Source organism: Arthrobacter sp. TJ-236 (genome assembly GCF_058269235.1).
Window position 1 is genome coordinate 393,479 of the sequence record NZ_JBZCNI010000003.1, and the last position, 114,616, is coordinate 508,094.

At 69.3% G+C, this 114,616-nt stretch carries 102 protein-coding genes, 1 tRNA gene, 1 other RNA gene and 2 riboswitches (2 of these 106 cut by a window edge); of the genes, 56 read left to right on the forward strand and 48 right to left on the reverse strand.

Annotated features, from left to right (window positions below; translation table 11 throughout):
* The 9 genes from AC4D16_RS14080 to AC4D16_RS14120 form a co-directional block, all read right to left on the reverse strand.
* On the reverse strand, nt 1-893 hold the 5' portion of the coding sequence (locus AC4D16_RS14080; protein WP_490955417.1) for a Gfo/Idh/MocA family protein. It extends 316 nt beyond the left edge of the window; only the first 893 of its 1,209 coding nucleotides appear in the window; its start codon is at nt 891-893; the stop codon falls past the left edge of the window.
* A gap of 28 nt (nt 894-921) precedes the next feature.
* Nucleotides 922-1,761 (reverse strand): carbohydrate ABC transporter permease, encoded by an 840-nt coding sequence (locus tag AC4D16_RS14085; protein ID WP_490955418.1) that lies wholly within the window; start codon nt 1,759-1,761, stop codon nt 922-924.
* A complete protein-coding gene (locus AC4D16_RS14090) occupies nt 1,754-2,737 on the reverse strand; it encodes a carbohydrate ABC transporter permease (protein WP_490949614.1) in 984 nt (327 codons plus the stop codon). The genes AC4D16_RS14085 and AC4D16_RS14090 overlap by 8 nt, the downstream gene beginning before the upstream one ends.
* Nucleotides 2,738-2,811: 74 nt before the next feature.
* Nucleotides 2,812-4,137 carry an extracellular solute-binding protein gene (locus AC4D16_RS14095; protein WP_490949613.1) on the reverse strand — a complete coding sequence of 442 codons (1,326 nt, stop codon included), beginning with the start codon at nt 4,135-4,137 and terminating at the stop codon, nt 2,812-2,814.
* A gap of 138 nt (nt 4,138-4,275) precedes the next feature.
* Nucleotides 4,276-5,190: a sugar phosphate isomerase/epimerase family protein gene (locus tag AC4D16_RS14100; protein ID WP_490949612.1), complete on the reverse strand. Its 915-nt coding sequence runs from the start codon at nt 5,188-5,190 to the stop codon at nt 4,276-4,278.
* A gap of 53 nt (nt 5,191-5,243) precedes the next feature.
* Nucleotides 5,244-6,482, reverse strand: coding sequence for a substrate-binding domain-containing protein (locus tag AC4D16_RS14105; protein ID WP_490950116.1), 1,239 nt, complete (start codon nt 6,480-6,482; stop codon nt 5,244-5,246).
* Nucleotides 6,482-7,579 (reverse strand): ABC transporter permease, encoded by a 1,098-nt coding sequence (locus AC4D16_RS14110; RefSeq protein ID WP_490955419.1) that lies wholly within the window; start codon nt 7,577-7,579, stop codon nt 6,482-6,484. Before AC4D16_RS14110 ends, AC4D16_RS14105 begins: the two co-directional genes overlap by 1 nt.
* Nucleotides 7,576-8,640 carry an ABC transporter permease gene (locus tag AC4D16_RS14115; RefSeq protein ID WP_490955420.1) on the reverse strand — a complete coding sequence of 355 codons (1,065 nt, stop codon included), beginning with the start codon at nt 8,638-8,640 and terminating at the stop codon, nt 7,576-7,578. Before AC4D16_RS14115 ends, AC4D16_RS14110 begins: the two co-directional genes overlap by 4 nt.
* Complete coding sequence (locus AC4D16_RS14120) at nt 8,637-10,154, reverse strand: sugar ABC transporter ATP-binding protein (RefSeq protein WP_490955421.1); 1,518 nt, start codon at nt 10,152-10,154, stop codon at nt 8,637-8,639. Before AC4D16_RS14120 ends, AC4D16_RS14115 begins: the two co-directional genes overlap by 4 nt.
* 211 nt (nt 10,155-10,365) lie before the next feature.
* Here AC4D16_RS14120 and AC4D16_RS14125 point away from each other — a divergent pair, with 211 nt between their 5' ends.
* Entirely contained in the window at nt 10,366-11,580 is a 1,215-nt protein-coding gene (locus AC4D16_RS14125; protein WP_490955497.1) for an ROK family transcriptional regulator, read from the forward strand.
* Between the two features lie 373 nt (nt 11,581-11,953).
* Here the strand turns inward: AC4D16_RS14125 and AC4D16_RS14130 are convergent, their stop codons facing one another.
* The gene (locus AC4D16_RS14130) at nt 11,954-12,778 is read right to left on the reverse strand and encodes a DUF559 domain-containing protein (protein WP_490955422.1); all 825 of its coding nucleotides are present in this window, start codon (nt 12,776-12,778) and stop codon (nt 11,954-11,956) included.
* A gap of 361 nt (nt 12,779-13,139) precedes the next feature.
* Here AC4D16_RS14130 and pyrE point away from each other — a divergent pair, with 361 nt between their 5' ends.
* A complete protein-coding gene (pyrE, locus tag AC4D16_RS14135; RefSeq protein WP_490955423.1) occupies nt 13,140-13,715 on the forward strand; it encodes an orotate phosphoribosyltransferase in 576 nt (191 codons plus the stop codon).
* 36 nt (nt 13,716-13,751) lie between these two features.
* The gene (locus tag AC4D16_RS14140; protein ID WP_490955424.1) at nt 13,752-14,750 is read left to right on the forward strand and encodes an alpha/beta fold hydrolase; all 999 of its coding nucleotides are present in this window, start codon (nt 13,752-13,754) and stop codon (nt 14,748-14,750) included.
* 28 nt (nt 14,751-14,778) lie between these two features.
* On the opposite strand, the gene AC4D16_RS14145 is transcribed toward AC4D16_RS14140, so the two are convergent.
* Complete coding sequence (locus AC4D16_RS14145; RefSeq protein ID WP_490949605.1) at nt 14,779-15,558, reverse strand: HAD-IIA family hydrolase; 780 nt, start codon at nt 15,556-15,558, stop codon at nt 14,779-14,781.
* Nucleotides 15,559-15,731: 173 nt separating this feature from the next.
* Between AC4D16_RS14145 and AC4D16_RS14150 the strand changes: the two genes are divergently transcribed.
* The 7 genes from AC4D16_RS14150 (at nt 15,732) to AC4D16_RS14180 (ending at nt 20,023) form a co-directional block, all read left to right on the forward strand.
* Entirely contained in the window at nt 15,732-16,388 is a 657-nt protein-coding gene (locus AC4D16_RS14150) for a TrmH family RNA methyltransferase (protein ID WP_490955498.1), read from the forward strand.
* 90 nt (nt 16,389-16,478) lie between these two features.
* Entirely contained in the window at nt 16,479-17,498 is a 1,020-nt protein-coding gene (gene fbaA, locus AC4D16_RS14155; protein WP_490949604.1) for a class II fructose-bisphosphate aldolase, read from the forward strand.
* Nucleotides 17,498-17,917: a DUF3151 domain-containing protein gene (locus AC4D16_RS14160; protein WP_490949603.1), complete on the forward strand. Its 420-nt coding sequence runs from the start codon at nt 17,498-17,500 to the stop codon at nt 17,915-17,917. Before fbaA ends, AC4D16_RS14160 begins: the two co-directional genes overlap by 1 nt.
* Nucleotides 17,918-18,124: 207 nt before the next feature.
* Nucleotides 18,125-18,328 carry a helix-turn-helix domain-containing protein gene (locus AC4D16_RS14165; protein ID WP_490949602.1) on the forward strand — a complete coding sequence of 68 codons (204 nt, stop codon included), beginning with the start codon at nt 18,125-18,127 and terminating at the stop codon, nt 18,326-18,328.
* Between the two features lie 77 nt (nt 18,329-18,405).
* Nucleotides 18,406-18,903 (forward strand): DUF2975 domain-containing protein, encoded by a 498-nt coding sequence (locus AC4D16_RS14170; RefSeq protein WP_490949601.1) that lies wholly within the window; start codon nt 18,406-18,408, stop codon nt 18,901-18,903.
* Nucleotides 18,903-19,166, forward strand: a complete 264-nt coding sequence (locus AC4D16_RS14175; RefSeq protein ID WP_490955425.1) for a helix-turn-helix domain-containing protein — start codon at nt 18,903-18,905, stop codon at nt 19,164-19,166. Before AC4D16_RS14170 ends, AC4D16_RS14175 begins: the two co-directional genes overlap by 1 nt.
* Nucleotides 19,163-20,023: an oxygenase MpaB family protein gene (locus AC4D16_RS14180; RefSeq protein WP_490955426.1), complete on the forward strand. Its 861-nt coding sequence runs from the start codon at nt 19,163-19,165 to the stop codon at nt 20,021-20,023. Before AC4D16_RS14175 ends, AC4D16_RS14180 begins: the two co-directional genes overlap by 4 nt.
* Before the next feature lie 210 nt (nt 20,024-20,233).
* Here AC4D16_RS14180 and AC4D16_RS14185 read toward each other — a convergent pair whose 3' ends face one another.
* Nucleotides 20,234-20,836 (reverse strand): hypothetical protein, encoded by a 603-nt coding sequence (locus AC4D16_RS14185; RefSeq protein ID WP_490949598.1) that lies wholly within the window; start codon nt 20,834-20,836, stop codon nt 20,234-20,236.
* Between the two features lie 205 nt (nt 20,837-21,041).
* Between AC4D16_RS14185 and AC4D16_RS14190 the strand changes: the two genes are divergently transcribed.
* Nucleotides 21,042-22,331: an adenylosuccinate synthase gene (locus AC4D16_RS14190; protein ID WP_490955427.1), complete on the forward strand. Its 1,290-nt coding sequence runs from the start codon at nt 21,042-21,044 to the stop codon at nt 22,329-22,331.
* An 84-nt stretch (nt 22,332-22,415) separates the two neighbouring features.
* Here AC4D16_RS14190 and AC4D16_RS14195 read toward each other — a convergent pair whose 3' ends face one another.
* Both AC4D16_RS14195 and AC4D16_RS14200 read right to left on the reverse strand, forming a co-directional pair.
* Nucleotides 22,416-23,213 (reverse strand): SurA N-terminal domain-containing protein, encoded by a 798-nt coding sequence (locus tag AC4D16_RS14195; protein ID WP_490949596.1) that lies wholly within the window; start codon nt 23,211-23,213, stop codon nt 22,416-22,418.
* A 112-nt stretch (nt 23,214-23,325) separates the two neighbouring features.
* Nucleotides 23,326-23,832 carry a DUF427 domain-containing protein gene (locus AC4D16_RS14200; protein ID WP_490955428.1) on the reverse strand — a complete coding sequence of 169 codons (507 nt, stop codon included), beginning with the start codon at nt 23,830-23,832 and terminating at the stop codon, nt 23,326-23,328.
* Between the two features lie 142 nt (nt 23,833-23,974).
* On the opposite strand from AC4D16_RS14200, the gene AC4D16_RS14205 reads away from it, so the two are divergent.
* The 10 genes from AC4D16_RS14205 to AC4D16_RS14250 all read left to right on the forward strand — a co-directional run bounded on the left by AC4D16_RS14205 (nt 23,975) and on the right by AC4D16_RS14250 (nt 36,257).
* A complete protein-coding gene (locus AC4D16_RS14205; protein ID WP_490955429.1) occupies nt 23,975-24,781 on the forward strand; it encodes a carbon-nitrogen hydrolase family protein in 807 nt (268 codons plus the stop codon).
* On the forward strand, nt 24,765-25,973 hold the full coding sequence (locus AC4D16_RS14210) for a LacI family DNA-binding transcriptional regulator (protein WP_490949593.1): 1,209 nt from the start codon (nt 24,765-24,767) through the stop codon (nt 25,971-25,973). The genes AC4D16_RS14205 and AC4D16_RS14210 overlap by 17 nt, the downstream gene beginning before the upstream one ends.
* Before the next feature lie 185 nt (nt 25,974-26,158).
* Nucleotides 26,159-27,823, forward strand: coding sequence for a ribulokinase (araB, locus tag AC4D16_RS14215; RefSeq protein WP_490955499.1), 1,665 nt, complete (start codon nt 26,159-26,161; stop codon nt 27,821-27,823).
* A complete protein-coding gene (locus AC4D16_RS14220; RefSeq protein ID WP_490955430.1) occupies nt 27,820-28,533 on the forward strand; it encodes an L-ribulose-5-phosphate 4-epimerase in 714 nt (237 codons plus the stop codon). Before araB ends, AC4D16_RS14220 begins: the two co-directional genes overlap by 4 nt.
* Complete coding sequence (gene araA, locus AC4D16_RS14225; protein WP_490955431.1) at nt 28,530-30,044, forward strand: L-arabinose isomerase; 1,515 nt, start codon at nt 28,530-28,532, stop codon at nt 30,042-30,044. Before AC4D16_RS14220 ends, araA begins: the two co-directional genes overlap by 4 nt.
* A gap of 57 nt (nt 30,045-30,101) precedes the next feature.
* On the forward strand, nt 30,102-31,214 hold the full coding sequence (chvE, locus tag AC4D16_RS14230) for a multiple monosaccharide ABC transporter substrate-binding protein (protein ID WP_490949590.1): 1,113 nt from the start codon (nt 30,102-30,104) through the stop codon (nt 31,212-31,214).
* A 118-nt stretch (nt 31,215-31,332) separates the two neighbouring features.
* Nucleotides 31,333-32,862 carry a multiple monosaccharide ABC transporter ATP-binding protein gene (gene mmsA, locus AC4D16_RS14235; RefSeq protein WP_490955432.1) on the forward strand — a complete coding sequence of 510 codons (1,530 nt, stop codon included), beginning with the start codon at nt 31,333-31,335 and terminating at the stop codon, nt 32,860-32,862.
* Between the two features lie 38 nt (nt 32,863-32,900).
* Nucleotides 32,901-34,103, forward strand: a complete 1,203-nt coding sequence (mmsB, locus tag AC4D16_RS14240) for a multiple monosaccharide ABC transporter permease (protein WP_490955500.1) — start codon at nt 32,901-32,903, stop codon at nt 34,101-34,103.
* A gap of 196 nt (nt 34,104-34,299) precedes the next feature.
* Nucleotides 34,300-34,860 (forward strand): RNA polymerase sigma factor, encoded by a 561-nt coding sequence (locus AC4D16_RS14245; protein WP_490955433.1) that lies wholly within the window; start codon nt 34,300-34,302, stop codon nt 34,858-34,860.
* Nucleotides 34,857-36,257, forward strand: coding sequence for a hypothetical protein (locus AC4D16_RS14250; RefSeq protein WP_490955434.1), 1,401 nt, complete (start codon nt 34,857-34,859; stop codon nt 36,255-36,257). The genes AC4D16_RS14245 and AC4D16_RS14250 overlap by 4 nt, the downstream gene beginning before the upstream one ends.
* 6 nt (nt 36,258-36,263) lie before the next feature.
* Here the strand turns inward: AC4D16_RS14250 and AC4D16_RS14255 are convergent, their stop codons facing one another.
* Nucleotides 36,264-36,944: an SDR family NAD(P)-dependent oxidoreductase gene (locus tag AC4D16_RS14255; RefSeq protein WP_490955435.1), complete on the reverse strand. Its 681-nt coding sequence runs from the start codon at nt 36,942-36,944 to the stop codon at nt 36,264-36,266.
* Between the two features lie 101 nt (nt 36,945-37,045).
* Here AC4D16_RS14255 and AC4D16_RS14260 point away from each other — a divergent pair, with 101 nt between their 5' ends.
* Nucleotides 37,046-37,924: a helix-turn-helix transcriptional regulator gene (locus tag AC4D16_RS14260; RefSeq protein WP_490955436.1), complete on the forward strand. Its 879-nt coding sequence runs from the start codon at nt 37,046-37,048 to the stop codon at nt 37,922-37,924.
* On the opposite strand, the gene AC4D16_RS14265 is transcribed toward AC4D16_RS14260, so the two are convergent.
* From AC4D16_RS14265 to sfnG, 3 genes are read right to left on the reverse strand one after another with little or no spacing between them, the layout of a single operon-like run.
* Complete coding sequence (locus AC4D16_RS14265; RefSeq protein ID WP_490949584.1) at nt 37,914-38,414, reverse strand: CoA-binding protein; 501 nt, start codon at nt 38,412-38,414, stop codon at nt 37,914-37,916. The genes AC4D16_RS14260 and AC4D16_RS14265 overlap by 11 nt on opposite strands.
* On the reverse strand, nt 38,411-39,790 hold the full coding sequence (locus tag AC4D16_RS14270) for an O-acetylhomoserine aminocarboxypropyltransferase/cysteine synthase family protein (protein ID WP_490955437.1): 1,380 nt from the start codon (nt 39,788-39,790) through the stop codon (nt 38,411-38,413). The genes AC4D16_RS14265 and AC4D16_RS14270 overlap by 4 nt, the downstream gene beginning before the upstream one ends.
* A complete protein-coding gene (gene sfnG, locus AC4D16_RS14275) occupies nt 39,790-40,935 on the reverse strand; it encodes a dimethylsulfone monooxygenase SfnG (RefSeq protein WP_490955438.1) in 1,146 nt (381 codons plus the stop codon). Before sfnG ends, AC4D16_RS14270 begins: the two co-directional genes overlap by 1 nt.
* A gap of 4 nt (nt 40,936-40,939) precedes the next feature.
* Nucleotides 40,940-41,043: riboswitch (SAM riboswitch) on the reverse strand.
* Nucleotides 41,044-41,283: 240 nt separating this feature from the next.
* On the opposite strand from sfnG, the gene AC4D16_RS14280 reads away from it, so the two are divergent.
* The 8 genes from AC4D16_RS14280 to AC4D16_RS14315 all read left to right on the forward strand — a co-directional run bounded on the left by AC4D16_RS14280 (nt 41,284) and on the right by AC4D16_RS14315 (nt 53,315).
* Nucleotides 41,284-42,609, forward strand: a complete 1,326-nt coding sequence (locus AC4D16_RS14280) for a glycoside hydrolase family 6 protein (RefSeq protein ID WP_490955439.1) — start codon at nt 41,284-41,286, stop codon at nt 42,607-42,609.
* A gap of 117 nt (nt 42,610-42,726) precedes the next feature.
* Entirely contained in the window at nt 42,727-46,263 is a 3,537-nt protein-coding gene (locus AC4D16_RS14285) for a type I restriction endonuclease subunit R (RefSeq protein WP_490955440.1), read from the forward strand.
* Nucleotides 46,260-47,630: a restriction endonuclease subunit S gene (locus AC4D16_RS14290; protein ID WP_490955441.1), complete on the forward strand. Its 1,371-nt coding sequence runs from the start codon at nt 46,260-46,262 to the stop codon at nt 47,628-47,630. Before AC4D16_RS14285 ends, AC4D16_RS14290 begins: the two co-directional genes overlap by 4 nt.
* A gap of 191 nt (nt 47,631-47,821) precedes the next feature.
* Nucleotides 47,822-49,573, forward strand: a complete 1,752-nt coding sequence (locus tag AC4D16_RS14295) for a DUF5635 domain-containing protein (RefSeq protein WP_490955442.1) — start codon at nt 47,822-47,824, stop codon at nt 49,571-49,573.
* Nucleotides 49,574-49,627: 54 nt separating this feature from the next.
* Nucleotides 49,628-51,187, forward strand: coding sequence for a class I SAM-dependent DNA methyltransferase (locus tag AC4D16_RS14300; protein WP_490955443.1), 1,560 nt, complete (start codon nt 49,628-49,630; stop codon nt 51,185-51,187).
* Between the two features lie 10 nt (nt 51,188-51,197).
* Nucleotides 51,198-51,428 (forward strand): hypothetical protein, encoded by a 231-nt coding sequence (locus AC4D16_RS14305; protein ID WP_490949581.1) that lies wholly within the window; start codon nt 51,198-51,200, stop codon nt 51,426-51,428.
* 172 nt (nt 51,429-51,600) lie between these two features.
* Nucleotides 51,601-51,786, forward strand: a riboswitch (cyclic di-AMP (ydaO/yuaA leader).
* Nucleotides 51,787-51,791: 5 nt separating this feature from the next.
* Nucleotides 51,792-52,691 (forward strand): LysM peptidoglycan-binding domain-containing protein, encoded by a 900-nt coding sequence (locus tag AC4D16_RS14310; RefSeq protein WP_490955444.1) that lies wholly within the window; start codon nt 51,792-51,794, stop codon nt 52,689-52,691.
* A 171-nt stretch (nt 52,692-52,862) separates the two neighbouring features.
* A complete protein-coding gene (locus AC4D16_RS14315) occupies nt 52,863-53,315 on the forward strand; it encodes a GrpB family protein (protein ID WP_490955445.1) in 453 nt (150 codons plus the stop codon).
* Here AC4D16_RS14315 and acs read toward each other — a convergent pair.
* The 4 genes from acs to AC4D16_RS14335 all read right to left on the reverse strand — a co-directional run bounded on the left by acs (nt 53,304) and on the right by AC4D16_RS14335 (nt 58,263).
* Nucleotides 53,304-55,286 carry an acetate--CoA ligase gene (gene acs, locus AC4D16_RS14320; RefSeq protein ID WP_490955446.1) on the reverse strand — a complete coding sequence of 661 codons (1,983 nt, stop codon included), beginning with the start codon at nt 55,284-55,286 and terminating at the stop codon, nt 53,304-53,306. The two genes, AC4D16_RS14315 and acs, sit on opposite strands and share 12 nt — an antisense overlap.
* Nucleotides 55,277-56,137 carry an ABC transporter permease gene (locus tag AC4D16_RS14325; protein ID WP_490955447.1) on the reverse strand — a complete coding sequence of 287 codons (861 nt, stop codon included), beginning with the start codon at nt 56,135-56,137 and terminating at the stop codon, nt 55,277-55,279. Before AC4D16_RS14325 ends, acs begins: the two co-directional genes overlap by 10 nt.
* Entirely contained in the window at nt 56,134-57,174 is a 1,041-nt protein-coding gene (locus tag AC4D16_RS14330; RefSeq protein WP_490955448.1) for an aliphatic sulfonate ABC transporter substrate-binding protein, read from the reverse strand. Before AC4D16_RS14330 ends, AC4D16_RS14325 begins: the two co-directional genes overlap by 4 nt.
* 198 nt (nt 57,175-57,372) lie before the next feature.
* On the reverse strand, nt 57,373-58,263 hold the full coding sequence (locus AC4D16_RS14335; protein WP_490955449.1) for an ABC transporter ATP-binding protein: 891 nt from the start codon (nt 58,261-58,263) through the stop codon (nt 57,373-57,375).
* A 265-nt stretch (nt 58,264-58,528) separates the two neighbouring features.
* On the opposite strand from AC4D16_RS14335, the gene AC4D16_RS14340 reads away from it, so the two are divergent.
* Entirely contained in the window at nt 58,529-58,939 is a 411-nt protein-coding gene (locus tag AC4D16_RS14340) for a CoA-binding protein (RefSeq protein WP_490955450.1), read from the forward strand.
* Between the two features lie 3 nt (nt 58,940-58,942).
* Here AC4D16_RS14340 and AC4D16_RS14345 read toward each other — a convergent pair whose 3' ends face one another.
* Nucleotides 58,943-59,791, reverse strand: a complete 849-nt coding sequence (locus AC4D16_RS14345) for a DUF1206 domain-containing protein (RefSeq protein WP_490955451.1) — start codon at nt 59,789-59,791, stop codon at nt 58,943-58,945.
* A 44-nt stretch (nt 59,792-59,835) separates the two neighbouring features.
* On the opposite strand from AC4D16_RS14345, the gene AC4D16_RS14350 reads away from it, so the two are divergent.
* Complete coding sequence (locus tag AC4D16_RS14350; RefSeq protein WP_490955452.1) at nt 59,836-60,399, forward strand: DUF1990 domain-containing protein; 564 nt, start codon at nt 59,836-59,838, stop codon at nt 60,397-60,399.
* Here AC4D16_RS14350 and AC4D16_RS14355 read toward each other — a convergent pair.
* Nucleotides 60,396-60,803, reverse strand: coding sequence for a DUF1304 domain-containing protein (locus tag AC4D16_RS14355; protein WP_490955453.1), 408 nt, complete (start codon nt 60,801-60,803; stop codon nt 60,396-60,398). The genes AC4D16_RS14350 and AC4D16_RS14355 overlap by 4 nt on opposite strands.
* Before the next feature lie 133 nt (nt 60,804-60,936).
* On the opposite strand from AC4D16_RS14355, the gene AC4D16_RS14360 reads away from it, so the two are divergent.
* The 3 genes from AC4D16_RS14360 (at nt 60,937) to AC4D16_RS14370 (ending at nt 64,410) form a co-directional block, all read left to right on the forward strand.
* Nucleotides 60,937-62,334 (forward strand): acetamidase/formamidase family protein, encoded by a 1,398-nt coding sequence (locus tag AC4D16_RS14360; RefSeq protein ID WP_490955454.1) that lies wholly within the window; start codon nt 60,937-60,939, stop codon nt 62,332-62,334.
* A 305-nt stretch (nt 62,335-62,639) separates the two neighbouring features.
* On the forward strand, nt 62,640-63,545 hold the full coding sequence (locus AC4D16_RS14365; protein WP_490955455.1) for a hypothetical protein: 906 nt from the start codon (nt 62,640-62,642) through the stop codon (nt 63,543-63,545).
* Between the two features lie 127 nt (nt 63,546-63,672).
* Entirely contained in the window at nt 63,673-64,410 is a 738-nt protein-coding gene (locus tag AC4D16_RS14370; protein ID WP_490949568.1) for a class F sortase, read from the forward strand.
* Between the two features lie 86 nt (nt 64,411-64,496).
* Here AC4D16_RS14370 and AC4D16_RS14375 read toward each other — a convergent pair whose 3' ends face one another.
* Complete coding sequence (locus AC4D16_RS14375; protein ID WP_490955456.1) at nt 64,497-66,122, reverse strand: amidase family protein; 1,626 nt, start codon at nt 66,120-66,122, stop codon at nt 64,497-64,499.
* Between the two features lie 360 nt (nt 66,123-66,482).
* On the opposite strand from AC4D16_RS14375, the gene kdpF reads away from it, so the two are divergent.
* The 6 genes from kdpF to AC4D16_RS14405 are packed head-to-tail and all read left to right on the forward strand — an operon-like array spanning nt 66,483 to nt 74,248.
* Nucleotides 66,483-66,572, forward strand: a complete 90-nt coding sequence (kdpF, locus tag AC4D16_RS14380) for a K(+)-transporting ATPase subunit F (protein WP_490949566.1) — start codon at nt 66,483-66,485, stop codon at nt 66,570-66,572.
* Nucleotides 66,572-68,245: a potassium-transporting ATPase subunit KdpA gene (gene kdpA, locus AC4D16_RS14385; protein WP_490955457.1), complete on the forward strand. Its 1,674-nt coding sequence runs from the start codon at nt 66,572-66,574 to the stop codon at nt 68,243-68,245. The genes kdpF and kdpA overlap by 1 nt, the downstream gene beginning before the upstream one ends.
* Before the next feature lie 3 nt (nt 68,246-68,248).
* Complete coding sequence (gene kdpB / locus AC4D16_RS14390) at nt 68,249-70,402, forward strand: potassium-transporting ATPase subunit KdpB (RefSeq protein WP_490955458.1); 2,154 nt, start codon at nt 68,249-68,251, stop codon at nt 70,400-70,402.
* 28 nt (nt 70,403-70,430) lie between these two features.
* A complete protein-coding gene (kdpC, locus tag AC4D16_RS14395; RefSeq protein WP_490955459.1) occupies nt 70,431-71,039 on the forward strand; it encodes a potassium-transporting ATPase subunit KdpC in 609 nt (202 codons plus the stop codon).
* Between the two features lie 3 nt (nt 71,040-71,042).
* Nucleotides 71,043-73,574, forward strand: a complete 2,532-nt coding sequence (locus tag AC4D16_RS14400; protein ID WP_490955460.1) for a DUF4118 domain-containing protein — start codon at nt 71,043-71,045, stop codon at nt 73,572-73,574.
* Nucleotides 73,571-74,248, forward strand: a complete 678-nt coding sequence (locus AC4D16_RS14405; protein WP_490949561.1) for a response regulator — start codon at nt 73,571-73,573, stop codon at nt 74,246-74,248. The genes AC4D16_RS14400 and AC4D16_RS14405 overlap by 4 nt, the downstream gene beginning before the upstream one ends.
* Nucleotides 74,249-74,516: 268 nt before the next feature.
* Here AC4D16_RS14405 and purL read toward each other — a convergent pair whose 3' ends face one another.
* From purL to AC4D16_RS14430, 5 genes are all read right to left on the reverse strand, one after another.
* A complete protein-coding gene (gene purL, locus AC4D16_RS14410; protein ID WP_490955461.1) occupies nt 74,517-76,802 on the reverse strand; it encodes a phosphoribosylformylglycinamidine synthase subunit PurL in 2,286 nt (761 codons plus the stop codon).
* A 1-nt stretch (nt 76,803) separates the two neighbouring features.
* A complete protein-coding gene (gene purQ, locus AC4D16_RS14415) occupies nt 76,804-77,598 on the reverse strand; it encodes a phosphoribosylformylglycinamidine synthase subunit PurQ (protein ID WP_490955462.1) in 795 nt (264 codons plus the stop codon).
* A complete protein-coding gene (gene purS, locus AC4D16_RS14420; RefSeq protein ID WP_490949558.1) occupies nt 77,595-77,855 on the reverse strand; it encodes a phosphoribosylformylglycinamidine synthase subunit PurS in 261 nt (86 codons plus the stop codon). Before purS ends, purQ begins: the two co-directional genes overlap by 4 nt.
* Nucleotides 77,856-78,037: 182 nt before the next feature.
* Nucleotides 78,038-78,631: an SSI family serine proteinase inhibitor gene (locus tag AC4D16_RS14425; RefSeq protein ID WP_490955463.1), complete on the reverse strand. Its 594-nt coding sequence runs from the start codon at nt 78,629-78,631 to the stop codon at nt 78,038-78,040.
* Between the two features lie 165 nt (nt 78,632-78,796).
* Nucleotides 78,797-79,678, reverse strand: a complete 882-nt coding sequence (locus AC4D16_RS14430) for a 3-methyladenine DNA glycosylase (RefSeq protein WP_490955464.1) — start codon at nt 79,676-79,678, stop codon at nt 78,797-78,799.
* A 261-nt stretch (nt 79,679-79,939) separates the two neighbouring features.
* On the opposite strand from AC4D16_RS14430, the gene AC4D16_RS14435 reads away from it, so the two are divergent.
* Nucleotides 79,940-83,071, forward strand: a complete 3,132-nt coding sequence (locus tag AC4D16_RS14435; RefSeq protein ID WP_490955465.1) for a S8 family peptidase — start codon at nt 79,940-79,942, stop codon at nt 83,069-83,071.
* 303 nt (nt 83,072-83,374) lie between these two features.
* Here the strand turns inward: AC4D16_RS14435 and AC4D16_RS14440 are convergent, their stop codons facing one another.
* The gene (locus AC4D16_RS14440; protein ID WP_490955466.1) at nt 83,375-84,664 is read right to left on the reverse strand and encodes an aspartate kinase; all 1,290 of its coding nucleotides are present in this window, start codon (nt 84,662-84,664) and stop codon (nt 83,375-83,377) included.
* A 228-nt stretch (nt 84,665-84,892) separates the two neighbouring features.
* On the opposite strand from AC4D16_RS14440, the gene AC4D16_RS14445 reads away from it, so the two are divergent.
* Nucleotides 84,893-85,825 carry an ABC transporter ATP-binding protein gene (locus AC4D16_RS14445; RefSeq protein ID WP_490949553.1) on the forward strand — a complete coding sequence of 311 codons (933 nt, stop codon included), beginning with the start codon at nt 84,893-84,895 and terminating at the stop codon, nt 85,823-85,825.
* Nucleotides 85,822-86,952 (forward strand): ABC transporter permease, encoded by a 1,131-nt coding sequence (locus AC4D16_RS14450; RefSeq protein WP_490955467.1) that lies wholly within the window; start codon nt 85,822-85,824, stop codon nt 86,950-86,952. The genes AC4D16_RS14445 and AC4D16_RS14450 overlap by 4 nt, the downstream gene beginning before the upstream one ends.
* A gap of 104 nt (nt 86,953-87,056) precedes the next feature.
* Here AC4D16_RS14450 and recR read toward each other — a convergent pair whose 3' ends face one another.
* The 4 genes from recR to ffs all read right to left on the reverse strand — a co-directional run bounded on the left by recR (nt 87,057) and on the right by ffs (nt 93,056).
* Nucleotides 87,057-87,653 carry a recombination mediator RecR gene (gene recR / locus AC4D16_RS14455; protein WP_490949551.1) on the reverse strand — a complete coding sequence of 199 codons (597 nt, stop codon included), beginning with the start codon at nt 87,651-87,653 and terminating at the stop codon, nt 87,057-87,059.
* Nucleotides 87,654-87,801: 148 nt separating this feature from the next.
* Entirely contained in the window at nt 87,802-91,983 is a 4,182-nt protein-coding gene (locus AC4D16_RS14460) for a DNA polymerase III subunit gamma and tau (protein ID WP_490955468.1), read from the reverse strand.
* Entirely contained in the window at nt 91,980-92,936 is a 957-nt protein-coding gene (gene gluQRS / locus AC4D16_RS14465; RefSeq protein WP_490955469.1) for a tRNA glutamyl-Q(34) synthetase GluQRS, read from the reverse strand. The genes AC4D16_RS14460 and gluQRS overlap by 4 nt, the downstream gene beginning before the upstream one ends.
* A 24-nt stretch (nt 92,937-92,960) precedes the next feature.
* Nucleotides 92,961-93,056: signal recognition particle sRNA small type (gene ffs / locus AC4D16_RS14470), an RNA gene on the reverse strand.
* 102 nt (nt 93,057-93,158) lie between these two features.
* Between ffs and AC4D16_RS14475 the strand changes: the two genes are divergently transcribed.
* A tRNA-Ser gene (locus AC4D16_RS14475) sits at nt 93,159-93,243 on the forward strand.
* A gap of 62 nt (nt 93,244-93,305) precedes the next feature.
* Here AC4D16_RS14475 and AC4D16_RS14480 read toward each other — a convergent pair.
* Nucleotides 93,306-94,214 carry an oxygenase MpaB family protein gene (locus tag AC4D16_RS14480; protein WP_490955470.1) on the reverse strand — a complete coding sequence of 303 codons (909 nt, stop codon included), beginning with the start codon at nt 94,212-94,214 and terminating at the stop codon, nt 93,306-93,308.
* A 230-nt stretch (nt 94,215-94,444) separates the two neighbouring features.
* Here AC4D16_RS14480 and AC4D16_RS14485 point away from each other — a divergent pair, with 230 nt between their 5' ends.
* On the forward strand, nt 94,445-94,936 hold the full coding sequence (locus tag AC4D16_RS14485) for a glutathione peroxidase (protein WP_490949547.1): 492 nt from the start codon (nt 94,445-94,447) through the stop codon (nt 94,934-94,936).
* Here the strand turns inward: AC4D16_RS14485 and AC4D16_RS14490 are convergent.
* Nucleotides 94,933-95,871, reverse strand: a complete 939-nt coding sequence (locus AC4D16_RS14490; protein ID WP_490955471.1) for a Cof-type HAD-IIB family hydrolase — start codon at nt 95,869-95,871, stop codon at nt 94,933-94,935. The two genes, AC4D16_RS14485 and AC4D16_RS14490, sit on opposite strands and share 4 nt — an antisense overlap.
* Before the next feature lie 141 nt (nt 95,872-96,012).
* Between AC4D16_RS14490 and AC4D16_RS14495 the strand changes: the two genes are divergently transcribed.
* From AC4D16_RS14495 to AC4D16_RS14530, 8 genes are all read left to right on the forward strand, one after another.
* Nucleotides 96,013-97,056 (forward strand): LacI family DNA-binding transcriptional regulator, encoded by a 1,044-nt coding sequence (locus AC4D16_RS14495; protein WP_490955472.1) that lies wholly within the window; start codon nt 96,013-96,015, stop codon nt 97,054-97,056.
* Complete coding sequence (locus tag AC4D16_RS14500) at nt 97,053-98,582, forward strand: sugar ABC transporter ATP-binding protein (protein ID WP_490955473.1); 1,530 nt, start codon at nt 97,053-97,055, stop codon at nt 98,580-98,582. Before AC4D16_RS14495 ends, AC4D16_RS14500 begins: the two co-directional genes overlap by 4 nt.
* Entirely contained in the window at nt 98,579-99,568 is a 990-nt protein-coding gene (locus tag AC4D16_RS14505) for an ABC transporter permease (protein ID WP_490955474.1), read from the forward strand. The genes AC4D16_RS14500 and AC4D16_RS14505 overlap by 4 nt, the downstream gene beginning before the upstream one ends.
* 68 nt (nt 99,569-99,636) lie before the next feature.
* Nucleotides 99,637-100,578, forward strand: coding sequence for a substrate-binding domain-containing protein (locus AC4D16_RS14510; protein WP_490955475.1), 942 nt, complete (start codon nt 99,637-99,639; stop codon nt 100,576-100,578).
* Nucleotides 100,579-101,568, forward strand: coding sequence for a ribokinase (locus AC4D16_RS14515; RefSeq protein ID WP_490949541.1), 990 nt, complete (start codon nt 100,579-100,581; stop codon nt 101,566-101,568). It begins immediately after the preceding gene.
* On the forward strand, nt 101,565-101,948 hold the full coding sequence (rbsD, locus tag AC4D16_RS14520) for a D-ribose pyranase (RefSeq protein WP_490949540.1): 384 nt from the start codon (nt 101,565-101,567) through the stop codon (nt 101,946-101,948). Before AC4D16_RS14515 ends, rbsD begins: the two co-directional genes overlap by 4 nt.
* Before the next feature lie 121 nt (nt 101,949-102,069).
* Entirely contained in the window at nt 102,070-102,369 is a 300-nt protein-coding gene (locus AC4D16_RS14525) for a type II toxin-antitoxin system VapB family antitoxin (protein WP_490949539.1), read from the forward strand.
* On the forward strand, nt 102,362-103,054 hold the full coding sequence (locus tag AC4D16_RS14530; RefSeq protein ID WP_490955476.1) for a LytR C-terminal domain-containing protein: 693 nt from the start codon (nt 102,362-102,364) through the stop codon (nt 103,052-103,054). Before AC4D16_RS14525 ends, AC4D16_RS14530 begins: the two co-directional genes overlap by 8 nt.
* Before the next feature lie 242 nt (nt 103,055-103,296).
* On the opposite strand, the gene AC4D16_RS14535 is transcribed toward AC4D16_RS14530, so the two are convergent.
* The 11 genes from AC4D16_RS14535 to AC4D16_RS14585 form a co-directional block, all read right to left on the reverse strand.
* A complete protein-coding gene (locus AC4D16_RS14535; protein WP_490955477.1) occupies nt 103,297-103,830 on the reverse strand; it encodes a DUF6328 family protein in 534 nt (177 codons plus the stop codon).
* Nucleotides 103,831-103,870: 40 nt separating this feature from the next.
* On the reverse strand, nt 103,871-104,695 hold the full coding sequence (thiD, locus tag AC4D16_RS14540; RefSeq protein WP_490955478.1) for a bifunctional hydroxymethylpyrimidine kinase/phosphomethylpyrimidine kinase: 825 nt from the start codon (nt 104,693-104,695) through the stop codon (nt 103,871-103,873).
* A 4-nt stretch (nt 104,696-104,699) separates the two neighbouring features.
* A complete protein-coding gene (locus AC4D16_RS14545) occupies nt 104,700-105,650 on the reverse strand; it encodes a TIGR01777 family oxidoreductase (RefSeq protein WP_490955479.1) in 951 nt (316 codons plus the stop codon).
* Entirely contained in the window at nt 105,647-106,132 is a 486-nt protein-coding gene (locus tag AC4D16_RS14550) for a hypothetical protein (RefSeq protein WP_490955480.1), read from the reverse strand. The genes AC4D16_RS14545 and AC4D16_RS14550 overlap by 4 nt, the downstream gene beginning before the upstream one ends.
* The gene (locus AC4D16_RS14555; protein ID WP_490955481.1) at nt 106,129-106,794 is read right to left on the reverse strand and encodes a TetR/AcrR family transcriptional regulator; all 666 of its coding nucleotides are present in this window, start codon (nt 106,792-106,794) and stop codon (nt 106,129-106,131) included. The genes AC4D16_RS14550 and AC4D16_RS14555 overlap by 4 nt, the downstream gene beginning before the upstream one ends.
* Before the next feature lie 199 nt (nt 106,795-106,993).
* A complete protein-coding gene (locus tag AC4D16_RS14560; RefSeq protein ID WP_490955482.1) occupies nt 106,994-107,950 on the reverse strand; it encodes a type IV toxin-antitoxin system AbiEi family antitoxin domain-containing protein in 957 nt (318 codons plus the stop codon).
* A gap of 223 nt (nt 107,951-108,173) precedes the next feature.
* Nucleotides 108,174-109,433: a tRNA guanosine(34) transglycosylase Tgt gene (tgt, locus tag AC4D16_RS14565; protein WP_490955483.1), complete on the reverse strand. Its 1,260-nt coding sequence runs from the start codon at nt 109,431-109,433 to the stop codon at nt 108,174-108,176.
* Between the two features lie 65 nt (nt 109,434-109,498).
* On the reverse strand, nt 109,499-110,515 hold the full coding sequence (locus AC4D16_RS14570; RefSeq protein ID WP_490955484.1) for a DUF6707 family protein: 1,017 nt from the start codon (nt 110,513-110,515) through the stop codon (nt 109,499-109,501).
* A 99-nt stretch (nt 110,516-110,614) separates the two neighbouring features.
* Nucleotides 110,615-111,154, reverse strand: a complete 540-nt coding sequence (locus AC4D16_RS14575) for an NUDIX hydrolase family protein (protein WP_490949529.1) — start codon at nt 111,152-111,154, stop codon at nt 110,615-110,617.
* An 86-nt stretch (nt 111,155-111,240) separates the two neighbouring features.
* The gene (locus AC4D16_RS14580; protein WP_490955485.1) at nt 111,241-111,957 is read right to left on the reverse strand and encodes a VOC family protein; all 717 of its coding nucleotides are present in this window, start codon (nt 111,955-111,957) and stop codon (nt 111,241-111,243) included.
* Nucleotides 111,957-112,100, reverse strand: coding sequence for a ribbon-helix-helix domain-containing protein (locus tag AC4D16_RS14585; RefSeq protein WP_490949527.1), 144 nt, complete (start codon nt 112,098-112,100; stop codon nt 111,957-111,959). The genes AC4D16_RS14580 and AC4D16_RS14585 overlap by 1 nt, the downstream gene beginning before the upstream one ends.
* Before the next feature lie 58 nt (nt 112,101-112,158).
* Between AC4D16_RS14585 and AC4D16_RS14590 the strand changes: the two genes are divergently transcribed.
* Together AC4D16_RS14590 and AC4D16_RS14595 are read left to right on the forward strand one after the other, a co-directional pair.
* Nucleotides 112,159-112,446 (forward strand): hypothetical protein, encoded by a 288-nt coding sequence (locus AC4D16_RS14590; RefSeq protein WP_490955486.1) that lies wholly within the window; start codon nt 112,159-112,161, stop codon nt 112,444-112,446.
* 470 nt (nt 112,447-112,916) lie between these two features.
* The coding region annotated (locus tag AC4D16_RS14595) for an Ig-like domain-containing protein (protein ID WP_490955487.1) crosses the window boundary (this coding region is incomplete at its 3' end): on the forward strand, nt 112,917-114,616 show 1,700 of its 9,778 nt. The annotated region continues 8,078 nt past the right edge of the window.

The following is a 114,616-nucleotide window of genomic DNA, read 5'->3' on the forward strand; positions in this document are numbered from 1 at the left end:
AGCTCGTTGAGGTTCTCGAGGTCGAAGCGGAGGGCGCCGCGCTCCCCGAACACCTCGATCCGAAGACCGTTCTTCACGCCGGTGGCCACGCGCGAGACCTCGACCGAGGCCACCGCGCCGCCGGAGAGGCTCGCGGTGACCCAGGCGGCGTCGTCGACGGTCACGGGCTCCTGCCCGTGCGGCCCCGGACGCTCCTCCACGAAGGTGTGCAGGCGGCCTGAGACCTCGGTGATGGCGTCCCCGGTGAGGAACTGCACCTGGTCCAGCGCGTGGGAGGCGATGTCGCCGAGGGCGCCCGAGCCGGCGGTCTCCTTGCGCAGCCGCCACGTCATGGGCGACGTCGGGTCGGTGAGCCAGTCCTGCAGGTAGGCGACCCGCAAATGGCGGACGCGCCCGAGACGGCCGTCTGCGATGAGGGACCGGGCGTGGGCGAGCGCGGGGATGCGCCGGTAGTTGAAGCCCACCATCGACTGCACACCGCGCTCGCGGGCCACGGCGGCGGCGGCGACCATCTCGGTGCTCTCCGCGATGCTGTTCGCGAGCGGCTTCTCGACGAGGACGTGCTTGCCGGCCCGCAGGGCCTCGATCGCGATCTCGGCGTGCAGGTACCCCGGCGTGCAGATGTCCACGATGTCGACGTCGTCCCTCGCGATCACCTCCCGCCAGTCCGTGGCGAAGCCCTCCCAGCCGTAGCGGGCGGCCGCCTCGGCGGTGCGCTCGGCGTCACGGCCGACGACGACGCGGCGCGCCACGGGCGCGACGTCGAAGTGGCTGCCCACGGCGCGCCAGGCGGCCGAATGGGCCTTGCCCATGAAGGCGTAGCCGATCATCGCGACGCCGAGCGGTGTCGGGGCGGGTCCATCCGGTACCTGACCGGAGAGGGGGGATGTCATGGTGGGCTCCAAAGGGGATGGTGGCGGGCTACTTGACCGAGCCGGCGGACAGGCCTGCGACGAGGTGCCGCTGGACGAACATGAACCCGATGAGCACGGGAAGCGAGACGACCACGGAGGCCGCCATCAGCTGGTTCCAGTACACATCGGTCTGGTTGGCGTAGGCCTGCAGGCCGATCGCGAGGGTCCGGGTGTCGTTGTTCGTCAGGACCGAGGCGAAGAGCACCTCGCCCCACGCCGTGATGAACGAATAGACGGCGACGGCGATGATGCCGGGCTTCGCGACGGGGATGACCACGCGGATGAAGGCTCCCGCGCGGCTGGTGCCGTCGATCATCGCCGCTTCCTCGAGTTCCCGCGGGATCGACGCGAAGTACCCCGCGAGCATCCAGATGGCGAACGGCAGCGTGAAGGTCAGGTAGGTGATGACCAGGCCGGTGTACGAGCCGTTGAGCTGAATGCCCACCGTCCGCTGGATCTGCGTGAAGATCAGGAACAGCGGCAGGAGGAAGAGGATGCCGGGGAACATCTGCGTGGAGAGGATCACGAGGCTGAACGAGCGCTGACCGCGGAAGTTCAGGCGTGCCACCGCGTAGGCGGCCATGATGGCGATGATCACCGAGAACACGGTGGCCAGTGTGGTGACGATCAGGCTGTTCTTGAAGTAGTGCGCCAGCGGGACGGTCTGCCAGATCTCCACGTAGGGCTCGAGCGTGACGGTGGACGGGAACCACCTGAACAGGCCGCGTACGTCGGCGAGCGGCTTGAAGCTCGTGACCACCACCACGTACAGGGGCAATGCCACGAGGATGAACAGGAAGGTCAGGCCGATCCGCCGGAACCAGCGGAACCCGGGTGTCTCAATCAATGTCTTTTCCCTTCGGGAGGACCATGCGCACGTAGACGATCGAGGCGATGAAGAGCAGGACGAGCAGCAGTGTGCTCATCGCGCCTCCCAGGCCGAAGTTCCAGTTGGAGAACGAGTGCTGGTAGATCAGCGGCGAGATGAGGCGGGCGGACTCCGGCGGGGCCGCGCCGAACAGGACGAACGGGACGTTGAACTGGTTGAAGATCCACAGGCTCATGACGAGCAGCAGGACCCCGTTGGCGGGCCGGATCATGGGCAGCGTGATGAGGGTGAACTGCTTCCACAGGGGAGCGCCGTCGATCGCCGCGGCCTCGTAGACGTCCTTCGGGATGTTCTGGAGGGCCGCGAGGAGCATGAGGAAGGCGAAGGGCCACATCTGCCACGCCGTGACGATCACCGTGACCCAGAAGGCGTTGCCGCCGAGCAGCCAGAACGGCCGCTCGGCGAGGAGCCCGAGGTCGTCCACGAGGATCTTGTTGATGGCGCCGTCGCGCTGGCTGAACATGAACGCCCACGCGATGGTGGCCACGTAGCTCGGCAGGGCGTAGGGGATGAGGAAGAAGGTACGGAGGAAGCCGTTGCCGCGGAAGGAGCCGTGCAGCAGGATGGCGGCCATCATGCCGAGTGCCCAGACGATGGCGAGCACGACGACGGTGAACACGAGGGTGCGCCCGAAGCTCGCGAGGAACTCGCCGCCGATCGGGCCGTTCGGATCGAGCCCTGCGACGAAGTTGTCGAGACCCACGAAGGGGGCCCGCAGCCAGTTGCGGATGTTGAGCTGGCTCAGCCCGAGGAAGGCGATGTACACGCCCAGGATCATCGGGACGATGTGGATCAGGAGCTCCATGATCACGGCCGGAGCGATCAGGATGTAGGCGAACGGGGACTTCCGTTTGCGGCGGACCGCGGGGGCCGGGCGCGGGGGGATCTCGGGGCCGCTGCCGGCGGCCGGTGGCTTGTCGACCAGTTGTGACATGGGTGCTCCTCGTACTGCGCGGGTCGGTCGTCCAGCAGGTGCCCGGAGGCCGGGCACCTGCTGGTGACGGGGAGTTACTGGGCGGCTGCCATCTGGCTGTTGGCGTCCTCGAGGGCCTGCCGGATGTCCGCTTCGGTCACGGTCCCGGTGGCGGCCTGCGCGAAGAGGTTCTTCATCGCGGTACCCACGAGGGTCTCCATCTGGCCCTCCTGGCTGATCAGCGGCATGGGCTTGGCGTTGTTCTCGAGGATGCTCTGCTTGAGCGTGATCTCCTCGGACTGGAACGCCTCGTCCTCGTAGGCGGCGGTCAGCACGGGCAGGGCCGTGAAGGCCTTGTTGAGGTAGACCTGCTCCTCGTCGCTCGTGAGGTGTGCCGCGAGCTGCAGTGCACCCTCCTCGTTGTCCGTCTCGGCGAACACGCTCAGGTTGATACCGGCGACGTGGCTCATGGTCGCCTCGTCGCCCGTGGCGTCCGGGTTGGTCAGCGGCACCGGGGCGGCGGCGAAGTTCTCGAAGCCACGGGCGTTCAGCGTCTTGGCCGGGGCCTGGTCGAAGAACATGGCGGCGTTGCCGGCCGCGAAGTCCTCCACCATCTGGCTGCCACCGGTGAACTCCGCGTTCGACGGCGAGACCACCTTGTCGGTCGCCATGAGGTCGATCCACTGCTTGACGCCGGCCACCTGCTCGTCGCTCGCGAACGTGGGCTCGCCGTTCTCGTCGAAGAGCGACCCGCCCTGCTGCAGTCCGCGGACGAAGGCCTGGTGGGCGTTGTTGGAGATCGAACTGCCGGCCAGGGAGACGCCCCACTGGTCGATCTCGCCGTCACCGTCGGTGTCGATGGTGAGCTTCTTCGCGGCCTCCACGAATTCGTCCCAGGTCTCCGGGGGAGCCTCGATCCCCGCTGCGGCGAACATCTCGGTGTTGTAGTAGAGCGAGTAGCTGAGCCCGTAGAGAGGAATGGAGGTGGGTGTCTCCCCCTCGGCGCCGCCCGTCGACCAGCTGCTCTGGATGAAGCGGTCCTGGCCACCGACGGCCTCCAGCGCCTCACCCTCGAAGGGCAGGAACGCGCCGGTCTCCTGCAGCGTCGTCGCCCAGGTGTTACCGATGTTGAGCACGTCGGGGCCCTCGCCGCTGCTCACGGCGGTGAGGATGCGGTTGTAGAGGTCCGTCCAGGGGATGACCTCGAGTTCCACCTCGATGCCGGTCTCCTCGGTGAACCGGGCCAGGGACTCCTCGAGCACCACGCGGTCGTCCTCGACCGTGGTGCCCTGGTTCGAGGCCCAGTAGGTCAGCGTCTCTCCAGAGGAGGCGTCCCCCGATCCGGAACCGCAGGCGGCGAGGCCGGTCATTCCGAGACCGAGGACGGCGAGGGTGGACAGGGCCTTAAGAGATGGTTTCACGGTTGATCTCTCCTTTGAGTAACACCGAGGTGGCAGGTCCGGGGCTCGCGACGAGGCGGGCGGCTGGGCGCGGATGGAGCTGCGTGTGGCGTCCGAACTTAACTGGTTCAGTCACGGTACGACCACTTCTGCCGAGGGTCAATCAAAAGCTGTTGGTGTCTTGACAGAATCCGTGACCGGGGCACCGGATGACGTACTGGGGCGTGTTGCGCGGAGGAAGGCGAGCCCGCTCCGGGCGAGCTCGTCCTGGCTCGGCGCGAGGGGGCGCCAGATCGCGGCAGCCGTGGCGATGCTCGCGTTGTGTGCCGTGAAGCTCTCGATCACCAGGGCGCCGTCGTACCCGACGTCGTCGAGGGCGGGGAAGATCCCCGGCCAGTCGGTCTGGTCGCCGCCCGGCGCCCCGCGGTCGTTCCCGCACACCTGCAGGTGCACCAGGTGCTCACCAGCGGCCCGGATGGCTTCGGCCGACGAGCGCTCCTCGATGTTCAGGTGATAGGTGTCCAGCGCCAGCCCCACGCCCCGACCCAGGAGCGGGCCGAGTGCGTCGAGGGCCTGCTCCACGGTGTTGACGAGCGAGGTCTCGTACCGGTTCAGGGGTTCGATACCGAGCACGACGCCGGCGGCCACCGCTCGGTCGGCGAGGGGCTCGAGGGCGCCGCGCAGGTCCGCGTAGGCCCGGTGGCGCTCGCCGTCGTCCATCCGCCACAGCCGGCCGGTGGAGGAATAGAACGGACCGCACACGCGGGTGGCGCCGATGGCACCCGCGAGGTCGATGCACGCGGCGAGGTACTCCTGGGTGCGGCGGACGACGTCGTCGGGCGCGTCCACGAGGTCCCGCCCGGGCGCCATGGCGCCGACGACGAAGGGCGTCAGACCCGTCCCCTCGAGGGCGTCCACGACGGCGGGAGCCGTCAGGTCACCGATGGTCTCGAGGGGGAGCTCGACGGCGTCGAACCCGAGGTCGGCGATCTTCCGCAGCAGGGGAGGCAGGTCCGCGTCCCTCAGCGGTGACGTCCACACCCACGTGTTGACGCCGATGGCGCGTGCTGACACCGGCCTGCCTCCTTCCTACTGCGTTGTCGCGGAGCGTGCGGATCGCGGACCGGTCAGGGGATCTGGCGCTCCTGCCACACGGTCGGGTAGCCCGCGAGGTCCTCGCCGCCGAACTTGGCGTAGTGCCCGTCCGGCATGCCCTCGTTCGCGGTCAGGAACTCGCCCCGCTCCTCCTCGGTGATGGGCGACTGCGGCAGCACCCACTCCGCGGGGACCTCCTCGCCCGCGAAGATCTTCTCGAGCGCCAGCAGCGGGGTGCGCCACTGGAAGTTCGAGTAGACGGGGGCCAGGGCGTCGATGCCGGTCTCGTCCCACTTGCGCAGGAAGCTCATCTCGTCCTCGCCCGTCATCACCGGGAGGTCCGCCCCGGCGTCCTCGAAAGCCTCGATGGCCGCGACCGCGCCGTCACCGGCGTCCATCCACACGCCCTGGACGTCGCCCGTGGCGAGTTCGTCCGCGATGATCGACTTGATCTCCACGGGGTCGGCCCCGGTGAAGTAGTCGACCGCCTCGATGCCGTTCTCCTCGAAGATGCGCTCGGCCGCGGCCCACCGCTGCTCGAGGACGTCCACGCCGGGCAGGATCCTCAGGGCCACCACCTTGTCGCCCTCCTCGAGCCGCTCGCTCAGGAACTCCGCGGTGTCGATGCCCCAGGCGAAGCCGCCGATCGGGTGGATGAACGTCACCGCGCAGTCCGTCTGGACACCGCGGTCGAAGACGACCACGGGCTTGCCCGTCTCGCAGGCGCGCTCGACGGCGGGGGTCATGGCCGCCGTGGAGTTCGGCGAGATGATGAACGCGTCGCAGTCGCCCTCCGCGATGAAGTAGTCGATGTCCGCGATCTGGGTGTTGTCGTCGTCCTGCGCGTCACGCGTCTCCATCTCGGAGATCACGCCCGACTCCTGCAGGGTCTGCAGCTGCTGGTTCATGGTGATCCAGCCGGTCTGGCGCCAGGGGTTGGAGATCGAGGCGTTCGAGAAGCACGCCTTCTGCGGCCCCTCGGCGGCGAAGGCGGAGGTGTCCGTCATCTCGCCGTCGATGTACTGCAGGTAGGGCTGTGCCGGATCACCCTCGAAGGTGGCCGAGCGCTGCTCGTCCTGCTCGTCGTAGACGGCCTGGTCGAACCACTCCGTGCTGTCCTCCGACGGCTGCTCGGCCGCGGGGGTGGCTTCGCCGGCGGTTTCCTCGGCCGCCGGAGGGTTCTCGATGGACGAATCGGTGGTGCACGCGGTCAGGGCGAGCAGCGACGTCGCTGCGATCACCGTGACCTTGCTCAGGATGCTTCCACGCATCATGTTCCTTCCTCGTGTGTGCCCGGTGCGGGCACTGCTGGTGCGATGGGACGGTGGGGATCATGGGTGCGGCTGCCGGCGCCACGGCGCTTGCGCTGCCAGTTCTGCGCCGCCGCCGCGACGGCGAGGACGATGATGGCGCCCTGCACGCTGTCACGCCACGTGGACTCGACGCCGAGGAAGTTCAGGAGGGTGAAGAGCAGCTCCAGCGCGAAGGCGCCGGCCGCTGCGGAGAGCACCCAGCCGCGGCCGCCTCCCAGCACCACGCCCCCGAGGACGACGGCGGTGATCGCGGTGAACTCGTACCCCTGCCCGACGGACGGGTGCACGCCGGCGTAGCCCACGAGGATCACGCCCGCGACGGTGGCGGCGAGCGAGGACAGCATGAAGGCACGGGTACGGACCCACCACACGGGTGCTCCGGTGAGGGCCGCGGCGTGCTCGTTGTCACCGACGGCGACGAGCGTACGGCCGTAGGGGCGGCGCATGAGCCAGGCCGCGGCCGTGGCGAGGACCACGAGGATCAGCACCGGGTAGGGGATCACCTCGAGCACGGGGACGTCCTCGACCGCGCCGCGGCCGATCTGCCGGAAGCTGTCCGCCGGGTTACCCGTGGCCGCGCCTCCCGTCCAGAAGAGCACGAGCCCGAGGAGGGCCAGCATGGTGCCGAGCGTCACGATGAAGCTCGGCACCCTCAGGAGGGTGGTGACCAGCCCGTTGACGAGCCCCACGAACGCACCGAACACGAGCATCAGCGCCAGGACCGGCACGGTGCGGGACTCGTCCTCACCCACGAGGTTGCCCGCGATGATCACCTGCGCGGTGACCACGGAGCCCATGGAGAGATCGAACTCGCCGGAGACGATCACGAAGTACTGCCCGATCGCCGCGATGGCTATGGGGGCGACGCGCCCGATGAAGCGGATGAGGGAGCCGGGTTCACCGAAGGACGGGTTCGCGGCGATCACGGCGACGAACAGGACCGCGACGAGCACGAAGATGGCTCCGCTCGGTGTTCTGAGGGCCCGGAGCACGCGCTCCCCACGTGAGCTCCGGTTCTGCTCGAGGACGGCGGTCCGGTCGGCGAGGACGCTCATGCCGTCACCCCGTCGCGAGTGCCCGCGCCGTGGTCGCGCGACCCTCCGTCGTCGGGCCGCGATCTTCCCGCGCTCGGCGGGCGGGCGTCGTCGTCGCCGCGGCCGAAGCGCGCCTGCCGATGGACCGTGCGGCGCCGGGCGTAAACCGCGACCGCGACGACGATCACGATGCCGCGCACCACGTCCTTGAGGAACGGGTTGATCTGCAGCACGCTCATGATGTTGTCCAGCATGGCGAAGATCAGCACGCCGCCGAGGGTTCCCACGAGCGAGCCCTTGCCGCCCGCGAGCAGCGTGCCGCCGAGGACGACGGCGGCGATGGACAGGAGGTCGTACCCGCCCTGCGAGCCGATGGTCGGGCTGCCGACGCCGAGGCGCGCGGCGAGCAGGAGCCCGGCGAGGCCAGCCATGACGGAGCAGATCACGTGGGCGGCGATGACGGGTGTCTGGGTCCGGACGCCGCTCATGCGGGCCACCCCGGTGTCACCGCCCACCGCGTACATCGCGTGGCCCAGCCGGGTGGAGGTGAGCATCAGGAGGACCACGCCGGCACACGCGAGCATGATCAGGGTCGAGACGGGTACCGGCCCGATGCCCGTGGCTCCGATGAGCCGGAAGGCGAACGGTGCCTGGCCCGAACTGCCCTGGTACGTGGAGCCGAGGTAGCCGCTGACGATCAGGCCCATGCCGAGCGTCGCGATGAACCCGTGCACCTTCAGCCCGGCCACCACCGCTCCGTTGACCAGCCCGATCAGTGCGCTGATCAGGAGGGCGGTGAGGACCGCGGGCACGATGTTGCCGGGCTGGTTCGCCATGATGCCCGCGCCGATCAGGCTGGAGAGGCTGATCACGTAGGGCACCGAGAGATCGAGGCTGCCGACGAGGATCACGAGGGTCTGCCCGATCGCGATGAAGCCGAGGATGCTCGTGCCCGTCAGGATGTCGGAGATGTTGCCGGTGCTGAAGAAGTTCCGGCCCGTGGTGCCCACGAGCACCGTGCCGACCACGACGGTCAGCAGGGCCACGAGATAGACGATGTTCGTGGAGGTCAGCCGGGTCACGAGTGCACCCCCCGCGCTCCCGTGGCCAGCTGGAGGACCTGTTCCTCCGAGGCACCCGCGGACAGCTCGCCCGCGATCCGGCCGTCGCGCATGACCAGCACCCGGTCCGACATCCCGAGCACCTCGGGAAGCTCGCTCGACACCATGAGGATGGCCTTGCCTTCCTGCGCCAGCCGGCGCATCAGGGTGTAGACGGCGACCTTCGCGCCGACATCGATCCCGCGGGTCGGTTCGTCCAGGAGCACCACCCGGGGGTCGATGGCGAGCCACTTCGCGAGGACGACCTTCTGCTGGTTGCCGCCCGACAGGTACTGCACCTCCTGGTCGAGGTCGCGGGCCACGACCTCGAGCGACGAGAAGACGGCCGGTGCTCCTCGCCGGGCAGCGGCGGTGCGGCCCGGATGGACCGACCGCACCACGCTCAGCGCGTTGTCGAGGATGGACTGGTTCAGGCTGAGCCCCTGTGCCTTCCGGTCCTCGGTGATCAGTGCCACCCGGTGGCGGATGGCCTGCCTCGGGGAGACAGGCCGGTAGTCGCGGCCCTCGAGCCTCATGCCGCCGCGGGTGAAGGGGGCTGCGCCGAACACCGCCTCGACCAGTTCGGTGCGGCCGGAGCCCTGCAGGCCCGCGACACCGACGATCTCCCCGGCACGGAGGGTGAGGTGCACGTCGTCGAGCTGGTCGTTGCCGGCACCCGTGATCTCCAGCAGGGGAGCGCCGACGAACGTCCCCGGGAGTGCCTCGGGGAAGTAGGCCGAGATGGGCCGGCCGACCATCGCACGGACCAGCGCGGCGTCGTCGAGCTGTGCCGCGGGTACGGACGTGACCACGCGGCCGTCCTTGAGGACGGTGATGGTGTCGCAGAGGTCGAAGATCTCCTTGAGGCGGTGGGAGACGTAGAGGATCGCGGTGCCGCGCTTCCGCAGGCGATCGATGATGCCGTACAGCAGTTCCACCTCGGCGCCGGCGAGCGCCGCCGTGGGCTCGTCCATTGAGATGATCCGGGCGTCGTAGCTCACGGCCTTCGCGATCTCCACGATCTGCTGCTGCGCCACGGAGAGGGAACTGAGGGAGGCCGTGGGGCGGATGCTCGTGATCCCGAGGTCCGCGAGCAGGTCGGCGGTGGCCCGGTTCATCGCCGCGCGGTCGACCAGCAGACCCTTGCGGGGTTCGCGCCCGAGGTAGATGTTCTGCGCGACGGTGCGTTCGGGCAGCAGGTTGAACTCCTGGAAGACGGTCGAGAGACCGGCTCGGCGTGCCTGGATCGGGTGGGTGAAGACCACGGGCCGGCCGTCCACCTCCACCGTGCCGGCGTCCCGCGTGTAGACGCCGGCGAGGAGCTTCATGAGTGTCGACTTGCCCGCACCGTTCTCGCCGACGAGTCCGTGGACCTCGCCCGGCAGGAGGTCGAGATGTGCGTCCTGGAGGACCGGCACCCCGAAGAAACTCTTGGAGAGTCCGGTGACCCGCAGGATCGGGGTCGGGCGTTCGCTGATCGAGACTTCGTCGTCCACGCGGTCACTGTGACATGCCTCACGCACTTTTGTCGAGGTTCAGTCAAAAGATGCTGCATGAACGTTACGGCTCCGGGGTGGGGCCAGTGGAAGTGCCGGGTGCTTTACTGAAAGAGTGCTCCCCTCTCCATCGATCTCGGCCGTCAACAGTGGGTCCGCGGCCGGCAGCGACACCGCGGCCGGCAGCGACACCGTGACCGCGCGTGATGCCGTGACCGCGCGTGATGCCGCGGCCGTGCGGCGGCCCGCGGTCACCACGGGCTCGGGTGCGAGCGAGATCTTCCAGGTCCTGCGGGACGGGCAGCCCCGCACCCGGGCGGAACTCGCCTCGGTCACCGGCCTCGCGCGGTCCACGATCGCCGCCAGGATCGACGCGCTGATGTCACTCGGCCTCGTGGCTCCCTTCGGCGGAGCCGCCTCCACCGGCGGTCGCCCGCCGTCCCTGTTCGCCCTCAACCCCGGTGTCAAGGTGGTCATCGGCGCGGACCTCGGCGCCACGCACGCGCTCGTGATCCTCGCGGACCTCGCAGGGCAGGAGCTGGGCCGCAAGCAGCAGCGCATCAGCATCGGTGACGGACCCGAGGTGGTGCTGTCGTGGCTGACCGCGGCCATCACCGATCTGCTCGCGGTTGCAGGCCGCTCCACGGACGAGCTCGCGGCCGTGGGCATCGGCCTGCCCGGCCCGGTGGAGCACGACACGGGACGCCCGATCAACCCGCCGATCATGCCGGGCTGGGACCGCTTCGACGTGCCCGGCATGATCCAGCGCGCCTTCTCCGTACCCGTTCTCGTGGACAACGACGTCAACATCATGGCCCTGGGGGAACTGAGCGCGAGCTGGCCCGACGTCGCAGACCTCATGTTCGTGAAGGTTGCCACCGGCATCGGCGCCGGCCTGATCCTCGGCGGAGTTCTGCAGCGCGGTGCGCAGGGTACGGCGGGCGATCTCGGGCACGTCCAGGTGGCGCGTGGCGGCGACACCATCTGCCGGTGCGGGAACGTCGGGTGCCTCGAGGCCATCGCCGGAGGCCCCGCCCTTGCGGCGGCGCTGAGCACTGTGGACGGTCCGCCGCTCACGGGTGGCCAGGACGTCGTCGAGCTGGTGCGGTCGGGTGACACCCGGGCGCTGCAGGCCGTGCGGCAGGCGGGGCGCGATATCGGCGAGGTCCTGGCGGCATGCGTCAACCTCGTGAACCCGTCCGTGATCGTGATCGGCGGTTCGCTCGCGCAGTCCGGCGAACACCTCCTCGCCGGCATCCGGGAGGTCGTCTACACGCGGTCGCTCCCGCTGGCCACCGAACACCTGCGGATCGTCCCGTCGGTGTCCGGGCAGAACGCGGGCGTGGCGGGAGCGGCCGTCCTCGCGATCTCCCACGCGCTGTCACCCGAGGCCATCGACGCCGCCAGTGCCCGCATGACGGCCTGAGCCGGGCGTCGGCCTCCATTACCTCCGACGTCTGAAGGCCTGAGCCGGGCGTCGGCCGGACGCAGCCCTCGTGAGCCGGCCCGGTACCGGCCGGACGCGAGCACCTTTTGCGTCTGGCGGTGGCTCCTGACCGTGCGTCATTCTCGCCCTCGTCGTCGAACTCGGGGTGTTCGGCTGGGTAATGAGCGTGTCGGCGCGCAACACGCCGGCGGGAGCGGCAGTGTGCCGGGAATGACCCCGGATCGCGCACGGCGAGGTCAGGGCGGCCCGTGCTTGATGCCCGGGCGACACAAGCACGGTGTGTGGCGTGGGCCCGCCGAGGGAGTGCGGCGTGGTGGGCCCACTCAGGGAGTGCGGCCCGCCTTCCGTCGGACTAGCGCAGCACGCGCCCGCGAAGGACGGCCATGATCTCGGCAAGAACATCGTCGGCGCGGAACATGATGTCCTCGTAGCCATACCGGAGGACGAGGTACCCGCCGATGATCGTCGCGTTGTTGCGACGGCGGTCCCGTCGGCGAGCTCGACGGTCCGAGTGGTACGCGTCGCCATCAACCTCGACCACGAGGACGCCCTCCACCAGGAAGTCGACCCGACCCACGCCGTCGAGCTGGACCTGCTCCCGCACCTGGAGCCCAGCACCCTCGAGCATGATGCGGGCCACCACTTCGAGAGCGGAATCGGCTCCCCCCGTCACCAGAGTCAGGGCTGCACGCGCCGGCCCGTTCCGGTTGCCCGTCAGGCGGTCGAGGAGGAACTGCCTGGTGGTGTCTCCACGCCGAAGCGCACTCTCCACCATCACGGCTGCCTCCACCGCGGGAAGGCAATGCAGGGCGTGAACGAGGACGTCGACACGACCGACCATGGGCCTCGTCGGGTGCGCAGGCACGGTCAGGGGTCTGTGGTGCGACGTGCAGCCCGGAAGGCGGCTGTGCGCGTGGAGGTGATGGACATGCGGCGCGTGGAGGGCCCACAGGTCGTACAAGGAGGCCGCAGAGACGCACGTGAGCTGAGCGTCGTTGACCAGTGCCGCGACGAGGCCGGCCGGGGCATCGGGAAGCGCGAGAACGCCGCGTCGTACGCGGAGGACGACGCCGGTGCGGACCCCGAACGCGATCTCGCTGCGTGTCACGCCGAGGTCGAGGAGCCTGCCGGTCCGGGACACCGACCCCACACTGCGCAGCGCGCCGACGACGTCCATGGTTCATCCCACCAGTCGGACAGGCCCTGCCGTCATCTTGGAGAGCGCTATGTGCACAACGGTGCTCGACGGAGTCGTCGGATCGTGCGGCGCAACTCGGGGACTTCGACGACCTCGAGGGGGTGTCGCGCGGGGCCGCGCCTGTGAACGCGCCGCTCCGGGCTCGAATCACCCCGACGACGGCGCAGGACCCGACGACGGAAGACACCGACGGCGCAGGACCCGACGACGACGGAAGACGGAAGACACCGACGACGACGGAGTCGTCGACGACGACGAAATCGGCCGCGACGACGCCCTGGGCGCCGGCAGCGGCGTCGGCCGGACGCAGCCCTCGCGAGCCCCTCGGTAGACTGGCCGCATGACCGCCGAGACCCCCGCGCAGACCTCCGACCGCTCCCGGCTCCTCGAACTCATCAAGGAACTCGCCGTCGTGCACGAGCGCGTCACGCTGTCCAGCGGCGTCGAGGCGGACTACTACATCGACCTCCGTCGCATCACGCTCCACCACGAGGCATCGGGGCTGGTGGGGCGCGTGATGCTCCGGATGCTCGACGACGCCGGCATCACCTTCGAGGCGGCCGGCGGCCTCACGATGGGCGCCGACCCCGTGGCCACCGCCCTCATGCACGCGGCCGCCGCCGCGGACCGCCCCATCGACGCGTTCGTGGTCCGCAAGACGCAGAAGACCCACGGTATGGCCCGCCAGGTGGAGGGCCCGGACGTGGCCGGACGCCCCGTCGTCGTCCTCGAGGACACCTCGACCACCGGCGGGTCCGCACTCACCGCCGTCGAGAGCGTGCGCCGCGCGGGCGGTGACGTCCAGGCCGTGGCCGTGATCGTGGACCGGAGCACGGGATCGAAGGAGCGCATCGAGTCCGAGGCCGGCGTTCCCTACCTCTTCGCGTTCGGCAAGGACGAGCTGGGCCTCGCCTGACGGGCGTTCCCGACTGACCGGACGGGGCGGAGCGAGGTGGACGACGACGCGCGGGCACTGCTCCGAGCCCGCGCGTTCCGCGAGAGTTCCCGGCGCTCCTTCCTGATCGGAACCGCAGCGGCCGGCGTGCTCACCGCCGACCTCGCCTTCACCCACTACATCCAGTCCCAGCGCGACCAGACGCGCATCCTGCCGCTGGACGACGACGGCGCCCGCGCGCGCTTCCCGAACGACCGCTGGGTGCTGTTCCCGGGCTACAAGACCAGCTGGGAGGAGGGTCTCTGGATCCTCAACTCGCTGCGCCCCGCGCTGGTGCGGAGGGGTCAGCTCGCGGTGATGGGGTACTCCAACCGGGGCCTGGACATCAACAACGTGGTGGCCACCATGACCCGGTACGTGGAGAACTTCCGGCTCGAGAAGCTCTATTTCTACGGGCACAGCTTCGGTGGGATGGTCGCCGTGGAAGTGGCCGCCCGCCTGCGGGACCGCGGCATCCCCGTGGAGCTGGTGCTGCTCGACTCCTCGCCCTCCAGCCGCTTCGACGTGCAGGACCAGCGCATGTTCGACGGCGTGGTGCTGCTCTACGAGGCCGGTGTCCGCGTGCCCATCAGCGTCCGCGGTACCTACGAGCTCGGTGAGCGGATCGTCCACAAGAACGAGCGCACCTGGAGCCAAATCGTGGACCAGACACTGGAGCAGCTCTCGCCGCTGGCCCCGAGCACGGAACTCATCCAGTCGGAGTCCTCGTACATCTACCACTACGACGCCGCGCGGTTCCGGCTCTCCCTGGGCGACACCCGGGTGGTGTTCGCGGGCAACCCGGGCGACGGCGTCGTCACCTACGAGACCGCGCGCGCCGGGTGGGCGCGGGCGCTGCCCGACAACGTGCGCTCCGTCGACTACGTCACCGAGGGGGCGCTCCCGGCGCACGCGAGCCCGCAGTGGAACCCGGGCATCTACCGGGATGTGGTGGACGCCGTGCAGCGCGCGTATGCACCCGTCGGCCGCAGCGGCGGGTCGAAGCGCGCCTTTTGAGCGAAGAGAACCGGCGAGACGCGACCGGTCAAACCTGGTCGATCAGGTCCGCCACCGAGTTCACGATCTGCGCGGGCCGGAAGGGGTAGGCGTCGATGTCCGCCGGCTGGGTGATCCCGCTGAGCACGAGGACCGTGTGGAGGCCGGCCTCCATGCCCGCGATGATGTCGGTGTCCATGCGGTCGCCGATCATCGCCGTGGTCTCCGAGTGCGCGTCGATCTGGTTCATGGCGGAGCGGAACATCATGGGGTTCGGCTTGCCGACGATGTACGGGCTGCGGCTGGTGGCGGCCGTGATCATGGCGGCGATCGCGCCGGTGGCGGGCAGTGGGCCCTCCTTCGACGGCCCGGTGACGTCGGGGTTCGTGGCGATGAAGCGGGCGCCGTCGAGGATCAGTCGGACGGCTTTCGTGATCGCCTCGAACGAGTAGGTGCGGGTCTCGCCGAGCACCACGTAGTCCGGGTCGGTGTCCGTCAGGACGAACCCGGCCTCGTGCAGCGCCGTCGTCAGCCCCGCCTCGCCGATCACGTACGCCCGGCCGCCCGGTAGCTGGTCACGCATGAACTGCGCGGTGGCGAGGGCCGAGGTCCACAGGTTCTCCTCCGGGACCTCGAGGCCGGAGGCCTTCAGGCGCGCGGCGAGGTCCCGCGGGGTGTAGATGGAGTTGTTCGTCAGGACGAGGAACCGCTTCGAGGTGGCCACCCACCGTTCGATCAGCTCGGCCGCGCCGGGGATGGCGTGGTTCTCGTGCACCAGCACCCCGTCCATGTCGGTGAGCCAGCATTCGATGTGTTCGTTCTCGCGCATCGCGTCCTCTCCTGGGTCCACCGTGGTCCGCCTCCGCCAGTCTCCCACTTCGACGTCGTGCATGCTCGGATGGCGCCGGACCGCCCCCGTACCCTTGAGCAGTGCATGAACCAGGGAGAGTGGACGAACCAGGGCGGGAGCCGGACGCCGCGGCGGGGCCGGGCGCTCAGCATGTGCCCGCAGCGGAGGCGGGTGCCGAGGCTGCAGCGGAGCCGGTGGCCCCGACGGTCGGCGTCGGCCCGTGGGAGGGCGAGTGGCCCGAGGGCGATCACTGGGACCGCGAGCTGCTGGCGCACGGCGACACGCGGAACGTCGTGGACGCCTACCGCTACTGGTCGCATGAGGCGATCGTGGCGCACCTCGACGAGCGCCGCCACGGCTTCCACGTGGCCATCGAGAACTGGCAGCACGACCTCAACATCGGCTCCGTGGTGCGCACGGCCAACGCCTTCATGGCACGGGAGGTCCACATCATCGGTCGACGCCGGTGGAACAAGCGGGGCGCCATGGTCACCGACCGCTACCAGCACGTCCGGTACCACCCCACCGTCGCGGACTTCACCGCATGGGCGGCGGATGAGGGACTGGCCGTGATCGGGATCGACAACTTCCCGGATTCCGTGCCGCTGGAGACCTACGACCTGCCGGAGAGGTGCGTCCTCGTGTTCGGCCAGGAGGGCCCCGGGCTGACACCCGAGGTGCACGAGGCGGCGGAGGCAACCCTTTCGATCGCGCAGTTCGGCTCCACCCGGTCCATCAACGCGTCCGCTGCCGCCGCCATCGCGATGCACGGCTGGGTGCGGCGGCACGTGTTCGGGCAGCACGTCTGAGCGGACCGGCGGCTGCGACGGACCCCTGCGACCGCCCGGGCCGCTCGCTAGGATGAAGCCAGCACTCACCACCACGAAGGAGTACGCAGCATGCCTATCGCAACCCCTGACGTCTACACCGAGATGATCGACCGCGCGAAGGCGGGCGGCTTCGCCTTCCCGGCCGTGAACGTGACCTCCTCGCAGACCCTGAATGCCGCGATGCGCGGCTTCGCCGAGGCCGGCTCCGACGGCATCGTGCAGGTGTCCACGGGCGGTGCCGCGTACTGGTCCGGTGCGAGCGTCAAGGACATGGTGGCGGGCTCGCTGGGCTTCGCGGCCTTCGCGAAGGAGGTGGCGAAGAAGTACGACGTCAACATCGCCCTTCACACCGACCACTGCCCGAAGGACAAGCTCGACGACTTCGTGCTGCCGCTGCTCGCCGCCTCCGAGGAGGCCGTGAAGAACGGCCACGACCCCATCTTCAACTCGCACATGTGGGACGGCTCGGCGGAGACCCTCGAGGAGAACCTGCGGATCGCCCGCGAGATCCTGCCCCGGGCGGCCGCCGCGAAGATCATCCTCGAGGTCGAGATCGGCACCGTGGGCGGCGAGGAGGACGGCGTCGAGAACGCCATCAACGACAAGCTGTACACCACGGTGGACGACGCCCTCGCCACCATCGACGCCCTCGGCGCCGGTGAGCACGGCCGCTACATCACCGCCCTCACGTTCGGTAACGTGCACGGCGTGTACAAGCCCGGTGGCGTGAAGCTGCGCCCCGAGATCCTCAAGGACATCCAGGACCAGGTGGGGCGGAAGCTCGGCAAGGACAAGCCCTTCGACCTCGTGTTCCACGGCGGCTCCGGCTCCTCGGACCAGGAGATCGCCGACGCCGTCTCCTACGGCGTCATCAAGATGAACATCGACACCGACACCCAGTACGCCTTCACGCGCCCCGTCGCGGACCACATGCTCCGTAACTACGACGGCGTGCTGAAGGTGGACGGCGAAGTGGGCAACAAGAAGACCTACGACCCCCGCGTCTGGGGCGCCTCGGCCGAGGCCGGTCTCGCGGCGCGCGTCGTCGAGGCCGCCGCATCGCTCGGTTCCGCAGGGAAGAAGCTCTGATGTCCGACGAATTCCGGAAGAACCTGCTGGGCCCCGAGCCCACGTACCTGCCCGAGGAATCCGCCGTCGTCGACCGCCTCGCCGCGGGCGACGAGGCCGTGGACCTCGCCGCCAAGCACCCGACGTCGTCGCTCGTGTGGGCAGTCCTCGCGGACGAGGCGTACGCCGAGGGACGCACCATCGAGTCCTACGCGTACGCCCGGACCGGGTACCACCGCGGGCTCGATGCGCTGCGCCGCAGCGGCTGGCGTGGTGCCGGACCGATCCCGTACTCGCACGAGCCGAACCGCGGTTTCCTCCGCGCGCTCTACGCGCTGGGCCGGGCTGCGGCATCCATCGGGGAGATCGAGGAGGCCGAGCGGATCGCGGTGTTCCTCAAGGAGTCCGATCCCGAGGCAAGCGCGCAGCTCGCACGCTGATCGGACACCGCTGACGATCGACACGCAGAAGACGGCCTCCCGTTCGCGGAGGTCGTCTTCTCTGCTGTCAGGGCACTCGACACGTGAGTAGCTGCCGAGCGGTACTCGTCCTTGCCAGGGAAGACGAGTAGTGCACTTTCTTGTGTTCCCGCGAAAGCCCGAACCAGAGTGGGGAGTCCACGAGTACGGAGAAGAGGCGGCAGGGCAATGACGACGAAGGTCGATACGGGGCGGCTCTACACGGTCGCCGAGGTGGCGGCGATGATGCGCGTCTCGAAGATGACGGTCTACCGACTGGTGCAGGCGGGTGACATCGACTCCATCCGATTCGGGAGGTCGTATCGCGTGCCACGGCGGGCCGTGCAGAAGTACCTGGAGTCCCTGAACCCGGGAATGGACTACTCCATCTAGCGTGTTGTATCGAGAAGCTCGCTTTTTCGGTTGAATAACGATAGCTTTGTGCTGACTTCCAGTACAAAGGAGCCCTCATGGGAAGATTCACCGTTCTCGCGCTGCGCATCGTGCTGTGCATGATGTTCGTCGGCGCCGCCTTCATCCAGACCGTCGTCGCATCGCTCATGACCATCGATCTCGCCGACGCCGACCCCGACGTCGCCCTGATCCGGACACCCCTCGTGATCCTGACGGTGCTCGCCATCCTCGCGTTGCAGGTGGCCATGGTGTGCGTCTGGGGCCTCCTCACGATGGTCCGGCGCGGAACGGTCTTCTCCGCCGACGCCTTCCGCCTCGTGAACATCGTCATCGGCGCCTTCGCGGCGTCGAGTTTGCTGACATTCGGACTCGGCGTGGCGCTCGCTCCCGGCGAGGCAGTGGCACCCGGGGTGGTGCTCCTGATCGGCGGGGTCGGTGTGTGCATCGCGGCCGTGGCGCTGATCGTGCTGGTGCTGAAGGCCCTGCTCCTCCAGGCCGTCACCACGGACACGGAGGCGCGGAAGCTGCGCACCGAGCTCGACGAGGTCATCTGATGCCCATCGTGGTGCGGATCGACGTCGAACTGGCGCGACGAAAGATGAGCGTGGGCGAGTTCGCCGACCGCGTGGGCCTCACGCCGGCCAATGTCGCCGTCCTCAAGAACGGCCGCGCGAAGGCCGTGCGCTTCAGCACCCTGGAAGCGATGTGCAGGGTGCTCGACTGCCAGCCGGGAGATCTGCTGGAGTGGATCGACGACGACGACGCCTCATCGGGTGCGTCATCGGGTGCTTCCTCCGATGCGGCCGACCGCCCGTGAGAAGCCTCGACCGGTTCTTCCCCGCCGCACCGGGCCCGGGGGAGCCGGGGGACTCCGGGTTGTTCGGTCCAGGATCCACCGCATGGCGCGTGGCATGTGAGCGGGTGATCCTGGCGGGAGGCCCCGCCGCGCTGCTGTTGCAGGTGGCGCATCCCCTCGTGGGAGAGGGGGTCCGTGCCCACAGCGGGTTCTCCACCGACCCGCTGCAGCGACTGCGCGGAACCCTCGACGCCGTCCTGACGGTCACGTTCGGTGACCGGGCGCAGGTGCGGGCGGCCGCAGCCCATGTCGCGCGGAAGCACCGGCCGGTGGAGGGCGTCCTCCCGGAGGCGGCATCCACCGTGCCCGCCGGCACGCCCTACCGCGCCGTCGATCCCGGGCTCTCGCTCTGGGTCTTCGCCACGCTCGTCTGGAGCGCCATCGAGGTGACCCACATCTTCCTCCGGCCCGTCCCACCCGAGGAGCGCACGCGCTACTACCTCGACATGACGCGCATGGCGCACTACTTCAACGTCCCGGATGCGCTGCTGCCCACCGACTACGCGGGCCTGGAGCGCTACGTGAACCAGCAGCTCGAGGAGGTGCTCGACGTCGGCCCGACGGCCCACCTGATCGCGCAGCAGATCCTCGCCCCGGATCCGCCGATCGTCCCGCGCCGCCTTCGGCCCCTGGCCTCGATCCTCGCCGCCGGAGTGCTCCCGCCGCGGCTGAGAGCTGCGTACTCACTGCCCTGGCGCCGCCGGGAGCGGGTGGTGTTCGGTGCGGTCCGCCGGGCGACCCGGCTCGTCGTGCCGCTGCTCCCCGCGCGGATGCGGTACTGGCCCCACTACGCCGTCGCCCTGCGCAGGGTGAGCTGACCGCACCCCGGCACGGCGAGACACCTGGACGCGTGCCGTCGTCGGCGGCTTCTGCGCGCACTCGCGCCGACCAGCGGCGTGTCCCGGCTCGACACGCGGTCTCGCGCTCAGAAACCCTCAACGACGGAGGTCTCCGACGCCACGTGACGAGCAAGCCGCTGACGGCGACCGGCAGGAGCGACGGCGGCGCCGGCAATGACCCTGACCGGGTCAGGCCTCCGGGCGCCGGATGGTGGTCGTGACGGAGCAGAGCATCGGCCGGGGCGGCGCGGAGCTGAAGCCGAACTGCACGGGAGGGCTCACCGGGGCGAGGAGTCCGAGGTCCCTGCCGCGGAAGGACACCGTGGCCCCGGCGATGGCGCGCGCGGAGGTCACGCCGTAGTACTCCGTGCGGCCGTGGCCCGCGGAGCCGGCTGTCGCCACACCCTTGATCAGTCGCGAGGCCACCGGGTTGATGAGCGTGAGCCATCTCGGGTGGGTCGCGAGCCCGGTCGGCACGAGTCCGAGCAGCCGCCCGAGCAGCGTCACGCCGCCCACGCCGGCGCGTACCCGCAGGTCGCCGGCCTCGACGACCAGGCGGTCCGAGGACAGCGAGGACGTCACAGGAGTGATCACGACGTCGTCGAACGTGTAGGTGGCGCTCACGTAGTCGGCGATCTCCCGGGTGGGCGCGATGAGCGTGCGGGTGCCGCCGGCGTCCTCCATCATGACGTCCGTGAACGCGCCGAACGGCGAAGCGTCCCAGCGCCCGATCACCAAACGGATGCCGGAGGTAGTGCCGATGCCGGCGATGTGTCCTTCGAAGCGGTCCATGCCCCCATTGTGCACACGCCATGGCCAGGGCCGCGGGCTCCGGCCGGCCCCTCCTCGACGCCCCACGAGCGCCTCCGCTAAACTCGGACGGTAAGAGCCCCAGCGACCGCGTCTTCAGCGAGCGGACGGTTGGGGCATTCTGATGAACGGCCTCCTCGACCGCGCTCCACACGGCGGGCGGCCGTACCCGATGGGAGAGGATCCCATGCCAGCCATCGTCATCGTCGGCGCCCAGTGGGGCGACGAGGGTAAGGGCAAGGCCACAGACCTGCTGGGAGGCCGCGTCGACTACGTCGTGAAGCCGAACGGCGGCAACAACGCCGGTCACACCGTGGTCGTCAACGGCGAGAAGTACGAGTTGAAGCTCCTTCCCGCCGGCATCCTGAGCCCCAACGCCGTGCCGATCATCGGCAACGGCTGCGTGATCAACCTCGAGGCACTCTTCGAGGAGATCGACGGGCTCGAGGCACGCGGCGCCGACACCTCGAAGCTCCGCGTCTCGGCGAACGCCCACCTCGTGGCGCCGTACCACCAGGTGCTCGACAAGGTCACCGAGCGCTTCCTCGGCAAGCGGGCCATCGGCACCACCGGCCGCGGGATCGGCCCCGCCTACATGGACAAGGTGGCGCGCCTCGGCCTCCGCGTGCAGGACGTCTTCGACGAGTCGATCCTCCGGCAGAAGGTCGAGGGCTCGCTCAAGCAGAAGAACGAGCTCCTCGTGAAGGTCTACAACCGGCGCGACGTCGAGGTGGACGAGGTGGTGGACTACTTCCTCTCCTTCGCCGAGCGCCTGAAGCCACTGGTCATCGACGCCACCTACGTGCTCAACGAGGCGCTCGACGCCGGCAAGGTGGTGCTCATGGAGGGCGGCCAGGCCACGTTCCTGGACGTGGACCACGGCACCTACCCGTTCGTGACGTCGTCGAACCCCACCGCCGGTGGTGCATCGGTGGGCTCGGGCATCGGCCCCACCCGCATCAGCCGGGCGGTCGGCATCATCAAGGCCTACACCACGCGTGTGGGCGCCGGTCCGTTCCCCACCGAACTCTTCGACGACATGGGCATGTACCTCCAGACCAAGGGCGGCGAGTTCGGTGTGAACACCGGCCGTCCGCGCCGGTGCGGCTGGTACGACGCCGTGCTGGCGCGCCATGCTGCGCGTGTCAACGGCTTCACGGACTACTTCGTGACGAAGCTCGACGTCCTCACGGGCATCGAGAGCATCCCCGTGTGCGTGGCCTACGACGTCGACGGCGTGCGGCACGACGAGATGCCCATGACGCAGACGGAGTTCCACCACGCCAAGCCCGTCTTCGAGTACTTCGACGGCTGGACCGAGGACATCACGGGCGCCCGCACCATCGAGGACCTCCCCGAGAACGCGCAGGCGTACGTCCGGGCGCTCGAGAAGATGTCGGGCACCCGCTTCTCGGCCATCGGCGTGGGCCCGGACCGCGACCAGACGATCGTGGTCAACGACCTCATCGGCGACTGACCGTCGGCACGCCGATCCACCGGTACGACGACGAAGGGCGGCCCCCGCGGGAGCCGCCCTTCGTCGTTCACGAGTGCATCAGCGTCAGAGGTTGACGGTGATCTCACCCTCCTCGCGGAGCCGCTCGATGAGCACCTGCGCCGCGGCGGTGGTCTTCTCGCCCGTGATCTGCTCCTCGATCTGGGGCCTCACCTCGTCGATGGGCGGGATCGGCGTGGCCGTCTGCCCACTGGCCTGCTGCTGTGCCACGGCGGCGTCGTAGGCCTCCTGGACCTCCTGATCGGTGGGCGCGGCGTCCCCCGCCTCCTCCGTGAGCAGCGCGTCGAGCCGCACCTGGTCGGCGAGCTGGCTGTCGAACTCCTCGCCCTCGAGGCCCTGCTCGGCGAACGCCGCGCGCAGCTCCTCCTCGGAGGCGAGCTGGCTCGCCTGCAGCAGCTCGTCGATCGCCGCCGCGCGTCCCTCGGGGGTCGCCTCGATACCGCGGCGCTCGGCCTCCTGGCGGAGGAGCTCCGCGCTGACGAGGTTGTCCGCGACGGACGTCTTCAGCTGGTCCTGGTCGAGCTCCTGCCCGGTGGCCTGGGACTGCGCGGCCGCCTGCGAGAACTGGCCCTCGTAAGTGGTGGTGAAGAGGTCCTTGCCGATCTCCGTGCCGTTGACGACCGCGACGACGTCGGGGACGCCTTCGAGGTCCGGCTCCGGCGCGGGTGCCTGCTCGGGTGCTGCCGATTCTCCCTCCGCGGGAGCCTCGGCGGGAGCGCTGGTCGCGGCGTCCTCCGCCGCAGGCTCCTCGGACGCGCTGCAGCCGCTGAGGAAGAGCATCGATCCGACGAACGCGGTGGCCAGCAGACGCCGTCCCGGAAGTGGTGTCCTGGTGGTCTTCATGTGCCGTCCTTGCCTTGCGTGCATGGTCAGCGACCCAGACTAACGGGCATCGGTGACAGGCACCGCCGTCCCCGCTGGGTGCACGCTGGGAGTTGCCGCCGCCGGGGGCGTGCTACCAGCCCCAGGTCCCCGCGCCGCCCTTGAACGGACCGACGATCGCGGCCGTGATCCAGCCGCCGTAGAAATCGCCCTCCTGCGCCTGCACGAGCTCGCCGTCCACGGTGCACGCGTCCATCTGCGAGGGGTAGATGGCCGCGCGCGTCGCGAGTTCCTCGTAGCCCCGCACCGGCGAGGGGTAGGTCCACGCGCCGCGGGGGCTGCGGGCGTCCCCGGCGACGACGTCGAAATAGCTCGCCGCTCCCTTGAACTCGCAGTGCGTGGTGCCCTGCACAGGGGTGAGCACGCCGGCGGCGAAGTCCTCGATCGGCAGGTAGTACACCGGGGGGTGGCTCGTCTCGAGCACGCGCACCGCGCGGTTCGTCCGGACGATCAGTTGTCCGCCGAACCTGACCTCGATGGTCGCCGTACTCGGCTCGATGCGGGGCGGCCTCGGGTAGTCCCAGACCGATTCCTGGCCGGGGCCGGGCGTGATGCGCGTCTTCTTCATGGGATTCCTCATGCGGGGAACGCTACTCCGGCCGTCGGACCTGCCCGCGCGGGCTCCCCTCCCGGCGGGCGGGTGCAGGCAGATCCGGGCGGGTTCCACGGCCGGATCTGTACGCTGGTCGGACAGCGCATCGGGGAGGCACCAGGGAGGCATCATGAAGGTCAGCGTGGGGCAGTTCAGGCCGGTGGGCGACGTCGCCGCGAATGTCGCCGTCATGCGGGAGCTCGCGGCGGAGGCCGCGTCCGCGGGGTCGGCGCTCATCGTGTTCCCCGAGGAGTCCATGATGACCATCGGTAAGGTGGACGGCCCGCTGCGCGAGGCGGTCGAGGCCCACTGGACGTCCTTCGTGCAGCAGCTCTCGTTCGTCGCGGCGAAGAACGGCATCGCCGTGGTCGCCGGTGGGTACGAGGCGAGCGGCGAGGAACGGCCCTACAACACGCTGGTCCTCATCGACGCGACCGGCCGGATCGTCGACACGTACCGCAAACTGCACCTGTACGACGCTTTCAGCTACCGGGAGTCCTCGCGCATCAAGCCGGGCGACGGCGGCGTCACGGTGGCCGAACTCGGCGACCTCCGCGTGGGCCTCATGACCTGCTACGACATCCGCTTCCCCGAGCAGGCGCGCGCCCTCGCCGACGCCGGGGCGGATCTGATCTGCGTCCCCGCGGCCTGGTTCAAGGGCGAGCACAAGGTCGACCACTGGGAGACGCTCCTGAAGGCGCGCGCCATCGAGAACACCGTGTGGGTCGCAGCCGCGGGCACGTCGAGCGGCCACACCATCGGCCATTCGGCGATCATCGATCCCATGGGCCTGCCGCTCGTCCACCTCGACGACGAGGAACGCGGCGTCGTCACGATCGACGTCACGCGCCGCCGGGTCGACGACGTCCGCGAGTTCCTCCCGGTCCTGCGGAACCGCCGATTCGCACAGAACGCCACCCTTGTCGACCCGCACTGACAGCGCGCTCGCCGCGGAGACCGGCGCGGGGGCGGGGACGACGTCGTCGGTCCCGGCCGTCGCGGAGCGCCCGGAGGGGACGCGCGCGGCCAACATCAGGGACGTGGCGAGGCGAGCGGGTGTCTCGCACCAGACGGTCTCGCGTGTCATCAACGGCCACCCGAGCCTCCGCGCCGAGACGCGCGACCGCGTGCTCGCCGCCATGGACGCGCTGAAATTCCGCCCCAACCGTGCTGCACGGGCTCTGGTGACGAGCCGCTCCACCACCCTCGGTGTGCTGGTCGGCAAGGGCTTCGAGTACGGGCCGGCCGCGAGCCTGCAGGCGATCGACAGTGCTGCGCGCGAGGCGGGCTACGGCGTGGACGTGGCGCACCTCGACACGGTGGACAGCGGCTCCATCCGCGCAGCGCTCGACCGCCTGCTGGCCCACGGAGTGGACGGTCTGATCATCCTCGCGCCGCAGACGCAGACGCTCGGGGAGATCGACCGGCTCGCCATGACGCTGCCCTTCGTCACGGTCCACTCGGCCACGCAGCACGACGACCACCGGCTCTCCGTGGACCAGTTCGGGGGAGCGGTCCTCGCCACGCGGCACCTCCTGGAGCTCGGGCACCGGCGGATCGCCCATGTGGCCGGCCCGGACGGGTGGTTCGAGACGGACGCTCGGGTACGGGGCTACAGGACCGAGCTCGCCGCGTGGGGGCAGGAACCCGAAGCGTTGCTCTCGGGGGACTGGACCGCGGAGTCGGGGTACCGGGCCGGTCTCGCCCTTGCACAGGACCACGGGATCACCGGCGTGTTCTCCTCGAACGACCAGATGGCACTCGGCCTCCTGCACGCCTTCCGCGAGAGCGGGCGGCGTGTGCCGGAGGACGTCAGCCTGGTGGGCTTCGACGACGTCCCCGAGGCCGCGTACTACGCTCCGCCCCTCACGACCGTGCGGCAGGACTTCCCGGAACTCGGCCGGCGCTGCGTGGGGCGCCTGCTCGCGCTCGTCGACGCCGCGGGCAGGGACCCCGCGGGACCCGATGGCGGTCCGGCTGCCGCGGACGGTGATCTCACAGGTCCGGGTTCCGCCGTCGGGACGGTCGCTGCAGGAGGCCGATCGTCCGACGTCGTGCCGGAGCTGGTGGTGCGGGCGTCCACGGCTGCCCTCATCGCCGAGACCCCCTCGTTACCCGTAAGGCATTGACAGGCCGGGCGATCGCCCCCCTACACTTGGCAGAGCGGATGTGAACGGTCACATTCGCAGCCGATCCACCAGAGCATCGCAGTGCGGGCTCGAGAAGAACAACGAGGTCCTTCCCTTTGAGCGACTCCAGCACGGGCCACGCCCGTCCTACGGACACGGCCGCGGGCTCCCGGCCCACCTACGTCATCGGCGTCGACTACGGCACCCTGTCCGGTCGCGCCGTCGTCGTCCGCGTCTCCGACGGCGCCGAACTCGGCGCCTCCACGCTCGAGTACCCGCACGCGGTCATGGACACCACCCTCGCGGCCACCGGTGAGCAGCTGCCGCCGGAGTGGGCCCTGCAGGTCCCGTCGGACTACGTGGACGTGCTCCGCACCACCGTCCCGGCCGCCGTGCGGGAGGCGGGCATCGACCCGCAGGACGTCATCGGCATCGCCACCGACTTCACCGCCTGCACCATGGTGCCCACCCTCGCCGACGGCACGCCGCTCAACGAGGTGCCGGGCTACGAGGGCCGCCCCCACGCCTACGTGAAGCTGTGGAAGCACCACGCCGCCCAGGGCCAGGCCAACCGCATCAACGAGCTCGCCGCCGAGCGCGGCGAGGCGTGGCTGCCACGCTACGGCGGACTCATCTCGAGCGAGTGGGAGTTCGCCAAGGGGCTCCAGCTGCTCGAGGAGGACCGCGAGCTCTACGACCGCATGGACCACTGGGTCGAGGCCGCCGACTGGATCGTCTGGCAGCTCACGGGGGAGTACGTGCGGAACGCCTGCACCGCCGGGTACAAGGGCATCTACCAGGACGGCGCCTACCCGTCGGACGAGTTCCTCGCCGCGCTCAACCCCGACTTCGCAGGGTTCGCCCGCGACAAGGTGGAGCACACCATCGGCGCTCTCGCCTCGAAGGCGGGCGCGCTGTCCCAGGAGGCCGCCGGCTGGACCGGCCTGCCCGCAGGCATCGCCGTCGCCGTCGGCAACGTGGACGCCCACGTCACCGCGCCGGCCGCGCAGGCCACCGATCCCGGCCAGATGGTCGCCATCATGGGCACCTCGACCTGCCACGTCATGAACTCGGACCGCCTGGCCGAGGTGCCGGGCATGTGCGGCGTCGTCGACGGCGGGATCGTCGAGGGCTTCTACGGCTACGAGGCCGGCCAGTCCGGCGTGGGGGACATCTTCGCGTGGTTCGTCGCGAACCAGGTACCCGGGGAGATCAGGGACGCCGCCACCGCCCAGGGCCTCAGCGTGCACGAGTACCTGACCGAGCAGGCGCAGACCGAGCCCGTGGGAGCCCACGGCCTGGTGGCGCTGGACTGGCACTCCGGCAACCGTTCGGTCCTCGTGGACCACGAGCTCTCCGGCACCATCGTGGGACTCACCCTCGCCACGAAGCCGCACGAGGTCTACCGCGCCCTGCTGGAATCGACGGCGTTCGGCACCCGGAAGATCGTCGAGACCTTCAACGCCTCCGGCGTACCCGTGACCGAGTTCGTCGCCGCCGGCGGGCTCATCCGCAACCCGTTCCTCATGCAGGTCTACGCGGACGTGCTCAACATGCCCCTCTCCGTGATCGGCAGCGCGCAGGGCCCCGCGCTGGGCTCCGCCATCCATGCAGCCGTCGCCGCGGGCGCCTACGAGGACATCCACGCGGCCGCCGCAGCCATGGGCCACCTGAACCGCGCGGCCTACACCCCGGACCCCGAACGGGCCGAGGCGTACGACGCCCTCTACCGCGAGTACACCGAACTGCACGACTACTTCGGGCGCGGCGCCAACGACGTCATGCACCGCCTGAAGGCCCTGCGCCGCTCGGCCCGTACGGCTCCCTCGCCTCAGGAGGTCTCCTCGTGAGTACCTTCACCCCCGAGATCGACGCCGCCATCCAGGCGGTCCGCGAGGACGTCGCAGCCCTGCACGCCGAACTGGTCCGCTACGGGCTCGTGGTGTGGACCGGCGGCAACGTCTCCGGCCGCGTGCCCGGCGCGGACCTCTTCGTCATCAAGCCCTCGGGCGTGAGCTACGACGACCTGACGCCCGGGAACCAGATCCTCTGCGACCTCGACGGCAACGTCATCGCCGGGAGCACGGGGTCCGAGCGTTCGCCGTCGAGCGACACCGCCGCCCACGCCTACGTGTACCGGCACATGCCGGAGGTGGGCGGCGTCGTGCACACCCACTCGACCTACGCCGTCGCCTGGGCCGCCCGCGGCGAGGCCATCCCCTGCGTGATCACCGCCATGGCGGACGAGTTCGGCGGGGAGATCCCGGTGGGCCCCTTCGCGGTCATCGGTGACGACTCCATCGGCCGGGGGATCGTGGACACCCTCACCGGGCACCGCTCCCGCGGAGTGCTCATGAAGAGCCACGGCCCGTTCACGATCGGCAAGGACGCGAAGGACGCCGTCAAGGCCGCCGTGATGCTCGAGGACGTGGCCCGGACCGTCCACATCTCCCGCCAGCTCGGTGCGCCCGCCGGCATCCAGACCGAGCACATCGACTCACTCTTCGACCGCTACCAGAACGTGTACGGTCAGCCCGCAACCCCAGGAGCCCCCGCATGAGCCCGCTCAGCACCACTCTCGATGCCTACGAAGTCTGGTTCCTGACCGGCAGCCAGGACCTCTACGGCGAGGAGACCCTGCAGCAGGTCGCCGAGCAGTCGAAGGAGATCGTCCGGATGCTGGGCGAGGCCGGCCTCCCCGTGAAGATCGTGTGGAAGCCGACCCTGAAGGACTCCGCGTCGATCCGCCGGATGGCGCTCGAGGTCAACGCCGCGGACAACGCGATCGGCGTCATCGCCTGGATGCACACGTTCAGCCCCGCCAAGATGTGGATCGCGGGTCTCGACGCGCTCCGGAAGCCCTTGCTGCACCTGCACACGCAGATCAACGTCGCCCTGCCGTGGGCCGAGATCGACTTCGACTTCATGAACCTCAACCAGGCCGCCCACGGCGACCGCGAGTTCGGCTACATCCAGTCGCGCCTCGGCGTTCACCGGAAGACCGTCGTGGGTCACGTCTCCAACCCGGACGTCAGCGCGAAGGTGGGCACCTGGCAGCGCGCCGCTGCCGGTTGGGCCGCCGTGCACGAGCTGAAGGTCGCGCGGTTCGGCGACAACATGCGCAACGTCGCCGTCACCGAGGGTGACAAGACCGAGGCCGAGCTCCGCTTCGGCGTCTCGATCAACACGTGGGGCGTCAACGATCTCGTCGCCGCCGTCGAGGCGCAGTCCGAGACCGACGTCGACGCCCTCGTGGCCGAGTACGAGGAGACCTACGACGTCGTCCCCGAGCTCCGCCGCGGCGGTGACCGGCACGACTCGCTGCGCTACGGCGCACGCCAAGAACTCGGCCTGCTGTCCTTCCTCGAGGAGGGCGGCTTCGGCGCCTTCACCACGAACTTCGAGGACCTCGGGGCGCTCCGCCAGCTACCCGGTCTCGCCGTCCAGCGGCTCATGGCCAAGGGCTACGGTTTCGGCGCCGAGGGCGACTGGAAGACCGCCGTCCTCGTGCGTGCCGCGAAGGTCATGGGCGTGGGACTGCCCGGCGGCGCCTCGCTGATGGAGGACTACACCTACCACCTCGTGCCGGGGGAGGAGAAGATCCTCGGAGCTCACATGCTCGAGATCTGCCCCACCCTCACCACGTCGAAGCCCTCCCTGGAGGTGCACCCGCTCGGGATCGGCGGCAAGGAGGACCCTGTGCGGCTCGTGTTCGACACCGATTCCGGTGCGGGCGTCGTCGTCGCGATGTCCGACATGCGGGACCGCTTCCGCCTGACCGCCAATGCCGTCGAGATCGTCCCGCCGGACGCTCCGCTCCCCAACCTGCCGGTCGCGCGCGCAGTGTGGAAGCCGGAGCCGAGCCTCGAGACCTCCGCAGCGGCGTGGCTCAGCGCCGGCGCCGCGCACCACACCGTCCTCACCACCGCGGTGGGCCTCGAGGTGTTCGAGGACTTCGCGAACATCGCCCAGGTGGAGCTGCTGCGGATCGACGCCGACACGAAGCTCCGTGACTTCCAGCGCGAACTACGCTGGAACGCCGCCTACTACCGCCTGGCGCAGAAGCTGTAAGACCACTCCCACACAGCCGGCATCGACGCCGGGAACCACTCACAAGAAAGTTCCACCATGAATCGGAAAACCCTGGTCGGCATCGCGGCCACCAGCATCCTGGCCCTCAGCCTCACTGCCTGTGGCAGCCGTGGCGGCGGGGACACCCCCGCCGAGGGCCAGGCGCCCGAGGACATCACCATCGGCGTGGCCATGCCCACGCAGCAGTCCGAGCGCTGGATCGCCGACGGCGAGAACGTCAAGAGCCAGCTCGAGGACCTCGGCTACCAGGTGGACCTCCAGTACGCCAACGACGACATCCCCACGCAGGTCAGCCAGATCGAGAACATGATCAACGGCGGCGTCAGCGCCCTCGTGATCGCCTCGATCGACGGCACCACGCTCACCAGCGTGCTGGACCAGGCCGAGACGCAGGAGATCCCCGTCATCGCCTACGACCGCCTCATCAACGGCTCGGACACCGTGGACTACTACACGACGTTCGACAACGAGGAGGTCGGCGTGCAGCAGGCCACCTCGCTCCTCACCGGCCTCGGCATCCTCGACGCCGAGGGCAACGAGACCGGCGAGACGGGACCGTTCGACGTGGAGCTCTTCGCCGGCAGCCCGGACGACAACAACGCGACGTTCTTCTGGAACGGCGCCATGGAGACCCTGCAGCCGTACCTGGACGCCGGTACCCTCCGCGTGCCCAGCGGCCAGACCGAGTTCGAGCAGGCGGCGATCCTCCGGTGGCTGCCCGACACGGCCCAGGACCGCATGGAGGACCTCATCACCGTCGGTGGCGGCGAGCGTCTCGAGGGTGTCCTGTCCCCGTACGACGGCCTGTCCATCGGCATCATCTCGGCCCTGACCTCCGGCGGGTACTCCGCTGACGAGCTGCCGGTCGTCACCGGCCAGGACGCCGAGGTCGGCTCGGTGCAGTCCATCATCGCGGGTGAGCAGTACTCGACGATCTTCAAGGACGTCCGCGAGCTCGGCAAGCAGGCCGTCACCATGGTGGACGCCCTCATGAAGGGCGAAGAGCCCGAGGTCAACGACACAGAGACGTACGACAACGGCGTCAAGGTGGTCCCCTCCTTCCTGCTCGAGTCCGAGATCGTCACGGTCGACAACTACGAGACGGCCCTCGTCGAGACCGGCTACTACACCGAGGACGACCTGCAGTAGTCGTTCCGCTTCTCCTGACGATGCCTGTGGCTCCGTACCTCCCATGGTCCGGAGCCACAGGCATTGGACCTCGCCCGGCCACTGCCGGGACTTCCACTCAAGTAAGCGAGGCGTGACCATGGCGGACAACATCCTCAGGATGCACCGCATCACCAAGACCTTCCCGGGCGTGAAGGCACTGCAGGACGTCAGTCTCGACGTCGAGCGCGGCGAAGTCCACGCGATCTGCGGAGAGAACGGGGCCGGGAAATCGACCCTCATGAAGGTGCTGTCGGGTGTGTACCCGCACGGCACGTACGACGGCGAGATCGAGTTCGAGGGCACGCAGGCGGAGTTCAAGGACATCCGCGACAGCGAGCGGGCCGGCATCGTCATCATCCACCAGGAGCTCGCGCTCTCGCCGTTCCTGTCCGTCGCGGAGAACATCTTCCTCGGCAACGAGCGTGAGAAGCGCGGGTTCATCAACTGGAACGAGACCAACGTGGAGGCGGCCAAGCTGCTCCGTCGCGTGGGGCTCGACCTGAACCCCGTGGTCCGCGCCGGTGACATCGGCGTGGGCAAGCAGCAGCTCGTGGAGATCGCGAAGGCGCTCTCGAAGAACGTGAAGCTGCTGATCCTCGACGAGCCCACGGCCGCGCTGAACGACGAGGACTCCGCGCACCTCCTCGGACTGGTCAAGGGACTCCGCACCGAGGGCATCACCTGCATCATCATCAGCCACAAGCTCAACGAGATCCGCGAGATCGCGGACTCCGTGACCATCCTCCGGGACGGGCGCACCATCGAGACGCTGAGCCTGCACGACGGCTCGGTCACCGAGGAGCGCATCATCAAGGGCATGGTGGGCCGGGAGATGGGCAGCCGCTACCCCGACCGCACGCCCGTGATAGGCGACGAGGTGCTGCGGGTGGAGAACTGGACGGTGCACCACCCGCAGGAGAGCTCGCGCGTGGTCGTGGACTCCGCGAACATCTCTGTGCGGGCCGGGGAGGTGGTCGGCATCGCCGGTCTCATGGGCGCGGGCCGTACCGAGCTGGCCATGAGCATCTTCGGGCGGAGCTACGGCTCGAACATCACCGGGACCCTCTACAAGAACGGCTCGCCGATCACGACGAAGTCCGTGGGCGAAGCGATCAAGCACGGCATCGCCTACGCCACCGAGGACCGCAAGAAGTACGGGCTGAACCTGATCGACGACATCAAGCGGAACGTCTCGGGAGCCGCCCTCGGCAAGCTCGCGAAACGCGGCTGGGTGGACAGCGGGCAGGAAGCCGTCGTGGCCGGGGACTACCGGAGGTCCATGAACATCAAGGCCCCCTCCGTCACCGCCATCACCGGGAAGCTCTCCGGCGGCAACCAGCAGAAGGTGGTGCTGTCCAAATGGATGTTCTCGGACCCCGACGTGCTGATCGTCGACGAACCCACCCGAGGGATCGACGTGGGCGCGAAGTACGAGATCTACACCATCATCAATCGCCTCGTCGGAGAGGGGAAAGCCGTGATCGTCATCTCGTCCGAGCTGCCCGAACTCCTCGGCATCTGCGACCGCATCTACACGCTCGCCGAGGGCCGCATCACAGCTGACGTGCCCATCGCCGACGCGACACCGGAACTCCTCATGCAGTACATGACCAAGGAAAAGGACTGACCCCGATGGCCACCACCGTCAAGGACCCGGCTGTTGCCATGCCGGCCCCTCCCACGAAGAACGGGCTCTCGTTCCTCACGAGCAGGCTCCGGCAGATCGGCATCTTCGTCGCTCTGATCGTCATCGTCACGCTGTTCCAGGTACTGACCGGCGGCGCCCTGCTGCAGCCGGACAACGTCTCGAACATCATCGTGCAGAACAGCTACATCCTGCTGCTGGCCATCGGCATGGTCATGATCATCGTCGCCGGGCACATCGACCTCTCCGTCGGGTCCGTCGCGGCCTTCGTCGGGGCGATGTCCGGCATCATGATCCAGGACTTCGGGTTCCCCTGGTGGGCGGCGTTCGTCGCGTCCCTCGTCATCGGCGGACTCGTGGGTGCCTGGCAGGGCTTCTGGGTGGCGTACGTCGGGATCCCGGCGTTCATCGTCACCCTCGCCGGCATGCTCGTGTTCCGTGGTCTCACGCAGATCGTCCTGGAGAACCAGCGCATCACCGGTTTCCCCGAGGAGTACCGCCAGCTCGGCGGCGGCTTCCTGTTCCCGGGGCTGTTCCCGCCCGAGACGAACTTCCTCGACTGGACAACCGTGGGGCTCGGCCTCATCGCCGTCGTCCTCCTGGTCGTCACCCAGCTCCGCGGACGCGCCACCCGCGCGCGCCTGAAGCTCGAGGACGAGCCGACGTCCTGGTTCTACACGAAGCTCGGCTTCATCGCGGTGATGATCCTCGGCGTGACCTACCTGCTGGCCGGCTCCCGCAGCGGCACGCCGATCGTGCTCGTGGTGCTGGGCATCCTGATCGTCGCGTACAGCGCCGTGATGAACAACAGCGTCTTCGGGCGCCATATCTACGCACGTGGCGGGAACCTGCAGGCGGCCCAGCTGTCCGGCGTGAACACCAAGCGCATCGACTTCATGCTGTTCGTCAACATGGGCGTGCTCGCGGCGCTCGCCGGCCTCATCTTCACCGGTCGCCTGAACTCCGCCGGCCCCGGCGCGGGCAACCTCTTCGAGCTCGACGCCATCGCGGCGGCGTTCATCGGTGGCGCGGCCGTGACCGGTGGTGTCGGAACGGTGATCGGGGCGATCACCGGCGGCCTCATCATGGGTGTGCTCAACAATGGGATGTCCCTGCTGGGGGTCGGGATCGACGTCCAGCAGTTCATCAAGGGCATGGTGCTGCTGCTCGCCGTCGGCTTCGACGTCTTCAACAAGCGCCGTGCCTCCAACGCCCTGAAGTAGCAGTTCGCAGGGTCCGAAGAAATCTTCGCCGACCACGTAACTTCTCCGGTGCGTGCGGCGATTACCAGTATGTAAGTGCCGCACCGAGACTTATCCCCCAACGGGTCTCGGTGCGGCCTTTCTCTTACCGGAGGCCGTACGGCCCCCGGTGAGGGGCAGCGGTTACGATGGTCTCGCCGCCCGCTCGAACAAGGACATGACCGTGGTCACACCGCTGCCTGACGATGCGCTCGCCCGCGCTCAGTCGGGCGAACCGGCGGCGCTCTCCCTGATCTACGAGTCCCTGGGACCTGCGGTCAGCGGGTACTTCACGGGGCGAAGGTCCGAGGATCCCGAGGCACTCACGCAGGAGGTCTTCCTGACGGTGTTCTCGAAGCTCGGCTCCATCACCGGTGGAACGGCGGGTCTGCGCGCTTTCGCCTTCTCGGTCGCCCACGCGAGGTACGTGGACGAGGTCCGCAGGAGGACCAGGGCTCCCGTCCTCGTGGGCTACGACGCCGAGGGCGATCATCGCAGCACCGCATCGGCGGAGACGGAAGTGCTCGAACGGCTCGATGCCCGCGACGCCGGGGGCATGCTGGCCGAGCTCAATGCCGAACAACGTGACGTCCTGCTGCTGCGGATCGTCGCGGGGCTGCCGATCGAGCAGGTGGCGACCATCCTGGGACGCTCGGCCGGCTCGGTCAAGCAGTTGCAGCGGCGAGGTCTGCTCAAGCTCAAGGAACTCGTTCACACCAACGAATCGGAAGCGTTATGACGTCTCGGAACAGCTCGCCGTCCGACCAGGTGCTGGAACTCCTGCGCGAGGCGGGCGTCGACGACGATCCCGCCCTCGTCCGGGCCGTCGAGGACATCGCACAGCTGGGCGAGGGGCCGCTCCCGGACGCCTCGGCCGAGCTCGCGCAGCTGATGGCCAGTGGCGGCAAGGCCTCGCGTGTGCGGCGCAGCAAGGGCCGGGTCACCTTCATCGGCGGTGCCCTTGCGGTGTCGATGGGGGTCGGGATGTCCGGAGTCGCAGCGGATCCCGTGCCCCTCCGCCACGGGTTCGACGACGCCGTCGACACCCTCACGCGCCACAGCCTCCGCGACGACGCAGCCCGGCTGCGTGCCTCGGGAGTCACCGGGCCCGACGCCGAAAGGCCGCCCTCCGGTGCGCCCGCCGTCGCCTCCTCCGGCCAGGCCGCTCCCGGCAGCGGCGCAAACGGTCCGTCAGCGGCTGCCGCCGGTTCGGCGCAGGAGGGATCCGCCGGTGCCCAGCCCAGGGAGGTTCCGCGTACCGCTTCATCCGTACGGTCCGTACCGTCCACCCCGTCCACCGCGTCGGATGCGACCGGCTCGTCTGCGGTGTCCGGGACTGCGGCGTCATCGGTAGCCGCTCCCGACGACGCCGGACGGGACGCAGGCGCGGCTCCGCCGCCGGCGCACCCCGGGGCCGGCACGGCGGAGGGCGAGGATCCGGCGGGAGCCGACGAGCGTGCCGACGAGCCGACACGTCCCGTCGACGAGATGTTCACCCTCCTCCTGAAGGATGGGACGGCCGAGGACGGATTCCTCAGCCCCGGCCAGGACGCCGGACAACCCGACCCCGGCCCGGTGTGGCTACGCGCCCCGGCGACCGACCCCGGCATGGTCGCCCTCCCGGCGGACCCCCTCGACGGCGAGTCCCCGTGGTTCGCGCTGTTCTTCGTCGGGGAGGACCTGTGGTGGGAGGCAGCGCCGCAGGACGGGGTGCAGGATGCCGAGCCGAGCGAACCGCTGTTCGGCGAGCCCGACCCCGACGTCGACACCCCGATGCCCGAGCCGACGGCCGAAGCGGTGCCGGTGCCGGAGTCGACGGACGGCGTCCCGCTACCCGACGCACGCGCCGATGCGGTGCCGGTGACCGAGTCGACGGACGGCGTCCCGGTGCCCGACTCACGCGCCGACTCGGTGCCGGTGGCCAATGCGACGGACGGCGTCCCCGTGCCTGGCTCGATGGAAGCCGCCCCGCTGCCGAGTTCGACAGATCCTTCCCCGGTACCTGGCTCGACGGACGCCGCCCCGATTCCCGACCCGATGGCGGAACCGTCGCAGGATACAGAGCCCGCGGACGCAGCCCAGCAGGAGCGCGGGATCCCTGCTCCTGCCGGGCCTCCCGCTCCTGCCGAGCCCTAGGCCCGCTCAGTACTCGATGCGCCCCTGCCGGTTGTGGAACTCGCCCGTGGGGCCGTCGGGGCCGAGGGTGGCCAGTGCGACGGTCGCGTCGGTGCCCTCGGTGATGGTCTGGTGACCGCTGTGGTGGTTGAAGTCGGTACTCGTGTACCCCGGATCGCTGGCGTTGATGCGCATGGCCGGCAGGTTCTTCGCGTACTGCACCGTGAGTGCGATGACAGCGGCCTTCGACGCCGCGTAGGGGATGGCCGGGACCGCGAACTCGTCGGTGCCCTCGGTACTGAGGTATCTCGCGAACCCGACGCCCGATGCCACGTTGACGATGACCGGGTTCGTCGAGCGGCGCAGCAGCGGCAAAGCCGCCTGGGTGACACGGACGAGCCCGATCACATTGATGTCGAGCACGCTGCGCATGGCGTCCGCCGAGAGGTCGTCGACGCCGTAGGAGGTCCCCAGGATCCCGGCGTTGTTCACGAGGACGTCGAGCTCGGGGAGGGACGAGAACGCTGCGTCGACGCTCGCCTGGTCGTCGACGTCGAGCTGGACGAGGTGGGCACCGAGCTTCTCGGCCTCCCGGCCCGTGGAGAGGTCGCGCATGCCGGCATGGACGGTGTGGCCGGCTGCGATGAGTCGGCGGACGGTTTCGAGTCCGAGGCTGCGGTTGGCCCCGGTGATCAGTGTGGTTGTCATGGCTCCACACTCTCCCGCCGCAGGGCGGACGCCAAGGTACCCTCCGACCGTGGGACCGGCAGTACCACCCGCGGGCGGCGCCCTCCACGGATGATGGGGTCATGAGTGAATTCGCGAGTGTCCTCCGGGCGTGGCGTCAGCGGGTGACCCCGGCCGAGGTCGGACTCCCTGCCGGGGCGGGGCGGCGGAGCCCGGGCCTGCGGCGTGAGGAGCTCGCGGCCCTGGCGAACGTGAGCGTGGACTACGTGGTGCGCCTGGAGCAGGGCCGCGCCACCCACCCGTCCCCGCAGTTGCTGAACGCCCTGGCGATCGCCCTGCGCCTCGACGCCGCCGAGCGCGACCACCTGTACCGCGTGGGCGGGGCCGCCCCGCCGTCGCCGGACATGGTGCCCCGGTACATCACGCCCGGGGTGCACCGCATCATCGACAGGCTCGGCGACGTCCCCATGGCGGTGTTCACGGCCACCCACGACATCGTGCTGTGGAACCCGCTCTGGGCGGCGCTCTGTGGTGACCCGTCCCGCCTCGTGGGCATGGAGCGCAACCTCGTGTGGCGGTACTTCACCTCCGGCCACGAGGGCGTGGACTTCGACCGGCAGCACGCGGAGGATTTCGCCGCCGACCTCGCCGCGGACGTGCGAGCGGCCACGGGCAGGTACCCGCGCGACCCGCACCTGCAGCGTCTCGTCTCCCGGCTGCGTGCGGCGTCCCCCGACTTCGAGCGTCGATGGTCGGAGGCGAGGGTCGCCGAACACCGGTCCAGCCGGAAGACGATGACGGACACGCCGGTGGGACCGATCACCGTGGATTGCGACGTCCTGTCCGTCCCCGGCGGGGACCTCCGGATCGTCGTCTACACCGTCGCGCCGGGCAGCGAGGACGAAGCACTGCTCGACCTGCTGAGGGTCACCGGGCTCCAGACGCTCTCACCCGAGCCGGTGCCGGACCCCGAGCGGGTGCCGGACGCCGTCAGGAGGTGAGCTGGCGCTTCGAGGAGATGACGCCGGTGTTGAAGCCCGCGAGGTTGAGGCCCCCGTGGAAGCGCGCGTGTTCGATCTTCAGGCACCGGTCCATGACAACGTTCAGCCCCGCGTCCTCGGCGGAGCGGGCAACGTCCTCGTGCCAGGAGCCGAGCTGCAGCCACAGCGTCTTCGCACCGACCGCCAGCGTCTCCTCGAGCACCGACGGCAGATCGTCGTGCTTGCGGAAGACGTCGACGACGTCGGGCACCTCGGGGAGGTCCGCGAGGGACGCGTAGGCGGGCTGCCCGAGGATCTCCTTCGCCACCGGGTTCACGAAGTACAGGCGGTAGGGCGAGGAGGACTGCAGATAGGTGGCGACGAAGTACGACGCCCGGGACGGCTTGTCAGAGGCGCCGACGATCGCCACCGACCGCGCACGGCGAAGGAGTGCCAGGCGCTCGGGAGCCGAGGGCCCCTCCCAGGTACGGATCGACTGCGTGCCGCTCATGCTCCCACTCCCACTGCGCGCGTCACCGATGCGTCGTCGTCGTTCTCGCCCGCCGCTTCCTGCGGCAGGTCGTCGAAGGCCTCGTCCGGGGTGTCGACGGCGAGGGTGAGCGCCTGGTCCAGGTCCCACAGGATGTCGTCGAGATCCTCGAGGCCCACGGAGATCCGCACGAGGTCCTCGGGGACGCCTGCCGCGGCGAGCTGCTCGGTGGAGAGCTGCTGGTGCGTCGTCGAGCCCGGGTGGATCACGAGGGTGCGCGCGTCACCCACGTTCGCGAGGTGCGAGGCGATCTGCAGCGACTCGATGAACTTCTGGCCCGCCTTCCGCCCGCCGGTGACGCCGAAGCTGAACACCGAACCCGGGCCCTGTGGCAGGTACTTGCGGGCGCGTTCGTGGTGCGGGTGGGATGGCAGCCCGGCGTAGTTGACGTACTCGACGCGCGGATCCGCCTCCAGCCACCGTGCGACGGCGAGGGCGTTCTCGAGGTGCTCGTCGAGGCGCTGCGCGAGGGTCTCCACGCCCTGCAGGAGCTGGAAGGCAGACATGGGGGAGAGCGATGGCCCGATGTCGCGGAGTTGCTCGGTGCGCAGCTTCGTGAGGAAGCCGTACTCGCCGAAGTTCGCCCACCACTGGATGTTGCCGTAGGAGGGCACGGGTTCGGTCATCATGGGGAACTTGCCGTTGCCCCAGTCGAACCGCCCGCTCTCCACGATCACTCCGCCGAGCGTGGTGCCGTGCCCGCCGATGAACTTGGTGGCGGAGTGGATCACGATGTCCGCGCCGTGCTCGATGGGCCGCACGAGGTACGGCGTACTGAGGGTCGAGTCGACGATGAAGGGCACGCCGGCGTCGTGGGCCACCTTCGCCAGCCCGGCGAGGTCCGCGATCTCGCCAGAGGGGTTCGCGATGACCTCGGCGTAGACGGCCTTGGTGTTCTCGCGGATGGCGGCGGCGTAGTCGGCCGGATCGGTACCGGGAACGAAGGTGGTCTCGATGCCAAACCGGCGCAGCGTGACATCGAGCTGCGTCACCGTCCCGCCGTACAGCTGGGAGGCGGCGACGATGTGGTCGCCCGCCTGACAGAGGGCCGCGAGGGTGATGAACTCCGCACTCATGCCCGACGCCGTCGCCACCGCACCGATACCGCCTTCGAGGGACGCGATGCGCTCCTCGAAGGCCGCGACGGTGGGGTTGCCGATGCGGGAGTAGATGTTCCCGTACTTCTGCAGCGCGAAGAGGTTGGCGGCGTCATTGGTGTCCTTGAACACGAACGACGTCGTCTGGTAGATCGGGACGGCACGCGCGCCGTGCGTGGCGTCGGGAGTGCCGCCGGCGTGGAGCGCGCGGGTGCGGAAGCCGAAGGAGCGGTCAGCCATCAGAAGCCTGCCTTGCTGGTCTGGAGGGTGGGAGGGAGCGCGAAGTCGACGCCGGCCTTGCGGGCGGCGTCCGCCTCGAGTTCGCGGACGATCGGGAGGATGTCCCGGCCGAACGCGGCGACCTCCTCCTGGAAGTGGAGGTAGCACGTGAGGAAGAGGTTCACGCCGATCTTCTTGTACTCGACGATCCGCTCGGGCGTGCCGATGAGCTGCGTCCGGAAGCCGTCGTTGTACTGCACGAGGTCCTCGAAGGAGGAGTCAGCCCACATGCCCTTGCCGTCCTTCGTGGAGGCGCCCGCCTCCTGGACGGCGTCGCGGAACCCCTCGACGGCCGGGCGGTGCGCCTTCGCGACGATCTCACGGAGCGTCTCGCGCGCCTCCTTCTCGGAGTCCCGTGCGATCACGAAGCCGTTCAGGCCGAAGCGCGAACGGCGGCCCGCCTCGAGGGCGGAGGCCTGCACGCCGGCGATGTTCTCCTTGAACCCCTCGAGGTCCTTGCCATTGGAGAAGTACCAGTCGGCCACGCGGCCAGCGGTGGCCTGGGCGGCCGTCGAGTTGCCGCCGAAGAAGATCTCGGGGTGCGGCCGGCCGGGCACGTCCACAGGGGCCGGGCTCAGGGTGAAGTCCTTGATGTCGTAGTACTTCCCCGCCTGGCTGTAGCCCTGTTCCGTCCAGAGGCCGCGAAGCACGCGGATGAACTCCTCGGTGCGGACGTAGCGCTCGTCGTGCTCCAGCCACTCGAGGCCGAAGTTCACGAACTCGTCCTTCAGCCAGCCGGAGACGATGTTCACGGCGGCGCGACCGTTCGAGATGTGGTCGGCCGTGATGATGAACTTCGCGAGGACACCCGGGTGCCACATGCCGGGGTGGACGGCGGCGATCACCTTCAGCTTGTCGGTCGCCGCGAGGAGGGCGAGGGAGAAGCTCGTGGCCTCGTGCTGCTTGTCGGCGCCGTAGGACGCCGCGTACCGGGTCTGCGAGAGCGCGTACTCGAATCCCGCGTTCTCCGCGATGCGGGCGAGATCCCGGTTGTACTCGAAGTCCCAGCTGGTGCGCTGCTCGATGGTCGAGACCACCAGGCCACCGCTCACGTTGGGCACCCAGTAGGCGAACTTCAGGGGAGTGGACAGGTCTGCGACGCTCATGGATCCTCCATCGGTCTGGCAGTAGCACCCTACTGTCGCCGCGGTACGCGGAGGCCAGGGTTGCTGCGGCGTCAGTGAGCCAGATCTCTCAGCCGCTCGGGATGGTCACTCCCGAGTCTGACAGCCGCTCCGGGGGGATCCAAACAATGTGTCTCCCCACGAAGAGGCTCTCGATGCAGCGACCGTGCCGGTTCCGCGCAGGAATCACGCAAGTTCGCGCGCGTCATGCGAGGACGCGCCCGAGCACGTTGACTTTGCTGTCGCCGTCGCTCCTCATGGTGCTGGGAGCGCCTCCAGCCGGGGTTGAGAGGCTCACCCGTCATCGACACGTCCCACTCGAGGAACACCATGAAACGCCTCACCACGGTGCCGTCGCGCGCCCGGAAATTCGCCCTTCTCTGCGCTGCCATCACGGCAGCCACCCTCCTGACCGGCCCAGCCGCGGTCGCAGCTCCTCCGGTCACCGGCATCAGCGCGCCGACCGTCCTCGCGCCCTACCCGGGTATGGGGTTCTACACCCCGAAGCAGGGCCACGCCGCGGACTCGCAGCGGCAGGTGGACGGCCTGCGGACGAGCGGCAACCTGCTGCAGGCCGCCAGGTTGAGCTCGATGATCGCCACTCCCACCGCCAGCTGGCTGGTGGGTGGCACGCCGTCGTCCGTCACCGCGCAGGTGCAGAGCACCACCACGGCAGCCGCGGCGAGGAACCAGATTCCCGTGTTCGTGGCCTACAACCTGCCGTTCCGCGACTGCTCCCAGTACTCGGGTGGGGGCGCGCTCGGCCCCGCAGAGTACCGCCGGTGGATCGACGGCCTTGCAGCAGGAATCGGCCAGCGCCCCGCACTCGTGATCCTGGAGCCGGACGGGCTCGATCTGATCCCGTGGCACACCGACGTACGGGGTACGCAGGACTGGTGCGCGCCGTCCACCGCATCACCCGCGACAGCTGCGGCCGAGCGCTATGCGCTCCTGAACTATGCCGTGGACACGCTCTCGGCGCTGCCGCGGGCCACCGTGTACCTCGACGGCGGCCACAGTGGCTGGCTGGACGTCGGCGATTCCGTGAGCCGGCTCGTGAAGGCCGGCGTGCAGAAGGCGGACGGCTTCTTCCTCAACGTGTCCCACTTCGAGACCACGGAGAAGCAGCTCAGCTACGGCAGTTGGGTGTCGAAGTGCATCCACTACGCCACCAACACGGCCGACGGCGGCACCCGCCTCGGCCGGTACACGGACTGCGCGGGCCAGTACTACCCGGCCTCTCCCACGGACGTCAGTACCTGGGGTAAGACCGACGCCTGGTACACCGCGAACGTGGACCAGGCGGCGGGAGCGCCGACGGCGGCCCGGCCGCTGACGCACTTCGTGGTGGACACCAGCCGCAACGGCAAGGGAGCCTGGGCTCCGCAGGCAGGGGCCTACCCCGACGCCGAGACGTGGTGCAACCCTCCGGGGCGCGGACTGGGCTACAAGCCGACGACGACGACCCTCCACCCGCTCGCAGATGCCTTCCTGTGGATCAAGGTGCCGGGGGAGTCCGACGGGCGGTGCACGCGCGGGCTGGATCGCGGCGGCGTGGACCCGGCCTGGGGGCGGATCGACCCCTCGGCGGGAGCCTGGTTTCCGGAGCAGGCCCTGGGGCTCATCGCGAACGCCGGTCCCACGACCAGGCGGTAGTTGACGGTCAAGGCGGTGGTGTACCTGCTTGCGTGGAGACCTTCCTCCCGCGCACGCGCTGAAGGTGCACAGTTGGGTAGTCTCGACTGGGAAGCAGCGAGGCTCAGGGGGAAGCGCGTGTCCTACATCAGTGAGGAGATCCTTGGCGTTGCCAGGAGTTCGTCGAACTTCGGCGCGCTAGAGGAGATCGAACCCCTTCTCGCAATCTACGGCGCGGGCGCCGAAGGGACCATCTACACCGATCCCAACGGGGCATTGATCAAGTGCCGCCAATTCGGTGAGGTACTGACCGAGCAGTTGCTTCGCCGGACCAGCACCGTTGTCGCCAGCACCAAGCAGGTGGACCGCATCAGCGCGCTCGCCTCCGCCGGAGTGCTGCAGGCTGGTCCGATCACCGCTCTGCACACCATCCGAAGGACCGGCAACGACGCGACCCACAGCCACCTCTTCAGTACCCGACTCGCTTTGGAAGCCCTGCGGGCGTGCTGGGATCTCGGCGATCTGCTGTATCGGGCGGTGACGGGCGACCGATCCGTTCGCACCTTCGTGCCGCCGAGGTCAACCCAGAATCCGGTTGCGGGGACCTCTGAGGACAGAGCGCAGCAGACCGTCATCGACCGCCAGTTGCTCGCTAGCCAGCAGGAGCTCGCGGACGCGCTGACAGTGCTGGACAACGCCACCTCCGTTGCGCAAGCGGAGGTGCAGGCGCGGGAGGATGCTGAGTCACGGCTCGCCGTCGTACTGGAGCAGCAGGCCGCCGCCGCTGCAGAGCTTTCGAAGCTGCAGAGCCAGCTGGCCGCGCTGCAGGCGGCGCAACCTCTTGTGACTGAGACGCCGGACAGGCCAACCGTCGCCGCACGGCAGGCCTTCATCGAGAGGGCACGTGCACCCCGTCCCTTATCCGAGGTGCAGGCCCGCAGGAACATCGACCGAATGCTTCGTGCGTCCGGCTGGGTCATCCAGGACTACCGGGACCTCGCCCCGATGGCTGCGCCCGGTGTGGCGGTTCGTGAGTTCCAGCTGAGGTCGGGATACGCGGACTACCTGCTGTATGTGGACGCGAAGCTGGTGGGCGTGCTGGAAGCCAAGAAGGAGGGCGTGACACTCACGGGGGTGGAGTGGCAGACGTCGAAGTACGCGTCCGGGCTTCCGGCCGAGGCTCAGTTGGCAACGTGGCGGCGGGACTCGCCGCTCCCGTTCTGTTACGAATCGACCGGTGCCGAAACAAGGTTCACGAATCTGCTGGATCCGGACGCCCGGTCGCGAGAGGTTTTCAGCTTCCACCGCCCAGAGACCATGCGGAAGTGGATGGACCAGGCGGATGCAGCACCCGCGCAGCCGACGTTCAGCGCGCGACTCCTCGGGATGCCGGGGTTGATCGAGGAGGGACTGCGTCCCAACCAGATCGAGGCCGTACGGGGCATTGAAATGTCGCTGAAGGATCACCATCCGAGGGCACTGGTGCAGATGGCCACCGGAGCAGGGAAGACCTTCACGGCGGTGACCGCCGCCTATCGGCTGATCAAGCACGCTGGTGCCTCCAAGGTGCTGTTCCTGGTGGACCGCAACAATCTGGGGCTTCAGGCGGAAAGCGAGTTCTCGCTCTACCAGACCCCCGATGATGGTCGCCGTTTCGGGGAGGTCTTCCCGGTGCAGCGATTGGCAGGCCGCACAGTCGCCGATTCCAGCAGTGTGGCCATCTCCACTATCCAGCGCCTGTTCCGCATGCTTCAGGGCGAGGACCTGCCTGTGGCAGACGCCGAGGATGACGAGAACGACGACGGCGAGCCGGCCTTGCCGGTCGACGTCACCTACTCCGCATCGCTGCCGCCTGAGACGTTCGATCTCATCATCGTGGACGAGTGTCACCGCTCCATCTACGGCAAGTGGCGTTCCGTGCTCGAGTACTTCGATGCGCCTGTTGTAGGCCTCACAGCGACGCCGACCAAACAGACGCTCGGTTTCTTCGACCAGAATCTCGTCAGTGAGTACCCGTACGAGAAATCCGTGGCCGACGGCGTCAACGTGCCGTTCAACGTGTTCCGCATCAAGACCCGGATGACGGAGCAGGGTGGGACCGTCGAGGCCGGCACGGTGGTTCCGCTGCGTGACCGTGCGACCCGGCACAAGCGGTACGAGGAGCTGGAGGAGGACTTCTCCTACACGGGGCAGCAACTCGGGCGGACGGTCATTGGCAAGGACCAGATCCGTCTGGTGCTGCGGACCTTCAAGGATCGGCTCTACACGCAGATCTTCCCGGGGCGAAGCTACGTTCCGAAGACGTTGATCTTCGCCAAGGATGACAATCACGCGGACGAGATCGTCCAGCAGGCGCGTGAGGTGTTCGGCAAGGGCCAGGATTTCGCCGTGAAGATCACCTACCGCTCGAGGAGCCAGGGCAACGATCCCCAGCAACTCCTGCAGCAGTTTCGGACCAGCCCCACCATTCGGATCGCAGTGACTGTGGACATGATCGCGACCGGCACCGATGTGAAGCCGATCGAGTGCGTGTTCTTCATGCGCGAGGTACGTTCGGCGGTGTACTTCGAGCAGATGAAGGGCCGCGGCTCACGCACCATGGACGAAGACACCTACGCGGCGGTGACTCCCGACGCGCAGCCCGGTCTTACGAAGGATCGCTTCGTGATCGTCGACGCGGTGGGAGTGACCGAGTCGCCGCTTGTAGACGCAACCCCCATGGACCGAGCCGCGAAGCCGGTGTCGCTCGAGAGGCTCCTCGAGAAGGCCGGTGCTCTGACGATCACGCCGGACGAGGTGTCCACCCTCGCTGCTAGGCTCGGGCGCCTCGCCATCCAGCTCAAGCCGAGCGAGGCGGCCGAGATCGCGGACGTTTCCGGCGGCGTGACCCTGCGGGAGATTGTGCAGGGTCTAGCCGCTGCTTCCGACAACGATGCGGTCGAGAACGCGCGTGAACAGGGCGGCGAAGACGCCGTGGGTCAGCTGCTGCGCTCTGGAGTGCAACCGTTGGCCGCCAACGCCGAGTTGCGGAAGAGGATTCTCGATATCCGCCGTGCAAAGGACATCGTCTTCGACGAGGTCAACGCCGACGAGCTGATCAGCGCCGAGCCGGTGCTGGAGGATACGGGCGCGAAGTCCCGCATCTCGTCGTGGCGGGACTTCCTTGAGGAGCACAAGGATCAGATAGCAGTTCTTCAGCTTCTGCATGGCAGTGCCGCCGGCCGTCCTACGTATGCGCAGCTGAAGGAACTGGCCGAACGTATACAGCGAGTCCCGGCGCTGCAGTCAGTCGACCTGCTCTGGAGTGCGTACGACGAACTGGGCGAACTTGCCGACCCGCTTCACAAGCCGTCCGTCACCGACCTCGTGACGATCCTGCGGCACGAACTCCTGAACGACGACGACGGCCGTATACGCGCGTTCTCGTCAATTATCGAGGAACGCCTCGAGGAGTGGCTCGGCCAGCAGTCGCAGCGAGGAGTCGCGTTCAGCGCCGATCAGCTGTGGTGGATTGGGCGAATTGCTGATGTGGTGAAAACATCGGTGACCGTGCAACTAGACGACCTGACCCGTACCCCTTTCACTGAGCGCGGTGGCCCCTTCGGCTTCAGCCGGGACTTCGGGGGCGACGCCCGCAAGCTGTTCGTCGAACTCAGCGAAGAGCTGACTGCGTGACGGGTCAGAAGCCGCTACCGGACGGCTGGGCTTGGTCGACACTTGGCGAAGTTTCGGAGAATCTGGATCGATTTCGAAAACCCATAAGTTCTCATGAACGGGCTAAGCGTCCAGGTATTGTGCCCTACTACGGTGCGAGCGGACGGGTGGGGACGATTGACACTCCGATATTTGATGAGGACCTGCTGCTGCTCGGCGAGGACGGCGTTCAGTTCTTCAACCGAGACAAGACAAAGGCATACAGGGTGTCGGGTCCCTCGTGGGTCAACAACCATGCTCACGTCTTGAGGGCTAACGGCGCTACTTCGAATGCGTTTCTCCATCATTATTTGAATATCTTCAATTACGTGGGCTACGCGAATGGAACTACGCGACTCAAGTTAACGAAATCGTCGGCGGAATCCATCCCCGTTCCAATACCGCCGCTGGCTGAGCAGCGGCGCATCGTCGACGCACTTGAGGGCCATCTCTCCCACATCGACACCTCCTCCGGGCTAGTCGCGGTTTCGATGGCGCGAGCTAAAAGACTTGCAGTCGATCTCACTCGCTATGTAGCTTTTGGTGTTCAATCTCAAGCCTTCGCTGAGGACCCTGTGAGTTCTGACACGGATGACGGTGATCTTCCGGGTATTCCTGCAACATGGGAGTGGAAGCGTCTTGAGGAAATTGCAGATGTTGTAGGTGGGATCACGAAGGATTCGAAAAACCAAGTAGATACTGAGCTTGAGGAGATTCCATACCTGCGAGTCGCAAACGTGCAGTCGGGATACATCAAGCTTGACGTCGTTACTACCATCCGTGCCTCCGAAGCGAAGATTCGGAAACTGCTTCTGGAGCCGGGTGACGTGCTACTCAACGAAGGTGGAGATCGGAACAAACTCGGGCGGGGTTGGGTGTGGCGGGGTGAGATCGCTCGATGCATACATCAAAATCACGTATTTCGAGTACGAATGCGCGAATCTTCACTCAAGCCCGAGTTGCTGGCATGGCACGCAAATTCCTACGGACGAATTTGGTTTGAACGGAACGGAAAGCAAAGTGTTAATCTGGCTTCCGTAAGTCTGTCTGTCATCAAGAAATTTCCGGTGCCAGTGCCCCCACTCGGTGAACAGGCCAGCATGGTGCAGCGTGTGGTTGAGGACGTCGAAAGGGTCGCTCGTCTCACGGCAGAAATTGACAGGGTGAAGGCCCGGAGTGAGCGTCTTCGGCGCGAACTGCTGGATAGCGCCTTCTCAGGCGCGCTTGTTGATCAGAATCCGGACGATGAGCCCGCTTCGGTGCTCCTTGAGCGCATCGCCGCTAAACGAGCTGACCACCCGGCGCCTAGCCGTCGTCGTGCTTGCGCCGCAACCGCAGCTAGTGCTTAGCAGGGTTGGTTTATTCGTCTGCAAGCTGGCGCGCAGCGCGGTTCGGGGACGGCATGGACGACCCGTTCAACGGAAAGATTGGGAATCCCTCGCCAAAATTTTCCGATTAGATACCCCTCTAATCGTAAGATTCTTGCCAGAAGCGTCTAGTCTTTCGGAAGAGCCGCAACGCCGAACCGCTCGGAGGAACCATGTTGAACAGTGAGCCGATCGAGCGCCGGGAGTATCTGTTACGCCGAGTCACGGAGATACTGGCAAGGATCGAGGCCGGAGGGACCATCGGGGTTCGGGAGAGCGAGGCCATTGACTTCAAGGAGGAAGCCGGTCGCCGCGGGAGGAACGGTGAGGTTCAGCCAGGGGACAAGCAGAACAGGGAGGCTGCCATCAAGCTGGCGGACGAAGTCTGCTGCATGGCTAACACCCCCGGAGGTGGCGCGCTGATCCTAGGTATTCAGGATCGCGACCTAGAAGTCATCGGCACTGAGCTCGACGCCGAGTGGCTCCGACACACCATCTACGAGCAGGTGGACATAGCTCCGGTGGTCGAAGCACGCACGGTCCGGGGCCAGCGGCTGCTCGTCCTTCTTATTGCTGAGTCTCCGGAGCCCATAGAGGACACCTCGAACAAAATCCGATGGCGGGTCGGTGCCAATTGTGTGCCCGTTGACCGAGCGGAGTGGTGGAGTCATCGGCAGCGGGCTGGTGATTACGACGAGATGGCGAGACTCACTCGGAGCACAATGAGCGACGTATCGCCAGAGGCCGTAAGCATTGCCAGGATTAGCGCTCGAGGCGGTGCTAGCGAGGATGTCTTGGTCGACAAGTCTGCCTCGGACTTCCTTCGGCTGCTGGGAGCCCAAGCTGCTGACGGGCGCCTCACGCAGGCGGCAAGACTTGTCTTCTGCAGAGCCGGAAGGCCATTGATCACTCTCACCTCCCTGGATGTGCACGGCGGAGAAGTGACCAGCTTCATCGAGGGCGATCCCGAGCAGTCGCTTCTGGAACAGCTTCAGAACGTAGAGACACGGCTGGACGTCCTCAATGGAAGCACCACCCTCTCCGGCAACTTCTCCGAACCGAAGGTGAGGGACATCCCCTCGCGGGCTGTCCGGGAGGCGGTGCTCAACGGGTTGATCCACAGGGACTGGAACTCGCCATTGCCAACGGAGGTCACTTGGGTCGACTTCGATTCGACGCTGGTGGTCAAGAGTCCCGGCGGGTTTAGCGGGGGCATCAACGAGACCAACCTGCTGGGAAACCGACATGCAAGGTATCCGGCGCTCGCTGATCTGTTCCGGGCGCTCGGCATGGTCGATAAACAAGGCGTTGGTGTGGACCGCATGTACCAGTCGATGATCGTGCTCGGGCATCGGCCTCCGAGTATCGTTCAGACCGCCGGCCCGGCTGTCCGTTGCACGCTGATCGGTGGGAAGCCGGTGGTCCCGATCGTCGAGATGGTGCGGTCGATCCGACCCGAGGCCAGGCAGCGTGACTACCGCGTGGCCATCATCCTGGACGGGTTACTGCATCATCCCTTCCTGACGTTGGAGTCAACAATGAAGCGCCTTCAGACCGACAGGATGTCGGCTGAGGTGGCACTGCGAGCTGCAACTAGTTCCACGGTCGGGAATGCGCCACTCGTGCGTCAATACAAGGACGTGTGGGTGCTTGGTTCCGCGACTTTCATGCTGGCGAAGCGGGCGAAGAGCGGCATTCATGCGGCTCGCTTTCTTGAGTACGCGAGCACAGATCGAGATTCTGCTCGCGAAGTCATAGCAGCGTGGTTGCTCAGCCACGATGCGATCACCAGCGGTGATCTCGTCGAGATCACCCGCGTCTCGAGACCGACTGCCACCCAGATCCTCAGCGAATTACATGGGAGCTACCTCTCGAGGGAAGGATCCGGACGTTCAGTGCGGTACCGGCCAGCAGCCTCCTCCTGACGCCCGACCAATCACCCCTTCTCTACAAGCGCAGCACCGAAGGAACCACTGAAGATGACCAGCAATCCCGCAGAACTCCGCCGCCTCGTCGACAAGCTCTGGAGCTACTGCGACGTACTGCGCGACTCCGGTGTAGCTGCGATCGACTACGTGGAGCAGTTGAGCTTCATCCTGTTCCTCAAGATGTGCGACGAGCGCCAGAACAACTCTCTGGTGCCCGAGCCGGTGTTCCCGCCGCACCTCGACATCTCGTGGGACCGCCTGGCGTCGCTGAGCGGCGATGCGCTTGAGACCGAGTACCAGCGCATCCTTCGTGAACTGGGCAAACTGCCCACGAATCTCGGGGTGGTGTTCCGTAAGGCCCAGAACCGCATCCAGGAGCCTGCGCTCCTCCGGAAGCTCATCAAGGACCTGATCGGCTCGGAGGCGTGGTCGGTGGGCGGTGACGTCAACGGGGACGCCTACGAGGCCCTCCTGCAGCGGTCGGCGTCCGACGTGAAGTCCGGAGCTGGCCAGTATTTCACGCCACGAGCGCTTATCCACGCCATGGTTGAGGTCATGGCCCCGACGCCGGCGGACACCATCACCGATCCTGCCTGCGGAACCGGTGGCTTCCTGCTGAGCGCCATCGAACATATCGAGAAGCATCACGGCCGGCACATGACGCCCGAGCAGCGCCGGGACCTGAGCGAGGGGCGCACCGTCCGAGGCGCGGAGTTGGTCGACTCGACCGCCCGGCTCGCCACCATGAATCTGTTCCTCCACGGCGTGGGGCGCATCACCGGTGATCCCGTCATCGATGTTCAGGACGCATTGGCGACCACTCCTGGCCAGCACTACTCCCTTGTGCTGGCAAACCCGCCATTCGGCAAGAAGTCCTCCATCACCGTGGTGGGAGAAACGGGCAAGGCCGAGCGTGAGGACGTCTCCTACTCGAGGCAGGACTTCTGGGTCACGACCACCAACAAGCAACTGAACTTCCTCCAGCACATCGCAAGCCTGCTCAAGCGCGACGGACGAGCCGCCGTCGTCGTGCCGGACAACGTCCTCTTCGAGGGCGGCGTCGGCGAGACGATCAGGGCTCGCCTCCTCAAGGAGTTCGATGTGCACACGCTGCTGAGGCTCCCCACCGGAATCTTCTACGCCGGAGGCGTCAAAGCGAACGTGCTGTTCTTCGATCGGAAACGCGCGCGCCCGGAGAAGGCGTGGACGGAGAAGCTCTGGGTGTATGACTTCCGCGTGGGTCAGCACTTCACCATGAAGCAGAACCCGCTGCGGGACGAGCACCTAGCGGACTTCGTGGAGGCGTACAAGCCGAGTGACCGTTCAGGGCGTCAGGAGTCGGAGCGATTCAAAGCCTTCACGTACGAGGAGCTCGTCGCTCGTGACAAGCTCAATCTCGACATCACCTGGCTCAAGGATCCAGCCCTGGAGAACGCGGACGACGGTGTTCCGCCCGAGATCATCGCCGCGGAGATCGTGGAGGACCTGCAGGCTGCCCTGCTCGAGTTCCAAGCTGTCGCGGACGCATTGGCGGAGCGTGCCGCGACAACGGCTCGGCGGCGCGCAACAGACATTCACGAGAACGTCCTTGCGCCCTCCAGCGAAGCGTAGGTCAGACGGGATGGACGGATGGCGGAGGGCAGCGCGGGTTCAGGAGCGGCGCTTCTGGAGCACCCTCGTGATCGTCGGCGCGCTCCTCAGCCTCACGCTGGTCAGTAGCCTCCTCCTGACCGCGCGAGTCTCCGGCGGCAGCATGTCGGCGGGCTTCTACGTGCAGCAGGGTGTGCTGCTCGCGGTCAGTGCGATGGGCACGGCCCTTGCCGTCCGCCGCTGGCGTCGCGTCCGCCGATGAGGGCTTGTGCGGGCCCCGGGCACCTCCTGGCGGAGGCCTGTCAAGAAGGCCGGCGCCAGATGGTACGTCCCGTTACGCAAATGTGACAAACCGACGAGGGTCCGGCTAGGGTCACACCAGCGTCTCCGTCCACGTGAGACGCTTCCGGACGGATTGCCGAGCCCTGCCGCCGACCGGAATACGTCCGCACACACGAAAGGCAGGGACGGGGGAACCATCAGTTCCACCGGGCGCCCAGGTTTCCCTGCAGGCGTCCTCGGGGTTAAGTCGCACACCACCGCCGTATCCAGCGGTGTCCGCGGCCGGGTGACTCCCATCCGAACCCGACAGCTCACCCCGCAGGCATGGGAGAGGTACAGAACCATGTCACGAATCACTTCACCGGCACGCCACAGGGCCGACGTCGAGGGCAACCTCGCACTGCAGGCACTCGGCCGCATCGCCGGCGCGCACGCAACGACCGTCGGCCGCCCGGTCGCCGTCATCGCGGTCACCTCCGGCCTCGCGTTCGGCGCGATGGGAACGGCCAACGCCGGCACCTACACCGACGCCGCGACGAACTACACCTCGGTGGCCTCCACCGTGGCGGCCACTGCTGTCGCCGGCTCCACGCACACCGTCGCCGCCGGTGACACCCTGGGTGCCATCTCCGCACGCTACGGAGCGGACCTCACCTCGGTCCTGACCGCGAACGGCCTCTCGCTCGCATCGGTCATCTTCCCCGGTCAGTCGATCACGATCCCCACCGCCGGATCGGCCGTCACCGCGCCGGCCCAGACGGTGTCCGCTCCGGTTGCCGCTGCACCTGCGGCTCCTGCCTACCAGCAGGCCGCCGCTGTTGCACCGGCCGTGTCCACGGCGCCCGGGTCGGGTGTCTACCTGGCCTCGGCAGCGATCACCCCGGTACCCGTGCACGCCTCGTCGGTCGCTGCAGCGCCCTCGGGCAATGCGGCAGCGGCCATCCTCGGATCGGCTCAGGCGCAGCTTCGCGCCGGCGCCGTCCAGGACTGCACCGTGCTGGCCGAGAAGGCACTGCGTGCCGCCGGGATCTCCGTGGGCGACCTCGGCCCGGCTCAGTTCTTCCAGTTCGGGGCCCGGGTGTCCGCCCCGGCTCCCGGGGACCTCGTGATCACCGGCGGTCACGTGGCGGTCTACGCCGGTGGCGGTCAGGTCATCAGCAGCGGCATGAACGGCATCAACGCCACCATGCAGCACCCCCTCTCGGACCTCCCGGGAGCATCCTTCGTGCGGGTCGGCGCCTAAGCGTCCGAACGAACCGTTCGATCCTTGAACGGGAAGCGGCAGGTGCTTGGACGGGGCGCCTGCCGCTTCCTTCGTTGAGAGATCCGGATGAAGGGCTCGACGACGACCACCGCGCGGTTGAGGCACTGAGCCTGCGCTGGGGGAGTCGTCCGGGATGCCGCGCAGGACCAGGTGATGAGCATCCGCCATGTCGGTTCGACCGCCGTACCGCGGCTCCTGGCGAAGCCGGTCCTCGACGTCGACCTCACCGCCGTCGACTTGTTCCGCGAGACGCTGTTTCTCGCACCCCTCCACGGCCTGGGCTTCAGATTGATTTTCCGGGTCGAGATCGCGGGGGACCCCCACCTCCACCTGACCCTGGGATCGCCGAACACGAATCTCCACGTCTGGGGTCCGTCGGCCGTCGAGCCTCGGAGGCATCTGCTCTTCCTCGACCGGCTCCGGTCCAGCGACGCGGATCGGGAGTACTACGCAGCCGCCAAGCGCGAGGCGATCCTCGACGGCGAGGGGTCCTACAACGACCTCAAGGCAGCTGCCGTGTACGACATCTACGAGAATGCCTTCCGCGCGGACCCCCTCCATCCTCACGATGCTCGTCCGCGCTCGGTCCGATCACCCGGATGAGGAGCGCCTCGCGGCGAGGACGTCCTGGATACCCGGCACGCACCCCTCGTTCTGCAGCGACGTGGTGTCGCCGAGCGCGGACCCCTCGTAGAGCTGCGTGAGCAGGCGCCGCATGATCTTGCCTGAACGCGTCTTCGGCACGTCCTGCACGACGACGACGGCGGCCGGGCGCGCGATCGGCCCGATCACCGCGGCCACGTGAGCCCGGAGGATCCCCACGACGTCGTCCTCAGGGGCTGCCCCCGCCGCCAGCACCACGAACGCGACCACCGCATGCCCGGTCAGAGGATCCGCGACGGGACACGCCCCCGCCTCGACCACGAGCGGATGGGCCACGAGCGCGGACTCGATCTCGATGGTGGAGAGGCGATGCCCCGAGATGTTGATGACGTCGTCCACGCGCCCGAGGATCCAGGTGTCGCCGTCGTCGTCGTACCGGGCGCCGTCACCGGCGAGGAACCAGCCCTGCGCCGCGAAGGTCCGCCAGTACGCGTCGAGGTAGCGCTGCGGATTCCCCCAGACCGTCCGTGCCATGGCAGGGCCGTGGCGGTCCACGACGATGAACCCCTGGACGCCGGGGCGAACCGCCTGCCCGTGCTCGTCCACGATCCGCGTGCCGACCCCGGGCAGGGGACGTGCCGCGCAACCCGCCTTGAACGCGGTGTCCGAGGGGCTGGGGGAGAGCACCGTGGCGCCGGTCTCGGACTGCCACCAGGTGTCGACGACGGGAACCTCGTCCCGCCCCAGGTTCCGGCGGAACCACCGCCACGCCTCCGGGTTGATCGCCTCGCCCACGGTGCCGAGCACGCGGATGCTCGAGAGGTCGTAGGTGTCGGGGACGCCGTCGGGGAACCACCCCATGAGCGAGCGGACCAGCGTGGGCGCGGTGTAGTAGCTCGTGACGCCGTAGCGCTCGATGATCTCGAGGTGGCGGCCCGGGTGCGGAGTGTTCGGCGTACCCTCGAAGATGACCTGCGTGGCGCCGTTGGCGAGCGGGCCGTAGAGCTCGTAGGTGTGCGCGGTGACCCACGCGAGGTCCGCGGTGCACCAGTGCACGTCGGCGTCGCGCCGCGACGGGTCCGGGTGGCCGAACAGGTGCTCGAAGCTCGACGCGGCCTGCGTGAGGTACCCGCCCGTGGTGTGGACGAGCCCCTTCGGCTTCCCGGTGGTCCCCGAGGTGTACATGATGAACAGCGGTGTCTCGGCGTCGAACGCCTCCGGCTCGTGGTGCGCGGACGCGGTGTCCACGACGTCGTGCCACCACGCGTCGCGGCCTTCGGTCCAGGCGACGTCGGACCCGGTGCGGCGCACCACCAGCACGTGCTCCACGCTCTCCACGCCCGCGACGGCGGTGTCGGCGTTGTGCTTCACCGGCACCGCGGTGCCTCGCCGGTACTGGCCGTCGGTGGTGACGAGCAGCTTGGCCCCGGTGTCCTCGACGCGGAAGCGGAGCGCCTCGGCGGAGAAGCCACCGAACACGAGCGAGTGGACGGCGCCGATCCGCGCGCAGGCGAGCGTGATCACCACCGTCTCCACGAGGACCGGCAGGTAGATCACCACGCGGTCGCCCCGTCCGATGCCGAGCGCCACCAGCGCGTTCGCGGCGCGGGACACCTCGTCCTGCAGGTCCGCGTAGGTCACGGAGCGGCGGTCATCGGGCTCACCCTCGAAGTGGAGCGCCACGCGATCACCACGGCCCGCGGCGACATGCCGGTCCACGCAGTTGACCGCGGCGTTCAGTGTGCCGCCGGCGAACCACTCGATGACGGGCACGCTGAGCGTCCCGTCCTCCTGCGGCGTGGCCCGCTCGAACGTGTGGACGGTGTGCCACGGCGTGCTCCAGTCGAGCCGCAGGGCCTGTTCGGCCCAGTACGCGAGGCGCTCGGCCTCGTCCTGCGGGAGGTGATCGACGCCGTCGGCGCCCTCGGAGTCGACGGGCGACGGCGTCGTTGAGGCCTGGCCTACGCCCATCGGCGCACCGCCCAGCGCTCGGCGACGCCGAGCAGGGCGTCCGTGGTCTTGCCGATGATCGCGAGGAGCACGATCGCCAGGATGATGCGGTCCACGCGCCCGTTCTGCTGCGAGTCCACGAGGAGGAACCCGAGACCCATGGAGGACGCGATGAGCTCCGCGGCCACGAGGAACAGCCACGACTGCGCGAGCGCGAGCCGGAGGCCGCTGAAGAGCGCGGGCACGACGGCGGGGAGCTGCACCGTGACCAGCAGGCGGATGCCGTTCAGGCCGAAGGCGCGGGCGGCTTCCACGAGGTTGCGGTCCACGTGCCGGAGCCCGAGGTAGAGGGTGGTGAACACGGGGAAGAAGGCGCCGATGGTGATCAGCGTGACCTTCGAGTCCTCGTTGATGCCGATCCACAGCACCAGCAGAGGCACCCACGCCAGCGACGGCACGGCACGCAGCGCGCCGACGGTGGGGGTCAGCAGCACATCGGCGATCTTCGACAGGCCCAGCAGGGCGCCGGCCAGCACTCCGAGGAGCGACCCGATGAGGAAGCCGAGCACCACGCGCTGCGTCGAGATGAGGATGTGGTTGGCGAGCTGACCGCGCTGGATCAGATCCACGGCCGCCTCGAACACGGCGGTCGGCGAGGGCAGCTGCGAGGCGCGGAAGAAGCCCGAGGCGGTGCTGAGGTGCCAGGTGAGGAGGATCAGCGCGGGGACGAGCAGCCCCAGCAGGACGGCCAGCAGGCGGCGCGGGGCTGGCAGAGCCCGCCGCGCCCTGTCACCGGTCACCGGGGACCCGGCGGCCTCCATGCCCTCTCGCGAGACCGGGATCGCCACCTGGTGCGGTATGTCGGCACTCATGAGCCGGCGCCGATCGCAGCCGGGTCGGCGTTCTCCACGAGCGAGGTGTCGAAGAGTGAGGCGAGGGCTTCGTCGATGGCTTCCTGGCTCTGCACGTCACCGGTCTCGACGAACACGGGGCCGATCTTCTCGAGCACGGCGCGCTGCGCATCGCCCGGGGCGGGGTCGACGTCGAGATTGGTGCGGTCGATGATCACGGAGTTCGCCACGGCGGGATCGATCGACGCGACCTCCGCGAGGATGGCCGCCGTCTCCTCGGGATTCTCCTGCGCCCACTCCCGGGCCCGCTCGTACGCGTTCACCACGGTCTGCGCGACGTCCGGCTGCTCCTCGAGGAAGTCCTCGGTGGCGTTCAGGAAGCCGTAGCTGTTGAAGTCGATGTCGCGGAAGAACAGCTCCGCGCCCTCCTGCTCGGCCGCGGCCATGATGGGATCGAGCCCGGCCCAGGCGTCGACGGCGCCGCTGGCGAGCGCTGACCGGCCGTCAGCGTGCTGCAGGTTCTCGATGGTCACCTCGGACTGGTCCACGCCCGCCGCCTCGAGGGCCTGCAGGAGGAAGAAGTAGGGGTCGGTACCGCGCGTCGCGGCGATCGACTTGCCGCGGAGGTCCTCGACGCTCGTGATGCCGGAGTCCGGCAGGGTGACGAGGGCGGCCCACTCGGGCTGCGAGTAGATGTCAATGGTTTTGATGGGCGAGCCGTTGGACCGCGCGAGCAGCGCGGCGGATCCGGCCGTCGAACCGACGTCGATCGCCCCGGCACGCAGGGCCTCGTTGGCCTTGTTGGAGCCCGCGGACTGCACCCAGTTCACCGTGATGCCCTGCTCGGCGAGCTCGTCCTCGAGCCACCCCTGGTCCTTGATCACGAGGCTCAGCGGGTTGTAGGTGGCGAAGTCGATGTTCAATTCGCCACCCTCGGTCACCCCGCCCTCGGCCCCGGACTGCGTGGTGGAGGCGTTCTCACCCGCGAGGCAGCCGCTGAGACTGAGCGAGAGGCCGGTGGCGAGGGCGAGGGTGGGCAGGAGAGCGCGGCGGTTCATGGTGATCCTTCGGTGGAAGCGGAGGGGAAGCGGAAGGGAAGCGGAGAGGAAGCGAGGAGGGTGTCAGTGAGGGGGAGTGCGGGTGCGGCGGAGGCAGTGCGGGGGACCGGCGGCCGGTCCCGACGGAGGCGGTCCCGCGCGACGACGGCGGCGCCGTCCCGTACGGCTGGCCCGCCCGTCAGCGCGGGTGGGAGTGGGTCAGTGCCGGGTGACGCCGAGCATCGCGAGCAGGGAGCTGCGCAGGGTGCCGAGCTCGGCTGAGCTGCGGTCCCTCGGGCGCTCGCCCGGGACGGTCACGAGTTCAGCGATGGTCGAGCCCTCGCGGGTGCCGGCATGGCCATCCCTCGAGTCGGCGGCGGAGCCGGAAGCGCCGGCGGCGTCGCCGTTTCCTTCGCCGGCACCTTCTCCGCGGCCCAGCACGATGATGCGGTCGGCGAGCTGCAGGGCCTCGTCGACGTCGTGCGTGACGAGCAGCACCGTGGTGGGCTGCGCACGGTGGATGTCGAGGAGCAGGTCCTGCATCTTGATCCGCGTGAGTGCGTCGAGGGCGCCGAACGGTTCGTCGAGGAGCAGCACGCCGGGGTTGCGCGCGAGGGCCCGCGCCAGCGACGTCCGCTGGGCCATGCCGCCGGACACCTCGCGGGGCCGGTGCTTGGCGAAGCTGTCGAGCCCCACCAGCTGCAGCAGTTCCAGGACCTTCGCCTTGCCCGCGCTCGCGCTCGAGGACCGGGGCAGGCCGATGGCCACGTTGGCCTGCAGCGTGTGCCAGGGGAGGAGCCTCGGTTCCTGAAAGGCGACGGCGCAGCGCTCGTCGATGCCGCTCACCGGGGTGCCGTCGATCAGGACCTCGCCGCTGTCCGGGACGTCGAGGCCCGCGGCGGCGCGCAGCAGCGTGGATTTGCCGCAGCCACTGGTGCCGAGGATTGCGAGGATCTCCCCGGGTCTCACGTCCACGGTGACGTCGCGGAGGACCACGCGCCGGTCGCGGCCGGCGCCGAAGCTGCGGCCCAGGCCGGAGAAGCGGACGCCGAGGGCCTGCTTGGACGGCGTGCGGGTGGGGGTGGTGCCGGGTGCCAGAACTGTACTCATGGTGTCTCCATCGCTCCTGGCGGTAGCACCCTACGGTCCGAGCCTTCACCACCGCGTGCGGTGGTTCCCTTGGCTCGTTCCTCGATATCGCCCGGCATCAGGGGGATGCGGGCGACCAGGGTTGCTGCGGCGTCACTGATCCAGGTCTCTCAGCCGCTCGGGATGGTCCCCTCCATGAAACGCCGGGCGGGAGCAGGAGCAAAATGGGTGGGTAACAAAGGCTGTAACAAAAGCCGCGACAGCGGGCTGCGCACCAGGAGGAACCATGGCACACCGGAACGATCCCGAGGTCATCAGGAGACTCCTCACCGAGCACGGCCGGTGGGCCGTGGTGGGGCTCTCGAACAACCCTCGCCGCGCCGCCGTCGGCGTCTCACGCTTCCTCATGGACCGCCTCGGCATGGAGATCATCCCGGTGAGCCTGAAGGGCGACGACGTCCACGGGAAGCAGGGTTACACGCGGCTCGCGGACGTGCCGGGCACCATCGACGTCGTCGACTGCTTCGTCAATTCCTCCCGCGTGGGCGCGGTGGTGGACCAGGCCATCGCCGTCGGCGCGCGGGCCGTGTGGCTGCAGCTCGGGGTCATCGACGAGGCGGCGGCGCAGCGGGCCGCGGAGGCCGGGCTCGACGTCGTCATGGACACCTGCCCGGTGATGGAGGCCCCGGGGGCCTAGGCGCTACATGCGCTGGTAGCGGGAGCGGATCACCATGAACACGCCGTAGGCCATCAGCCCGAGGGCCACGGCCCCGAGGATCCACACGCCGAACGGCTGGTCCCGCAGGGCCTTGAGTGCGCCGTCGAGCCCCGTGGACTGGTCGGCGGAATCGGTCAGCACGGCGACGAGCACCAGGACGCCCACCACGGCGAGGGCGAAGCCCTTCGCGATGTACCCGACGGCGCCGAGGATCACGACGGCGCGGCCGGCAGAGCCGGCGGGCAGGCCGCTGAGCTTCTTCCGGAAGCGCCGGGTGGCGCCGCTGTACACGAAGTAGCCGCCGATGCCGAGGATGCCCAGGCCGACGGCGAACAGCAGTGCCGTGCCCGCGGGGTTGCCCATCAGGCCGGCGCTCAGTGAACTCGACTCGCTGCTGCTGTCACTCGAGCCGCCCAGGGCGTAGCGGCCGAAGGTGCCGCCGATGACCGCGTACACCGCTGCCTGGCCGCCGTTCTTCAGCCGATCGGTCAGCTTGTCCCTGCCGCTCAGGTGCCGTGCGCCGAAGAAGATCTCGCTGACCAGGAACAGTGCGAGGGCGATGCTGCCGACACAGCAGAACCACAGCAGGGCGGTGCCGCCGGGGCTGCCCGCGAGTTGCCCGATGGCGCCGCTCTGGTCCGCGCTGCCCGAGCGGCCTGCGGCCAGGCCGAGCGCGATGAGCCCGATCAGGAAGTGCAGGATGCCCGCCGCGATGTACCCGGCGCGCGCCGCGAGCTGGAAACCCCGTGAGTTGACGGCGTCCTCGGCGGCGTCGGACGCGGCGTCCGCAGCATCCCTGCCGCCGGTACGGGGATTCGACTTCGGTGTCATGCTGACATCCTGCCACCGACCACCACCGCCGAGGAGAGACACCCATGGAGCAGTTCACGTACGAGGAGCGCGGCGCGACCGACAGGCCCTTCCCCGAACCCCTCGAGGGCGGCTGGCCCGCGGGTTACACGGTGATGGTGCGGTCCCACGAGATCCCGACGCCGGATCCCTCCGCCGGGTTCACCGCCCTGACCGAGGGGATCCTCGCATGGGAGCTGCACCGCCGTGCGGGGCTCACCATGCGCTCGCCGGCCGACCGCGCGGCGCCCGGCGTGCGGGTGGTCCAAGGGTTCGGCGTGGGCCCTGCGCGCATCAAGGCGCCGTGCAGCGTCATCTGGTCCCGCGAGGCGCAGCTCGACGGCGCCGGCCGGGCGGTGCCGGGTCAGCGCGGCGGGTTCGGGTACGGCACACTCCCGGGCCACCCGGTGCGCGGCGAGGAGGGCTTCTACGCCGAACTCACCGCGGACAACCGGCTGGTCTTCATCTGCGCGGCCTACAGCGTGCCCGCGAGCCTCCTGTTCCGGCTGGCGGCACCCGTGACCAGACTGACGCAGCGGTACATGCTCTCGCGCTACGTCGCGGCCGCCCGGGAGCTCGCCGCCCTCTAGACCAGGGAGAGAAGGCCGATCAGCGCGACGAGCGGCGGCACGCCCTGAATGGTCGCGGGTCGCAGCAGCGACGTGTCGCTGAGCGCCAGCACCGCGGCGGCCAGGAGCATGGACCCCGCCGACAGCAGGATGAAGCCCAGCCCGACGGCGGACGCCGTGGCGCCGCCGGTCAGCATCAGCACCACGCCGCAGAGCGCCCCCAAGGCGAGGAACAGGTTGTAGAAGCCCTGGTTCCAGGCGAGGAACGCGGTGGTGTCGGCGTCGTCCTGGCTCGTGACACCGAAGACCCGCCAGGTGCGTTCCGCCTTCCACCGGAAGCTCTCCAGCACGAAGATCAGGACATGGACGAGACCGGCGATCGTCGCGCCGATCCCGGTCAGCAGCGGCAGGTGGAGTGCGTCCATGACGGCGAGACTACTCCCCGCCGCGCCGCACGCAGGGGCCCGGGCGCCCGACTCCGCGGCGAATCATCCCCGTAACGGAGGCGTAACCGGCGGCCGATAGCGTGATGAGCTCACCCGGCTGACAGGAGCGATCATGGACGACGTAACGGCGCAGGCAGCAGCGGAACACCTGTCGAGGGGGTTGGGCAGACGACGCTTCATGGGGGTCGTCGCCGCACTCGGCACCGTATCGGCCACGACGGCCATCTCCGCGCCGTCCGCCCTGGCAGCCCTTCCTGCAGCGCCCCCGGCGGCGCCGGGCAACTCGCCCGACGGACGAGGCGGACGTGGCGACGGCAAGCCGTTCGGCGAGATCCTGCAGCCGGGCCGCGGACGCATCCGCGGCGACGCCTATCTCTCCTCCCTGCCGGACGAGGTGCTCTGGGGCTACGTGCCGACGGTCGATGCCACACCCGTGATGTCCATGCGGTCCGGACGGACCGTCACCATCGACGCCCTCTCACACGAGGGCATCCTGGAGGACCAGGGGCGCGACCCCCTGGAGTACTTCGGCTCCCTCGGCGTCGACCGTTCGTCCGTCCTCCAGGACGCCGTGGACATCGCGGCCGGCTACCGTCGCACACCGCGCCGGTTCGACGTCGACGGCCCGCACATCGTGACCGGTCCCATCGCCGTCGAGGGTGCCGAGCCCGGTGACGTGCTCAAGATCGAGACGCTCGAGGTGCTCCCGCGCGTTCCCTACGGCGTCGTCTCCAGTCGCCACGGGAAGGGCGGGCTCGCCGTGCAGCCCGGGCCCACGCCGCCGGCCGGCATCACGCTCGACGAGGTCATGCCGCCCGTCGCGACCGACAACCGGGCCTCGGGCATCCCGTCCGATTACGGCAATGTCTCGGTGTTCACGCGGATCGAGCGCGGTCAGGGCGTCATGACCAGCGGCGACATGAGCGTGCGGTTCCCGCTGCGACCGTTCATGGGCATGATGGGCGTCGCTTTCGCCGACGCCGACGGGCTCACCGCGCCCGAGGCCAACTCGGTCCCTCCGACGCTGGGCGGCGGCAACATCGACATCCGTCACCTCGGCGCAGGGTCCACCTTCTACCTGCCGGTCCGGGCACCGGGCGCGCTGTTCTACGTGGGGGACCCGCACATGGGCATGGGCGACGGCGAGGTGGCGCTCACCGCCATGGAGGGGTCGCTACGCGGTACGTTCCGGCTCACGGTGTGCAAGCCGGGTTCCGGCGACGCACCCTCGGTTGCCTACTCCTACCCGTTCGGCGAGACGCAGGACGCCTGGATCCCGATCGGGCTGTCGGATCCCGACGGCCTCGCGGGCGGCGGCGTGTCCGGGGACCTGAACGTGGCGATGCGCCGGGCCATCATCAACGCGCTCGATTTCCTCGAGGAGGATCGCGGCATGGACCGGGCCGTCGCGTATGCCTACCTCTCGGCGGCAGCGGACTTCGCCATCTCGCAGGTGGTGGACCGGACAGTCGGGGTTCACGGACTGATCGCGAAAGCGCACTTCGCGTAGGGCGTCCGAGGCGCTGCACGGTTCACGCCGGTGCAGCGCCTTGTTCAGGAGTTACGCCGATGCGAAACCGTTACCTATCGGGAGTACTCGTTTTCATTGCGCGCCCTGTACGCGGCACCTAGGTTGAGAACAACAGCGATCGCCCAGGGTTTGCCGGGTTTCCTCCCAGCGCACTCCGGATCATGCGATCAGCGGTCATCACGCCAGCCGACAGTCCCTCACGGGGCCTCTGTCGGCGTGCCGACGCAGGCTGCGCCGTCGGGGATGGCCCGGGGGATTCTACGTGTTTCAGGAGACGCGCACACATGATCGTTGCAAAAAAATGGGCAGCTGCCGGATCGACGGCAACCCTTCTCGCCGGTGGACTGTTCCTCGGCGCCCCGATGGCTTCGGCCGCTCCCGGTGACGCAGCCTGCCTGCAGGCCTCGACGCAGTTCAGCAATGCCCTTGCCGCAGCCGGCATCGACGTCACTTTCGTGAACCAGTTGGAAGCCGCCACAGCCGCCGTCGTCGAGACGACCGCCAACGCCATCGCTCTCGCAGAAGCAGCTCTCGTCTCTGATGCTGCATTGGCTGCGGAGGCGGAGGTCGTCCGCACTGAGGGCCTGCTCGTTGCTGCAGGTGACATCACGCTGGCGGCGGAGGCAGACCTTGCGACTGCCGTGGGAGCTTCTGTACTGCCTGACCCAAACACAGATCCTGCCGTTATCGAGGCCCAGCAGAACCTTCTCGCTGCTCAGGATGCCGAGAATGCCGCCGGTCTCGAGTACGAAGCGGCCCTCGCTGCGTACGAAGCCGCTGTTCTCACCCCCGAGGTGCTGGCTGCAGAGCAGGCTGCTGTGGATGCTGCTGTTGAGGCCGAGGTTCTCATCGGACAGCTTAACGGCGATGAAGCCCTCGCCGCGCAGATCCTGGAGCTGTTCAAGGCGTTCCTCGCCGCGTGTGACGCCAGCGCCATCGGCGTCGATCCCGTTACGCCGGTCGTCGTCCCGACGACGCCCGTCGCGCCGGTCACCGGGACCGGCGGTGGCACGAACGTGGTCGTCACCACGCCGACCGGTACCAACCGCGGCGTCAACGTCCAGACCGCCGTCGCGGCCGAGGACAACAGCTCGGCTGTCGCCCTCATCGCCGCCCTGCTGGCAGCCGGTGTCGCCGTGACCGCGACGACCGCCGCTCGCATGCGTCGTCTCGAGCGCGCGCAGCGCTAAGCCGAAGCGCCGCAGCCCGCGGCGCTCCAGTTGCACCATCAGTACACTGCTGTCCCGGGTGGGTTGATCCTCGGATCAACCCACCCGGGACAGTGCACCATCTCCTCCAGCTCAGGACACCGCTCTCATGGACCAGCACACGCCTCGCGACGAAGCCAGCGAGCCCGAGTCCGCGCCGCCCGCGGCCGGCCGCACGCGGTTGAATCGGCGCTGGCTCGCGCTGCCGCTGGTCGCCGCCGCTGGTCTCGCGATCGCCGTCTCGGTGCTGCCCCCCGAATCGGCCGGCGCACCGCCGTCCTCCTCGACCACCATCTCTGCCGTCGCCACGCCGCAAGCCACTCCGGACGTCTCCGCTGCACCCTCGGGAGCGCCGTCGTCAGTTCCCGCGCCGGCACCCGCTCCGGCCGCTGCCGCCGGCCCCGCTGCCTCGGAACCCACGGGCCTCTCCTTCCCCGACGCGGGGATCGACATGGCCGTCCTCCCGCTCGCCCTGACGGACGACGACCTGGCCACACAGTCCCTCGTGCCGCCACTCACCATCGACGCCTACTGGCTCACCGCCTACGGCGTACCCGGCGGGGGCTCCACGAACACCACCTACATCGCCGGCCACAGCTGGGACGGCAAGGATGCCCCCTTCAACCGGCTGAGCGACGAGTCCCTCGTGGGTAAGGAGTTCACGCTCACCACCCAGACGGGCGAGATGACATACGTGGTGGACGGCGTGGTCACCCACGACAAGGACACCCTGAAGGACAGCGAGATCTGGAACATCGTGCCCAACCGCGTGGTCCTCATCAGCTGCTACACCGAGGATCCGTGGGGCAAGAACGTGGTCGTCACGGCGATGCCGAAGGCAGCCTGACCGCCCCGAACCTGCAGTACCCGAACGGGCGGAACGCCGCCACCTCGACGAGGTGGCGGCGTTCCGTGTGTGCAGGCTCTTCGGTGTTACTTCCTGCCCTTGCCCGGCTTCACATCCACCGTGGTGCACGAGGCGTCCCACTCCGAGGCCGGGACCACGGACGTGCAGCGGAACAGGGAGGGGTTGATGTTCTGCGGTGAGCGCCAGGCCTTCGTGCCCTGCTCGTAGTCGTAGGCGTAGGCCAGCAGGGTCTCCTCGCTCCACGCCGTCCCGAGGAACACGACGCCGGACGGGCGGCGGTTGGTCTCCGCGTAGCCCGACGGCACGATCACCGAGGGGTAGCCGGCCCGCGCCCCGACGCCGACCGTCGCCGAGTTCGAGACGATGGCGTCGAGGTCGTTGGCCGTGAGCACCGAGTCGATCGCCGCTCGCGATTCGGTCAGCCCCGCGGTGCGAGCCGCCTCGTACTGCGCCAGCTGTGCAGGGTCGGCCAGGTCCACGGCCTCCGAGTCCGTGAGGAGCGTCTGCCCGAACTTCAACGCGGCGGGGGCATTGGCGGTGTTGTAGGCGATGATGTCGCTCAGCGTGTCCATCGGTGCCTCCTCCGGGAGGCGCGAGAGGTACGCATTGAGGTCGCGCTCGAACTCCAGCGTCAGGATGTTCGGGGCGGTCGTGTTCCCCACGGTCACGGGTACGAGCGTGGCACCCTGTGCCCGCAGGGCGTCGAGGGCCGCCGTGTAGACGGGGTCCGTGGTGCTCGCGACATAGCCGAGACGGGTGCCCACGAGGGCGGTGTCGCTGAGGGCTGCGGTGAAGTCGACGTCGTCGCTCGGGTTGGCCGCCGTGGCGGGGTCCTCGGGGTCCACGCCTGTGATCGCGGTCAGGAGGGCCGCGGCGTCGTACACGGTCTTCGTCATGGGGCCGGCGGTGTCCTGGGTCGCCGAGATGGGGATGATGCCCGTGCGGCTCGCGAGGCCGACGGTCGGCTTCACGCCCACCAGGGAGTTCGCCCGGGCGGGGCTGAGGATCGAACCGGAGGTCTCGGTGCCGATCGTCAGGGTCGCCAGCCCGGCAGCCCCCGCGGAACCGGAACCGGCGCTGGAGCCGCTCGGCGTCTGGCTCGCGTCGTAGGGGTTGAGCACCTGCCCACCGAGCGAGCTGTACCCCGAGGGCATGCCGTTGGTCATGAAGTTGGCGAACTCGGTGAGGTTGGTCTTGCCGATGATGATGGCGCCGGCGTTCTTCAGCTCGGTCACGATCGGGGCGTCGGCGGCCGGGTACGAGTTCGCCAGAGCCACCGAGCCGGCCGTAGTGGGCATGCCCGCCACGTCGATGTTGTCCTTCACGAGCACCGGCACGCCGTGGAGGGGCCCGCGGACCGTGCCCTTCTTCCGCTCGGCGTCGAGCGCCTTGGCGTCGGCGAGGGCGGTCGGGTTGATGGAGCGCACGGCGTTGAGGTGTGGCCCGCCGATGCTCAGTGCGTCGATGCGCTCGAGGTAGGCCTGCACCAGCGCCTCGGACGTGAAGCTGCGTGAGGCCAGGCCGGCCTGCACCTCGGGGACGCCGGCGGTGCTGAGGTCGAGGGGGATCGGCTTGGGAGCGGCGACGGCGGGGCCCGGGCCGGCGACGACGGCGGCGGCGAGGATCCCCGCGGCGAGACCGGCGGTGACGCGGCGGGTGCGGGGCCGTGCGGGTGACAGGAGCAATGGCATGGGGGTGTCCTCTGCGGGGGATGGTGGGCTGGAGCAACAGTTCTGTCATCGAACCAGCGGGACATGTCGATGACAAGGCTCCTGTGTTTCAGGGCCGTTACGGCACGCCCGGACGGGCCGCCATCAAGAACGTGTAGGGGTTTGCGGGTGGGCCGTGAGGAAAACGTGAGGACGGCCGTTCCGTGCTCGCCGCGGGTATGTAATCGACTCCGTGCCTCCCGCAGGTGCCCGTCGGCAGGAAGCCGGCGGACGGAGAAAACGCAGTCCCCTGGAGTTCCTCGTGCAAGACGTCATCTATGTCGTGGGTGTTGCAGTCCTGTTCGGTCTGGTTGCCCTGATCGCCCGGGCGGTGGAGAAGCTGTGATCGTCTTCGACCTCATCGCCGTCGCACTCGGCATCGCCGCCCTCGGCTACCTCGTGTACGCGCTCGTCCGTCCCGAGCGTTTCTGATGACGCTCGCAGCGGCCATCCTCCCGCTCCTGACCGTCGTCGTCGTGCTGGCCCTGATCCACCGGCCCCTCGGCGACTACATGGCCCGCACGTTCACGGCGCCGAAGGACCTCCGCGTGGAGCGCGGCTTCTACCGGGTGCTCGGCGTGGACCCGGCGTCGCACCAGTCCTGGCGCTCCTACCTCAGCGGCGTGCTCGCGTTCTCGGCGGCCGGTGTGTTCCTGGTGTACCTGCTGCAGCGCACCCAGGCGTTCCTGCCCTTCTCGCTGGGCCTGCCCGCCGTCCCCGAGGGCCTCGCCTTCAACACCGCGGTCTCGTTCGTCACCAACACGAACTGGCAGTCCTACTCGCCGGAGGTCACCCTCGGCTACGCCGTGCAGGCGGCCGGGCTCACCGTCCAGAACTTCGTCTCCGCCGCCGTCGGGCTCGCCGTCGCGATCGCCTTCGTGCGCGGGTTCGTGGCACGGAGGAGCGGGACGCTCGGCAACTTCTGGGTGGACCTCACGCGTGCGCTGCTCCGCATCCTCCTCCCGGGCGCGGTGCTCGCGGCCCTCGTGCTGCTCGCGGGCGGTGTCATCCAGAACCTGAACGGGTTCACCTCGGTGACCACGCTGACGGGCGCGGTCCAGACGCTTCCCGGCGGACCGGTCGCCTCGCAGGAGGCCATCAAGATCCTCGGCACCAACGGCGGCGGCTTCTTCAACGCGAACTCCGCGCACCCCTTCGAGAACCCGTCCCCGTGGACGAGCGTGCTCCAGGTCATCCTGATGCTCGCCATCCCGTTCAGCCTCCCGCGCACCTTCGGCACCATGGTGGGCCAACACCGTCAGGGCTACGCGATCCTCGCCGCCATGGGCGTGATCTTCCTCCTCTCGCTCACCGCTGCCACCCTCGCCGAGCTCGGCGGCAGCGGCACGGCCCCGCAGGCAGCGGGCGCGGTCATGGAGGGCAAGGAGCAGCGCTTCGGGATCGTGGGCTCCACGCTCTACGCCACGGCCACCACGCTCACCTCCACGGGCGCCGTGAACTCGATGCACGACAGCTACACCGCCGTGGGCGGCATGCTGCCGATGATCAACATGATGCTCGGTGAAGTGGCGCCCGGCGGGGTGGGATCCGGCCTGTACGGCATGCTGATCCTCGCCGTCGTCACGGTGTTCATCTCCGGACTGCTCGTGGGGCGCACGCCCGAGTACCTCGGCAAGAAGATCGGTGCACGCGAGATCAAGCTCGCCAGCCTCTACATCCTCACCATGCCCACCCTCGTGCTCGCCGGCGCCGCACTCAGCTTCGCCGTCCCGGCCCTCCGCGCGGACATCGACGGCACGTCGATCCTCAACCCCGGGCTGCACGGTCTCTCGGAGGTGCTGTACGCCTTCACCTCCGCCGCCAACAACAACGGCTCGGCCTTCGCGGGCCTGACGGCGAACACCCCGTGGCTCAACACCGCACTCGGCGTCGCGATGCTCCTCGGGCGATTCCTGCCCATGGTCTTCGTCCTCGCACTCGCCGGCGCCTTCGCGGCCCAGGACCAGGTGCCGGCCACGGCGGGAACCCTGCCCACCGACCGAGTGCAGTCCGTCACCCTCCTCGTCGGTGTCACCGTCGTCGTCACCGCCCTCACCTTCTTCCCGGTGCTCGCACTGGGTCCGCTCGCGGAAGGACTCCTCTAGACCATGTCCACCCTCACCGAAACACCCACCGGCAGCAGCGACAGCGCTGCGCCCGAGGGCGGCCGCCCCCGGAAGGCGTCCGCGTTCTCCACCGCCCAGCTCGCCCAGGCCCTACCCGGCGCCTTCCGCAAGCTCGACCCCCGCCAGATGGTCCGCACCCCCGTCATGTTCATCGTCGAGGTGGGCGCGGTCCTCATCACCGCCATCGCCATCGCCGAGCCGTTCCTCGGCGGACCTCAGGCCTCCGGCGGCAGTGAGGTCCCGGCGTCGTTCACGTGGCTCATCGCGATCTGGCTCTGGCTGACGGTCCTGTTCGCGAACCTCGCCGAGTCGGTCGCCGAGGGGCGCGGCAAGGCGCAGGCCTCCAGCCTCCGCCAGGCACGGACCGGCACGACGGCGCGCGTCCTCCGCGACCACGCAGCGGACACGGACCCCGGCGCCCACGCGGCAACCGTCACCGAGGTGCCGTCGTCGGACCTCGCGCTCGGCGACGTCGTGGTGATCGAGGCCAACGGCCTCGTCCCGGGGGACGGCGAGATCATTTGGGGTATCGCCTCCGTGGACGAGTCAGCGATCACCGGCGAGTCCGCGCCCGTGGTCCGCGAGTCCGGAGGCGACCGTTCGGCCGTCACCGGCGGCACCCGTGTCCTCTCGGACCGGATCGTCGTGCGGATCACGAGCCAGCCCGGCGACACCTTCGTGGACCGCATGATCCGCCTCGTGGAGGGTGCAGAACGCCAGAAGACACCGAACGAGGTGGCGCTGAACATCCTCCTCGCCACGCTCTCCATCGTGTTCACCGTCGTCGTGCTGACCATCAACCCGATCGCCAGTTCCTCGGACGTCACCGTCAGCGTGCCGGTCCTCGTGGCGCTGCTCGTCTGCCTCATCCCCACCACCATCGGCGCCCTGCTCTCGGCCATCGGCATCGCCGGCATGGACCGGCTCGTGCAGCGCAACGTCCTGGCGATGTCCGGCCGCGCGGTCGAAGCCGCCGGTGACGTCACCACCCTGCTGCTCGACAAGACCGGCACCATCACCTACGGCAACCGTCGCGCCAGCGAGTTCATCACGGTGGGCGGGGCCGATCGGCGCGAGCTGATCGCAGCCGCCGCGCAGTCCTCGCTCAGCGACCCGACGCCCGAGGGCACCTCGATCGTGGACCTCGCGGTCACCGAGGGCTTCGTCCGTGAGGAGATCGACGGCGAGGTCATCCCGTTCTCGGCGCAGACCAAGATGAGCGGCGTCGACTTCGTGAACGGCTCCAGTGTCCGGAAGGGCGCCGGCAGCGCGGTCCGCGAGTGGGTGACGGCGTCGTCCGGCGTGGTCTCCGCCGAACTCGGCGAGGCCGTCGACCGCATCTCCCAGCTGGGCGGTACGCCGCTCGTCGTCGCCTTGCGCGACGCCTCCGGCAAGGCCCGGGTCCTCGGCGTCGTGTACCTCAAGGACGTCGTGAAGGAGGGCCTCCCCGAGCGCTTCGCGGAGCTCCGCACCATGGGCATCCGCACCGTCATGATCACGGGTGACAACCCGCTGACCGCCAGGGCCATCGCCGAGGAGGCCGGCCTCGACGACTTCCTCGCGGAGGCCACCCCCGAGGACAAGATGCGCCTGATCCGCAAGGAGCAGGAGGGTGGAGCGCTCGTCGCCATGACCGGCGACGGCACCAACGACGCCCCGGCCCTCGCGCTCGCGGACGTCGGCGTTGCCATGAACACCGGCACCTCCGCCGCGAAGGAGGCGGGCAACATGGTGGACCTCGACTCGGACCCCACGAAGCTCATCGAGATCGTCCGGATCGGCAAGCAGCTGCTCATCACGCGCGGCGCTCTCACCACGTTCTCGATCGCCAACGACGTCGCCAAGTACTTCGCGATCATCCCCGCCATGTTCATCGGAGCATTCCCCGGCCTCGCGACACTCAACGTGATGCAGCTGCACTCGCCGTCGTCGGCGATCCTCTCGGCGATCATCTTCAACGCCCTGATCATCGTGGCGCTGATCCCGCTCTCGCTGAAGGGCGTGAGGTACCGGGCGGCGTCGGCTTCGAGCACGCTCAACCGGAACCTGCTCGTCTACGGCATCGGCGGCATCATCGCGCCGTTCATCGGCATCAAGGCCATCGACCTCGTGCTGTCCCTCATCCCCGGCTTCTGAGTTCCCTCCCTCTCGAAAAGGTACGTCCATGGCTTCCTCCCGCAGCAGTCTCCGCCAGCTCGGCACGGCCGTCCGGGCGCTCGTCGTCCTGACGCTCGTCCTCGGCATCGGCTACCCGCTCGCCATCACCGGCATCGGGCAGGTGGCGCTCCCCGACCGCGCGAACGGTCAGCCCCTCACGCTCGACGGCGAGACCGTCGGCGCCGCGATCATCGGTCAGTCCTTCACGGACGCCGAGGGCGCAGCGCTCCCCGAGTGGTTCCAGTCCCGCCCGTCCGCGGCCGGCGACGGGTACGACGGCGGTGCCTCCGGCGGCAGCAACCTCGGTCCCGAGAACCCGGACCTCGTGGCCGCCATCGAGGAGCGCCGCGCCGCCGTCGCGGAGCTCGAGGGGGTGGACCCGGCGTCAGTCCCAGCGGACGCGCTCACGGCGTCGGCCTCGGGGCTCGATCCGCACATCAGCCCCGAGTACGCGCAGCTCCAGGTGCCGCGCGTCGCGACGGAACGCGGCCTCGCGGAGTCCGACGTCGAGGCACTCGTGAAGGAGAACACGCAGGGCCCCGACCTCGGGTACCTCGGTGAAGCGTCCGTCAACGTGGTGGAGTTGAATCTCGCCCTGGCGCGGCTGGACACTTAGGCCATGACACGAGGGCGGTTACGGGTTTTCCTGGGAGCGGCCCCCGGAGTGGGCAAGACCTACGCCATGCTCGAGGAGGGCCGGCGGCTCCGCGGTGAGGGGCGTGACGTCGTCGTCGCGATCGTCGAGACCCACGGACGCATCGCCACCGAAGCCATGGCGGACGGCCTCGAGGTGCTCCCGCGGCGCTCCGTGGACCACCGCGGCGTGCACCTCACGGACCTCGACCTCGAGGGCGTGCTGGCCCGGCACCCGGAGGTGGCGCTCGTCGACGAACTCGCGCACACCAACGCGCCGGGCACGGAGCACGAGAAGCGGTGGCAGGACGTCGAGGCCATGCTCGATGCCGGGATCGATGTCATGAGCACCGTGAACGTGCAGCACATCGAGTCCCTCAACGACGTCGTGGAGCGCATCACGGGTGTGCCCCACCGGGAGACCATCCCCGACGAGGTGCTGCGGCGTGCCGCGCAGGTGGAGATCGTGGACCTCACCCCCGAGGCGCTGCGCGGCCGGCTCACGGAGGGGTCGGTGTATCCCACGGGACGCATCGACGCCGCCCTCTCCAACTACTTCCGCGTGGGGAACCTCACCGCCCTTCGCGAGCTGACCCTCCTCTGGCTCGCCGACGAGGTGGACAGCGCGCTGCAGCGGTACCGCGCCGAGCAGGGCATCGATGACACGTGGGAGGCCCGCGAGCGCGTCGTCGTCGCCCTCACCGGCGGTCCCGAGGGACGCACGCTGCTCCGCCGTGGCGCGCGGATCGCGTCCCGTTCCTCGGGAGGTCAGCTGCTCGCGGTGCACGTCACCAACCAGGACGGCCTGCGCGACGCCGACCCCGCCGAGCTCGCCGCCCAGCGGGCACTCGTGCTGAAGCTCGGCGGTACCTTCCACGAGGTGGTGGGCGACCAGACGTCGAAGGCCCTCGTGGATTTCGCCAAGGGCGCCAACGCGAGCCAGCTCGTGATCGGCGTGAGCCGGCGTTCGCGGCTCGCGGCGCTGCTGACCGGCCCGGGCATCGGCGCCACCGTCATCCGCGAATCCGGCGACATCGACGTGCACATCGTCAACCACGGTGCGGCCGGACGGCGCTTCGCCCTGCCTCACGCCGGCGGGGCGCTGTCCGCGCGGCGTCGGCTGCTCGGCGCCCTGGTGGCGCTCGCGGGCGGACCGCTGCTGACACTGCTGCTCGTCCTGCTCCGCTCCGAGGAGTCCATCACCGGGGACGTCCTCAGCTACCAGCTCCTCGTGATCGTCGTCGCGCTGATCGGGGGGATCTGGCCCGCCCTCTTCGCGGCCGTGCTGTCCGGGCTCACGCTCGACTTCTTCCTCATCGACCCCGTCCGCACCCTCACCATCGGGGAGCCCGCGCACTTCACGGCCCTCGCGCTCTATATCATCAACGCCGTCCTCGTGAGCTACGTGGTGGACCAGGCGGCCCGGAGGACCCGGGCGGCGTCCCGCTCCGCCGCGGAGTCGGAGCTCCTCGCCACCGTGGCCGGCGGGGTGATCCGCGGGCAGGACACCCTGCAGGCCCTCGTGGCCCGGGCCCGTGAGGCCTTCGGGCTCGACGTCGCGCGGCTACGCGCGCTCGATGGCACCGTCCTCTGCGAGGACTCCTGCGTGCCGCCGTCGTCCTCGACGAGCGATCCCGTGGCCCTCCCCGTCGGGGAGGTAGCCGTGCTGGAGCTGGAGGGACGCACGCTGGAGGCCGCGGACCGGCGCCTGCTCGCCGTCATCACCGCGCAGCTCGAGGCCGCCCTCGAGTACCGCGAACTCTCCCGCGCGGCCAGCGCCGTGGGGCCGCTCGCGGAGGCGGACCGCGTGCGCACCGCCCTGCTGGCCGCTGTCGGGCACGACCTCCGACGCCCGCTCACGGCGGCGACCACGGCCGTCACGAGCCTCCGCTCCGCCGACATCACCTTCTCGCCCGAGGAGCAGGAGGCGCTGCTCGAGACCGCCGAGCAGAGCCTCGGCACACTCTCCACCCTCGTCACGGACCTGCTCGATGCCAGCCGCATTCAGGCCGGCGTGCTCGGCGTGGTGCTCGAACCCGTGCGGCCCGAGGACGTCATTCAGCCGGCCCTCGAGGAGCTCGACCTCGGGCCCGGTGACGTGGAGCTCGAACTGCCCGCGGAATCGCGCCTCCTCCTCGCGGACGCCGTGCTGCTGCAGCGCGTGGTGGTGAACCTCCTCTCCAACGCCGCCCGCTACACCTCGCCCGGGCAGGCGCCCATATTGTCCGTCAGCGACTTCGGCGGCCGGGCGGAGATCCGCATCATCGACCGCGGGCCGGGCATCCCCGATGATCGCAAGGACCAGGTGCTCCTGCCGTTCCAGCGGCTCGGCGACACCGACAACGACACCGGGCTCGGCCTCGGGATGGCGCTCGCCCGCGGGTTCGTGGAGGGGATGGGTGGCCGGCTGACGCTCGAGGACACTCCGGGCGGCGGCCTGACGTCCGTGGTCTCGCTGCCGCACGCGCCGCCCATGGACGCGCTCGTCGGGGCGGACGACGGCGCGGGAACCGCATGAAGATCCTCATCGCCGACGACGACCCGCAGATCCTCCGAGCGCTCAGCATCACGTTCACGGCATCGGACTACGACGTCGTGACCGCGGGCGACGGCGCCGCGGCCCTCCGCCGCGCGGCCGAGCACCATCCGGACATCGTGGTGCTGGACCTCGGGATGCCGCAGCTCTCCGGGATCGACGTGATCCACGGACTGCGCGGCTACAGCACGGTGCCCATCCTCGTGATCTCGGGCCGGATGGACTCGATCGACAAGGTGCAGGCGCTCGACGCCGGCGCCGACGACTACGTCACGAAACCGTTCCTGACCGACGAGCTGCTGGCACGGGTGCGGGCGCTCACCCGGCGTCGGCTGCCGCTCCGCGAGGAGTCCGGGGCCACGTTCGGGGACGTCCGGGTGGACCTCGTGGCGAAGTCGGTGGTCCGCACGACCGACGGCGCAGACATCCACCTCACCCGCACGGAGTGGCGACTGCTCGAGACACTGATGGTGAACGCCGGGCGGCTCGTGACGCAGGAGATCCTGCTCACCGAGGTCTGGGGGCCGCAGCACATCCGCGACACCGGGTACCTCCGCCTGTACATCCGGCAGCTACGGAAGAAGCTCGAGCGCGATCCCGGGTCCCCGCTCCATCTGCTGACCGAGGCGGGGATGGGCTACCGCTTCGTGCCCTAGCGGGGTGTTTGCGCGCCGGCGCCGTCGTCGTTCGCCTCAGGGGAGGCCGCCTTCATTCCTTCGGTGCAGACCCGGGGCATCTGTTCCGTTGCGGGGGTGCAGTACCCCCGGCTGTGGACAGCCGCCGCGGCGGCACCTCCCGGGGCGCCGCCGTCGTGTCTTCGCTGCAGACCCGGGGCATTTGCTCCGTTGCGGGGGTGCAGTACCCCCGGCTCTGGACAGCCGCCGCGGCGGACCTCCTGAAGGAGAGGCAGCCGCGGCGCCCGGATCAGCCGAAGTGCTTCGGCAGCGTTCCCTCGTGGGCCTCGCGGAGCTGCTCGAGCGGCAGGGTGAAGTAGCCCTGCACGTCGAGGGCGTCGATCTCCGTGTCCACCACCCCGATCCGGAGGGTGGGGAAGTTCCGAGCGGTGCACATGTCGTTGAAGCGCACCTCCTCGGAACGGGGGACGGCGACGACGGCGCGCGCCTGGCTCTCGCTGAACAGCGCCGTGAACGCGTCGATGCCGTCGCGCTCGCAGAGCTCGTCGAGACCGATCCGCGCACCGATGCCGAACCGCAGGGCCATCTCGCTGATGCCTGCCGCGAGGCCGCCCTCTGAGAGGTCGTGGGCGCCGTCGATCATGCCGTCCCGTGAGCAGTTCACGAGGATCGCCGCGAGCGTCTTCTCCGCCGCGAGATCGAGCGCCGGGGGCTGCCCGCCGAGGTGACCACGCAGGTTGGCCCACTCCGAGCCGGAGAGCTCGTCCGCCGTCGTTCCCAGCAGGTAGATGGCCTGGCCGTCCTCGCGCCAGCCCGACGGCGTGCGCCGCGCGACGTCGTCGAACACGCCGAGCACGCCGACCACCGGGGTGGGGTGGATGGCCACGCCGCCGGTCTGGTTGTAGAGCGAGACGTTGCCGCCGGTGACGGGCACGCCGAGTTCCCGGCAGGCGTCCGCGAGGCCACGCACCGTCTCGGCGAACTGCCACATGACCTCGGGGTCCTCGGGGGAGCCGAAGTTCAGGCAGTCGGTGACGGCGAGGGGCTCGGCGCCGGCGGTGGCGACGTTGCGGTACGCCTCCGCGAGGGCCAGCCGGGCGCCCTCGTACGGGTTCAGGTAGGAGTAGCGGCCGTTGGCGTCCGTGGAGATCGCGACGCCGAGCCCGGTCTCCTCGTCGACGCGGATGACGCCGGCGTCGTCGGGCATGGCGAGCGCCGTGTTGCCCTGCACGTAGCGGTCGAACTGGTCCGTGACCCAGCTCTTGGAGCACATGTTCGGGGAACTCATGAGGTCGAGGACGGCCTCGCGGAGGTCCGTCGGCTGCTCGGCCGCGAAGGCATCCGCCTGCACGGCGTCGAGCCATGCCGGGCGGTGGTACGGGCGCTCGTACACGGGTCCCTCGTGGGCCACGGTGCGGGGATCGACGTCGACGATCTTCTCGCCGTCCCACTCGATGATGAGGCGCCCGGTGTCGGTGACCTCGCCGAGCCAGGAGTACTCCACGGCCCAGGTGTCCATGATGGCCTCGAACGCCGCGACGTTCTCCGGCGTCACGACGGCCATCATGCGCTCCTGCGACTCCGACATGAGGATCTCGCCGGGCGTCAGGGACGGATCGCGGAGCAGCACCTTGGTGAGTTCCACGTGCATGCCGCCGTCGCCGTTGGACGCCAGCTCCGACGTGGCGCAGGAGATCCCGGCGGCGCCGAGGTCCTGGATGCCCTCGACCACGGAGGCCTTGAACAGCTCGAGGCAGCACTCGATGAGCACCTTCTCGGCGAACGGATCGCCCACCTGCACCGCGGGGCGCTTCGAGGGCTTCGAGGAGTCGAAGGACTCCGAGGCGAGCACGGAGGCGCCGCCGATGCCGTCGCCACCGGTGCGGGCACCGAAGAGGACCACCTTGTTGCCCGCGCCCGAGGCGTTGGCGAGGCGGAGGTCCTCGTGCCGCAGCACGCCGACGGCGAGCGCGTTGACCAGCGGGTTGCCCTGGTACACGGAGTCGAAGACCACCTCGCCGCCGATGTTCGGCAGGCCGAGGGAGTTCCCGTACCCGCCGATCCCGGCGACGATCCCGTGGACGAGGCGCGCCGTGTCGGGGTGGTCGATCGCGCCGAAGCGCAGCGGATCCATGACCGCGACCGGGCGGGCGCCCATCGAGATGATGTCGCGGACGATCCCGCCGACGCCGGTGGCCGCACCCTGGTAGGGCTCCACGAAGGACGGGTGGTTGTGGCTCTCCACCTTGAACGTCACGGCCCAGCCGTCGCCGATGTCGACGACGCCGGCGTTCTCGCCGATGCCCACGAGAAGGTGCTCCTTCATGGCATCGGTGACCTTCTCGCCGAACTGGCGCAGGTGCACCTTCGAGGACTTGTAGGAGCAGTGCTCGCTCCACATCACCGAGTACATGGCGAGCTCGGCCCCGGTGGGGCGCCGCCCGAGGATCTCCTCGACGCGCTGGTACTCGTTCTCCTTCAGTCCCAGTTCCGCCCACGGCAGCGCCTGGCCGGGCGTGGCCTCGGCGTTGGCGACGGTGTCGATGTTGAACTTCCGGGTCGCTTCCGCGGTCATCTCAGCCCACCAGTTTCTTGAGTACGGACGTGAAGATGCCGAGACCGTCGGTGCCCCCGCGGACGTCCACCGGTCCGCGCGCGGAGGAGTCGGGGCCGAAGCCGGCCTCGACGGCGTGCTCGGGGTGCGGCATGAGCCCGACGACGTTGCCCGCCGCGTTCGAGATGCCCGCGATGTCGCGGCGCGAGCCGTTGGGGTTCTCGCCGACGTAGCGGAAGACAACGCGGCCCTCACCCTCGAGCTCGTCGAGCGTGCGGACGTCCGCGACGAACTGCCCGTCCTGGTTCTTGAGCGGAATGACGAGCTCCTCGCCCTGCTCGTACTCCGCGGTCCAGAAGGTGTCGGCGTTCTCGACGCGCAGGCGCTGGTCGCGGCAGATGAAGTGCAGGTGGTTGTTCTTGATCATGGAACCCGGCAGCAGGTGGGCCTCCGTGAGGACCTGGAACCCGTTGCAGATGCCGAGCACGGGCAGGGCGTCGGCTCCGCCGGACGCCGCCTGCGAGATCTGCTCCATCAGCGGCGCGAAGCGGGAGATGGCGCCGGCGCGGAGGTAGTCACCGTAGGAGAAACCGCCGGGGATGATGACGGCGTCGACGTGTCGGAGGTCGTGGTCTCCGTGCCAGAGGTGCACGGCGCTGCCGCCTGCGAGGCGGACGGCGCGGACGGCGTCGCGGTCGTCGAGCGATCCGGGGAAGGTGACGACGCCGACGGTCACGCCGTTCAGGGCGCTGTCCTCGTCGTCCGAGGCCACGGGCTGCGGCCCGCCGATCAGGGGTGTCTCGATCGAGGCGGTCACTGGCCGTCCTCCTCGATGACCTCCACGCGCGTGACGTCCTCGATCACGGGGTTGGAGAGCAGCGTGGTGGCGGCGTGGCGGGCCTGCTCGAGGATCTCCTCCGTCACCTCGCCGTCGACCGTCAGTTCGAAGCGCTTGCCCTGGCGGACGCCGGCGAATCCGGTGAGGCCGATCCGGGGGAGGGCTCCGGCGATCGCCTTACCCTGCGGGTCGAGGATCTCGGGCTTGGGCATGACGTCGACGACGATCCGGGGCATCCGGCAACTCCTGTGAATGAGCGGTGGGTGTGCGGTCGCTCGGGAGTGCCGTCTCACGCCGTGTCTGGTCCAGCTGATGACGTCGGCGCTCCGCGAGCTTGCCCAACAAGTCTACCGGGCGCCGATGCCGGGCCGGGTCGCCCAGGCCTGCGCTGCCGCGTGCTCCTCCGTGCTTCTCCGCGCTACTGCGCCCCGGGTGTTCCGAGGATGTCCGAGACGGAGTTCCAGCGTGCGATCTGGCACCCGTCGGTCAGGGAGAAGGAGGCGGCGATGCGCGTGCCGTTGAGATCGCCGGTGATGCTCGCCGTCTGCGGGCCTCCGTACTGCTGCGTGCAGATGACGTCCTTGTTCGGCCGGGGGATGAAGAACGCCGCGCCGAGTCGCGCCAGTGTCGCACAGGCGGCGTCTGCGTTCGGATGGTCCGTGGCGGAGCCGACCACCCCGTCGGAGCAGTCGATCGTGTAGACGGTCGGCTGGGCGCCGGCGTCCTGCGTGATCGAGACGGTGAGGTCGGCCTGGAGGTCGGCGGGTAGCGCGGGTGCGCCCGACGACGGAGGCTGGGGTGTCATCGCAGGGGGCGTCGTCGAGGATTCGGACGTGGTCATCGTGCTCTCCTGCGATGTGGGGACGGCGGTGGGGTCAGCGGTGGGATCGGCGGCGGGGCCGCCCGGGGCGCACCCCGCGAGGGCGAGGGACAGTGCGGCGATCAGCAGCGCTGCGCGTGGCACCCGCTGGCGTCGCGGTGCGGCGGTCGACGTCGGAACAATGGATCTCACGGGTCCCCCTCGGCTGGAGTCACAGCGTAGCGGCTGGTACGGACTCAACGAACGGTGGCAGGGGGACGTCCCGGAGCCGGCGCCTGTCCCTCCACCGAAGGGCCGCGGACATTGACAGCGATGACGACATTGACAGTGACGACGACTGCGCCGCCGGTCCCGACATCATGTTGCAGTGAGTACCCGCTCCAGTTCGGCGAGCAGCCGCACCCGCAGGGCCTGGGATTCCACCGCGAACGCCCGCTGGTGCCTGACGTACTCCGCCTTGCCGTCGGGCGTCTCGATGCGGATGGGCGCATAGCCCCAGGCGCTGAGGTCGTAGGGCGAGGCCTGCATGTCCATCACGCGGATGCGCCAGGAGAGCTCGAAGCAGTCCATCACCAGTTCGCTCGGCAGCAGCGGCGTGAGTTTGTACGCCCACTTGTACAGGTCCATGTTGGCGTGCAGGCAACCCGGCTGTTCGAGGTCGCGCTGGTTCGCGCGGGTGGGCTCGAGTTCGTTGAGCGGCGCGGCCTCCGGCGTGTAGAAGCGGAAGGCGTCGAAATGGGTGCAGCGGATGCGCGCGGACTCGACCACCTGGTCCGTGCCGTCCGCCCCGAGGCGCAGGGCGAGGTACTCGTGGCGCACGCCGTTCGTGGCCGAGCGGTAGGCCATGGCCCATTCGTGCAGGCCGAAGCAGCCGAACTGTGCGGGGCGCGCGGCGGTGCGCGTGAGGATGAGGCGGGCGAAGTCCACGGCCTCGCGCCGCGCCTCCAGGAAGCGGCTCAGGTCCACCGCGACGCCGTCGTCGTGCTCCCGGTAGTACTTCCACCCCGCGCGTCCGACGGCGGCGGGCCCGGTCAGGAGGGTGCCGGCGCCCGGGTGCCAGCGCAGCAGCTTCCCGGGTTTCTGGCTGTAGTACGTGAACAGGAAGTCCTCCACCGGGTGCTTCTCACCCCTGGAGCGACGCCCGAGGTACGGGTCCGCCACGCGCGCCACACGCGCCTGATGGTGGCGCTCCCGCTCGAGCCACACGGCCTCCGGAAGGCGCGTCAGGAGATCGGACATCGCCCTCCTATCACCTTGCATCGGATTCGTAAACACCCTATGTAAATTCCGGATGACACAGCCCGATCCGTCTGGCCGCTGTGTGTTGCCTCGGGTAAGTTTAGCCTCGCCGCGGCGTCTGTGAGCGTCATCACACAGGTCGGGGGTCCTATCCAGGAGACCGCGGCACAGGGGGACTGGTCTCAGGCCGGCCCGCACTTTCACGAGAGGCACTACCTTCCTATGACACAACGGAGAAAAGTCGGGCAGGGGCGCAGCACCATGCGCGCCGCCACGGCTATCGTTCTGGGTCTGCCGCTACTGGTCACATCCACGGTCACGGCGCCTGCAGTCTTCGCAGCGCCGGTGCCGGTCACCGCGGTCACGCCCCAGAAGGCGCCCGTCAAGCAGCTCGACCCGACGCTCTACCCTGACGGCAAGTACATCGTGGTACTCGCCGACAAGCCGCTCGCCACGTACGAAGGTGGAGTCGAGGGCATCGCCCCGACCAAGCCCGAGAAGGGCAAGAAGCTCGACGTCGCTGCCGAGAACGTCCAGCAGTACTCGCAGCTCCTCGAGACGAAGCAGCAGGAGGTCGCCGCGGAGGAGAGCGTCGACATCAAGCGTACGTACACCGCCGCGATCAACGGCTTCGCCGCCGACCTCAGCACCGAGCAGGCCGTGGAACTCGCCAAGAGCGACGACGTCCTCCTCGTGGCTCCCGACGTCGAGAACGCTCCCGACTACTCCACCATCGACTTCCTGGGTCTGAACGGGAACAAGGGGTCGTGGAAGACCCAGTTCGGCGGAGAGAAGAACGCAGGCGCAGGCACCGTCGTCGGAGTCATCGACACCGGCTACGCCCCGGACAATCCCTTCTTCGCAGGCAGCCCTGTGAAGCCCCTGCGCGGCAACGCACAGCCCAAGGTCGGCGAGCCGTACCTCGACGCCGACGGCAACATCGCCATGCTGAAGACCGATGGCTCCACCTTCGTGGGCGAGTGCCAGGTCGGTGAGGGCTTCGACGGCAGCCTCTGCAACTCGAAGGTGCTCTCGGCCCGCTACTTCGCCGAAGCCTTCCTCGAGACGGTGCCGGAGGCCGAGCAGGCCCCCCAGGAAGTCATCTCCCCCGTGGACATCGACAATCACGGAACGCACACCGCCAGCACCGCCGCGGGTAACGCGGGCGTGACCCAGCGCGTGGACGGCAGGGACTTCGGCGTCTCCGCCGGCGTTGCTCCCGCAGCAAAGATCTCCGTCTACAAGACCTGCTGGGAGGATGACGATCCCAACACGGGCGGCTGCTACTCCTCCGCCTCGATCGACGCCATCAACGCGGCGATCCTCGACGGCGTCGACGTCCTCAACTACTCGATCTCGGGTAGCACCACCACGACGACGGACCCCGTGGCTCTCGCCTTCCTCTCGGCGGCCTCGGCGGGCATCTTCGTCGCGGCGTCCGCCGGTAACTCCGGTCCCACGGCCAGCACCGTCAACCACGGCGCCCCCTGGTTGACCACCGTCGCTGCCAGCACCTTCAACAACGAGCTGCAGGGCACGGCCGAGTTCTCGGACGGCACCAAGTACCGTGGCGCCTCGATCATGCGTGCAGGCGTTCCGGCCAGCCCGGTCGTCCTCGCGGTCAACGCAGCCGCGGCCGGTGCTGCCAGCCCGGCTCTCTGCGGACCGAACACGCTGGACCCCGCGAAGGTCGCCGGCAAGATCGTGGTCTGTGACCGCGGCGTCGTCGACCGCACCGCCAAGAGCGCCGAGGTAGCGCGAGCAGGCGGCGTCGGCATGATCCTCGTGAACCTGGTCAACTCGTCCACGGACACCGATCAGCACGTCATCCCGACCGTGCACGTCAACGCTCCCGAGGCTCTCGAGCTGAAGGCGAAGGTGGCGGCCAACCCCGCGATCACCGTTGCACTCAAGGCCACGGACACCACGGGCAAGCCGCTCCCGCCGACCCCGCAGGTCGCCGGATTCTCCTCGCGCGGTCCGCTGCTCGCCACCGGTTCCGACCTCCTGAAGCCGGACATCACCGCTCCCGGTGTCGCCGTCCTCGCGGGCGTCTCCACCGTCGGCTCGAACGGCGCGCAGTTCGGCTTCCTCTCCGGGACGTCCATGGCCGCCCCGCACGTGGCGGGCCTCGGAGCACTGGTGCTCAGCAAGAACCCCACCTGGTCACCTGCTGCAGTGAAGTCCGCGATGATGACCACCGCGTACCCGCTGAAGAAGGGCGACGGCAGCGTCGAGACCGATGTGCTCGCAGTCGGTGCCGGCCACATCAACCCCGCGACGGTGCTCAGCCCGGGCCTGGTCTACGACCAGACCCCCGATGACTACCTGCGCTTCATCGCAGGGACCGGCTTCCCGGTCGGCATCGACGAGATCAAGCCCGTCGCGGCCAAGGACACCAACGTGCCGTCCTTCGCGCTCGGCAACCTGACCGGCAAGACGGAGGTCACCCGCACGGTGACCGCCGTGACACCGGGTCTGTACCGCGCAACGTCCAACGTGCCGGGTGTGAAGGTCACGGTCACGCCGTCGATCCTCAACTTCAGCGCTGCCGGCGAGACCCGCACGTTCAAGGTCACCTTCGAGAACCAGAGCGCCGCGTTCGGCCAGTTCGCAGCCGGTTCGCTCACCTGGTCCGGCCAGGGCAAGAAGGTCACGTCGCCGGTGGCCGTCCGTCCGCAGGCCGCCAAGGCACCTGCAGACGTCGCCTTCGCGGGCGGAGCCTCCGGCAGCGGAACGTTCGATGTCACGTCGGGTAGCAACCAGCCTGTCCAGATGACACTGGACGGACTCGCCCGAGCCGCCACCACGGAGTTCGAGCTGGTACCCGGTGATCAGACCGACGTGAACGATGCCTCGAACGCCGTGCAGGAGGTCACTGTCCCGGCGGGGACGAAGACGGCGAAGTTCTCGGTCCTGTCGGGAGATCCGACAGCGGACTTCGACATGTTCCTGCTGACCCCCTCGGGCGCCCTCGCGGCGGTTGCGACAGCGGATGCCAGCGAGACCCTGGTCATCCAGAACCCCGCACCGGGCAACTACCGGATCATCGCGAACCTGTACGCGAGTACGGACAACGCGCCGACCACGGGAAACATCGAGGCGGTGCTCCTCAACGGCAATGAAGGCAACGCGTCGCTGACGCCGAATCCGTTCGCTCTGGCGAACGGCGCCACGGGTGCCGTGACCTTCAACTGGACCGGCCTCACCGCCGGTACCTGGGTGGGTCGCGTGACCTACGCCGGTTCCTCGGCCATCACGTACGTGAAGGTCACCGTGGACGGCGCGGGCAACGTCACGACCGAGCCCACCGTTGACCCGGCAGCAGTAGATCCGGGGGACAAGCTCGTCACGGGACCCCGCGAGGCCACCACGCCGACCGGGAACAAGTAACCCCTGAAGTGATCGCCCCTACCTCCGGGTAGGGCAGCGGGAAGGCCGGTGGATCATCGATCCGCCGGCCTTCTTCGTCTGTCCGGGCTTGTCCGGGCCGGTCGGTCCTTGCCCGGTGCCCGGGGCTGCCGGACCGGATCCGTCCGGAATGCCGACGTCGGGGTGATCGGTCGGGCGCGGGAGGTCCCACCCGGTGCGTCGCCGCCCGCCACGCTCGACGGCGTCGCAATCACCCCGGATCCGGCACGCGAGCAGGCCCTGGGATCGCTCGCCGGATGACGGTAGAAGCCGGTTGGAGCGGAACTAGCGGCCCGTACCCGCATACACCGTCGCAGCGGTGTCGCCGTCGAGCTCGAATGCCGCGTGGACGGCACGCACGGCGTCGTCGAGCAGATCCGCACCGGTGACCACGGAGATGCGGATCTCCGACGTCGAGATCATGTCGATGTTCACGCCGGCGTCGGACAGCGCGCGGAAGAAGCGGTAGGAGACGCCGGGGTTGGAGCGCATGCCCGCGCCGATCAGGGAGAGCTTCCCGATCTGCTCGTTGTACTCCACGGCCTCGAAGCCCACACGCGCCTGTGCCGCACCGAGGGCCGCGAGGGCGGCGGCGCCGTCGACGATCGGCAGCGTGAAGGAGATGTCCGTGCGGCCGGAACCGTGCGTCGAGACGTTCTGCACGATCATGTCGATGTTGGTGTTGGCACCCGAGACGATCCCGAAGATCTCGGCGGCCTTGCCCGGGATGTCCGGCACGCCCACCACGGTGACCTTCGCCTCGGAGCGATCGTGCGCTACGCCGGAGATGATGGGCTGCTCCAAGGGTTCTCCCTCTTGAATGGTGATCTGGTCGTCAGGGCTCGGCAGCACCCACGTGCCCTCGTTGTGGCTGAAGGAGGAGCGGACGTGGATGGGGACGCCGAAGCGCCGTGCGTACTCGACGCACCGCAGGTGCAGGATCTTCGCCCCCGACGCCGCCATCTCCAGCATCTCCTCGCTCGAGATGGTGTTGATCTTCTGCGCGGACGGCACCACGCGGGGATCCGCCGTGTACACGCCGTCCACGTCGGTGTAGATCTCGCAGACGTCGGCGTCGAGTGCCGCGGCGAGGGCGACGGCGGTGGTGTCCGATCCGCCGCGACCGAGGGTCGTGATGTCGTTGCTCTCACGGCTCATGCCCTGGAAGCCGGCGACGATCGCGATGTCGCCCTTCTCGATGGCCGTCCGGATGCGATGCGGCGAGACGTCGATGATCCGGGCCTTGCCGTGGATCGCGTCCGTGATCATGCCGGCCTGGCTGCCGGTGAAGGACTGCGCGGAGGCGCCTATCCCGTGGATCGCCATGGCCAGCAGGGCCATCGAGATGCGCTCGCCGGCACTGAGCAGCATGTCCATCTCACGGGCGTTGGACGACGCCGGGCCCACCTGGGCGGCGAGGTCGAGGAGTTCGTCGGTGCTGTCGCCCATGGCGGAGACCACGACCACCACCTCATGGCCCGCGGACTGCGTCTGGACCACGCGACGTGCCACGCGCTTGATGCCCTCGGCGTCGGCGACCGAGGACCCACCGAACTTCTGGACTATGAGGCTCATGCATCCACTCATGGGAGTTGGTCGACGGCGTCTGGACCGCCGTCGCGGCGATGATGGAGGGGCGGCAGCACCGGCGCCCGGTGACGCGGGCCGGGCCCGACGTCGGTGCCAGTGTAGCGGCGGGCCGATTACCCGCCCAAAGTCCGAGTCCGAATGCGTCCGGGGCTCGAGGACTGTGTTCTCGCCGCGGTCCCCGCCCGGACGGGCTGCGTAGCTTACCCTTCGTACATGACCAACGACTTTGGGGGAATCGTTGTCAGGGGGGTTGCGCGGAGCTTCGGCTCGGTGCAGGCCATCCGTGACATCGATTTCGTGGCCCCGCCCGGGGAAGTGACCGCTCTGATCGGTCCCAACGGCTCCGGCAAGACAACTCTGATGCTGATCATGGCGAGCCTGCTGGCCCCTGATCTCGGCTCTGTGCGCGTGGCGGGTTTCGACCCCGCGACCCAGACCGCGGAGGTGCGGCGGAGGGTCGGGTGGATGCCCGACACGCTCGGGGTCTGGGAATCCCTCACCGCCCTCGAAGTACTCAAGACCCTCGGTGCCCTCTACGGCATGAGTGCCGCGGACCGCGCGCAGCGGGCGGACGAGTTGCTCGCCGCGGTGAACCTCAGGGAATTCGGGCACCAACCGGCACGGGTGCTCTCGCGCGGTCAGCAGCAGCGCCTCAGCCTCGCCCGCGCCCTCATCCACGATCCGGAGGTGCTGCTCCTCGACGAGCCGGCGTCGGGCCTGGACCCCGGCTCGCGCGTGGAACTGAGGTCACTGCTGAGGAAGCTGGCGGCCGAGGGCAAGACGATCGTCGTCTCGAGCCATGTGCTGTCCGAACTGGACGAGATCGCCGACCGCGCCGTGTTCGTGAGCCGCGGGGAATCCGTCAAGAGCCAGACGCTCGACGAGGCCGGCACGCAGATGCGGCGGTACTACGTGCAGGCGGAACCGATGGAGGCGCTCGCCGAGGCGCTGCGGAGCCATGGCGTCCGCTTCGAGGCCCGAGGAGACTCCCGGCGCGAGGAGTTCCTCGTGCAGCTCGGTAGCACCGCGGAGGCCTCCTGGCTGCTGCGCACCCTGGTGATGGGCGACGTCGTCGTCACCGCTTTCGCGCCCTCCGGCGGCGCCCTCGAGGAGACCTACATGAGTCTGGACACCGACCGACTATGACCACCACCATCGACTCCACGACGCCCGTCGGGAACCCGCCGAAACTGCCGCTCGGAGCGGCCGTGAAGACCGTCTTCGCGCTCGAGATGAAACAGCGCCTGCGCGGCAAGGGGTGGTACTGGATGCTCGGCGTCTGGTTCGCCGTGATCGCCTTCATCTTCGTCCTCGGCAGCGCCGTGGTGGGCAACCTCGACAACGAGGGCGGGATCCTGTTCGATCTGCTCGTCGGCTTCGTCCTGTTCTTCGGGCTGCTCGTCTCGCCCGGGCTGTCGGCGAATGCGATCAACGGCGACCGCGCCGGCGGCACCCTGGCGATCCTCCAGGTGACCCTCCTGACACCGGGCCAGCTGCTCGCGGGTAAGTGGCTCGCCTCGTGGGCGGCGTCGCTGGCCTTCCTCGTGCTCAGCACCCCCTTCATCTTCTGGGCCCTGTTCCTCGGCGGGGTCAACGCGCAGGAGGCCGTGGTCTCACTGCTGATGCTGGCCATCGAACTCGCGGTGGTGTGTGCTCTCGGCGTCGGCGTCTCGGCGCTCGCGAACCGGCCCCTGTTCTCGATCGTCACCACCTACATGCTCGTCGCGCTGCTCTCCATCGGCACGCTGATCATCTTCGGCCTGAGCACGCAGCTGGTGATGGAGGAGCGCACCGTCTCGACGTCCTACCAGTCCTACCCGGAGTCCTCCATCGATCCCACCACCGGCGTGCCGGATCCGGGTGCTGAGCTCGAGTGCATCACCCAGACCTACACGGCTCCCTTGCCGAACACGCAGTACATCACGTGGATCGTCGCGGCCAACCCGTTCGTCGTGGTCGCGGACGCCGTCCCGTACAGCCGGCCGGAGGCGACGGGCGGTGGCCCACAGGGGTCGATGATGGGTGGTACCTTCTACGCTCCCGGCGTGATGGAGGGCATCAGCCAGCAGGTGCGTGCTGCCCAGGCGGGGCCCGATCTCGAGACCACCTGCGAGGAGTCGAATGCGGGCCCGCAGTTCCTGGAGCGTCAGATGCCGATCTGGCCCCTGGGGCTCGGGGTCCAGGCCGCACTGGCCGTCGTCGTCCTGCTCCTGGCCCGCCGGAAGCTCACCACGCCCGCGAAGCGGTTGGCGCAGGGCACGCGCATCGCCTGACGCAGCGGGTGTCGCCTGACGAGTGGGCGGATCGCCCCGGCTGACGGGCAGGGACATCCCTGACGGACGGCGGGACGATCACCTGACGGCCCGACGGCGGCCGCTCAGGTCATGACGCGGCGGCCCTCGAAGGCCCGCCCGAGCGTCACCTCGTCGGCGTACTCGAGGTCCCCGCCGACCGGCAGGCCTGAGGCGAGCCGGGTCACCGGGATGCCGATGGTGCGGAGCATGCGCACGAGATAGGTGGCCGTCGCCTCACCCTCGAGGTTGGGATCCGTGGCGATGATGATCTCCTGGATCTTCTCGTCGGAGAGGCGAGCGAGCAGCTCGCGGATGCGCAGCTGGTCCGGGCCCACACCGGCGATCGGATTGATGGCGCCGCCGAGCACGTGGTACCTGCCACGGAAGGAGCGCGTGCGCTCGACGGCGATCACGTCCTTGGACTCCTCGACCACGCAGATCATGCTCGGGTCGCGGCGAGGGTCGCGGCAGATGGCGCAGAGGTCCTGTTCGGCGACGTTGCCGCAGATGGTGCAGAACTTCACCCGTTCCTTGACCGTGGTGATCGCGGTCACGAGGCGCGCCATGTCCTCGGAGTCGGCTTCGAGAATGTGGAAGGCGAGGCGCTGCGCTGACTTCGGCCCTACGCCGGGCAGGCGTCCGAGCTCGTCGATCAGCTCCTGCACTGCACCTTCGTACACGATAGATCCTCTTCTGTCGGGGGACGGCGAAACGCAGCAAGGGCGTGGTCCTGCCTGTTCCATTGTCCGCCCTGCGGCCCCGCAGACCCGTCACCGTTCGCCCTCCGCTCAGAAACGGCTCAGCGGCCGGCCCGTGGAAGTCGGAGTGTCAGGTGCCGTCGACGCTGCGCTCCTCGACGAGCCGTCCGTTGAGGATGCGTTCGATCGCGGTGCGGCCCACGAGACCCGAGTCCTCGAGGGTCTCGTCGTCGGCGCTGGGTTCGTCCTCCACGAAGCGGAGGTCGACGGCGCCGCGCGCCGTCGCGGCCTCCTCGGCGCGCTTGCGTTCGGCCTCGTCGAGCAACTGCTGGTACCGGCTCACGGGCTTACGGCGGGCACCGTCGGGCGAGGGCACCGGTTCGGCGTCAGGTCCGGGATGCGGCGGCGCCGCGTGCGAGCCGGACGCGACCGGGCGGACGGCCGCAGGCGCTGCTCCGCGCCCGGTACCCGAGGACGATGCGGCGTCGTTCGGTGCGGTGTCGCCCTGCGTCCTCGTGATGAAACCGGGGACCATGGGACCGCGTCGTGGCGTGCCTATGGCCGGCTGAGCGGTGCTCGAGGGCGTCTTGTCGACGGCGAGGTCGGGACTCCAGACCACGGACCGTGAGGGTTCCTCGGCCGGGGCCGCTGCTGTCTCGTCAGGCGATTGGCGGGCTGCAGTCGGGGACGTCCGGGCCGGGTGCGAGCCATGGCCCCTGGCGGCAGGGGCACCTGCCGCGCCGGACGACGGCGATGAGGACGACGAGGGCGGCGGCGACGAGGGTGAGGACGACGAAGGTGGCGACGAGCGCGGTGCACGGGTGCCGGCGCCGGCGGGTGTGGGTCCCGCGCCGGGTGCTGCGGGGCGCTGGTTCGGGTCCTCGGGAACGGAACCCCACTCAGGCCCCGGATCGAAGGCCTCTTCGGGAGGTTCGACGAGGGCCCAGGAGTCGTCCGACATCGAAGGGTCCCACGCACCGACGGCTGCGGGGGAGGAATCGGCGCTCCCCGTCCGGCCCGGACGGGAGACGGTACCGGTCCGGTCGGCGCCACGCGCCTGCCGACGCGCGTCGAGGGGCGCCGCGGACTGCTGGGCGGGGCGAGGGCGATCGGCCTCTGCCCGGGAGTTGTCCGCGGGTGCCGACGACGGCGGTGTTCCGCCAGTCGACGTCGGTTCTGCCTCCGCGGGTCGCGACGAGGTGCTCCCGGTCTGCTCGGCAACGGTCGGCTGCGAGGGTCGCGACGGGGTGCGCTCGGTTTGCTGGCCAACCGACGAATGCGCCGGGTGCAACGAGGTGCGCTCGGTCTGCTCGGCAACCGACGAATGCGCCGGGTGCGTCGGGGCTGACTCCGGCGACCTCTGCGTCACGTCCGGAGCGGGAGCTGGGGCCGAGGCAGGAGCAGGTCCGGTTCCCGAGTTCACGGGCGACGCGGTAAGGGGTCCGATTTCCGCCGACGGAGAAGGCGCTGACGGACGAGCAGCAGCCGAGTCGGTGGTGGATCGAGGTGCCGGTGCTGGACCGAGTGATCGCGCGGGTACTGACGAACCACGAGGAACCGCATCAGTCTCCGATGTAGACGCCGGCACCACAGTGGCCGCTCGAGCAGGCGCTGACGTCGCCGCGGACCCGGGCGCCTGCGTCGCGGTCGGCGCGGCCGCAGACGATGTCACGGTGGGCGGCGCACCCGCAGAGGATGGCGCGGCGGTCGGCGTAGCCGCAGGGGCTTGGCCGGAAATCGGAGGGTTGGATGCGCGTCCGGTCGAGGGCGCTACAGGGCCGACGCCCGGGGTACTGCCCGGGGCCGAGTCACTGCCCGGGACTTTTGGGCCCGACTCACCCGACCCCCCGGCGTCGTGTACGGCCTCGATGGAGCAGGTGAGTCCGAGGACCTTGTGGATGGCCTGCTTGACGTTGTCCATGTGCGGGCCACGCTGGAAGCCGATGGCGTTGCCCTGGTTGGCGAAGGCGAGCACCAGCTGATTGCCCTCGAAGGAGCGCGGCTTCGCCGACACGTTGACGATCAGCCAGGTGGCACGTTTGATGTGCGCGACCTCATCCATGATGTCGGGCCATGCGCGCCGCACCATCTCGATGGTCCCGCCCGCCGACGGCTGACCCTGCGGCTGACCCTGCGGCTGCGGCTGGCCCTGGGGCTGGCCCTGCGGCTGGGGTCCTCGCGCGTCCCGCTGCGAACCGGCACCGGTATGCGGGCCGGGAGAGCTCGCATCTGCACGAGGATCCCGACCAGGGGCGCCTGGCTCGTCGGGGCGCTGCGGACCGGCGGAAGGGCCCTGCTGATCGCGCTGGACACCGGGACCCTGCGAGCCCGCATCCTCTCGATCACCCCAGCCGCCGGCGCGTTGTACGCCGCCGCTCGGTGGAGCGTCCGCCTGCGAAGACGTGGGTGCAGCGACGTCTGCTGGTCGGCCCGATGCCGCGGGCTCGGAGCGCTGATCGTCGGCATTCCTGCCCGAGCCGGCCCACGGATCGCCCGGCGTCACCGGTGCCGGCGGAGCTTCCTGTGGCGACGAAGCCGACGAAGCCGACGAAGGCGACTGCGTCGACCGTGCTGATGGACCGCCCGGTGCGGGAGCGCTCGGCTCTGCGGCCTGCTGACCTGACGGCTGCTGAGGTGCTGCGCCCTGACCCTCGGGCTGCTGCGGTGCCGCCTGCTGACCCGAGGGTTGCTGCGGCGCCTTGGACGTCGGGCCGGCGGTGGGCGCTTCCGGTTCGGCGAACGCCGAGGAGTTCGACACGCCCCAGCTAGCTCCCCAGTCGGAGGATCCTCCGTCGGCAGGTGTGCGGACGGCGGAGGGGACGGCGGGGGAGTGCGCGCCGGGAACGGCCGAGGGAACCGCAGGAGCGTTCGGATCTGCGGCGGGCAGGGCCCAACGCGCCGCGGCTTCCTCCGCCGTGCGGGGGACGTCGAGCCGAGGGCGTGCCGGGGCTGCCGGCGTCTCTGCCGGGACATCCTCGGCTGCCGGAACCTGACCCGTGCCCGCACCCGTCACGTCATCCGAAGCGGAACCAGAACCAGCCGTCGGTGCAGGCGCAGATGCGCCGGGAGAAGCGGGGTGAACAGGCGCCGGGCCGGACACGGCGGCCGGTGCGACTGGGGCAGTTGAGGCAGCCGCGGCACTGCCGCCGGCGTACTCGAGCCGCCGCTCGATGCGGTCCACGCGGGCGAGCGTTCCCCGCGCCGTGGCGTCCGCGGCGGGCAGGAGAAGGCGCGCGCAGAGCAGCTCGAGGTGCAGGCGGGGTGAGGTGGCCCCGGTCATCTCGGTCAGGGCGGTGTTGGTGACGTCGGCTGCGCGGGAGAGTTCGCCGGAACCGAGCTGGGTGGCCTGGATCCGCATGCGGTTGAGCTGGTCGTCGGGCACGCCGCGCAGGATCGACGCCGCGCCCTCCGGCACCGCGTTGATGACGATGAGGTCGCGGAACCGCTCGAGCATGTCCTCGACGAACCGCCGGGGATCGTGACCGGTCTGGATGACGCGGTCCACGGCGTTGAACACCGTGCCGGCGTCACCGGCCGCGATGGAGTCCACGACGTCGTCGAGCAAGGTGGCGTGGGTGTAGCCGAGGAGGGATACGGCGAGCTCGTAGTCCAGACCGTTCTCGCCGGCGCCGGCCATGAGCTGGTCCAGGACGGAGAGGGAGTCACGCACGGAGCCGCCGCCGGCTCGGATGACGAGCGAGAGCACGCCCGGTGCCACGGGAACGTTCTCCTGGCGGCACAGCAACTCCAGGTACCCCATGAGCGGCTCGGGTGGCACGAGCCGGAAGGGGTAGTGGTGGGTGCGCGAGCGGATGGTGCCGATCACCTTGTCCGGCTCCGTGGTCGCGAAGATGAAGAGGATGTGCTCGGGCGGTTCCTCCACGATCTTCAGCAGGGCGTTGAAGCCCGCCGAGGTGACCATGTGCGCCTCGTCGATGATGAAGATCTTGAAGCGGTCGCGGACCGGCGCGAAGGTGGCGCGCTCGCGGAGGTCGCGGGCGTCGTCCACGCCTCCGTGGCTCGCGGCGTCGATCTCGATGACGTCGAGGCTGCCCGAGCCGTTCCGCGCGAGTTCCACGCAGCTGTCACACACGCCGCACGGTGTTGACGTGGGGCCCTGGGCGCAGTTGAGGCAGCGGGCGAGGATGCGCGCCGACGTCGTCTTGCCGCAGCCGCGCGGGCCGGAGAAGAGGTAGGCGTGGTTGATGCGGTCCTTATCGATGGCCGCCATCAACGGACCCGTGACGTGCTCCTGGCCGATGACGTCCGCGAAGGTCTCGGGGCGGTAGCGGCGGTAGAGGGCGGTAGTCACGGATGAACCTTATCGGTTGGTGCTGACGGTTCGCATTCCCGTGCAGCGGGGGTGGAGGAGAGGTGCAGGGGGTCGACGATCCAGGGTGTCCGGGGCAGCCTGATCGGTTCGAACGCGGCCAGAGCCGCCTCGAGCGAGCGCGTCGGGAGGTGCAGCGAGTCCAGGATGACGGCGAGCACATCGGCCGGGGTGCGCCCGAGCAGTGCGAGGTCCTCGAGCGTCACGGCGCCGTCGCGCTTCGCCAGCCGGCGTCCGTCAGCCGTCAGTGCGAGCGGCACGTGCGCATAGGTGGGAACCAGCAGGTTCAGCAGCGACGCCACGTAGGCCTGGCGCGGTGCGGAGGACAGCAGGTCATCGCCGCGCACCACCTGGTCGATGCCCTGCGCGGCGTCGTCGACCACCACGGCGAGGTTGTAGGCGTAGACGCCGTCGTTCCGTCGTAGCACGACGTCGTCGACCGGCCCGGAGACGCGACCGGCGTAGAGGTCCTGAAACGTCCATTCCGTCACGGCGGACCGCAGCCGGAGTGCGGGAGGACGTACCGACCGGCGTCGTGCGCGCTCCTCGGGGGACAACCCGCGGCAGGTGCCGGGGTAGAAGCCGGGAGGGGCGTGGGCGGCACTCGCGGCCTCCGCGACGTCGCGCCGGCTGCAGAAGCACTCGTAGACGAGGCCGCGGTCCGCCAGCAGGCCCGCGGCCTCCGCGTACAACGCCGTCCGGTCACTCTGCCGGACCGGCTCGGCATCGGGTACGAGGCCCAGCGCGGCGAGCTCCGCGAGCTGTTCCGCCTCGGCGCCCGCCCGCCCGCGGTCGAGGTCCTCGATGCGGAGAAGGAAGCGCCGCCCGGAGGACCGCGCGAACAGCCAGGCGACGACGGCGGTGCGGAGGTTGCCGACATGCAGGCGGCCCGAGGGGCTGGGGGCGAAGCGACCGGCTCCTGCGCCAGTACCCATGGGACCTCCTGCCGTGCACTTAAAAGTGAAGACCCCCCATGCACCTGCCAGAGCCCGCTTACCCTTGCTACCTTCCGGTCCTGGGGGAGTTCACAGGATGACACCACATGAGGGGCCGGGAAAGAGTCTACACAGCGGTCCGGGGCGCCATCGAATCGGTGAGCGGGCCCGCGATTCGGCGGCAACCGCATGTGTGGGTATTCTGGAACCTGCTCCGAACGAGGAGGATTCGCCTAGCGGCCTATGGCGCACGCCTGGAACGCGTGTTGGGTTCACGCCCTCGGGGGTTCAAATCCCCCATCCTCCGCTCGAGTGATGGACCAGAAGGGCCCCGGTGACCACCGGGGCCCTTCTGCATGACTCGCGGATCTACGCCTGGGACGTGCCGGACACGCGGGCGATGCGCGCCTTCGCCGCCTTCTCGGCCTCACCCTCGGGGCCGAGGCCGAGCCGGATCACGCCGAGGACGAGGCGCACGAGGGTGCCGATGGGCAGCGGGACGGGTCCCAGCGAGGGCACCTTCAACCCCAGCAGCTCGCGGTGCCGCGGCTGGAGCGTGGCCACGGCGCCCGCGAAGAGGATCTGGTACCCGAGCCGCTGCGAGCGGGGGAGCGGAGGACGCCGGATGTAGGTGAGCGCCTCCTGCACCTGCTCGCTGTTCCTCAGCTCGCCGTCGAACGCCGCCAGTTGTGCACGGAGTTCGGCCTCGGAGCGCGGCGGGTCCTCGACTCCCATCAGTTCACCGGCCGTGGCCCACTCGGCCACGTACTGGTCCATGCCACCGGGCACGGGACCGCCGTAGGCCCGGTGCGCGGCGACGAAGGCATCCGTGAAGGCGAGGTGGACCCAGCGGATCAGATCGGGATCGCTGGCTGCGTAGGGCTTCTCGAGACCCCGGCTGTCGATGTAGGTGCCGTGCACGCGCGTGTGCAGCCGCTGCACGAACGCGGAGCCCTGCTGCGCCGCCTCGCGGGAGCCGTAGGTGACCGTGTAGATCCAGCGGATGGTGTTGGCCAGCCGGCCGAGCGGCTCCTCGCGGAAGCTCGAGTGGCCGTGCACGCCCGCCATGGCGCCCGGGTGCAGTGCCTGCAGCAGCAGGGCCCGGATCCCGGCCACGGTCGGAGTGATGGAACTGTGGACGCTCCAGACGGCCGAGCCGACGGGGAAGTACCCGGGGTCGTCGCCCTTCGCGAACTCGTACTGCCACTGCGGGATCAGGGGATCGCCGTCGGTGAAGGTGGAGCGGAGCTGAATCTTCCACGCATCGATGATTCCCATGGAGCAGTCCATCCTGTTGGTGACGTGCGTGCCCCGGCCGTCGGCCGAGAGGCATCCGCGTGCGCCGGCCCGAACGGCCGTCACTTCCTCCAACGTCGCCCCGCGCGCTTTTGCTCCGGACGCCTCCCATCCGCCGGAAGCCGCGGACGCCTCCCATCCGCCGGAAGCCGCGGAACGAAGCAGGAGCGCGTGGTCCACCCGCGTCACCCGTCACCCACCAGGGAGCAGTCATGTCCGCGTCCAGCCTGTACGAGATCGACCTCACCATGAACGACGGCGGCCACCGCTCCTTCGGGGAGTTCCACGGCAAGGCGGTCCTCGTGGTGAACGTGGCCTCCAAGTGCGGCTTCACCCCGCAGTACGCGGGGCTCGAGAAGCTGTACGCGACCTACGCGGAGCAGGGCCTGGTGGTCCTCGGCATGCCGTGCAACCAGTTCATGGGCCAGGAACCACTGAACGACGGCGAGATCGCCGAGTTCTGCTCCACGACCTTCGGCGTGACGTTCCCGCTCATGGTCAAGGGCGATGTGCGGGGCAAGGACCAGCACCCCCTCTACGCGCAGCTCACGAAGTTCAAGAACGGCGTGCTGCCCGGGCTGGTGAAGTGGAACTTCGAGAAGTTCCTCGTCAATCGCGAGGGGCAGATCGTGGCGCGCTTCGCGCCGACGGTGGAGCCGGACGCCCCCGAGGTCATCGCCGCGATCGAGGCCGCGCTCGCCTAGCCGTTCTGCCCGGGGCCGCCCTGGCCCAGCGATGCGACGCAGCGCGCGAGGAATGCCGCGCCCGCCTCCTCGTGGATGAGTGAACCCTCGGTGAGGACCTCGTACGGGGTGACGGGCACGCCGTCGGCCGGGCGGACGTCCACGTGCGCCACGTCGAAACCCTGCTCGTGCAGGTAGTCGGCCATGGCGTAGTCGGTGCGTGAATCGCCCACCGTGCGCCAGGTCCGCGGAAGCTCCATCAGGGGTGCCACGAGGGTCAGCCCGCGCTCGGCGCCGAGGTCCTTGCCCACGCGGACGGACTCGATGTCGGTGGAGATGATGGTCGGGTCCACGCGGAAGTCGATGCTCCCGCTGCTGTCCGGCTCCTCGCGGTCCAACCGGCAGGCGCCCATGTCGTGGCTGTGCAGGATGTCGAGGGCGTCGTCGTCGAACGCGGCCTGTCCCACGAGGTAGTCCACGTTCGTCGCCTCGAGGGACTGCTCCACGGACACCATCGAGAGCTTCGTCTCGTCGAAGAACATGAGGTGCGCGTACTTCTCCTCCACGAGGTCCCGGACGTCGTCCGCGAAGCTCGTGGGCAGGGCGAGGTCGCTGTCCACGAACACCTGCCCGGCGCCGTCGGCCGTGAACGAGAACCAGGTGGCGCCCTTCTCGCACACCGCGTGGAACGTGATCCCCGCGGGGATGCCGGCGGCCAGCATGGGCTGCATGACCTGCTCACGGATGAACGCATCCGACCGGCCGGTGTTGAAGACGATCGGCCACCCGGCTGCGGCGAGAGTCATCAGGTCTGCGAGGATCCCGGCGGGCACCGTGCGGGTCACAGGGCTCGCGACGGGACCGTCGACGTCGAGCAGGAGACCCGTCACGGGCCGCTGATCGTGGTCCAGGGGCAGGGCGGCGTCGGGCAGGTCGGTCGGTGCGTCCGTGGGCATTCCCCCATTATGTCCGGCCGCCGCGGGAGGCCTGTGCCTGGAGGCGGTTGACGCCCGGAGTGATCTCGCTCATACTCATGGAAACGTTTCCATGGGAACGATTACACGCAGAGGAACAGGCAAGGGAGCACGGTGCGATCAGTGACGATCCGGGATGTCGCCGAACAGGCGGGCGTCTCCACCGCGACGGCGTCGCGCGTGCTGTCCGGGCACCCGAGCACCTCCTCCGCCGCGCGCACCGCCGTGGAGCGGGCGGCGTCGAACCTCGGGTTCCGCCCCAACGCCCAGGCCCGCTCGCTCCGGATGACCACCACGCAGACCCTCGGGCTCCTGCTCCCGGACATCCGCAACCCGTTCTTCGCGGACCTCGCCCACTCCGTGGAGCAGCGCGCACGCGACTTCGGCTACCTCACCCTCTTCGGCAACGCGAACGAGAGCGCGGAGCAGCAGGAACGCTACCTGGACGTGATGCTCTCGCAGCGCGTCGACGGACTCATCGCCGCCCCGCAGGGTGACCGGGACACGCTCGCCGACCTCCTCGGGAGCGGCCTGCCCACGGTGTTCGTGGACCGCGTCATCGAGGGGGTGGACGTGCCGAGCATCAGCCCCGACAACGTCTCAGGCATCCGCGAGGCCGTGGACCACCTGACGGGCCTCGGTCACCGCCGCATCGGCTACATCGCCGGCCCGCAGTCCACCTCCACCGGGCGTGAACGGCTGCAGGCGTACCAGGAGGCCATCCGCGAGGCGCAGGCGGACGACGACGGCGACCTCGTCTTCATCGGCGACTTCCAGGCGGCCAGCGGTGCGGCCGGGGCGCATGCGCTGCTGGACCTGCCCGATGCTCCCACCGCGTTCCTCGCGGCCGACAGCCTCATGTCCATCGGCGCGATCGGCGTGTGCAACGAACGGGGGCTCGCCATCGGCTCGGACCTCGCGTTCGTGGGCTACGACGACATCGAGGCCTTCACGCTCCTGAACCCCGCCCTCACGGTGATCGCGCACGACGCCGACGCCATGGGGCGGGGCGCCGTCGAGATGCTCGCGCAGGTCATCGCGGGCGAGCAGGCCGAGTCGCGGGTGCTGCCCAGCCGTCTGATCGTGCGCGGGTCCACACCCGCGCGTCCCGCTGCACGTCCCACTACATGTCCCACTGCGCCGTTACCGAAGGGACCAGCCGCATGAGCGCCCCCATCCTCTCCCTCGAGAACGTCACGAAGTCCTTCGGCCCGGTGACGGTGATCGACGGCGTCTCGGTGGACGTGCACCCCGGCAGGGTCCAGGTGCTCCTCGGCGAGAACGGGGCCGGGAAGTCCACGCTCATCAAGATGATGGCGGGCGTCCACCAGCCCGACGGCGGGCGGATCCTCGTGGACGGCCGTGAGGTCACGCTGCCGGACACGAAGGCGGCCGAGGCACACGGCATCGCGACCATCCACCAGGAACTGAACCTCGTGGGCTCCATGAGCATCGCCGAGAACATCTCGCTGGGCAGGATGCCGAAGAGGTTCGGCCTCGTGGACCGCCGGAGGATGAAGGAGGACGCCCGGGCGGCGCTGGCGCTGATCGGGCTCGATCTCGACGTCGACCAGCACGTCGGCGAGCTCGGCATAGCCCGCCAGCAGCTCGTGGAGATCGCGAAGGCGCTCAGCCTGAACGCCCGCATGCTGATCCTCGACGAACCCACCGCAGCTCTCACGAAGCGTGAGATCGCGGCACTGTTCCGCGTCGTCGCGGACCTGCGGGCGAAGGACGTCGGCATGGTCTTCATCTCCCACCACCTCGACGAGATCGCCGCGATCGGTGACTCCGTGTCCGTGCTCAGGGACGGCCGCTTCGTCTCGGAGGTGCCCGCGTCCACGCCCGAGGACGAGCTGGTGCGGCTCATGGTGGGCCGCGACATCGCCCAGCAGTTCCCGCGACGCCGCGAGTACCGCGGGGCCGCGGACACCCTGCTCTCGGTACGCGGGCTCTCCACGAAGGGCATGGTCAACGACGTCTCCTTCGACGTGCACGCCGGGGAGGTTGTGGCGCTGGCCGGTCTGGTCGGTGCGGGCCGCACGGAGGTGGTGCGGGCCATCGCCGGCGTGGACCCCTACCTCACGGGCGAGGTCAGCGTGCGCGGCACGGCACTGCCCAGGCTCGACGTCGGTGCCGCCATCCGCGCCGGTGTGGGCCACGTGCCGGAGGACCGCAAGGTGCAGGGCCTCGTGCTCGGCGCGAGCGTCAACGACAACATCGGCTACGCCACCCTCGCCTCCACGGCGAGAGCCGGGGTGGTGGACTTCGCGGGGCAGCGTGCACGGGCTCAGGGGGTGGCGGACACGCTGCGCATCCGCATGCGGGACCTCGACCAGACCGTCGGCAGCCTCTCCGGTGGCAACCAGCAGAAGGCGGTCTTCGCCCGCTGGATCCTCGCGGAGTCCTCCGTGCTCCTGCTCGACGAACCCACGCGTGGAGTCGACGTGGGCGCCAAGGTGGAGATCTACGAGCTCATCAACGCGATCACCGCGGCCGGAGGCGCCGTGGTCATGGTGTCCAGCGAACTCCCCGAGGTGCTCGGCATGGCCGACCGCATCCTCGTGATGAGCGGCGGGCACATCTCCGGCGAACTCGACGCCACCACCGCCACCCAGGACGCCGTCATGTCCCTCGCCGTCCGTGACGTGCAGAGGGACCTCGAAGACCAGCAGATGAAGGACGAAGCATGAGCACGTCGACCACGCCCACCACAACTGCCCGGAAGCCCGCCGCGGGCGGCGCCCGCGCGAAGAAGTTCCTCGCCGAGAACGGGGCGCTGGTGGGCCTCGTGGTCCTCGGGCTCGCGCTGTTCATCGCCACCCCGGACTTCCTCACCGGCCCCAACCTGCTGAACATCGGCATCCAGGCCTCCGTGATCGCGGTGCTCGCCTTCGGCCTGACCTTCGTGATCGTGGCCGGCGGGATCGATCTCTCGGTCGGCTCGGTGGCGGCACTGAGCGCCATGGGATCCGCCTACATGTTCAGCACCGCGGCGCTGCCCGGGTGGCTCGCCCTGCTGGGCGGGCTGCTCTTCGGCACGCTGGCCGGGGCTGTGAGCGGGTTCGCCGTCGCCTTCGGACGCCTGCCCTCCTTCATCGCCACGCTGGCGATGCTGAGCGTGGCCCGCGGGCTCACCCTCGTGCTCTCCGACGGCCGGCCCATCGCCACCGCCCCCGCCGTCTCCTTCCTCGGCGGCAACGTGGGCGCGGTGCCCATGCCGATCGTGGTGCTCGTGATCGCCGGGATCGTGGCCGCATTGATCCTCAACTACACCGTCATGGGCCGGTACATGTACGCCGTGGGCGGCAACACCGAGGCCGCACGCCTCTCGGGCATCCCGGTCCGCCGCGTCCTGGTCACCGTCTTCGCGCTCTCCGGACTGTTCGCCGCGCTCGCCGGGCTGCTGCTCTCGGGCCGGCTCGACTCCGCCCAACCGCAGGCTGCCGCGGGCTACGAGCTCGACGCGATCGCCGCCGTCGTCATCGGCGGAGCCTCGCTCGCCGGGGGCGTGGGACGCATCAGCGGAACGCTCATCGGCGCGCTGGTCCTCGTGGTCATCCGCAACGGCCTGAACCTCCTCAACGTCTCCTCCTTCTGGCAGCAGGTGGTGATCGGCGTGGTCATCGCGCTCGCCGTCGGCATCGACTCCCTCCGCCGGAAGACCGGCAACCACTGAGACAGCTCCACCCGCACCACCCGTTCCACCCGCTCCACACAAACCTTCCCCACCCACACAAGGATCCGATGATGAACTCCTCCACACCCCTGAAGGCCGCGGCCGTCACCATGTCGCTCGCCCTGCTGCTCGGCACCACCGCCTGCAACCGGGGTGGTGACGCCGCTGCGGACGAGCAGACCGTCACGCTGTCCGTCTCCACGCTCAACAACCCGTTCTTCGTCGAACTGCGCGATGGCGCGCAGGAGGCGGCCGACGCCGCGGGCGTGACGCTCGACGTCGTGGACGCGCAGAACGACTCCGCGACCCAGACCAACCAGCTCGCCACCGCGGCGACCAGCGGTACCGACGGCGTGATCATCAACCCCGTGGACTCCGACGCCGCCGCCGCGTCCGTGGCTCCACTGGTCTCCGCGGACACGCCGATCGTCGCCGTCGACCGCGCGGTCAACGGCGCCGAGGTGGGCTCGCTCGTCTCCAGCGACAACGTGGCCGGTGGACGCCAGGCCGCCGACGAGCTCGCAAAGGCGATGGGGGAGCAGGGCACCGTGATCGTGCTCCAGGGTGTCGCCGGCACCTCGGCCAGCAGGGACCGCGGAGCGGGCTTCGCGGAAGGACTCGCGGCATACCCGGACATCGAGGTCGTGGCTCAGCAGACCGCCAACTTCGACCGGGCGGAGGCCCTGAACGTGGCGACGAACCTGCTCCAGGCCAACCCGGGCGTCACGGGTATCTTCGCCGAGAACGACGAGATGGCGCTCGGCGCCATCCAGGCGCTCGGCTCGCGCGCCGGCACCGAGGTGCAGGTGGTCGGGTTCGACGGCACCGCGGACGGCCTCGCCGCGATCGAGGCAGGCACCATGACCGCCACGATCGCCCAGCAGCCCGCCGAGCTCGGCAAGCGCTCGCTCGAGGTGCTGGTGCAGCTGCTGAACGACGAGACGGTCGAATCCTCCATCCCCGTGCCCGTCACCACGGTCACGGCCGAGAACGTCGCGGACTTCGCCTAGATGACGCACGAGTCGCCGGGCGTCGTCGTCGTCGGGTCCATCAACGCGGACCTCGTGGTCACCCTCGCACGGCACCCCGCACCCGGGGAGACCGTCCTGGGGGACACGATGACGGTGCTGCCCGGCGGCAAGGGCGCCAACCAGGCCGTGGCCGCCGCGCTGCTCGGTGCCGACGTGGCGATGATCGGCGCGGTGGGCTCCGATGCCTATGCGGACACCGCGCTCTCGACGCTCACCGAGGTGGGCGTGGACCTCCGCGCGGTCCACAGGGCCGAGGGCCTGACGGGCGTGGCGGTCGTGACGGTGTCCCACGACGGTGAGAACGCCATCGTGGTGCTCCCGGGCGCCAACGCGCTGATGACGCCCGACCTCGTGCGCGCCTCCCACGAGGTGATCGCCGGAGCCGCCGTCGTCGTCGTGCAGGGCGAGCTGCCCGCGGACGCCCTCGAGGCGGCCGTGCGGGTGGCCACCGGCCGCGTGATCGTCAACCTCGCACCCGTGATCGCCGTCGACACCGCCGTGCTCCTCCGCGCCGATCCGCTCGTGGTCAACGAGCACGAGGGCGCGCTGGTACTCGGACAGCTCGGCACGGACCCGTCCGGGTTGGACCACGAGGGCGTGGTCGGCGCCCTCCTGGCACACGGGTTCGCCTCCGTGGTCATGACCCTCGGGGCGGACGGTGCGCTCGTGTCCGACGGCGGGACGGTGCGCTCCGTCCCTGCCCCGCGGGTCACCGCGGTGGACACCACGGGCGCCGGGGATGCGTTCGTCGGCGCCCTCGCTGCGCAGCTCCGTGGCGGTGCCACGCTCGACGACGCCGTCCGGTTCGCCGTCCGCGTGGGTTCCTTCGCCGTGGGCCGCGCGGGCGCGCAGCCCTCCTACCCGGGGCCCGACGACGACCTCCCGGCGCTGCCGGACCTGCCGCCCGGTGTGGAGCAGGCCCGAAGCGCGGCGCAGCCCGACCAACCTCCAGCAGGGAAGACCACGTGAAGAAGGCAGGCATCATCAACGCCTCACTCAGCGGAGCACTGGCAGCACTCGGTCACGGGCATCTGGTGGTGATCGCGGACTGCGGCCTGCCGCTCCCGCCGTCGGCCGCCGTCGTGGATCTCGCGCTCGTACGCGGTGTCCCCACCTTCACCGAGGTGCTCGACGCCGTGCTCGCGGAGGTGGTGGTGGAGGGCAGCATGTGTGCGCGCGAGGCCGCGGGCTCGGTGGTCACGGAGTGGCTCGGCGCGCGCGAGCTCACGCCCCGCGAGATCTCCCACGAGGACCTCAAGGGGCTGCTGCCGGCGGCCAGGCTCATCATTCGCACGGGCGAGGCGACGCCGTACGCCAACGTGATCCTGCAGTGTGGCGTGGACTTCTGACGGCGTACCCGCACGCCTTCGAGCGCTCCACCAGCACGTCACGGGGTAACCATTGGGCCACGAATGGCCGCTGCAGGGCCCCCGCGTTCCATTGGCTGCACCGATTACCTAGTCTGTAGCAGTGATCTTCAAAGCAGTCAGTGACGGCCGGCCGTACCCGGACCACGGACACGTGACCCCCAAGGACTGGGCGGACGTTCCTCCACGGCAGGTTCGGCTCGACGAGTTGGTGACCACGAAGACCACCCTCGATCTGGAAGCGTTGCTGGCCGAGGACTCCACCTTCTTCGGCGACCTCTTCCCGCACGTGGTGCAGTGGAACGAGGTCATGTACCTCGAGGACGGCCTGCACCGCGCCGTCCGCACTGCACTGCACCAGCGGGCCATCCTCCACGCGCGGGTTCTCGTGCTCCATGACTGAGGAGCGCTCGTCGCGCCAGCAGAGACTCCAGGCCAAGCGCGATCCCACCGAGTGGCACGGCCACCGGATCGTCACCGAGACGGACCTCGGCGCCGTGTTCGAGGAGAACGACGCCGCCCGCCGGCGCCTGGCGTCCCGCCGCAGGATACGGCACGGGGTGGTTCTCTTCGTGCTGGTGGTGCTCCTCGCAGCGGCGGTGTACGTGGCCGTGGGGATCACACGCGGTGACATCACCGTGGGTGACCCCGTGGCGGCACCCACGCCCACCTCGACCTGCCCCGCCGGCCCCTTCGACTACCAGGACCCCAGCGCGATCACCGTGAACGTCTTCAACGGCACCACGATCGACGGCCTCGCCGGTACCGCCGCGGCCCAGCTGCGCGAGCGCGCCTTCGCCGTCCGCGACATCGGGAACCGTGAACTGCGCGCGACGTCGGTCACCGCGATCATCATCTCCGGCGAGGGTGGCCGGGCCAACGCCTTCACGGTGCAGCGGACCATCCCGGACTCCGTCTACGTTGCGGACGAGCGCGAGGACAGGACCGTCGACGTGGTCCTCGGGTCCTCCTACGCGGGCATCATCCCGCCCGAGGGCGTGGACATCACGCCGGCGGGGCTGAGCTGCGCGCCCGAGGAGGGGGCCACGACGGCGCCCGCCCCCGCACCGACGCCCACGGCTCCGTAGCGCCTGCCCCGGCATCCACGGCCCCGTTGCGCCTGGATCCGTTGGGTGGCCGGATCCCAGGAGCCGAGCCCCTTCCCGTCCGGGACGCCGCGGCGGGTGCTCATTGCCGGGGGTAATGCACCCCTGCAAAGGAGCAGTTGCCCCGGGTTCGTCGGGTCCCGGGCTTCCGGCTCCGGGCTTCCGGCTCCGGCCGTGCGACATCCGACGGCGACGACCCCGGCGTCATGCGCATCGGCGGGAAGTCAGACGGCGTCGCGTTCCGATAGCGCTGTGCGGCGCGAGCGCAGCGCCCGGCGCCGGACGGCCAACGGGTAGGCCGCCCACAGGAGGGCGACGACGGCGAGCAGGGCCGCCGCGACGATGACGCCCGCCGCGCGGCCCACCACGATGTCGAAGACGAGGCCCGCGGTACCGGCGAGGACCAGCCCCACGAGCACAATGGTGATCCGGATGAGCCACGAGGTGTGGCGCACGAGGGTGTCCTTGACCCGCAGGCCGAAGAGGACGCGGTGGAGGTTGACGGCCGAGAGCACCATGGCGGTGATGAGCGCGGACACGCAGACCAGGCACAGGTACACCGTGAGCTGCAGGCTGTCGAGGTCACTGAAGCGGCTCTGGAACGGCAGCGTCAGGAGGAAGCCCGTCAGGATCTGGATGCCGGTCTGCATGACGCGCAGCTCCTGCAGCATCTCCTGCCAGTTCCGGTCCAGCCGCTGGTTGCGGCTCTCGCCGCGACCGTCGTCGTCCGCCGGATCCGTCGGGGGAACGGGCTCCATGGGGTCCGCCGGGTCGTGGGGGGAGCCGACGGCCCGGCCGCTAGGCTCGGCCACCGCCCTGCCAGACGGCGTCGAACGGTGCGTTGGAGGCCATGCGGTTGCGGATGCCCTCGGTGACGAATTGCTTCGCGGTGCGGGCGGCCTCCAGCGGGCTCGCGCCCTTCGCGAGTTCCGCGGCGACGGCCGCTGCGAGCGTGCACCCGGCGCCGCTGACGGCGACGTCGCCGACCTTCGGGGCCGAGAGGACCTCGAGCGTGTCGCCGTCGTAGTAGACATCCAGGGCATCCGGGCCCTCCAGGCGCACGCCACCCTTGGCGAGGACCACGGCGCCGCTCTGCTCATGGATCATCCGGGCGGCCTCCTTGAGGTCCTCGAGGGAATTGATGGTGATGCCCGAGAGGGATTCTGCCTCGAAGTGGTTGGGCGTCACGAAGGTGGCCAGCGGAAGGATGTTCGCCTTCAGGGCCTGATCGGTGTCGAGGGCCGCGCCGGGCTCCTGCCCCTTGCAGATGAGCACGGGATCGAGGACCACGTTGTCCCACTCCTGGCTCTTCAGGGCCGTGGCCACGGTGTCGATGGTGGCGGGGGTCCCGAGCATGCCCAGCTTGACGGTGGTCAGCGGGTAGCAGGCCTGCACGGCCTCGAGCTGGTCGGCGATGACCTGCTGGTCCACGGGCACGAAGCGGTGCTGCCACTGGTTCTTCGGGTCGAAGGAGACGATGCAGGTCAGCGCCACGATCCCGTAGACGCCGAGTTCCTGGAAGGTCTTGAGGTCGGCCTGCGCGCCGGCGCCGCCCGTCGCCTCGGATCCGGCGATGGTCAGGGCGAGGGACGGGGTGGCTGCGGGGGTCTGGGTCTCGGGCATCCTCCTAGTCTGCCCGACGCGGCTCCGGCGCTGCCACCCGGTTCGCCGCGGGCTGCCGGTCACCGAGGATGTCGGCGAGCGCGGGGACGAGCGTCGGGTGCCCGAAGGTGAATCCGGCGTCAAGCAGTTTCCGCGGCGCCACCCAGCGGCTCTTGAGCACGAGCTCGGCCTCCGTGCGGATGATCCGCCCGCCGAGGTCCAGCAGCCATGCCGGCGTGGGAAGGCCCGCGGGGATGCCCAGCTGCCGGCGGACGGCGGCCATGAGCTCTGCGTTCGTCACGACGTCCGGGGCGGCGATGTTGACCGGTCCGTCGAGGGACGGGGTGTCCGCGATGAAGACGATGCCCCGGTAGAGGTCGTCGAGGTGCACCCAGCTGAACTTCTGATCACCGTGCCCCATGCGGCCGCCGAGGCCCACACGCGCGAGGTTCGTCAGGGGAGTCATGACGCTGCCCGGGCCGAGGACGATCGAGATGCGCAGGGCGACCTTCCGGACGCCGGACACGTCCGCGTCGGCGAGGGCCTGCTCCCACGCGCGCGCCACCGAGACGGAGAAGCCGGTGCCGAGCTCGCCGTCGTCCTCGGTCTGCGGGCGGTCCATCGCATGACGGTAGATGGTGCCGGTGCTCGAGTTGATCCAGCACGACGGCGGTGCGCCGCCGCCGGCGCGGCACAGCGCGAGTGCGCGGCCGAGCTCCTCCGTGGTGTCCACGCGTGAGGAGAAGATGGCGTCCGCGTTGTGCTTGTTGTAGCGGCAGTTCACGCTGCGGCCGGCGAGGTTGACGAGAAGATCGGCGCCATCGAGCGCGTTCGCGATGGCCCGGGTGTCACCCCAGACCACGGGGCCCGTGCGGCCGATCCGCCGCACCTCCACCCCCGCGTCCGTGAACCGCCGGGTCAGGTAGGAGCCGATGAAGCCCGAGGAACCTGCGATGACGACTGTCCTGACACTCATGGCGTCTCCTTCTGGCGAGCGGCGTGCTGCTGGGGTGGTTCGCGGATGTGCACCAGGGGCCAGGCGCTCGCGCGGGCCAGGGCGCCCGCGCCGCCGACGACGAGCGCCACGGGGAGGCTGTCCGCGAGGGCGGTGGACGGCGACAGCGCGGCGCTGATCACGAAGGCGACGACGGCGAACACCCCGAAGAACACCGCGACGTGCACCGCCTGGCTGCGGACGGGCCGGAGCAGGAGCCCGAGGCCGATGCCGAGCGGTAGCCCGGTGAACAGCCCGATCCCGAGGCCGTACATGAACGCGACGACGAGGAACGGTCCCGCGCCGGGCCCCGACGGCAACGCCAGGCCGACGGCGAGTGTCGCGACCCCGACGACGTAGCCGACCGCCACCGCACCCGGTCCGAAGGTGACGCGGTGCCGCGGAGGCGGCGGTCCGATGTCGTCGGGCGAGAACTCCGTTCCCGGCCCCGGACCGCCCTTCACTGCCGCGTCCCGTGGAGCAGCTGCACGATGTCCTCGACGATCTTCCGCACCACGGGCAGGCGCGAGAGGATCACGAGCTTCGAGATGAGGGGCGCTGCCTGGTCGATGAGGCGGCGCGTGCGCAGCTGGCCGGGCGAGGAGTCGTAGACCCAGAACAGCGTGATGGCCATGTAGGCGTACCAGAGGAGTTCGGGGAGGTCGTCGCGGATGGCGAGGGGCGGTTGGGGCCGGGACTGGGCGACGGCGATGCGGAACAGTGAGATGGCACGGGCCCGCGCCACGGCCGATTCGCTGCCGAAGGGGCTCGTGGTGGCCGAGGGTTTGATGGCGATGCTGATGAAGTTCGAGCCGAACTCGTGGTACGGCGCCATGACGTCGATCCCGGTGTTCAGCACCGTCTTCAGGAGCTCGCCGAGGTTCTGGCCGTTCCGCATCAGCGGTAGAGCGAGGCCGCGGTGTTCCTCCTGCAACGTCCGGTACAGCTCGTGGACGAGATCGTCCTTCGAGGAGAAGTAGTAGTACGCGCTGCCCGTCGAGACGCCGGCGGCAGTGGCGATGGCCCGCATGGTCGTCTTCTCGTAGCCGACCTCACGGAAGAGCCGGAGGGCGGTGGAGACCAGCAGCTCGCGGGTGGCTTCGCTCTTGGCCGTCGGGGTGGGCATCGGGGTCCTTTCGAACGTGTTCAATTTGGAGCGTAGCCGTTATTTGAACACGTTCAAACCTAGCCCCGATGGGGTCCGCCGCGGCGGGCGGTCAGACCCGGGGGTACTTCACCCGTGCACAGGAGCAAATGCCCCGGGTCCGGGGTGCAGCGGCCGACGACGTCCGACAGCAGGCGCCGGCGCCCTGCCGCGCGCTGGTCTAGGATGCGTCGGACTCGATGCGGCGCTGCGCGGAGGCGAGCACGGCACGAAGACGTGCTTCGAGTTCCGCCTCCCGGAAGAGGTCCGACCATTCGATCCGGATGATCGTCCACCCGGCCTCCGTGAGTATCCGTTCCCGGCGACGCTCCTGGAACAGCACCTCGGCGGTCGGCACGTCCCCGAAGTACTTCGATTTCCCGTCGAATTCGAGACCGACCATGAGGTCGCGCCAGGCGAAGTCGAGGCGGTAGACGCCGGCGCGGGTCCGTACCTCGACCTGTACGTCGACGGGTGGCAGGCGGAAGCGGTGCAGGCGGATCCGCGTCAGGGACTCGCCCGGCGACTCGGACCGGGCGTCCGCCGCGAGGAGCACCGGCCGGGCGCGCACGACGCCGCCGGCCGGTCCCAGGCGCTCGAGGGACGCGAGTGCGTCCGGCCGTGAAGCGCCCTGTCGGAGGCACTGGTCCGCGATGATCAGGGCCCGATCGCTCGGCAGGGTCCGCGCGCAATCGACCATGGTCCTCGTCAGGGACGTGACCGGAAGCCCGCGGAGGAGGGTCACGTCGTCGTCGTCGAGTTGCGCGCTGTGGTTGACGACGTCGGCACCGTGACTCGCGTTGGACGTGCGGGTGTGCTGCGTGACGTGCACGCCCGGCTCGGGCCGCCACAGCGTGAGCGAATGGAGCACGGCCGCGGTCTCGTGGCTGTAGACGTGGCCGACGGTCGGGCGTCCGACCAGGGAATGGTGGTGGGCGCGCGCCTGCAGCTCGAGACGTCCGACGGGGTCGAGCTCGGCCCAGTGAGTTGCCGCCACGTAGCAGTTCTTGCGCAGGCGCCTCAGCTCTCCGCGTGCGATCGCCCGGTGGAGGCGCTTGCGGCTGAGGCCGTCGTCGAGAAGCTCCTGGTACCGCCAGAGGATCTGCTGGGCCGACGCGCGGTTATGGGGCTCCGTCATCGCTCCACCGTCACAGTCGCGGACGGCCGCAGCACGCGAAGGGGCCTCGATGTGGATAAAGCGGCTCTGCCGGAGCGTCGACCCGCGGCATCTGCTCCGTCGGCAGGGTGCAGTTCCCCCGGGAAGAGGCACCCGCCGCGGCGGTCCGGACGGGAAGAAGGGAGGGGCGGCTGGGCGGCGGGGCGGCGTCGTGAGGGAAAATGGAACGACGGCGGCGACGGCGCTACGCGTAGTAGCGGCCCAGCACCTCGGCCTTGAGGTCGTAGAAGGTGCCGTCCTCGATGGCGGCCCGGGCGTCGTCGACCATGCGCACCACGAATCGCTCGTTGTGGATGGAGATCAGAGTGGCCGAGTTCATCTCCTTGGCCTTGTAGAGGTGGTGGATGTAGGCACGCGTGTAGTGCGTGCAGGTGTAGCAGTCGCAGCCCTCCACCAGCGGCGTGAAGTCCCGTTTGAAGCGCGAGTTCGAGAGGTTCCACCGTCCGTCGGGAGTGTAGAACGCCGAGTTGCGGGCCACGCGGGTGGGGGAGACGCAGTCGAAGGTGTCGGCGCCGTTCTCGATGCCTCTGAAGAGATCGTCCGGCTCGGAGATGCCGAGCAGGTGGCGCGGCTTGGCCTCGGGTAGCTCCTCGCTGCACCAGCCGAGGATGGTGCCCAGGTTCTCCTTCTCCAACGCTCCGCCGATGCCGAACCCGTCGAAGTTCATGGCCCCGAGATCGGCCGACGCCTTCCGCCGCAGGTCCTCGTACTGCGCTCCCTGGATGACGCCGAAGAGCGCCTGGTAGGGGCGGTGGCTCCGCTCGGCGGTGAGCCGCTCGTGCTCCGCGATGCACCGCAGCGCCCACAGCCGGGTCCGCTCCAGCGACTCCTCCTGGTAGCCCCGCGAGTTCATCAGCGTGGTCAGCTCGTCGAACGCGAACATGATGTCGGCGCCCAGCCGGTGCTGCACCTGCATCGAGATCTCCGGTGTGAAGCGGTGCCGGTCACCGTTGAGGTGGCTCTTGAACCAGACGCCGTCGTCGTCGATGTGCGCCAGGCGCTCCTTGCCGACGGCCACGCGATCATCCGCACCCGCCGACTCGGCGTCCACCGGCACGTCCATGGTGATGACCTTCTTGAAGCCCGAGCCGAGGCTCATGACCTGGAACCCGCCGGAATCGGTGAAGGTGGGGCCGGGCCAGTTCATGAACGCGCCCAGCCCGCCCGCCTCGTCGAGGATGTCGGCGCCGGGCTGCAGGTAGAGGTGGTATGCGTTCGCGAGGAGGGCCTGCCCGCCGAGCCCGGCCATCGCCTCGGGCAGGACGGCCTTGACCGTCGCCTTCGTGCCCACCGGGATGAACGCGGGCGTCCGGATCTCGCCGTGCGGCGTCGTGATGGTCCCGGTGCGCCCGTGCCGCCGTCCCCCGCCCGCCGTCGGCGTCGTCTCCTCGAGGCGGGAACGGACGTGGAACGAGAACGCGGACTGCTGGGACTGTGGATGCACCAACCCATTTTGCCAGCACGACGACGACGCCCCGGACGCGCCCGGACGCGCGGGCCGCGACAGGCTCAGCGCCGCGCGAGCTCCTCGTTCAGCGCCGCGACGGCGGCGAGCTCGGACGCGATGCGGCGGTCGAGGACCTCACGGCTGAGCGTCTCGGATCCGCCGTGTGCGCGGAGGTACAGCAGCACGCCGATGCGGAGTACGCGCCAGTCGCGCTCGACGTCGGGCTTGCCCACCGAGGACGCCCGCAGGATCTCGGGGTCGTACACGTTCGGCTCGTTGAGCTGACGCTGCCGGTAGACGGCCGCGGTCTTGGCGCGCAGCGGATCGGTCTCGGCGTCGTCGGCCACGCGCAGTGCGGCGGAGTAGCGGGCGGAGCGGGCGTCGTCCTCGCGCGTGAGGTACGCGGCGATGGCGAGCCCGCCCTCGATCCACTTCCAGCGCCCGAAGTTGCCGTCGAAGGGCTGCTCGGCCAGCAGATCGGCGATGGTCAGCGCCGCTGGGATGTCCGCCTCGTCGACGAACAGCGTGAGCGCGAGCTGGTGGAGGTCCTGCAGGTTGCTGCCGGCCTTGAGGTTGATGCCGCGGGTGAGGCGACCTGCCAGCTCCTGGACGTCGGGATTCTCCGCGTGCGCCTCGGCGATCTGCACGACCAGCTCCTCGGGTGACCCGCGATCCGCGGCGACCGCGGGTGCCGGGAGGGCCGGGGGGACGTCCGGCGCGGGGGTCGGAGGGAAGGCGACGCCGGTCGGCACGGTCTCGGTCGGCACGGTATCGGCCTGCACGGGATCGGGAAGCGAAGCATCGGTTGGTGCCGGACGGGGCGCGGCATCAGGCACGGGATCGGACGGGGGATCGGACGCCGACGGCCCGGCCACCCGGACCGTGGACCCGATCGCGATGGACACGGTGCGGCCGCCTGCGACCGTCGCCACGAGGAGTGCGGGTGTCCCGAAGTCGTCCTGCTCCACCGCGACCGCCGTGACCTCCGCGACGTCGTCGGACCCGGGGAGTGCCAGTGCGTCGCCGACTCCCAGGGCGTCCGCGGACACCGCGTGGAACCCCGCCGTGTTCACCATCATGTGCGTTGTGCCAACCTCTGCGATAACCCGTCGATGTACTCAGGCGCCCCAGCGCACCGCTATCACGATACGGTAACGCGCGGCACCCGTCAGGACGGGCTAGCGGCCCCAGCCGGCGTGCGCGAGGGCCTGGCGGAGGAGGTCCGCGCGGCCGCCGGAGAACTCGGCCTGGATGGACGGGCTCAGGGCCTCGGACGGGGTGAGCCAGGAGAGCTCGAGGGCGTCCTGCCGCGGGCTGCACTCGCCCGTGACGGGGATGAGGTAGGCGAGGGCGACGGCGTGCTGGCGGTCGTCGGTCAGCCCGGTCTCGGAGGGTGACGGGAAGTACTCGGCGATGGTGAAGGGCAGCGGCGAGGGTGAGAGCTGCGGCAGCGCGAAGGGGCCGAGGTCCTTCTCGAGGTGGCGCAGGAGCGCCGCGCGGATGGTCTCGCGGTACATGACCCTGCCGGAGACGAACGTGCGCATCATCTCGCCCTGCTCGTTGGCCTGGAGCAGCAGACCCACCTCGTTGACGTACCCGAGGGCGTCGCACCGTACCGGGATGGCCTCGACGTACACCATGGGCAGGCGGCGGCGGGCCTCGTAGAGATCATCCTCGGAGAGCCAGCCGGGATTGGGGTCAGGGGTGCGAACGGTCATACTTCAGTTCTACTGCAGGAGCGCGCTCGCGGACAGTCGGCGCGCTGTGCCCGGCCCCACACCGGGCGCGACGACGCCACGGACTGCTACTCGTGCTTCGTGTATCCGTAGAAGTCCTGCTGGCACTCGTTGATCCAGACCTCCGCGCCCCAGGGTGCGGGTACGCGGAGCGACCGTCCGTAGCCCTCGTCCACGACGACGGGCCGCAGCCCGCCGGAGGTCAGTCCCGCTGCGAGTTCGCGGACGTCGCCGTCGTACTCGAACGCGAGCTCGATGCCGGTGCGGGCCGCCGCGTGCGCGGCCACGAGCCCACCGTTCTTCGCCCGGAAATCGTGCCACGTGCCGGCGTCGGAACTGATGCGGGGTGTCGCTCCGACACCCCTCAGGGTCCGGACGGCCGGCGCGGTGTTGGGGGAGTACCAGAGCGTCAGGACGGAGAGCGGGGAGGGCGGCGCTCCCGTCTCCCGCGGCCCCTCGTCCGCGAGGAAGGAGATGCCGTCCGGGGCGGTGACGCGGGCGGCCAGGCCGTGGCCCTCCTCGGTGAGTACCACGGCCGTGCCGGCCTCGGCGGTGCGCCGCGCGAATTCCCGGACGTCCCCGACGTCGAACGCGAGCAGTGTGGTGCCGTCCGCGGGGCCATCCGCAGCGCAGGCGTGCAGCGCCACGCGGCCGCTGCCGGCGTCGAACACCGCGTAGGCGGGCGTGGGTGAGGGGTCGGCCGCAGGGGTGAGGCCGAGGGCCCGGAGGAACGCCGTCGCGCGGGTGGGGTCGGTCGTGTGGACGAGGGGTCGGACGCGGAGCATCAGTTCTCCTGGAGGTAGCTGCGGAGTGCCCGTTCCACGAAGGCGGACAGGCTGAGGGACTCGTCGATGCTGCGGTGCTTGACCTCGCGCACGAGGTCCGCGGGGAGATAGACGTTGAACTGCACCTTCGGTTCCGGGCTCATTCCTAGGATGCTAGCAATCTAGTAGCGGCACACGCAAGGCGCACCTACGGTGGGGACCATGACGGCCGAACGCCCCGAACTGCTGCTCCCGGATGCCGCTGCACGGCGCGCATGGCTCGAGGAGCACCATGAGAGCTCGCCGGGCGTGCGGCTCGTCCTGCACAGGAAGGGCGGTGCGACGACGCCGGCTACCTCGTCCGCTTCACGCAGCGCGGCGCCCGCAGCATCTGATCCGTCCGCAATCGCGACGGCCGAGGAGCCGCCGGACCTGATGACGGCGATCGCGACCGACTCCGCAGCGTCGGCGATGATCAGCACACTCACCTCACAGAAAAGGTATGCCTGATCTTCCGCCTCTCCCGGCTGAGGGCCGACGCTGCGAAGACGCGGACCATCGCGGGATCCGTGTGATGCTGTCCCGCGGTGAGGCCTTCCACCCGAAATAGGCGCGTGGGAGAAACGCAACCAGCTGTTGATCCTTGCGGATATGTTGCTTGTTCCTTGCGTCTGAGGCAACGCCATCGCGAGGTTTCGTGGTTATTCTCAAAAAGCTGAGGGCGGCCCTCCGACACACCTGATCAGAGTCGGCCGTCCTGAAGCGGGACTGCGTGGATGACGACGCGATCCCACCGGAACGCCTGGATGTACTGCTGGGTAGCAGGGGCGGCGCCGGTACAACTCAATCACTCGCATGTACCGCTTGGGCCGGAAGCCCGCCGCGGTGGTCTCAAGGGGAATGCTTTGTCGCATCAGCGCGCACGTCGGCGGTCTCACCGGCACTCAGGTTCTTGGTCCCTTCTGCAGCGCGTCCTCGCGATGTGCCTCGCGGTGGTCCTCGGGGCGGGCTCGGTGATCGCGCTGTCGGTCGCCACTGCTCCGAGCGCCTCGGCGGCCAGGCTCGCGAACGTCGTGGATGCGGGAAGCGGCTACTCGCAGACGTTCACGCAGCCCAACACGGAGAACGTCACCGGCACCTGGGCGCTCGCGGGTAACACCGTCAAGGCAGCCACCGGTGGAACCACCTCAACCCTTCCGGTACGCGGATCGACCGACGCGACTTTCTCGCCCTCTTTGCCGGCCGGGACTGTCGTGACCCAGCTCGACACGTCCGGCGTGGGTTGCGTGGCGGGAGGAAACACCAACGTCTTCTGCCCGCAGAACGGCAGCATCACCATCACCTTCAGCAAGCCGGTGAACAATCCGGTGCTGCACGTCGTGGGCCTCGGAGCGAACACCACGTCGAACGGTGCCGTCACGAGTACCTATTCGGTGTACGGCAACGTCACCTCCGTTCCTGCGGGCGCCACGCTCAGCCAGCCGCAGCCCGGTTCGACGTCGAGCCTCGCGGTGGTGAACGGCAACCGCTTCCAGACGGGCGTCAACCAGCCGAGCACGGCCTGCAACGCCGCCGTTCCGGCTGCCTGCGGCAGCATGATCATCAACGGCATCGGCCTCACCCAGGTGACCATCGCCACAGGTCTCAAGGTCTTCGGTGGGTCGGCCACGCTCACTGCAACCAACGTCGATCAGTGGAACGCCTTCGTGACCCTGCAGGACGTCCCCACCCCCACGGCCGTCGCGGACACCAACACGGTGAAGCGCAACACCCCGATCACCACCACGGTGCTCGGCAACGACGTCCCGGCGACGGGCAAGGCGCTCGTCCCCGGTTCCGTGATCCTCTCCGCACCGAGCATCCCCGGCGCCACGGTCAGCGCCGACGGAAAGACCCTCACCGTCCCGAACCAGGGCGTCTACACCGCGACTACCAACGGCCAGGTCGTCTTCACGCCCGCGGCCGCGTTCATCGGTACGGCGAGCCCTATCACCTACCGTGTCTCCGACGTCGACAACTCCACGGCGTCCTCGACACTGACCATCACCGTCACGGCCGATCCGCCCGTCCCGGTGGCGGACGCACCGACCACCACGCAGGGCGTGGCTGTGACCTTCGATCCGACGGTCAACGACAACGGTGTCGACTCCCCGATCAACAAGCCCTCGGTCCGCCTGCTGGACCCCGCGACCGGCCAGTTCGTCACCTCCCTCTCCGTCACGGGCGAGGGCACCTACACCGTGGCCGCCACGGGCGACGTCACCTTCACACCCGTGGCTGCCTTCGCAGGCACCGCCCGGCCCGTCACCTATCGCGTGGCCAACCAGTCAGGCGTCACCGCGACTTCCACCATCACCCCGACCGTCACGGGCGTAGCCCCCCGCGCCGCCGCCGACACCGCAACCACCGGCCAGAACAACCCGGTGACCCTGAGCCCGGCCGGCAACGACCGCCCGGGGATCGACGGCGGCACGCCGATCGACCCGGCCTCCGTGCGCCTCGTCGGCGCCAACGGTGCCCTCGTCACCGACCTCACCATCCCCGCGGGCCGGTTCATCGTGGACACCTCGACGGGCGTGGTCACCTTCACGCCGGCCCGTGGCTTCACGGGAACGACGCCCGCCGTCACCTATCAGGTGGCGGACACCCGCGGCCTGACCGCGCGGAGCACCATCACCGT

Bases quoted from the DNA above. Each gene is read 5' to 3' on its own strand.
- AC4D16_RS14580 (WP_490955485.1), bottom strand. From the start codon at position 111,957: ATGCTCCGCGTCCGACCCCTCGTCCACACGACCGACCCCACCCGCGCG.
- AC4D16_RS14355 (WP_490955453.1), bottom strand. From the start codon at position 60,803: ATGGACGCACTCCACCTGCCGCTGCTGACCGGGATCGGCGCGACGATC.
- AC4D16_RS14145 (WP_490949605.1), bottom strand. From the start codon at position 15,558: ATGCGCGAGAACGAACACATCGAATGCTGGCTCACCGACATGGACGGG.
- AC4D16_RS14175 (WP_490955425.1), top strand. From the start codon at position 18,903: ATGCCCATCGTGGTGCGGATCGACGTCGAACTGGCGCGACGAAAGATG.
- AC4D16_RS14205 (WP_490955429.1), top strand. From the start codon at position 23,975: ATGAAGGTCAGCGTGGGGCAGTTCAGGCCGGTGGGCGACGTCGCCGCG.
- AC4D16_RS14185 (WP_490949598.1), bottom strand. From the start codon at position 20,836: ATGGACCGCTTCGAAGGACACATCGCCGGCATCGGCACTACCTCCGGC.
- AC4D16_RS14440 (WP_490955466.1), bottom strand. From the start codon at position 84,664: ATGAGCCTCATAGTCCAGAAGTTCGGTGGGTCCTCGGTCGCCGACGCC.
- AC4D16_RS14530 (WP_490955476.1), top strand. From the start codon at position 102,362: ATGACTGAGGAGCGCTCGTCGCGCCAGCAGAGACTCCAGGCCAAGCGC.
- AC4D16_RS14250 (WP_490955434.1), top strand. From the start codon at position 34,857: ATGACGTCTCGGAACAGCTCGCCGTCCGACCAGGTGCTGGAACTCCTG.
- AC4D16_RS14515 (WP_490949541.1), top strand. From the start codon at position 100,579: ATGACGCACGAGTCGCCGGGCGTCGTCGTCGTCGGGTCCATCAACGCG.
- AC4D16_RS14270 (WP_490955437.1), bottom strand. From the start codon at position 39,790: ATGGCTGACCGCTCCTTCGGCTTCCGCACCCGCGCGCTCCACGCCGGC.
- AC4D16_RS14295 (WP_490955442.1), top strand. From the start codon at position 47,822: ATGTTGAACAGTGAGCCGATCGAGCGCCGGGAGTATCTGTTACGCCGA.
- AC4D16_RS14585 (WP_490949527.1), bottom strand. From the start codon at position 112,100: ATGAGCCCGGAACCGAAGGTGCAGTTCAACGTCTATCTCCCCGCGGAC.
- kdpA (WP_490955457.1), top strand. From the start codon at position 66,572: ATGACGCTCGCAGCGGCCATCCTCCCGCTCCTGACCGTCGTCGTCGTG.
- purL (WP_490955461.1), bottom strand. From the start codon at position 76,802: ATGACCGCGGAAGCGACCCGGAAGTTCAACATCGACACCGTCGCCAAC.
- AC4D16_RS14160 (WP_490949603.1), top strand. From the start codon at position 17,498: ATGTCCGACGAATTCCGGAAGAACCTGCTGGGCCCCGAGCCCACGTAC.
- AC4D16_RS14560 (WP_490955482.1), bottom strand. From the start codon at position 107,950: ATGACGGAGCCCCATAACCGCGCGTCGGCCCAGCAGATCCTCTGGCGG.
- AC4D16_RS14190 (WP_490955427.1), top strand. From the start codon at position 21,042: ATGCCAGCCATCGTCATCGTCGGCGCCCAGTGGGGCGACGAGGGTAAG.
- AC4D16_RS14575 (WP_490949529.1), bottom strand. From the start codon at position 111,154: ATGACCGTTCGCACCCCTGACCCCAATCCCGGCTGGCTCTCCGAGGAT.
- AC4D16_RS14090 (WP_490949614.1), bottom strand. From the start codon at position 2,737: ATGTCACAACTGGTCGACAAGCCACCGGCCGCCGGCAGCGGCCCCGAG.
- AC4D16_RS14305 (WP_490949581.1), top strand. From the start codon at position 51,198: ATGGACGGATGGCGGAGGGCAGCGCGGGTTCAGGAGCGGCGCTTCTGG.
- chvE (WP_490949590.1), top strand. From the start codon at position 30,102: ATGAATCGGAAAACCCTGGTCGGCATCGCGGCCACCAGCATCCTGGCC.
- AC4D16_RS14545 (WP_490955479.1), bottom strand. From the start codon at position 105,650: ATGAGTGTCAGGACAGTCGTCATCGCAGGTTCCTCGGGCTTCATCGGC.
- AC4D16_RS14375 (WP_490955456.1), bottom strand. From the start codon at position 66,122: ATGCCATTGCTCCTGTCACCCGCACGGCCCCGCACCCGCCGCGTCACC.
- AC4D16_RS14360 (WP_490955454.1), top strand. From the start codon at position 60,937: ATGGACGACGTAACGGCGCAGGCAGCAGCGGAACACCTGTCGAGGGGG.
- gluQRS (WP_490955469.1), bottom strand. From the start codon at position 92,936: ATGGGTACTGGCGCAGGAGCCGGTCGCTTCGCCCCCAGCCCCTCGGGC.
- AC4D16_RS14365 (WP_490955455.1), top strand. From the start codon at position 62,640: ATGATCGTTGCAAAAAAATGGGCAGCTGCCGGATCGACGGCAACCCTT.
- AC4D16_RS14165 (WP_490949602.1), top strand. From the start codon at position 18,125: ATGACGACGAAGGTCGATACGGGGCGGCTCTACACGGTCGCCGAGGTG.
- AC4D16_RS14255 (WP_490955435.1), bottom strand. From the start codon at position 36,944: ATGACAACCACACTGATCACCGGGGCCAACCGCAGCCTCGGACTCGAA.
- AC4D16_RS14500 (WP_490955473.1), top strand. From the start codon at position 97,053: ATGAGCGCCCCCATCCTCTCCCTCGAGAACGTCACGAAGTCCTTCGGC.
- mmsA (WP_490955432.1), top strand. From the start codon at position 31,333: ATGGCGGACAACATCCTCAGGATGCACCGCATCACCAAGACCTTCCCG.
- AC4D16_RS14370 (WP_490949568.1), top strand. From the start codon at position 63,673: ATGGACCAGCACACGCCTCGCGACGAAGCCAGCGAGCCCGAGTCCGCG.
- AC4D16_RS14195 (WP_490949596.1), bottom strand. From the start codon at position 23,213: ATGAAGACCACCAGGACACCACTTCCGGGACGGCGTCTGCTGGCCACC.
- AC4D16_RS14260 (WP_490955436.1), top strand. From the start codon at position 37,046: ATGAGTGAATTCGCGAGTGTCCTCCGGGCGTGGCGTCAGCGGGTGACC.
- AC4D16_RS14345 (WP_490955451.1), bottom strand. From the start codon at position 59,791: ATGACACCGAAGTCGAATCCCCGTACCGGCGGCAGGGATGCTGCGGAC.
- AC4D16_RS14335 (WP_490955449.1), bottom strand. From the start codon at position 58,263: ATGAGTACAGTTCTGGCACCCGGCACCACCCCCACCCGCACGCCGTCC.
- AC4D16_RS14400 (WP_490955460.1), top strand. From the start codon at position 71,043: ATGACACGAGGGCGGTTACGGGTTTTCCTGGGAGCGGCCCCCGGAGTG.
- AC4D16_RS14555 (WP_490955481.1), bottom strand. From the start codon at position 106,794: ATGCCCACCCCGACGGCCAAGAGCGAAGCCACCCGCGAGCTGCTGGTC.
- AC4D16_RS14405 (WP_490949561.1), top strand. From the start codon at position 73,571: ATGAAGATCCTCATCGCCGACGACGACCCGCAGATCCTCCGAGCGCTC.
- AC4D16_RS14310 (WP_490955444.1), top strand. From the start codon at position 51,792: ATGTCACGAATCACTTCACCGGCACGCCACAGGGCCGACGTCGAGGGC.
- AC4D16_RS14590 (WP_490955486.1), top strand. From the start codon at position 112,159: ATGACGGCCGAACGCCCCGAACTGCTGCTCCCGGATGCCGCTGCACGG.
- purS (WP_490949558.1), bottom strand. From the start codon at position 77,855: ATGCCCCGGATCGTCGTCGACGTCATGCCCAAGCCCGAGATCCTCGAC.
- AC4D16_RS14510 (WP_490955475.1), top strand. From the start codon at position 99,637: ATGATGAACTCCTCCACACCCCTGAAGGCCGCGGCCGTCACCATGTCG.
- AC4D16_RS14485 (WP_490949547.1), top strand. From the start codon at position 94,445: ATGTCCGCGTCCAGCCTGTACGAGATCGACCTCACCATGAACGACGGC.
- AC4D16_RS14350 (WP_490955452.1), top strand. From the start codon at position 59,836: ATGGAGCAGTTCACGTACGAGGAGCGCGGCGCGACCGACAGGCCCTTC.
- fbaA (WP_490949604.1), top strand. From the start codon at position 16,479: ATGCCTATCGCAACCCCTGACGTCTACACCGAGATGATCGACCGCGCG.
- AC4D16_RS14200 (WP_490955428.1), bottom strand. From the start codon at position 23,832: ATGAGGAATCCCATGAAGAAGACGCGCATCACGCCCGGCCCCGGCCAG.
- AC4D16_RS14570 (WP_490955484.1), bottom strand. From the start codon at position 110,515: ATGATGGTGAACACGGCGGGGTTCCACGCGGTGTCCGCGGACGCCCTG.
- AC4D16_RS14130 (WP_490955422.1), bottom strand. From the start codon at position 12,778: ATGGACGTCGTCGGCGCGCTGCGCAGTGTGGGGTCGGTGTCCCGGACC.
- kdpB (WP_490955458.1), top strand. From the start codon at position 68,249: ATGTCCACCCTCACCGAAACACCCACCGGCAGCAGCGACAGCGCTGCG.
- AC4D16_RS14505 (WP_490955474.1), top strand. From the start codon at position 98,579: ATGAGCACGTCGACCACGCCCACCACAACTGCCCGGAAGCCCGCCGCG.
- AC4D16_RS14245 (WP_490955433.1), top strand. From the start codon at position 34,300: ATGACCGTGGTCACACCGCTGCCTGACGATGCGCTCGCCCGCGCTCAG.
- AC4D16_RS14435 (WP_490955465.1), top strand. From the start codon at position 79,940: ATGCGCGCCGCCACGGCTATCGTTCTGGGTCTGCCGCTACTGGTCACA.
- thiD (WP_490955478.1), bottom strand. From the start codon at position 104,695: ATGCCCGAGACCCAGACCCCCGCAGCCACCCCGTCCCTCGCCCTGACC.
- AC4D16_RS14325 (WP_490955447.1), bottom strand. From the start codon at position 56,137: ATGAGTGCCGACATACCGCACCAGGTGGCGATCCCGGTCTCGCGAGAG.
- AC4D16_RS14535 (WP_490955477.1), bottom strand. From the start codon at position 103,830: ATGGAGCCCGTTCCCCCGACGGATCCGGCGGACGACGACGGTCGCGGC.
- AC4D16_RS14105 (WP_490950116.1), bottom strand. From the start codon at position 6,482: ATGCGTGGAAGCATCCTGAGCAAGGTCACGGTGATCGCAGCGACGTCG.
- AC4D16_RS14170 (WP_490949601.1), top strand. From the start codon at position 18,406: ATGGGAAGATTCACCGTTCTCGCGCTGCGCATCGTGCTGTGCATGATG.
- AC4D16_RS14445 (WP_490949553.1), top strand. From the start codon at position 84,893: ATGACCAACGACTTTGGGGGAATCGTTGTCAGGGGGGTTGCGCGGAGC.
- kdpC (WP_490955459.1), top strand. From the start codon at position 70,431: ATGGCTTCCTCCCGCAGCAGTCTCCGCCAGCTCGGCACGGCCGTCCGG.
- AC4D16_RS14300 (WP_490955443.1), top strand. From the start codon at position 49,628: ATGACCAGCAATCCCGCAGAACTCCGCCGCCTCGTCGACAAGCTCTGG.
- AC4D16_RS14265 (WP_490949584.1), bottom strand. From the start codon at position 38,414: ATGAGCGGCACGCAGTCGATCCGTACCTGGGAGGGGCCCTCGGCTCCC.
- AC4D16_RS14450 (WP_490955467.1), top strand. From the start codon at position 85,822: ATGACCACCACCATCGACTCCACGACGCCCGTCGGGAACCCGCCGAAA.
- AC4D16_RS14430 (WP_490955464.1), bottom strand. From the start codon at position 79,678: ATGTCCGATCTCCTGACGCGCCTTCCGGAGGCCGTGTGGCTCGAGCGG.
- araA (WP_490955431.1), top strand. From the start codon at position 28,530: ATGAGCCCGCTCAGCACCACTCTCGATGCCTACGAAGTCTGGTTCCTG.
- sfnG (WP_490955438.1), bottom strand. From the start codon at position 40,935: ATGAGCGTCGCAGACCTGTCCACTCCCCTGAAGTTCGCCTACTGGGTG.
- acs (WP_490955446.1), bottom strand. From the start codon at position 55,286: ATGGGCGTAGGCCAGGCCTCAACGACGCCGTCGCCCGTCGACTCCGAG.
- AC4D16_RS14110 (WP_490955419.1), bottom strand. From the start codon at position 7,579: ATGAGCGTCCTCGCCGACCGGACCGCCGTCCTCGAGCAGAACCGGAGC.
- AC4D16_RS14340 (WP_490955450.1), top strand. From the start codon at position 58,529: ATGGCACACCGGAACGATCCCGAGGTCATCAGGAGACTCCTCACCGAG.
- AC4D16_RS14280 (WP_490955439.1), top strand. From the start codon at position 41,284: ATGAAACGCCTCACCACGGTGCCGTCGCGCGCCCGGAAATTCGCCCTT.
- pyrE (WP_490955423.1), top strand. From the start codon at position 13,140: ATGACCGCCGAGACCCCCGCGCAGACCTCCGACCGCTCCCGGCTCCTC.
- mmsB (WP_490955500.1), top strand. From the start codon at position 32,901: ATGCCGGCCCCTCCCACGAAGAACGGGCTCTCGTTCCTCACGAGCAGG.
- AC4D16_RS14480 (WP_490955470.1), bottom strand. From the start codon at position 94,214: ATGGGAATCATCGATGCGTGGAAGATTCAGCTCCGCTCCACCTTCACC.
- AC4D16_RS14330 (WP_490955448.1), bottom strand. From the start codon at position 57,174: ATGAACCGCCGCGCTCTCCTGCCCACCCTCGCCCTCGCCACCGGCCTC.
- AC4D16_RS14490 (WP_490955471.1), bottom strand. From the start codon at position 95,871: ATGCCCACGGACGCACCGACCGACCTGCCCGACGCCGCCCTGCCCCTG.